The organism is Allotabrizicola aquatica (SeqCode) (genome assembly GCF_965194375.1).
Taxonomy (GTDB): Bacteria; Pseudomonadota; Alphaproteobacteria; order Rhodobacterales; family Rhodobacteraceae; genus Tabrizicola_A; species Tabrizicola_A aquatica.
The window spans coordinates 1-111,960 of record NZ_CBDAEL010000002.1 but is presented as its reverse complement, the minus strand read 5'-3'; the positions used below and the strand labels follow the sequence as shown (position 1 = coordinate 111,960).

Here is a 111,960-nt window from a genome sequence, read left to right as displayed (position 1 = left end):
CCGATGTTCCCTCAGGCGCGCCGGGCCGAGGCGATTGCCGGGGCCACGCATATTCTGGTGACCCATGGCCACAGCGACCATGCGACGGATGCCGCCGCGCTGGCGAAAGAGCTGAACATCGCGGTGGTCGGTATCTATGACCTGACAGGCTGGCTTGCCGCACAGCATGGCATCGATACCATCGGGTTCAACAAGGGCGGCACGGTCCGCTTGGGCGGGGCGGCGGTGACCATGGTCAACGCGAGCCATTCTTCGTCAATCTCTACCCCGGACGGCCCACGCTATGCGGGCGCCGAGGTGGGGTTCATGATCGCGGGCGAAGGCCATGTGATCTATGTCTCGGGCGATACCGACATCATGGCCGACATGGGCTGGATGGGCGATCTGCACAAACCTGACATCGGGATTCTGGCGGCAGGCGGGCATTACACCATGGACATGGCCCGCGCCGCCTATGCGGCCAAGACCTACTTTGATTTCAAGACGATCATCCCCTGTCACTACCGCACCTTCCCGGCGCTGGAGCAATCGGCCAAGGAGCTGGCCGATGCCCTGCCCGGCGTGCAGGTGATTGAACCGCAGGTGCTGGATCCGATCCGGCTTTAGCGCCGTTCGGCGAAGAAGGATTTCAGCAGCGCCTCCGCCTCGACCGCGCCGATCCCGTCATAGACCTCGGGCACATGATGGCATTGCGGGTGGGCAAAGACCCGCGCGCCCACGGCCACCCCGCCCGATTTCGGATCGGCTGCGCCATAGTAAAGCCGCCCCACCCGAGCCGCCGAAATGGCGGCGGCGCACATTGGACAGGGCTCCAGTGTCACATAAAGATCCGCCCCCCCAAGCCGCTCGCTGCCTAAGGCGGCACAGGCGGCGCGGATCGCCAGCACCTCGGCATGGGCGGTCGGATCACAAAGCTCACGCGTGCGGTTGCCCGCCCGCGCGACCACAGCGCCACCGATCACCACGCAGGCCCCCACCGGAACCTCACCGCGTGCGCCCGCCGCCCGCGCCTCATCCAGCGCGATCTCCATGAAGGACCGAAACCCGCGTTGCTCTTTCATCTTGGCTCAAATACTCTCGGGGGTCCGGGGGTGGAAGACCCCCGGGGCTGGCCACCCCGCGCCAAGGATGAACGTCATGGCCGGAAAAGAAAAGCCCACCCCGCAGGGGACTGCCCCCGCTGGCGACCGTATTGCCAAGGTTTTGTCACGCCGGGGCGTCGCCTCGCGGCGCGAGGCAGAGCGGCTGATCGAGGCGGGCGAAGTCACGGTGAATGGCAAGATCATCACCTCGCCGGCGCTGAATGTCACCGATGCTGATCTTATCACCATTTCCGGCCACCCACTGCCCCGGCTCGAACCGGCGCGGCTGTGGCTTTACTACAAACCCGACGGGCTGGTCACCTCGGCCTCGGACGAAAAGGGCCGCGAGACGGTGTTTGATCACCTGCCCGAGGAACTGCCCCGCGTCATGTCGGTGGGGCGGCTGGATTTGAATTCCGAGGGCCTTTTGCTGCTCACCAATGATGGTGAGTTGAAGCGGCGGCTGGAACTGCCCTCAACGGGCTGGCTGCGGAAATACCGCGTGCGGGTCAACGGCAACCCGACCGATCCCGATCTTGAACCCCTGCGCCAAGGCATCACGGTGGAAGGTGAGCGGTTCCAGCCGATGGCTGTGGTGCTGGACCGGCACCAAGGGGCCAATGCTTGGCTGACGGTCGGCCTGCGCGAGGGCAAGAACCGCGAAATCCGCCGCGCGATGTCGGCGATCAATCTGACGGTGAACCGGCTGATCCGCGTCAGCTATGGCCCCTTCCGTCTGGGTGAGTTGAAGCCGGGCGAGGTGGAAGAGGTGCGCACCAAGGTGCTGCGCGAGCAGTTGGGCGAAGGCGGCGGGCAGGACGCGCCCGATCCGATTGCCCGCAAGGCGCGCAACGCAGCCGCCACCGCCGCACGGCGCAGCCGTCCCGGCGACGGCGTGCGCGCCTTGGCCCGCGCTTGGGATGATGCGGCGGGTGAAGGCAAGACCATGACCGAAGCGCCGAAACCCCCGGCGCGGCGCGTCACCACCACCTCACGCGCCACCTCGTTGGACGATGACGACCGCACAACCCGCAGCCCGCGTGGTGCGGCGCTTTCAGGCAAACCGCGCAGCGGGGCCGCCCCGCGCCGCGAGGCAGGTGCCGCCCCTGATCGCGCGCCGCGCAGCTTCAACACGGCCAAACCCGGTGCCAAATCCACCGCCCCGCGCCCGCGCCGGGATGACGCGGCCTCGGATCGTCCGGCCAAGCCCTTTGCGCGGGCTGAAAGATCAGATCGCGAGGCTGAGCGCGGCCCAGACCGCAATCGCGGGCCAAAGGCGGCCAGCTCCAAGCCGGCCAGCGCAAAACTTGCGGCCCCCAAACCCGCCACCGCCAAACCCAGCGCGCCCAAAATCGCCGGACCGCGCGGGCCAAAGCCGCCAAGCCGCCCGCGCAAGGGCTAAGGGCGGCCCCGTCAGGGGGGAAGAAACCCGGCGATTTCCCGCTTGGGAGACTGGCACCATGGCGGAGCTTTGCCTATAGTTCCGCCCGACCGCCCGGCGTATTGGCCGAAAGCGGCGTGTTTTACCATTGTGGCGCAGCCTCCATTATGTGGCGCAGCATCGATTTCAAAGGGCTTTTCAGATGTCGCCAACCGCGCACCGATCCCTGTTTTTCTATCTTCTGCTGGCCCTCATCGCCTATGTGGCCTTTGGCGGGGGCGTGTGATGGCCCAGCGTTTCGGCGGAAAGTTCAGCCCCACCCCGCAAGACAGCCCCTCCAAAACCCGGCCCGCCCCCGCGCCCTCAGCCTCACGCGACCAGCGCCGCGCGGGGATGTTGGGGTTGGCGGCCCTCGCCTTTCTCATCCCCGCCTTCTGGGGTGATCCGCGCCAACTGGTGCTGTCCTTGGCCGCAGGCGGCGTCCTTTTGGCCGCCGCATGGACCACCCGCGAAGGCCTCCGCGCCGCCGAGGCCTTCGCCGCCCGCAAGGTTGCCCGCCGCCCCGCCCTGCCCCGCAAGGCGCTGGGCGCGGTCCTGACCGGGGGGGCCCTCTTCCTTGGCGGTCTGGCCCAGCAGCAGGCGGGGGCTGCGATGACGTTCGTGAACCCCGCCCTCTTTGCCCTTGCCGGGCTTGGGTTGCACCTCATCGCCTTTGGCCTTGACCCGATGCGCGACAAGGGTGCGACCGGGATCGACAGCTTTCAGACCGACCGCGTCGCCCGCGCCGTGCACGAGGCCGAGGCCCATCTGACCGCCATGAAAGACGCCATCCTGCGCGCGGGCGATCGCCCGTTGGAGACCCGCGTCACCCGCTTTGCCGACACCGCGCGGCAGCTCTTTCGCAGCGTTGAAGCCGACCCCGGCGATCTGACGGCGGCGCGCAAGTTCCTGTCGGTCTATCTTCTGGGCGCGCGCGATGCGACGGTGAAATTCGTCGATCTTTACGTCCAAAACCGCAGCACGCAGGCCCGCGCTGACTATGAGGCGCTGCTGGATGATCTGGAAACCACCTTTGCCAGCCGCACCACCGCGCTTTTGGCCGGTGGCCACACCGATCTTGATGTCGAAATCTCGGTCCTGCGCGACCGGCTGAGATATGAAACCTGACCCTTTCGCACCCCCCCTTTATTGAGTGAGACTGCCATGACCCAATCCATCCAATCTGCCGCCGCTGCCACCCTTGCCGAGGTTGAAAAGGTCACCGCCGTGATCCTTCCCGAACCCGGCACCGCCATTGTGCCCCTGTCCGAGGCCAAGGCCGATCAGGCCGCTGCCATCCGCACCCGCATGGCCGAATTGGACCTGACGAACACCCAGTCGATCATCGGCTTTGGGTCCGCCGCGCAATCGGAATTGCAGGTCATCAGCCAGGAAATGCTGTCGGGCGTGAAAAACAAGGACGTGGGCCCGGCCGGGGACAGTCTGCGCGACATCGTCACCACCCTGCGCGGCTTTTCCGTCTCCGAGCTTGACGTGCGGCGCAAGGCAAAATGGTGGGAGCGGCTGATGGGTCGCGCGGCCCCCTTTGCCAAATTCATCGCCCGTTTCGAAGAGGTGCAGGGCCAGATCGACAAGATCACCGACAGCCTTTTGACACATGAGCATACGCTGCTCAAAGATGTGAAGTCCCTTGATATCCTTTATGAAAAAACCCTGACCTTCTATGACGAGCTGGCGCTTTACATCGCCGCCGGAGAGGCCAAGTTGGCCGAGGTGGACGCCAAGGACATCCCCGCCAAAGAGGCTGCCGTTGCCGCCGCGCCCGAGGCCGATCAGGTGAAGGTGGCGCAGGAATTGCGCGACCTGCGCGCCGCGCGCGATGATCTGGACCGCCGGGTGCATGATCTGCGGCTGACGCGGCAGGTGACCATGCAATCGCTGCCCTCCATTCGCCTTGTGCAAGAAAACGACAAAAGTCTGATCACAAAGATCAACTCTACCCTCGTCAACACCGTTCCCTTGTGGGAAACTCAGCTGGCGCAGGCCGTCACGATTCAGCGCAGCAAAGAGGCGGCAGTCGCAATCCGCGAGGCGAATGACTTGACCAATGACCTTCTGACCTCGAACGCGGAGAACCTGCGCGAGACCAACCGCATCGTGCGCACCGAGATGGAGCGTGGGGTTTTTGACATTGAGGCGGTGAAGAAGGCCAATGCCTCGCTGATCGCCACGATCGAAGAAAGCCTGTCGATTGCCGATGAAGGCAAGGCGCGCCGGGCGGCGGCTGAGGTTGAACTGGTGAAGATGGAGCATGATCTGCGCGACACCCTGTCGGCGGCGCGGGCGCGCGGCACCGGCACCGGGGCCACCATCGGCGGAGCGGTCTGACGGGATGGCGCAGCGGGGGGCAACGTGGGGGGGAGGTCGCGCCGGGGCAGTCGCCTTGGCCGCCGCCCTTTTGGCCGGCTGTGCCGCCCCCGGCGGCCCCTCGGGCCAGATGTCGGCCCCGCTGCCTGCATCGGATCTGACGCAAGTCGGGCAGACCCCTGAGCCCCCCGAAAGTGCGGCCGCCCGCGCCTATTACGCGCAGGTGCAGCAGGCGCTGTTGTCAAATGGCCTGATGCGCACCGATGGCGGCGGTCCCGACACCCCCTACACCGACCGGATGCTGGCCGAGACCTTTATCCAGATCGCGCTTTACGACGAATATGTCTCGGGCACCGGCGGGCGCACCCTCAGCGGTCAAGCGTCGATGCTGCGGCGCTGGGAAGGGCCAGTGCGGGTTGGGTTGACGTTCGGCCCCTCGGTCAGCGCCGACAAACGCGCCACCGACACCGCGCGCGTTTCGTCCTATCTGGCACGGCTGGCGCAGGTGACTGGTCATCCGATCCGTTTGGATGCGACCAATCCGAATTTCCACCTGTACATCGTCTCGGAAAGCGAACGCCGGGCGCTCGGTCCGGCGCTGCAGGCGGCACTCCCCGGCCTTGGGGCGCGGGATGTGGCCGGAATTACCCAGATGCCACGTTCGACCTATTGCGCCGTTCTGGCGCAATCGCGCGGCCAAAGCGGCGTCTACAGCCGCGCCTTCGCGGTGGTGCGGGCCGAACATCCCGACCTTCTGCGCCTGTCCTGCCTGCATGAGGAGATCGCCCAAGGTCTGGGCCTGCCGAATGACAGCCCGCGCGCGCGCCCGTCGATTTTTAACGATGACGAGGAATTCGCGCTTCTGACCGGCATGGACGAGGACATGCTGCGCCTGCTTTACAACCCTGCCCTTAAACCCGGCATGACCGAAGAAGAGGTACGCCCGATCCTGCGCGAGTTGACCGCGCAACTCGTGGGCGGGGACAGTTGACCGCGCGGCTTTGGCCCCTGATCTGGCTTTGGGCCAGCCCGGTAGGGGCCGAGGGCGCCTTGGGCTGGGTTCAGGAAAACACCACCTTTCCGCTTGAATTTCAAAGCATTGCCAGTCTGACCGTGGCGCCCGGCGGGATGGTGGTCGCCGACGCGCTGACCGCCGCGCGGTTTGAAGATTACGTCGCCATCCCCGTGCCCGCAGGCCCTGCCCGTCTGGTCGTGGCCCTTGATCCGGCGCAGGATGGGCGGGTCTCGAAGGCGCTTATCGTCTTTGGCTCTGGCCCCGTGGTCTGCGGCAAGGATGTGGCCACCGTCGGCATCGACACTGGGCTTGCGGGCTTTTTCGACAAGCCAAGCCTGACCGCCCTGAACCAAGACGCCAAGGCGCTTGGTCCTGAAAAAGATCTCTACAATGACTGGTTCGATGCCCTGATCGGCCAGACCGCCGTTGTCGCCCAGATGGCGCCCCTGCCTTCGGGCGCAGCCTTTCCCATGGTTTCCACCGGCTGGGGTGATGGCGGCTATCCAGTGGCCACGCTGAACGGCGCAGGGGGCGAGGTGCTGGCGGTCTACGTCGATTTCATGGGCCGCGATGACGACGGCACATGGCTTTTGCCGCAGCCCTGCGCGGGGGCCTGACCCAAGGGCGCAAACCGGGGGAATTTCCCCCCAACCCGCCCCGGCAAAAGGGCTTCAAACCGCCGCCACAACCGCTATGCTATGCACATTTAGGACGCCCTGATCGTCCGATATTGAAAGGCTGCCGCCATGGTTTTTGATTTCCTTAAAGGTGAGTTTATCGACGTCATCTCTTGGTTGGATGACACGCGCGACACGATGGTTTGGCGCTTTGAGCGCCGGGGCCAAGCGATCAAATACGGGGCCAAGCTGACCGTGCGCGAAGGCCAGGCGGCAGTGTTCGTGCATGAAGGCCAGTTGGCCGATGTCTTTGGTCCCGGCCTTTACATGTTGGAAACCAACAACATGCCGGTGATGACCACCTTGCAGCATTGGGACCACGGCTTTGACAGCCCCTTCAAGTCTGAGGTCTATTTCGTCAACACCACCCGGTTCAATGACAACAAATGGGGCACCAAGAATCCGATCATGGCGCGGGACCCGGAATTTGGCCCCGTGCGCCTGCGCGCCTTTGGCACCTATTCGATGCGGGTTTCTGATCCGGGCAAATTCCTGACCGAGATCGTCGGCACCGATGGTGAGTTTACCGCCGATGAAATCAGCTTTCAGATCCGCAATGTGATCTTGCAAGAGGTCTCGCAGGTCTTGGCCAAATCCGGCATCCCGGTTCTGGACATGGCCGCCAATACCGCCGATCTGGGGCGCATTGTTACCGGGGCGATTGGGCCGAAGATCGCGGAATACGGGCTGTCGATCCCCGAGTTTTACATTGAAAACATCAGCCTGCCCGAAGAGGTGGAAAAGGTGCTGGACAAGCGCACCTCGATCGGGATTGCGGGTGATCTGAACAAGTACATGCAGTTCAACGCCGCCGAAGGCATGGCGAACCCGGCCTCAGGCGCGGGCGCCATGATGGGCGCGGGCATGGCGGCGGGCATGGGGGCCGCGATGGCGCAGCAGGTCGGACCTTGGGGCGCGGCCCCCGCCGCTGCCGCTGCCCCACCGCCGCCCCCCCCTGCAGCAAAGGCCTGGCATGTCGCGGTGAACGGCGAAACCAAAGGCCCCTTCACCGAGGCCGATCTGGCCGCCATGGCCGCGGCTGGCAGCCTCACCCGCGCCTCGCATGTCTGGACCGCCGGGCAAGACGGCTGGAAAGCCGCCGCCGACACCGACTTGGCGCGGATGTTCACACAAGTTCCCCCGCCGCCGCCCGCAGGCTGACCCATGCCGGGCGCAAATTCCGTCACCGAGGCGCATCGCTATCCTTGCGAACAATGCGGGGCTGACCTGCGCTTTCAACCGGGCCAGACGCAGCTGGTCTGCGACCATTGCGGCCACACCCAAGCGATCAGCGCCGCAGCGCCGCGCCAAAAGGCCCGCGCCTTTGGCGAAATCCCTCTTGCGCGAGGGCTGGCCAAGGACGTGCCCGAGGAGATCAGTGAAGAGGTCCGCTCGACCACCTGCCCCAATTGCGCCGCTGTGGTCGAATTTCAGGGCGCGAGCCATGCCACCGAATGCCCCTTCTGCGCCACGCCTGTCGTGGTGGACACCGGCCTGCGCCGCCACATCAAGCCGCAGGCGCTGGTGCCCTTTGCGCTAACCGAAGGTCAGGCGCGTGACGCGCTGACGGGGTGGCTTGGGTCACTCTGGTTCGCGCCGAACCGGCTGTTGGACTACACCCGCAAGGGCCGCGCCATGGCCGGGATCTATGTGCCGTTCTGGACCTTCGATGCGGCCACCGCCAGCCGCTATACCGGCCAGCGGGGCGAGTATTACTACGAAACCCGCACTGTCACGGTGAACGTCAACGGCCGCAGCGAACGGCGCCAAGAACAGGTGCGCCACACCCGCTGGCATCGCGTCTCTGGCCAAGTGGCCCGGGAGTTTGACGATCTGTTGGTCATGGCCTCGACCAGCCTGCCCGAACGGCTTGGCAATGATCTGACCCCTTGGGATCTGACGCAGCTCGAACCCTATTCCCCCGATTTCCTCGCCGGATTTCAGGCCGAAGGCTACACGATTGCGCTGGCCGACGGCCACCAGAGCGCCCGCGCGCGGATGGCCCGGGTGATCGAAGGCGATGTGCGCCGCGACATCGGTGGCGATGAGCAACAGATCAGCGGCATCGACACCCGCCACAGCGATGAAACGTTCAAGCACATCCTGCTGCCGATCTGGACCGCCGCCTACAAATACAACGGCAAAAGCTATCGCTTCGTCGTCAATGGCCAGACCGGAGAGGTGCAGGGTGAACGCCCCTACAGCTGGTGGAAGATCGGCTTTGCGGTCTTGGCCGTGGTGGTGGTCGCCGGGGTGGCGCTGGTGCTGTCTGACCCCGCCGCCTTTGGCATCAACCCCGCCGACCTGCCCGATTGGCTGAACTGACGGCCCGCGCATCAAACCTGCGCTCATCGTCGCGCGTGCCGCGCGCTCTTCGCGAGGAGCGCCGCAGGCGACGACGAGCAGGCGGATTGGGCTGGGCGGTTGACATCGCCGCCCCCCCGCGCGATAGCCGCGCCATCCCTGTCCGGAGGCTTTGATGCGCGTTCTTGACCACGCCCGCATTCCCGAATTGCCGAACCCCTATTTCGGCAAGGTGCGCGATTGCTATGACCTTCCGGCCACCGCCACCGAACCGGCGCGGCGCATCCTGATTTCGTCCGACCGGATCAGCGCCTTTGACCGGATCCTTGCGGCCATTCCTTACAAGGGCCAAGTGCTGACCCAACTCGCCCGCTGGTGGTTTGACCGCACCGCTGACCTCTGCCCCAACCATGTGCTCGCCTACCCCGACCCCAATGTGGTGATGGGCAAGCATGTCACCATCCTGCCCGTCGAAGTTGTGGTGCGCGGTTATCTGGCGGGCACGACCTCCACTTCGGTCCTCACGCAATACAAGGCCGGGGTGCGGACCATGTATGGCCACACGCTGCCCGATGGTTTGCGCGACAATCAGGTGCTGCCCGCCGCCATCATCACCCCGACGTCAAAAGCCTTTGACGGCGGCCATGATGAACCGCTGACCGCCGCCGAGATCGTCTCGCAGGGTCTGTTGACCGCCGCCCAATGGGAGGAAGTCTCGGCCAAGGCGCTGGCGCTTTTTGCGCGCGGCCAGAAAATGGCGGCTGAACGGGGGTTGATCTTGGTCGATACCAAATACGAATTCGGCACCGACGCGGCGGGCAATATTCTAATCGCAGACGAAATCCACACCCCCGACAGCAGCCGCTATTGGATCGCCTCGGGCTATCAAGCGGCGTTTGAGGGTGGCACCCGCCCGCCCTCCTTCGACAAGGACGTGATCCGGTCTTGGGTCGGCGCGCGCTGCGACCCTTACAAGGACCCGATCCCCGAGATTCCGGCCGAGATGATTGAGAAAACCTCGCGCGTCTATATCGACGCATACGAGCAGATCACCGGCGAGACCTTTGTGCCGGACCTGACCGGCGAGACGCCTTTGGCGCGGGTGCGGGCCAACCTTGCGCCGTGGTTCACCTGATATGTTTGCGCTAACATTGCCAGTTCCGCTATGGTGCCACCGCATCCACGGGGGACGGACATGATTCTCAGCTGCGGCGAAGCCCTGATCGACATGCTGCCACGCACCGCCACCAGCGGCGAGGCGGCCTTTGCCCCCTATGCCGGCGGGGCGGTGTTCAACACCGCCATTGCGCTGGGGCGACTTGGCGCGCCGTCAGCGTTTTTCTCGGGCATCTCGACCGACATGCTGGGTGAGATTCTGGCCGAGACGCTCACCGCCTCCAAGGTCGACACGCGCCATCTCGCGCGGTCAAACCGCCCGACGACCGTGGCCTTTGTCAAACTGGTGGACGGTCAGGCGACCTATGCGTTTTACGATGAGAACACCGCCGGGCTGATGCTGACCGAGGCGGATTTGCCGGACCTGCCTGCCGAGGTGAGCACGCTGTTTTTCGGCGGAATTTCCTTAGTCAACGACCCCGCCGCCAGCACCTATGCCGCGCTGCAGGCCCGTGAATCTGCGACCCGGGTGACGATGATCGACCCCAACATCCGCCCCGGCTTCATTGCCGGGAAGGAAGGCCTCTACCGCGCGCGGATCGAAGGCATGATTGCGCGGGCCGATATCGTGAAGCTGTCGGATGAAGACCTGCACTGGCTGATGGGCGCGGGCGAGGTTGAGGCGCTGGCGCGCGAGATCCTGTCCAAGGGGCCGAAGGTCGTGTTCATCACCGAAGGGGCCGCAGGGGCCCGGGCCATCACCGCCCGCCAAAACCGCTTTGTCGCCGCGCAAAAGGTAACCGTGGCGGACACCGTCGGCGCGGGGGATACCTTCAACGCAGGCGCGCTGACAGCGCTTCACGAGGCGGGCGCTTTGACCAAAGCCCGCCTTGCCGCCCTGACCGACGCTGAACTGGACGCAGCCCTTTCCCTTGGCACCCGCGCCGCCGCTGTGACCGTGTCACGCGCCGGGGCCAACCCACCTTGGAGGCATGAGCTTTGAGAGCTGTCCTGCAACGTGTCACCCGCGCTTCCGTGTCGGTCGATGGCACCACCGTGGGCGAGATTGGCCCCGGCCTGATGATATTGGTCTGCGCCATGCAGGGCGACACCGAGGCGCAGGCCGATAAACTGGCCGCCAAGATCGCCAAGCTGCGGATTTTCAAAGACGATCAGGGGAAGATGAACCTCTCGGTCAAGGATGCGGGCAATGCCGCGCTGATCGTCAGCCAGTTCACCCTTGCCGCCGACTTGCGCGGCAACCGCCCCGGCTTTAGCCCCGCCGCCAGCCCCGATGAGGGCAAGCGGCTCTATGACCACTTCACCACCCGCATCGCCGCCGAAGGCATCGCGGTGCAAAACGGCATCTTTGGGGCCGATATGGATGTGTCACTGGTCAACCAAGGGCCGGTGACGATCTGGCTGGACACCGACAGCTTGTAAGCCCACGCGATCAGTCAAACGGGTTGCGGTCTGTCTGCCGCAGCGTTTCGCCGCATTCGCCCAGCGCCGCCATCGACGCACTGGACCCGGCGAGGGAATAGTTCATCACCGGCTCACCCGCTGCGGTGCCAAGGTAAAGTCGGCTGCCCTGCGAAACCTCGGTCAGGAACCGGATCGCCGGATCGCCTTCCGGCAAGGTGAACAGAATGGAATTCTGGTAAAGGTCCGCCGCGGTCAGGCTCCACGGCTCGCGGCTGCCAATCTGCACCTGCAAATCTGCCGTATCGCCCTCGCCAAACTCCCATGAGGTGGAAAAGAACTGCAGCGACACCTCATAGTCGGCATAAAGCCAAATGGTAAAGCTGTCAGACTGCGCATCCACCTCGGCCAGACAGGCAAAGGTGCCATCGTCGAAGGCAACGATCTCAACTTCCCAGTGTTTGTGTTGGAACAGGATTTCCGCCGTCGACTCGGCCAAGGCGGACTGCGGCGCAAGGCACCATAGGGCAAGGGACGCAGCCCGCGCGCGTTTCGACATCTTGGGAATCCTCGTCGTGATCTTGGCCCCAGAATGGCGGCTGAGGAAAGACACTGCAAAGAAAAACGACACGGCCTCTGTGGCCGTGCCGCAAAATTCTCTGCCTTTCGGCTGGCTTACCCCATCCGCTCCCAAGCCGGCGGGTACTGGCCGAGCAAAGCCGCCAGCGCCGCATCGTCAACCGTCCCGGTGGTGGCAATCCGCGCCACCAGCCCGCGTTTCTTGTCCTCGGCCACTTCGGCCACACGGGCGGCCAACCCCGCCTCGGCCAAGGCCGCGTCATAGACCCGCACAATCGCCCGCCGCCGCAGGTCGGGCTTGAACACCTTCCCCACAGCGGTTTTCGGCAATTCGGCCAAGATCTCGATATGCTTGGGCAAAGCCGCGCGCTCGTGGATGTGCTTGGCGGCATAGGCCATCAACTCGGCCTCGGTCACCGTCGCCCCCTTGACCACCTCGACATAGGCGCAGGGCAATTCCCCCGCATGGGCATCGGGCTGGCCAATCGCGCCAACAAAGGCCACCGCCTCATGGCCCATCAGCGCCTCTTCGATGATGGCCGGGTCAATGTTATGCCCGCCTCGGATAATCAGATCCTTGGCCCGGCCAGTGATGTAAAGATAACCATCGCCGTCCAACCGCCCCAGATCGCCGGTGCGCAGATACTTCTCGCCCGCATAGAGATCGCGGTTCTTGGCGGCTTCGGTATAGGTGTTGCCGGCAAAGACGCCCGGGTTCGAGACGCAAATCTCGCCGATCTCATCCACCGCGCAATCGCGCAGGCCCCCGGCGCCATCCGACGCCAGAATCTTCACCTCACAATAGGGGAACGGCAGCCCGACCGATCCGATCTTCTTGTTGCCCTCCGGCGGGTTGATCGACACAAGACAGGTGCATTCGGTCAGCCCATAGCCTTCCACGATCTGCACGCCGGTGGCCTTTTCAAAGCGGTTGAACAGCTCAATCGGCAAGGGGGCCGATCCCGAAAACGCCCCGCGCAGCGCGGTGATATCGGCATCAACAGGGCGCTGCATCAGCGCCGACAGCGCGGTCGGCACGGTGACCATATAGGTCACCTTCCAATGCGCGACGAGCTTCCAGAAATTGTCGAACACCCCTTCGCCGCGATAGCCCTGCGGGGTGGGGAACACCACATGCGCGCCCGATGCGATCATCGACATCAAGATCGGATAGGCGGCAAAGACGTGAAACAGCGGCAAGGGGCAGATCACGATATCATTGGGCCGGAACAACAATTGCGCCCCAAGCCAGCCGTTGTAGATCATGCCCGACACCTTGTGCTGGGCCACCTTCGGCATGCCCGTGGTGCCGCCGGTGTGGAACAAGGCCGCCACCCGGTCGGTCGTGCCATCCTTGAAGGTCAGCCGATCTGCCGGTTGGCGGGCATATTCCACGTTGAAATCTTTGACATTCGCGGTGTGGCTGACGGGGTTTTTCGGCCGGATCAGCGGCACGATCAGCCGCTTGACGCCCCCGAGATAGCGCAAGAGATCCACCTCCAGCACCGTCTTGACGGACGGCGCATGTTTCACCGCCTCGGCCACCTTCTGCGCCAGATCGGTTTTCGGGAACGCCCGCACCGTGACCACCACCTTGGCCTTGGTCTCGCGCAGGATGGCTGAGATCTGCTCGGCCTCCAAAAGCGGGTTGATCGGGTTCACCTTCCCCGCCACCGACCCGCCCAAAAGCGTGACCGCCGTCTCGACCGTGTTGGGCATGACATAGGCGACCACGTCATCCTCACCGACACCAAGGCTGCGGAAGAGATTGGCCGCCTGCGTGACGCGGCCATGCAGATCGGCCCATGTCAGGGTTTCCGACTTTGACCCCGGCGTTGACAGCAGCTGATAGGACAGTGCTGGTCTTGCACCATGCGCGTCTTTGGTGCGGCTTAGAAAGGCATACATCGACCGTGGCAGATCACGATCCTCCCACGCTGCCTCGGCCTCAATCGCCTTTAAATCGGCCCGCGATGCAAATGATCCCATGATTTTGTCCCCCCGAGCCCGCAACACAGTGCGGACCTGTTCCCCGAGGACAACTCTGCGGGGGATTGCGGCATTTGCCAAGGAAAAGCAGAAGGTCGTGCCGTGGCGTCAGGCCGCCCCGTCGGTGAATTGCAGCTTGGCCAACCGCGCATAAAGCCCGCCCTCGGCCACCAGATCATCATGGCGGCCCGTGGCCACGACGCGGCCCTCGTCAAAGACCACGATCCGGTCGGCCTTTTTCACCGTGGCAAGGCGATGCGCCACCACCAGAACCGTGCGGCCTTGCGACAGGCGGTCCACCGCCTCTTGCACCGCGCGCTCGCTTTCGGCGTCAAGCGCACTGGTCGCCTCGTCCAACAAAAGTACCTTCGCATCGCGCAGGATCGCCCGCGCAATCGCAATGCGCTGCTTTTGCCCGCCGGACAGCATCACGCCCCGCTCACCCAGCCAGGTGTCATAGCCCTGCGGCAGGGCGGCGATGAACTCATGCGCGGCTGCGGCTTGTGCCGCCTCGCGCACTTCGGCATCGGTCGCACCGGGTCGGCCAAAGCGGATATTGTCCATGGCAGAGGCAGCAAAGATCACCGGATCTTGCGGCACCAGCGCCATATGGGCGCGGAAATCCTCGCGGAGCAGGTCGGCCAAGGGCACGCCATCCAGCCGGATCACCCCCGATTGCGGGTCATAAAACCGCATCAACAGCTGCAAAACCGTCGATTTTCCCGCCCCCGATGGGCCGACCAAAGCCACCGTCTCGCCGGGGGCCACCGTCAGGCTGATCCCGTTCAACGCGCGATAATCCGGGCGCGAGGGGTAGTGGAACACCACATCCTCCAGCGCAATCGCGCCCTGCACGGGCTGCGCCAGCACCTTGGGCTCGGCCGGGTCATTCACCGGATCTTCGGCCTGAATGATCTCGACCAAACGCTCGGTTGCGCCTGCGGCCCGCTGCAATTCGCCCCAGATTTCCGACAAGGACCCCACGGCACCGGCCACCAAAACGGCATAGATCACGAACTGCACCAATTCGCCCGCCGTCATCACCCCATTGCGCACATCCCGCGCGCCCAGCCACAAAACGCCAACCACCCCGGCAAAGACTAGAAAGATCACGATCACCGTCAGCAGCGCCCGCGTCGCGATCCGCTCTTTGGCCGACAGGAAGGATTGCTCGGTCACCTCGCCAAACTCGGCCTTGGTGCCCGCCTCATGGGTGAAACTTTGCACCGTCTGCACCGCGCCCAAAGCCTCGGTCGCCTTGCCCGAGGAATTGGCGATCCAATCCTGATTTTCACGGGAAAGCCGCCGCAACCGCCGCCCCAGCACAATGATCGGCACCACGATCACCGGCACCAGCAACAGCACATAGCCCGCCAGCTTGGCCGAGGTCAGCGCCAAAAGCGCCATCCCCCCGACCAGCGTCAGCACATTGCGCAAAGCGACCGAGACGGAGGACCCGATCACCGACAGGATCAACGTGGTATCCGTGGTGATGCGCGACACAATCTCGCCGGTCATGATGCGCTCAAACCAGGCTGGGCTCATGCCCAGCACCTTGTCAAAGACCGCGCGGCGGATATCGGCCACCACGCGCTCACCCAGCCGGGTGACAAAGTAATACCGCACCCCGGTGCCCAGCGCCAAAAGCGCGGCGATCAGCAAGAAGGCTCCGAAATAGGTGTCCAAAAGCGTCATGTCGCCGGCGCCAAAGCTGTCCACCACCCGGCGCACCGCCATGGGCAAGACCAGACTGACGGTCGAGGTGAGGAACAGCGCCACCGAAGCCAGCACCACCAGCGACCGATAGGGCCGCACGAAAGGCCACAGCGCGGTCAGCGCCCCCACCCGTTTCGACTTTGCCCGCTCTTCGACTGCCTCGGCCATGCATGTCACCCGTCTTGTACCCCTTGCATCTATTCCCAAGGGCCCAGTCCTGCAAGCCAAGTCCTGTAAGCATGGAAGGCCGCGCCCCCATGTCGCGCGCCCATGTCGCGCCCCCCTTTTCCCCGCCGCCCGCGCGTGCAAGGTTGCCCCCACAGGAGACGCGCCATGACCCAGTTCTTCACCACCTCGGACGGCACCCGTCTGGCCTATGACGATCAGGGCACCGGCCTGCCCTTGTTGTGCTTGCCGGGCCTGACGCGGACGATGGCGGATTTTGACTATCTGATCCCGCACTTGCCCCCCCTGCGCCTGATCCGCATGGATTACCGGGGCCGTGGGGCCAGCCAATGGACCGGGGCGGCCAGCTATACCGTGCCGCAAGAGAGCAAGGACGCGCTGGAGCTTTTGGACCATCTGGGCGTGGCGAAGGCCGCGATCCTTGGCACCTCACGCGGGGGGCTGATCGGCCTGCTGCTGGCCGCCGTGGCGCATGATCGGCTTCTGGGCCTGTGCCTCAACGATGTCGGCCCCGAGATCCACCGCCCGGGGCTGGAGCGGATTTTCGACTATGTCGGCCGCAACCCCGCCGCCAAGACCCACGCCGATCTGGCCGCCCGTCTGCCGCGCAACATGCCGGGCTTTGCCAATGTGGCGGACAGCCGCTGGCTGGAAGAGGCGGTCAAGCATTACACCCAAACCCCGGATGGCCTGACCATCACCTATGACCCCGCCCTGCGTGACGCCTTTCTGGCCGCCTTCGAAGGGCCGCCGATGGACCTTTGGCCGCTGTGGGACGCAACCGCTGGCCTGCCCGTCGCGCTGATCCGGGGCGCGAATTCCGACCTTCTGTCACAGGCTTGCACCGATGAGATGCGCCGCCGTCGCCCCGATATGATCTTCGCCTCGGTCCCGGACCGCGCCCATATCCCGTTTCTGGATGAACCCGAATCCCTCGCCGCTCTGCGCGCCTTTGTGACAGCCGTGGAAGGGGCCGCGCCATGACCTCTATCGCCCTCATCGAGGCCGCCGCCGCCCGCCTTGCCGGTCACGCCCGCGTGACGCCCCTCTTGAACGCCCCGCTTCTGGACCGCATCGCCGGACGCCGGGTGTTCGTGAAGGCCGAATGCCTGCAATGGACCGGCAGCTTCAAGTTTCGCGGCGGCTGGTCGGCGGTCTCGGCGCTGCCGCCCGGCACCAAGGGCGTTATGGCCTATTCCTCGGGCAACCATGCGCAAGGGGTGGCCTTGGCCGCCAGTCGCCACGGCTTGCCTTGCGTCATCCTAATGCCCGCTGATGCGCCCGCCGTGAAAATCGCAAACACGCGCGCCTATGGCGCCGAGGTGGTGCTCTATGACCGCGCGACCGAGGATCGCGACGCCATCGGGGCAGCCTTGGCCGAGGCGCGTGGCCTGACACTGGTGAAACCCTTTGACGACCCACAGGTCATCGCGGGCCAAGGCACTGTGGGCCTTGAAATCGCGAGACAAGCCGCCGAGGCCGGGATTGAGGCGGCAACCGTCCTCACCTGTTGCGGCGGCGGCGGGCTGACCGCCGGGATTGCCCTCGCTCTTGAGGCCCGCGCGCCGCAGCTTGTCGTGCACCCCTGCGAACCGGCGGGCTTTGACGACACCGCCCGCTCGCTGGTCTCCGGCAAACGCGAAAGGAACGCCACCACCACCGGCTCCATCTGCGACGCCATCGTTACCCCCAGCCCCGGCGAGATCACCTTTCCCATCCTGCACCGCCTCTGCGGGCCCGGCCTTGTGGTCAGCGATGACGAGGCCTGCCGCGCCGTGGCTTTGGCCTTTCATCACCTGCGGATCGTCTTGGAACCGGGTGGCGCGGTGGCCCTTGCAGCTGCCCTTTTCCGCCAAGACCTGCCCGACACAGTGATCTGTACCGCCTCGGGCGGCAATGTGGATGCGGCCCTCTTTACCGATATCCTCACCCGGTTTGGGGCCTGACCTATGCCGTTGATCTATCTGCAAGATATCCGCCTCAACGCCGTGATCGAAGGCCCTGCCGATGCCCCGCCCCTGCTGTTCTGCCACGCGCTTGGCACCGATCTGACGCTGTGGGACGCCATCATTCCCACCCTTTCCCCCCGCTTTCGCTGCATCCGCTATGACGCGCGCGGGCATGGGCTGTCGGACGTCCCCGCGCCGCCCTACACGATGGGCGCGCTGATCCGCGACGCCGAACGCGTGCTTGACCATTTCGCCGCGCGCGATGCCGTGGTGATCGGCTGTTCGATGGGAGGGCTGGTGGCGCAGGGGCTCGCGACCAAACGGCTCGACCTTGTGCGCGCCATGGTGCTGGCCAACACGGCGGCCAAGATCGGCGGCCCCACCCTGTGGGAGGCCCGGATTGCAGAGGTCGCAGCCCATGGCCTTGCCGCCTATGCCCCCGGAGCGATGGAGCGGATGTTTGGCCGGGGCTGGCAAACCAATCCCGCCATGCCCCGCATCCGCGCCCTGCTTGAGGCGACCAATCCCCAAGGCTGGATCGGATCGGCCCATGCCATCGCGGGGGCGGATTTCTACACCACCACCGCCGCGCTCACCCTGCCCAGCCTCGTGATCGCCGGGGCCAATGACGGCACCACACCGCCCGATCTGGTGCGCGAAACCGCCGAGCTGATCCGCGGCCATGATTGGGCACTGATGCGCGGCGTGGGCCATTTGCCAATGGTGGACAAACCGGCCGAATTCACCGCCCTCTTGGACACATTCCTTGCGCGCATCGGCCATGGCTGAGGTTCTTCTCATCCACGGGTCATGCTTTGGCGCTTGGGCTTGGGAGGCGCTCATCCCCGCGCTGGCCCGCCACGGCCACCACGCCCGCGCCATCGACCTGCCGGGGCGCGGGGGGGCGGCGACCACGCTCGCCGCCCAAGCCCGCGCGATTGCCGATAGCCTGACCGCACCCACCGTTCTGGTCGGCCATTCCGCCGGGGGCTTTGCCATTACCGCCGCCGCCCATCTGTCACCCATGGTTACGGGGCTGATCTTTGTCGCCGCCTATATTCCCGATGGACGCTCACTGGCCGAGTTGCGCCGTGCGGGGCCGTCCCAGCCCATGCGCGGGGCGTTTCAAGTGACGCCGGACCGCACCGCCTATGGCTTTGCCCCCGACCGCTGCAAAGCCTTATTTTTCCACGATTGCCCCGATGTAGAAGGCGCAACTGCCCAACTGTGCCTTGAACCAATCGCCCCCCAAGAAACCCCGCATCCCGCCCCGCCGCCGCATCTGCCCAGCGGCGCCGTGATCTGCACCGATGACCGCGCCATCCCGCCTGCCTATCAGCGCGACATGGCCAAAGGGCGGCCCCGCCATGATCTGCCAACCGGCCATTGCCCCTTTCTGGCCCGACCCACCGCCCTTGCCGCCACGCTGCACGGCATCCTTGAAAGCTGGACATGACCCAAACTACCCCCGCCAACCCCGCCACAAATCCCTTGGCCCTGACCTTCATCCTCTTGACCGTCTGCCTTGATGCCATCGGCATCGGCCTGATCTTCCCGGTGATGCCCGATCTGATGGTTGAGGTCACCGGCCTATCCCTGTCCGAGGCCGCGCTTTGGGGCGGTGCGATCACGGCGTCTTTTGCCATCATGCAGTTTCTGTTTGGACCGGTTGTCGGCAACCTGTCCGACCGTTTTGGCCGCCGTCCGGTGCTGCTTATCTCGATGACCGTCATGGCGCTGGACTATGCGATCATGGGTCTTGCCGCCTCGGTCTGGGTGCTCTTGGTGGCGCGGGCGGTGTCGGGGATTACAGCGGCGACCCATTCCACCGCCAATGCCTTTATCGCCGACATCTCGACACCCGATCAGCGGGCCAAACGCTTTGGCCTGATCGGGGCGGCCTTTGGCGTGGGGTTCGTTCTGGGGCCGATTGCGGGCGGGCTTTTGGCTGGCATCGACAGCCGCGCGCCGTTCTGGGCGGCCGCCGCACTGGCCGGTGCGAATGCCGTGTTCGGCTTCTTTGTGCTGCCCGAAACCCTGGCCCCGCAAAACCGCCGCCCCTTCCGATGGTCGCGCGCAAACCCCCTGTCGTCCTTTGCCGCCATCCGCCGCCTGCCCGCGCTTGGGCCGCTGTTGGTGGTGGCCTTCATCTATGCCCTGACCTTCACGGTTTACCCGGCAGTCTGGAGCTATTACGGCAAGGCCGCTTTCGGCTGGTCGGCGGGATGGATCGGGATTTCGCTGGCGATTTACGGCATATCCTTGGCCTTGGTGCAGTCGCTGCTGGTCGCGCCGTCGATCCGCATGTTTGGCGAAAAGCGCGTGTTCATCATCGGCATGTGCATCGAGGTGGGGGCCTTTATCTTTCTGGGCCTGACCACCTCGGGCCTACTGACCTTGCTGATGACACCCATCACCGCCTTGGGCGGCATCGCGGGCCCCGCCTTGCAATCGCTGCAAAGCCGCCGCGCGCCCGCCGATCAGCAGGGCGAATTGCAGGGCGTGCTGACCAGCCTGAACGCGCTGACCATGATCCTTGGGCCCTTGATGATGACATGGGTTTTCGGGGTATTCACCGCCCCCGGCAGCATTTTCCTGCCCGGCGCGCCCTTCCTTTTCGCCGCCGTGCTGATGGTCGCTGCCGTGATAGTCTTTGTCGCAACCCTGCGCGAGAAAGCGCCGCAATAGCGCAACCTGTCGGCCAAAGGATAGGAGTACCCCATGAAACTGCGTGATCTTGAGATTTTCGTCGTCGCCCCACCCGCGCCGGGCTGGGGTGGGCGCTATTGGATCTTTACCAAGGTCACCACCGACAATGGCATCGTCGGCTATGGCGAATGCTATGCCTCGACCGTCGGGCCAAAGGCCATGCGCGCGGTGATCGAAGATGTGTTCGAACGCCACATGATGGGCGAAAGCCCTGAAAACATTGAACTGATGTATCGCCGCGTCTATTCGTCGGGCTTTACCCAGCGCCCCGATCCCACCGTCATGGGCGCCTTTGCGGGCCTTGAAATCGCCTGCTGGGACATCTTGGGCAAGGCGCGCAACCGTCCGGTCTGGGCGCTCTTGGGCGGCAAGATCAACCAGAAAATCCGCAGCTATACCTACCTTTACCCCCAGCCGGGTGAGGATGCGTCAGAGTTCTGGGTCAACGCCGACATGACGGCAGAGGCCGCCGCGCGCTATGTGGACATGGGCTTTACGGCGGTCAAGTTTGACCCCGCCGGCCCCTATACCATCCGCGGCGGGCATGAACCGGCGATGTCCGACATCACCCGCTCGGTCGAGTTCTGCCGCAAAATCCGCGAGGCGGTGGGCGACCGCGCCGACCTTCTTTTTGGTACCCACGGCCAGTTCACCACCCCCGGCGCCATCCGCATGGGCCGCGAGTTGGAGCCTTACAATCCCCTGTGGTACGAAGAGCCGATCCCGCCAGACAACCTGCTGGAATTCGCCGAGGTCGCGCGGCAGGTGCGTATCCCCTTGGCCACGGGCGAGCGTCTGACCACCAAGGCCGAGTTTGGCACCCTTCTTCGTGCCGGCGGCGTGAAAATCCTGCAACCCGCCTTGGGCCGTCTGGGCGGCATCATGGAGGCGAAGAAGGTCGCCGCCATCGCCGAGATTTTCAACGCCGAAATGGCCCCGCACCTCTATGCAGGCCCCGTGGAATGGGCGGCCAACGTGCATTTTGCCGCCTCCATCCCGAACCTCTTGATCGCTGAGACGATCGAGACGGGCGGGGAATTCCACCTCAAGCTCATCAAAAATTCGATCAAGTGGGAAGACGGCTATATCATCCCGCCAGAAGGCCCCGGTCTGGGCATCGAGTTCGACGAAGACCTCGCCCGCGCCCATGCCTTCACCGGCACCGGGCTGCATTTGCAGATGCAAGAAGCCCCCTGCGACTATCGCCACGGCAACCGCTTTGAAGGCGGCGCACCGGCGGCCAATCCGACTAAGTAAGTCTTGGCCTAGCCCCCACCCCCATCCCCTCCCCACGAGGGGGAGGGGGGCCGACAGCTCGACCGACGATCCGATCTGGCAGGCCGAAGAACAAGCCCTGTGACACCTCGCACCTCCCCTCCCCCTCGTGGGGAGGGGCTGGGGGTGGGGGGCCGCTTAGATCAACCCCAAACCCCCATCAGCACATTCCGCGTCACCTGCTCCACAGGCCGCTCGCGCGCGATCAAGCCCGCCACCCACTCGCAAGACGCGGCGTTGAACACCGCCCCCCGGCCCCGCTGATAGACCGCCATGCAGCCATTGCCCCGGCTCGCGATTCCCAGCGTTTCGGCGTCGATCCGGCCATAGACCTTCTGCGCCACCTCTTCGGCATCCAGCGTGCCAATGAAAGGGTCAGAATCCTGCGGCCCGGTCGAATGGGCCAGCGTGGTTGCGGGCGACAGGCCCACAATCGTCAACGCGCCCTGCAGCCCCGTGCCTGTCGCGGCAAAGGGCAGCCCATGGGTCATGGTGTAGTCGATCCCGTCCACCTCATAGCCAAAGATCTTGGAGGCCGCCCCCAAGACATCGCCATAGCCAAGCCCGCTGCCCGCCATCACCCAATGATCGGGCCGATACACCGCAAACCCGCCCGACCCATGCGCGGCACAGCGGCTCCACCCGGCGTAAACGCCCATGCTGCCCGTCAGTCCCATCGTCGCCACGGCAGGGCGGCCGACCTGCGGATGGTCCCAATAGCTTGTCATCCGATTGCTGTCGGCCATCGGGTCGGCCACCTCGGCGGTGGATTTGAAACAAGTCTGAGTCAGCAGGTCCTCTGACAGCCGGGTCTGCCAAAAGAAATTCCCACCAAACCGTGCCAATTGCCCGCCCGCGTCCAGCCACCCATCCAGCGTGTCACGCATCTCCCAAGACCAGTATTCGTCATGGCCGACGATCAGCGCGCGGGAATAGCCCGCAAGCGCCTGCGGATCACGGTGCAAATCGTGCTGGGTGAGGTAGTCGAGCGCAATCCCCTGCGCCTCGCACCACAGAGCAAAGGGCCGCTCAAATGCCGCCCAGCCGGATGAGGCGTATTTCTTCGAAATCCCCTTGGCCCGGGCGTAATCCATGTGCGGATAGCGGGGCTTGGACAACAAGGGAGAGGCGTGCGGGATGCGCGGCGCATCGGCAGGCCACGCCACAAAGCCCGTGGCCCAAGGCCGCAACAGGCTGACATGCGGCGCGAAATCCCCGCCCTCAGGCCCCGTCAGCCCCTGATAATGGTTCGACCCGCCCCAATCGTTGTAGGCGCACCACGTGCCCGTCGCCAAAACCATGGCGATCTTCGCCACAGGCTTCGCCGCCCGCAGCACAAACATATGCTGCGATTGGTGGCCGGGAATGGTCAGGGTCACGGTGTAGACCCCGCTTTTCCAATCCTCCGGGATCACCATCTCAAAGGCCAAGGGCCAGTCGCAGCCCGTGACCGAACTCGCGGCAGGCGTTTCGGCAAAGCTTGTGGCAATCACCGTCTCCAAGACCGTTTCCGCCACCACCCCATCGCGGGCAATCACCAGCCGCGCCTGCGCCGCGCTGGACATGGCATGCAGGGTCAGCCGCTCACCGGGGGCATAGGACAGCCCACCCGTATAGCCCCAGACCTGCGCGCGGGTGGGGTCATTCGAGGCCACCTCGTAGTAATGCCCCGTGACCGGATCCCCGTCATCATAGGGGCCAGCGGTGAAAAAGCCTTTCAGCGCCATCACCGCCCCCCCATCCGCACGGAGACATCCAACATGCGGTTGGAAAAGCCCCATTCATTGTCATACCAGCCAAAGACCCGCAGCATCCCGCCCTTGGTCACCCGCGTTTCAGGCAGCGCCATGATGATGCTTTCGGGCCGCGCCCGCAGGTCCGACGACACCAAGGCCTTGGTCGTCGCGCCAATCACGCCCCCCGCCGCCGCCAGCACCGCGTTCACCGCCTCAACCGTCGCGGGCCGTTCGGTCATCACCGCCAGATCCACCGCCGAAACGCTCGCCGTCGGCACCCGCACGGCTGACCCTTCAATCCGCCCGGCAATCTGCGGCAGCACAGTATCCAACAACCGCTGCGCGCTGGTGGTGGTGGGCACCATCGACAGGGCTGCCGCGCGCGAGCGTGAGAAGTCCGCCGCTGGCGCATCCACCGTGGGCTGGCTGCCGGTATAGCAGTGAATGGTGGTCATCGACCCGGTCACAATACCCCACTCTTCATGGATCAGCCGCGCCAAAGGGGCCAGCGCATTGGTGGTGCAAGAGGCATTCGACACGATCGGCTGGTCGTTCAAGGCCGCCTCATTGGCCCCCAGCACCACCGTCACATCCGCCGCGTTTGAGGGGCCCGACACCAACACCCGCCGCGCCCCGGCCTGCAAGCCGCGCGCGGCCACCTCCCGGCTGTCCGCCCGCCCTGTGCATTCCATCACCACATCAACACCGCCCAGATCCAACGTCGAGAGATCCGGCGTGCGGTGCAAAGGGATGGCGCGCCCATTCACCACCAAGGCCCCGCCCTCCAAGGCCACGGTCCCATGCCACGGGCCAAAGACGCTGTCGAATTCAAAGAGATAGGCGCACATCTCGGGCGCTGCGATGTCATTGATCCCGACCACCTGCACGCCCGGTGCCGCCCCAAGCGCCCAGGCCCGCAGGACCGAGCGGCCGATCCGTCCAAAGCCGTTGATAAACACATTCATCGCGGTTCTCCCAGACTTGCAGGCAGATCACCACGCGCAAGGCGGGCTTGCAACCATGGTCCAAAGATTTGGCCAAACTGGACGTATCCCCGCCCACCACCCGCGCCTCCGGATCGCCCACAGGCGGTATGCGGACAATTCAGTCATGGACGCCAAGGCCCCCACGCGGTAATTCCCGGTCATGCCGCGCTATGCCCTGAAAATCGAATACCACGGTGGCCCCTTCGCGGGCTGGCAGCGCCAGTCGCAAGGGCTGGCCTCGGTGCAAGGCGCGGTGGAGGCGGCCTTGGCCAAGCTGGAGCCGCGCGCCCACACCATCGCCGCTGCAGGCCGCACCGATGCGGGCGTGCATGCCACGGGTCAGGTCGCCACGCTGGATATGGAGCGCGATTGGGACCCCTTTCGCCTGATGGAGGCCTTGAACCACCATCTGCGCCCGGCCCCTGTGGCCATTCTGGCCGCCGTCCGGGTGGCGGATGACTTTCATGCCCGGTTTTCGGCCCTTGAACGGCGCTATCTCTTCCGCCTGATCCAGCGCCGCGCGCCTTTGACGCATGACGCGCACCTCGCTTGGCGGGTGCAGAACAGCCTTGATCTTGACGCGATGCGCGCGGGAGCGGCGCATCTGATCGGCCTGCACGACTTCACCACCTTCCGCTCGACGCTTTGCCAATCGAAAAGCCCGGTGAAAACGCTGGACGAGATTGCCATCACCGAAGCGCCCTATGCGGGCGGGCGGGAAATCCGCTTCACGCTCCGCGCCCGCAGTTTCCTGCACAATCAGGTGCGCTCCATCGTCGGCACGCTGGAGCGGGTCGGCGCGGGAAGCTGGCAGCCTGAGGACGTCAAGGCCGCCCTTGATGCAAAAGACCGGGCCGCCTGTGGCCCGGTCTGTCCGCCCGATGGGCTCTATCTGACAGGGGTTGGCTACCCGGTCGATCCGTTTGGCTGAGAACGGGTAGCCCCCCACGGTGGGGGGCTTAGATCAGCCCTCGCGCTTTTCCACTTTCAGGATGCGCCCCATCACGATGGCAATCGCCGCCGCCCCGAACGAGAACACCGCCCCCATCTTGGCCGCCTCTTGTGCCGCCCCTGCCGGGAAGGCCACGGTGGTGACGAACAAGGCCACGGTAAAGCCAATGGCCGCGACACAGCCCAAGACCCACAGATCGCGCATCTTCATGCCCGATGGCAGACCAAAGCCCAAGCGAACCGCCAGCATCCCCATCAGGAAAATGCCCACCGGCTTGCCAATGATCAGCCCGCCCAGAACCATCCAGGTCGGCTCGCCAAAGGCCGAAAACACCACGCCCGCGTTCAGAAGGCCAAAGAAGAACAGCATCACCTCGACAAAGTATTTCAGGCGATGCTCGATCCAGTTCAGAAGGTCGGTCAGATGAGCCTCGGCCTCGGCAAAGATGCCGTAAGGGCGGTCCGCATGCGGGATGGTCGGCACGATGGGCAACAGGCCCAAGGCCGGGTGAATGCCCGAATTGTGGAACCCATACCACGAGATCGCGCCTGCAATCGCATAGGGCCAGAAGCTGGCCTTCTGCCGCATCCAGGTGGAGTTCGGACGGGCCTGATTGCCGCGATCCATGTAGCGCGGCAGCCAGTTGGCCAGCACATAGACCGCAACCGCCGCCGCCAGCGACATCAACAGCCAAGCAGGTTGCAGATCACCCGTGGGATAGAAGATCGCCAGAATGATCATGCCGCCCGCATCATCGGCAATCGCCAACAACAAAAGGAACGGAATCGCCGGATGCCCCGCGCCAAAGACGATGCGACCCACCAGATATGAGAACGCAATATCGGTGGCCGTCGGGATGGCCCAGCCTTGGGCATATTGATCCATCACCCCAAGCATGGCGCCGATCAACAAAAACACCGCCGCCGGGCCAATCATGCCGCCCGCGGTGGCGATCAAGGGCGTGATCGCCTTTTTACCGCGCAACTCGCCGTCTTTTAGAACGATGCCTTCCCAGACTTCCTTGGCGGCAATGGCGAAAAAGAACGCCATGCAGACATCGTTGACCAGGAAATGCAGCGTCAGCGTGCGATGCACCTCGCCGCCCACCTCATGGGCGTGCCCGATGGGCGCATGTTCCCACAGCACGAAATGCACCAGATGCTGGTAGCTTTCGTTATAGGTGTTCGCCCAGATCAGCGCCAAAACCGCGCCCGTCAACAACAACAACGAATATGTCGATATGACATTCCAGACCTTATACATCCCTCGTCCCATCGTTTTGTTTTGGTGATTTTTCAAAGTGAAATCACTGATTTCTTGCAAGTGTCAAGCCAGCGGGGAAAGGCCCCGCATCGTCCTTCAGTTCAGGTCTTTCAAAAGCCGCCCATGTTTGCGCACCTCGGTGAGAACATCGCCAAAAAGGGTAAGCCCCCTGCCTTGTAGCATAGGCATCAGTTTGAGGAAGGCATCTGCTGTCGCCACGGTGTCGCCAATAGCGGTGTGGCGGTCTGCCTCGGGGATGGTGATGCCCAAACGGTGCGTCAGCGCATCCAGGCTGTGGGTCTCGTGCTGGCCATAGATCACCGCCGACAACAGCACCGTATCCAACACCGGATGGTCAAACGCCAGCCCCAGATCGGCCTCGCGCCGGCGCAGGAACTGCATATCAAAGGGCGCGTTATGGGCGATCAGCACCGCACCTTCGGCAAATTTGTGGAACCGGCGCAGCACCTCGCCCACCTCCGGCGCATCGACCACCATCGCCTCGGTGATGCCATGCACTTCGGTCGATGACAGCGGGATCGACCGGCGCGGATTGACGAGCGTGTCGAACACCTCGCCCTCGACCCGCCGACCATTGACGATGCGCACAGCGGCGATCTGCACGATCTCATCGCCCTGCTGCGGCAAAAGCCCGGTGGTTTCGGTGTCAAACACCACATAGGTCAGCGCATCCAGCGCGGTTTCGGCCACTTTGTCAGTGCGGGCGCGCGACAACAGATCGAAATCATAAACCACAGACCGGATCACCGGCTTTGGCCGCGCGGTGGCGCGGCGCGCCTGCCGGATGGGCAGGCACAAAGACTGCCGCCCCCCCGCCATAGGTTCCGGCCACAGCTCGGTCGCATGGCTCGCCAGCACTGACCGGCAGGGGATATCCGGCACCAGCCGGTCCAAGGGTTCCTCAAGCCAGCGATCCAGCGCACCGATGCTGACCGGCCCCCCGCTCCAAGAAAGCCGGATCATCGCGCCGCTGTCTTCTTCCTCGATCCGCACTGACAGATCATCGGCCCCAATGTCCTGCCGCAGATGCAGCGCCATGCCGTCCAAAAGCGAGATAATCTCGAACCCATTGGCGCGCAGCAAAATGTCGGCGGCCTCGGTGGCCAGCGCAACGCCCTCGGCCTCCAGCCGCGCCTTCAACCCATCGGCCAGATCCGAGGCGCGGGCCTGCGTCAGCCCGCCGCCCTCGATCCGGCCCTCATCATGGCGCCGGGCAAGCTCGGTAACCGCCTGCGACAGCGCGCCAACCTCTTGGCGCAGGGCGCTGTCCATGGCGGCAGGCAGCGGCTCACCGGCAGGGGCCACCTCCATCAAGGTGGACAGGTTCGCCGCCGGGCGGCGCACACGGTCAAACACCTCAGCCAACAAGGCCTCGCGCCGGGCATGGGCCGACAGATCGGCCGTCACATCGCGCAGCGTCAACACATAACCCGGTGCCGCACCCTGCCCGCCCGGCGTCAAGCGCATCCGCGCGGCCAGCGCACGCGCGCCCGTGGTGGTGGTGCACAACAGATCGGTCGCCGCATCGGCATCGCCGGTGGCAATCAGCCGGTCATGGGCATGGCGAATGGGGCCTTCGCGCAGATAATCAAACAACCGCCGATCTAAGCCCGGGGCGGCCCCGGCGGCCATCAGATCGACAGCCTGAGAGTTGTAGAACGCCAGCGTATGGTCGCCCGACACCAGTAAGACCCCCACCGGGACATCCGACAAAAGCGTCTCAAGCCGCGTCTTTTCTTGCGAAAGCCGCTGGGTCTCGCGCATCACCGCCTCGGCCAGCGCCGACCGCGTCTCGGCAAAGCGGCGCGCGGCGGCCGTGGCCGCCGGGGCAAGATCGCCCAGATAGCGCGCCATAGCCACATCCATTTCCGAGGTCACATCCGAATGCGCCCGTGCGCGCAGCGCACCCGACAAGATGTCAATCGGCTTGGCGACATGGGTGTCGAACAAAAACCAGACCCAAGCCACCAACAGGAGCGCCACAAACCCCGCCACCACCCCGGCCTGCACAAAGCCCGGCAACACCTCGGGCGCGCCAAGACGCCGATAGCCAAGCGCCAGCCCCATGCACATGGCGAGCACCACGCCAAGGCCAAGGGCGGCGAAGAACAGAAAAACCCTGACGCGCAGCGAAAGCCGGGCAAGCATCTTACGCCCCCGCGTCCAGAAGCCTGCGCACTTCCTCCCGCAACTCTTTCAACTCGAACGGTTTGGTGATGAACCCATCGGCACCAATCGCCAGACCCTTGCGCCGCTCAATCGACGATCCGCGCGCGGTCATCATCAAGATCTTCACGTCGGCCAGATTGGGGTCCAGCCGCACACCTTGACAGATTTCATAGCCCGACGCGCCGGGCAGCATCACATCCAAAAGCACCAGATCAGGATGCGTAGCGCGAATACGTGGCAGCGCCTCGGCCCCATCGGCGACGCGCGAATGGTCATAGCCTTCGCGGGTCATCAGAAAGTCCAACGCCAAGGCGATGTTGTCCTCGTCTTCCACGACAAGGACACGGTGTCTGCGTTTGGTATCGGCCATGGTAGCCCTCCCGCTTAACCCTTGAGGCAAGCCGCCTCGTGCAATTCATCTCCAGCCTCTGTGGTGACCCAAGCCGCCCCGGTCACCACACCGGCCTCATCAATCTGCATCCCCTCGACAATCGGCGTCTGGCGGTTCTCGGCACAGTCGAACACGATCAACGCGCTTTGCGGGTTCTTCCAGCGCGCAAAGCCAAAGACCGGCGCGGTCACCAAGCTGTCCACCTGCGGATGGCGGGCCAGCTTGTTGGTGTCGAGCGCGCTAAAGCTGGTGGTGATCGGCGCCAGATAGGTCCAAGGCCGCATCGGGTTGCTGGTGGCCTCGGCATGGACCACCACAAAGCCGGGCGGCAATGCGGCGCTGACGCGGTTGAACCAGTCATATTCCAGCCAGACCGTTGTCCCAATCAGGCCCACCCCGGCGCTGACCGAGATCAGCCATTTCGGCGCCGACGGCACCCAACGCCGAAATGCCCAAGCCATCAGGCCGAACACCGCCGCGACAAGTAAGGATCCGATCAGTTCAAGTGCCATGGTTTCGTCAGTCCCTAACTTCTTGCGCCACGGGCGGACCCGATGGCGGATTGCATGGTGCGCACGACGACAAAGGCGTCGCGCAGGTGGCTGCGTTCGAAATCCGACAGATCCGAAGGCGCTATGAAATTGTCCGGCTTATGCCCCGCCTTGACCCGGCGCAGTTGATGCTGAAGCCGGGTTTCGGCGATCAGATCATACGCCTCCAGCAAGTCGCGCGCGCCCGAGGATGAGATCACCCCTGCCTCCGCCGCCGCCTCCAGCCGCGCCCGGGTGTTCACCACCGGCAACTGGCCGATCAGCGCGTAAACCCGCCCCAGATCGGTCACCGGCACCACGCCATTGTGCTTGAGATCAATGGTGTTCTTGTGCTCACCCGACCGGATAGTGGCAAAGCCGCGCAAGAGGCCCAAAGGCGGGGTGTGCTTTAGGCTGTTGCCAATCATATGGGCCACGAAGATCGAGTTTTTCGCAGCCATCTCCAGCGTGTCAGCCTGCAGATCGGTGAACAGGCTCGCCTTGCCGCCGATGGGGCGCAGGTCGAACATCACGCTCGCCAGCATTTGCGCCGTCGGATCGGGCGTATTGATCCATTTGTCGAAATACCCCCGCCAGACCAACTGGCGCTGGCACCATTGCGGATTGGTCGCCATCATGTCGCCGGGGCAATAGACATAGCCGCAGGCATGCAACCCGTCCGACACCAGCCGCGCCAGTTCGGCGAAATAGGCCATATCGGCATCGGTCGCGGTATCATCAATGATCAGGCAATTGTCCTGATCCGACACGCCCGTCTGTTCCTGCCGTCCTTGACTGCCGCAGGCGGCCCACAGGTAAGGCACCGGCGCGGGGCCAAGCTTGGCTTCAGCAAAGGACAACAGCCGCCGGGTGACCGTATCGGCCACATCGGTGATCAGCCGGGTGACCACATCATGGGCATGATTGCCGCCGACCAGTTGCACCAACAGCCGCGGAATGCGCGCCGTGGCGGCGGCCAACTCTTCAACCGTCTGGGCGGTGGCCGCATCGCGCACCAAAAGCGCCGAGGACACCGCCTGAAACCGCGTCAGGTCGGTCTGGGTGATCATCCCAACGAGCTTGCCGCCCTCCACCACCGGCAAATGGCCGATGCGGTGCTCCAGCATGGTGTGCAAAATGTCCGACCCCAGACTGTCCGGCGTCAGCACCAAAGGATCATGCGCCATGACGGCGCTGACGGGGCTTGCCGGATCAATCCCTTCGGCCAGAACCTTGTTGGTGAAATCACGGGCCGTGACGATGCCCTGCAACTGGCCATCGGTGGCCACGGCAAGGCAGGAGATATGGGCGTCGCGCATGATCTGGGCCGCGGCGCGGATCGTAGTCTCCGGCGTCACCGCCACGGGCGGGCGCGAAATCAGATCACCCACCTTGCGGGTCGAGATATCGGCCTCGCGGGTTTCTTGGCTGCGACCGCGGTGAAAGAACCGCTCAAAGGCCGGATAGCTGGCGATCAGGCGGCGAAACTCCACCCCCGGCAGCATCAAGACGGTGCTGGCATCGGTGGTGCGCGCGGTGGTCACCGCGACCCCATCACGCATCAACCCGCGTTCGCCCAAGGCATTGCGCGGCCCAAGGATTGAGACGAGAACCCCCGAAGGGTCCATCACCTCAACCGCGCCTTGCATCACAAGGAACAGACCTTCCATCGGATCGCCTGCGGTGTAGATCACCTGTTCGGCGGCCAAATCTCTGCGGCGGAAGGAAGTGGCGACTCGCACCAACTCGTCCTGCGGCAGACTGTCGTAGGGGTGGACCGTTTCTAGGAAGCCGATGATAGAGGTGGCGTCGTCACTCATCGTTGGGGTCCTTGCGGAGGTGCGCCCCCGGGGAGAAGTCCCCGGAGGCGCGAGAGGCTTAGTGCGCCTGAGCCTTGCCGGCGCCCTTGGGCACACGGATCGACTGGATCAGGTCCTGCACGTCCTGCGGCGGAGCTTTGGTCATCGACGACACGATATAGGCCGTGGCGAAGTTCAGAAGGGCGCCGATCGGACCGAACGCTGCCGGCGAGATGCCGAACCAGTGGGCATCAGGCGTGTTCGGAAGCCAGTTGGTGCCTGGTACAAAGAACCAGCCCAGGTACATGAAGATGTAGACCGAGGTCGCAACCAGACCGACCAACATCCCTGCAATCGCCCCTTCTTTGGTGACGAAGGTCGAGAAGATCCCCATCATCAGAACCGGGAAGATCGTCGCAGCGGCCAGACCGAAAGCCAAGGCCACCACCTGCGCGGCAAAGCCGGGCGGGTCAAGACCAAGCCAGGTCGCGAGCACAATGGCGAAAGCCATCGAGATACGCGCGGCCAGAAGTTCGCCCTTTTCGCTGATATTCGGGTTCAAGGCACCCTTGATCAGGTCGTGGCTGATGGCGGAAGAGATCGCCAACAGAAGACCCGCAGCGGTCGACAAAGCAGCAGCCAAAGCACCGGCAGCCACCAAAGCCACAACCCAACCGGGCAGAGCAGCGATTTCAGGGTTCGCAAGAACCATGATGTCGTTGTTCACGGTGGTCAGTTCGTTACCAACCAGACCCTGTTCGGCCAGCGACTTGCCGCCAATGCCGTTGGCCGGATCGGCCAAAGCAGCGTCAACTGCAGCCTGAGCCTCGACAATCGCGGCTTCCAGCGGTGCCTTGTCAGCATCGGCGGCAGCATCGGCCAAGGCCTTGTTCGCAGCCGCCAGTGCCTTGTTGGCATCAGCAACCGGCTTCTTCTCGTTGAAGTACTGGATCAGGCCATCGCCGTTCTTGTCGGCAAATGCCAGAAGGCCAGTCTTTTCCCAGTTCCGGATCCAAGCCAGATCCGGGTTGCTGTCGATCTCAGCGATCGAAAGCGCGGGCTTCGAGAAGGTTTCGCCTGCAATGGCGCCCGGCCAGAAGCTGGTGGTGATGTTCAGACGCGCCATCGAACCCACGGCCGGAGCCACGGTGTACAGCAGTGCGATGAACACCAGAGCCCAACCAGCCGACGAACGCGCGTCAGCCACTTTCGGCACGGTGAAGAAGCGGATGATGACGTGCGGCAAACCAGCCGTACCGATCATAAGCGACATGGTGATGAGGAACATGTTGAACATGTTCGTCGTGTCAGCCGAGTAAGCGGTAAAGCCCAGATCCGTCACAACCTGGTCAAGCTTGTCCAGGAAGTAGACATCGCCACCGGTCGGCGCATAGCCCCCGATGAAGCCCAGCTGCGGCAGGAAATGCCCGGTCAGGTTCAGCGAGATAAAGATTGCCGGAATGGTGTAGGCGATGATCAGCACGATGTACTGCGCCACCTGCGTGTAGGTGATGCCCTTCATACCGCCGAACACGGCATAGGCGAACACGACAGCCGAACCGATCAACAGACCGGTCGTGGTCGACACTTCCAAGAAGCGTGCAAAGGTCACGCCCACGCCCACCATCTGCCCGATAACATAGGTGATCGAGATGACGAGAAGGCAAACCACGGCAACCATACGGGCCGAGGTCGAGTAGAAGCGGTCGCCCACGAATTCCGGCACAGTGAACTTGCCGAACTTGCGCAGATAAGGGGCAAGCAGCAGCGCAAGCAGCACATAGCCGCCGGTCCAGCCCATCAGGAAGACCGAGTTGTTATAGCCCCCGAAGGCGATCAGACCCGCCATCGAGATAAAGGACGCTGCCGACATCCAGTCAGCTGCAGTCGCCATGCCGTTGACCACAGGGCCAACGCCCTGGCCTGCGGCATAGAATTCAGCCGTCGATCCGGCGCGAGCCCAGAACGCGATACCGAAGTAAAGCGCGAAGGACGCACCGACGACGAGAAGGTTGAGTGTAAACTGATCCATCAGTCCCGGTTCCCTTTATTCTTCCACGCCGTGGGCGCGGTCGATCCCGTTCATCACCTTCGCGTAGACGAAGATGAGGATTAGGAACACATAGATTGATCCGTTCTGAGCGAACCAGAACCCGATATCGGCGCCGCCGACGTGGATTCCGGACAGCGCAGGACGAAGCAGGATGCCCAGCCCGAACGAGCATGCGAACCAGATCACCATCGAAACAACGATGACCCGAATATTCGCTGCCCAGTAAGCGCCGGCAGATGACTTGTCCGCCATGAGTGTCTCTCCCTGGTTGGTTTCTTACCTGCACTGCAGCCCCGGGGGATCCGGGGCAACAGGCCTTTTCTTAAGCCGCCACTTGCCCGACAATGGACCCAAGCGCCCTGCGAATATCGGCGATGGGACCCATCGCATCGATCTTCTGCAAGACGCCCTTGCCCGCGTAATAGGCAATCAGCGGAGCCGTCTGCGCGTGATAGGCTTTCAGCCGCTCACGCACAGTTTCGGCATTGTCGTCGGCCCGACGCTTCATGTCGGTGCCGCCGCATTTGTCACAAACCCCCGCTTTCGCGGGCAGTTTGAATTGGTCATGATAGCCTTCGCCGCATTTGGCGCAGGTGTAGCGGCCCGAGACGCGGCCCACCATGGCCTCGTCATCGACCTCAAGGCTGATCGCGGCAGTGACGCGCTGGCTACTGCCGGCCAACAGCCCGTCAAGCGCGGCCGCCTGCCCGTCGGTGCGGGGAAAGCCGTCCAGGATGATGCCCTTGGCCACATCAGGCTGGCCCATGCGGTCGCGCAGGATGGCCAGCACGATGTCATCGCTGACAAGCTGACCCGCCTCCATCACCGCCTTCGCCCGCTTGCCCGCGTCCGACCCTGCAGCCACAGCCGCGCGCAGCATGTCGCCGGTCGACAGCTGCACAAGGCCATAGTCCTCTTCCAGCATGCGCGCCTGCGTGCCTTTGCCGGCCCCAGGGGGGCCAAGCAGGATCAGGACGGGTGCGTTGTTGGCCATGCGCGGCTCAGCTCCGGTTCATGCGGTTGGCGATCAGATCGTCCACCACCGAAGGATCGGCCAGCGTCGAGGTGTCACCCAAGCTGCCGTAATCATTCTCGGCGATCTTGCGCAAGATGCGGCGCATGATTTTGCCCGACCGGGTTTTCGGCAGGCCGGGGGCCCACTGAATAAGGTCCGGCTTGGCAATCGGGCCAATCTCGGTCCGTACCCAAGCTTCCAGCTCTTTGCGCAGCGCCTCGGACGGCTCTTCGCCGTTCATCAAGGTGACATAGGCATAGATGCCCTGGCCCTTGATGTCATGCGGATAGCTCACAACGGCGCTTTCCGCGACCTTGGGATGCGCGACCAGTGCGGATTCGACTTCAGCCGTGCCCATGCGGTGACCCGAGACGTTGATCACGTCATCAACGCGCCCGGTGATCCAGTAATAGCCATCCGCATCGCGGCGGCAGCCGTCCCCGGTGAAGTAATAGCCCTTATACTGGCTGAAATAGGCCTCTTCGAACCGCGCATGATCGCCCCAAAGCGTGCGCATCTGGCCCGGCCAGCTGTCGGCGATGCACAGAACGCCATCGGTCTCGGTCGCGTCCTGCACCGCAGCGGTCGCAGGATCCAGAACCACCGGCACAACGCCAAAGAAGGGCTTGGTGGCCGAACCGGGCTTTTGCGGGATGGCACCCGGCAAGGGGGTGATCAGATGGCCACCGGTTTCGGTCTGCCAGAAGGTGTCGACGATCGGGCATTTCCCTTTGCCGACATGGGTGTTGTACCAGTTCCACGCCTCCGGGTTGATCGGCTCACCGACCGAACCCAAAAGCTTCAGGCTGGACAGGTCGTGCTTGTTCACCCACTCCGGCCCCATGCCCATCAGGCTGCGGATCGCGGTCGGCGCGGTGTAGAACTGGTTGACCTTGTGCTTGGCGCAAACTTCCCAGAAGCGGCCCGCATCCGGATAGGTCGGCACGCCTTCAAACATGATCGTGGTCGCGCCATTCGCAAGCGGGCCATAGATGATATAGCTGTGCCCAGTGACCCAACCCACATCGGCGGTGCACCAAAACACATCGCCCTCTTGGTAATCAAAGGTCATCTGATGCGTCATCGACGCATAAACCAGATAGCCGCCCGAGGTGTGAACAACCCCCTTCGGCTTGCCGGTCGACCCCGAGGTGTACAGGATGAACAGCGGATCTTCCGCGCCCACCTCCACATAGGGGCAATAGGGCTTGGCCACGGCCATCTCAGCCTTGGCATCGATATCGCGGCCATCGACCCACGAGGTCTGGTCGCCGGTGTGCTTGACCACAAGGCACTTCACCCGGTCATCGCAGTTCATCAGCGCCTGATCGGTGTTGGCCTTCAGCGCGGTTTTCTTGCCGCCACGCGGGGCGAAATCGGCCGTGATCACCAGCTTGGCTTCCGAGTCATTGATCCGGTTTGCCAAAGCGTCGGGCGAAAAGCCCGCGAACACGATCGAATGAATGGCCCCGATCCGGGCACAGGCCAGCATCGCATAGGCGGCCTCAGGGATCATCGGCAGATAGATCACCACGCGGTCGCCGCGCTCTACGCCATGCGCCTTCAGCACATTGGCCATGCGGCAGGTGTTTTCCAAAAGCTGGGCATAGGTGATGTGCAGGGCGGGCGTCGCCGGGCTGTCCGGCTCCCAGATGATCGCGGTCTGGTTGGCGCGCGATACCATGTGACGGTCAATGCAATTGGCCGACACGTTCAGCGTGCCATCTTCATACCACTTGATCGACACCTTACCGATGTCAAAGCAGGTGTCCTTGACCTTGGTGTAATCCTTGATCCAATCGATGCGCTTGCCTTGCTCGGCCCAGAATGCCGAAGGATCCGCGACCGAGGCCGCATACATCGTGGCGTAGCTCTCGGCGGTCACATGTGCCTTTGCGATGAACTCTTTCGACGCCGAATACACACCCGTTGCCTGACCGATTTCTGCCATTGGATCCTCCTCCAGTTTGAACAGCATGACCTTGCCATCCACACGGTCCGCGCCAAGAACGCGGAACTCCCCCGTAAATGCGATCATAACGGAAGTGTAAAAGAAGTGCTAACTCTAATTGCAATATGGCTTTTCCTGTAAATTTGTTGACAGACCTCACAGTCAATCTTGTAAATGTGACGAAAAGTGATTGAGAAATGACACAGTTGACCGCGCCATGATCGGCGGAAAGCGGCGCAAGGTCATTTTGTCGCAGGGGGCCATCTTGAAAACCGGCCTTGCAATGATAGCGCAAGCACCTGCGCGCCCTTGGCGGCAAGGCCTCCTTGCGCAACGATCTTGCGTGCAAACGATTCGACTCAAAGGGTCTGCCCAGCGCCCAGCGCCGCCGGAACCGCATCCAGATCAGGCACGAACAATACCTGTTCGCCCCGCACCCCGGCCTGATGCAAAACCCGCCGCACTTCGGCGCTGGCACCGGAAATCACCAGCCGCCCCTCTTTGCGCGCCATCTTGCGCGCCAAAAGCGCAAAGGAATAGGCGCCCGAGCTGTCAATCAGCGGCACGGCGGCAAAATCCACCACCAAGGCCCGCGGCCGTTCGGACACCTGATCCAAGACCGACCCCAGCCGCGCCGCCGCGCCAAAGAACCACGGGCCATTCAGGTGATAGACCACCACATCCGTGTCACCATCCCGGTCCAAGTCGATCTCGGGCAAAGGCAGGCGGCTTTCCGCAATCGTCGTACCCGCCGACATGCGGTTGATGAACACGAGCCCCGCCAGCGCAAAGCCCACCACGATGCCCTCGGTCAGATCGCGGAACACCACCAGCCCGAATGTCGCCAGCAAGACCACCGCATCCGCCCGCGAATGGCGCGCCAGATGCCACAGCTCCTCCTTCTCGGCCATGTTCCACGCCACCACAGCCAGAACCCCGGCCAAAGCGGCCAGCGGGATGAACCCCGCCAAGGGGGCCGCCACCAGCATGAAGGCCAGCACAAACAGCGCATGCAGCATCCCCGACACCGGCCCGCGCGACCCGGCCCGCACGTTCGTGGCCGTGCGCGCAATGGTGCCGGTCACACAAAACCCGCCGAACAAGGGTGTCACCACATTGGCCACCCCTTGCGCCATCAGTTCCGCATTGGGCCGATGCCGCAGCCCCGACATCCCATCGGCCACCACCGCCGACAACAGGCTTTCAATCGCGCCCAAAAGCGTGAACGACAGCGCCCAAGGCAGCGCGGCCTGCACCGCCTCCAGCCCGAAATCGGGCAAGGCCGGTGCCGGGGGGCTGCGCGGCAAATCGCCAAAGCGGCTGTAAATCGTCTCCACCGGCAGACCCATCACCGCCACCACGACCGAGGCCAAAGCCACCGCAATGAGCAGGTTCGGCGCCCGTGGCGCCCAGCGCTTCACCCCCACGATCAGCGCAATCGTCCCCGCCGCCACCAGCAGCGCCGCCGGGTTCAAACTGCCCCGCGCGGCCCAAAGCACCTCGACCTTCTGCACAATCTCCGCAGGCTCTGCCCCCGGCAGGCTCAGCCCCAGCAAATCCTTGATCTGGCTAGCAAAGATGATGACCGCGATCCCGGCGGTGAACCCCACCGTCACCGGATAGGGGATGAACCGCACATAAGACCCCGCGCGCAACGCCGCCAGCACCGCCAGAAACACCCCCGACATCAGCGTGGCCAGCAAAAGCCCCTCAACCCCGATCGCGGCCACACAGGCTGAGACCAGCACGATGAACGCCCCCGCAGGCCCGCCGATCTGAAACCGCGACCCGCCCATGAGCGACACGATGAACCCACCGATGATCGTGGTGAAGAGCCCCCGCTCCGGGCTGACCCCGCTCGCAATCGCAATCGCCATCGACAAGGGCAGCGCCACAATCGCCACTGTCAGACCCGCCAGCGCATCGGCGCGCAAGTCGGCGGGGCGATAGCCCTCGCGCAGAATGGTCACAAGTTTGGGCAGAAACTCAGACGAGCTGTGGGCAGGTGTTGGGATGAGGGCCATGCGCGCGGCAACCTGATATAAAGGACGAAATGCCAGTAATCATGGCAGGCACGATCAAATACCGCTACCAAACGCCCCTGATCCGCGCCTGTCAATATATTCGCTTCTCCTTATATACGACCATCAATCGTCCCCGAGGCCCCGCATGTCAAACCCCGCCGCCAATCGCCCCGATCCGGTGCAGCCCGCCGATGACACCGCCCGCGCCGAGGCCCGCGCGCTTTTGGCGGCCACCCATGCCGCCGTGGCTTACCTTGACCCCACCGGCGCCCCCGCAATCAGCCGCATCGCCTTTGGCCTTTGCCCCTTGGGCCAGCCGATGACGCTGATCTCGTCCCTCGCCCCGCATTTCGCAGGACTACAAGCCGATCCGCGCTGTTCGCTCATGGTCGGCGAGGTGGGCGCCAAGGGCGACCCGCTCACCCACCCCCGCCTGATGATCCGCGCAACCGCCCGCTTTGTCGCCCCCGATGCGCCCGACCGCCCCACCTTTCGCGCCCATTGGCTCAAGGGCCACCCGAAGGCAGCCCTTTACATCGACTTTGCCGATTTCGCCTTTGTGCGCTTCACGCCCGAAAGCGCGCTTCTGAACGGCGGCTTTGGCCGGGCCTTTCGCCTCGCGCCAGAAGATCTGCGCGCTTAAAGCGGCCCCTTACAGCGGGTTATCACAGCGCACCGTCACCAACGCCTTGCCGCGCACCGCCGAGGGCCAGCGCAGATGCACGAAGCGGTCGCCCGCCCCTTGCTCCACCTCGACATAGGGCTGCACCCACTGCACCGTGCCCCCCGCATTGCGCACCGGGCCTTCCAGCACATGGCTCTCCACATTGCGCGCCCGCGCCCCAAAGGGCAGGTAATCGCCCGCATCCACCACCCAGGTCTCGGCGGCGGTGTTTTGCGTATGCTCCACCAGAATGGGGCTGACCGTGGCCTGCGTAATGCCGTTGAAGGTGTTATTGGCAAAGACCAGATTGCGATAATTCCCCGCGTTCAGCGTGGCATGGGTGGTGTCCACCATCTCCACCCGGTCAATCGCGCCGGTCCCGTTGCGAAACACATTGCCCGTCACCGACAGACCCGCAATCGAATGGCCGCTGCCCTTGGGGGCCAGCACCAGAAACCGGAAACTCGGGCTTGTGTTGGAACACAGGAACAAATTGCCGGTGATCACCAGCCCACCAAAGGTAAAGCCTGATGAGAAACTGGACACCTGATCGCGCTCGTTCGACACTTCGATAAAGCAATTGTCGATGTAATTGCCCACCACAAAGCCCCGCACATTGCGCGTGCAAAACAACAGCCCCGCCCGGCGCAGACCCAAAGGCTCCTCATCCTCGGAAAACAGGTGATTGCCCAAAATGATATGGCTGCCCCCCGCCAGAACCCCAAAATGCGCGAAATAAGCCGCGCGGTTGTTCCGGATCTTGGCGTCATTGGCATTCACGTTGAATCCCACCGTGGTGCGGTTCTGCGCGGTCAAGGAGAACTCCCAGCCGTTGAAGAGGCAGCTCTCAATGACAATCCCCTGACACCCCTCCTTGATGGATGTCACGCCGCGATCCTTGGGAAAGGAAAACACGCAATCGGTGATGCGAAAGAGCTTGCCCGTCACCGGCAACATCACGCCACTCGCCGTCTGGCCGCAGTTGAACTCGATATCCGACAGCTCAAACCGGCTCAGCTCGGCAAAGCCACTGAAATCCAGCATGTAGCGATAGCGCTGAAAGGTGAACGTCCGCGTCGCCGCCCCGCCCCACATCGGATCGGTCAATTCGATGGTGCTGGCGGCCACATTCTTTGACGCCACATAAATCTCGCGCCCCACCCCGGTGCCCGAAATCCGCGCGCCCACTGGAATGGCGGCGATATTGGCCACCCCGGTCAGCGTTTTCGGATTGGCCGGGTTATAGGTCGCCACCGCCGTCACTGTCTGGGTGTTCCACGCGCTGCCGGGGCTCGCCTGCAACAGCCCATGGGTCAGCACCCGGCGCTGGCCGAAACTCGTCAGCCCGGAAAGCGCGGCCACATCAATCGGCTGGGTCAACTCCACCCGCCGCCCCGACAGGTCCAAGGCCACATGGTCGGTGAAATAGAACAGCGCCTGCAACGCCTTGCGAAACCCCGCCAACTCGCCACCAAAAGCCGCCGCATAGGTATCCAGGTTGAAATTGCGCGTGCAGGCCAGCCGCTGATCCTCGGGCATCACCAGCGTACCTTCGAACTTCACCGGGTTGTCAAAGGTGAAATGCGTGGCCAACCGATAACTGCCCGGCGACACCACCACCGTCTTGCCCGCCGCCGCCGCATCGGCGGCCTCAAAGGCGGCCCAATCATTGGTCACCCCATCGCCCAGCGCGCCAAAATCGCGCACATCCACCCAGTCGAACATTTCCGAATGGAAAATCGCCGTGACATCCTCAATCACGATGTCATCAATCCGCACCACCCCGCCCGTCGGCCCGGTCAGATCCAACCCCATATGGCCGTAAACGGGCGCCGTGCCCCAGACCATATCCACCCCCGTCCGGTTGCCCGAGGCGATGATGGCACTCACCGTCACCACCTGCCCATAGCCCGTCAGCGCCACATCCGGGCCAACCTGATCCGCCGCGCCCACGTTGTTGCCCGCGCTGTTCCCGGCCCAAGCGGCAATCCGCACGCTGGGCAACGGCCCGCTGATCGCCTTCACCCGCGCAGTGACCCGCAAGTAAAGCCCCGGCTGAAACGGAATCTGCTGAAACGACCGCAGCTTTTGCGTGGCGGCCGTCTTTTGCAGCTCCAGACAGCCCGCAAAATCCTGATCGGCCGGCACAAAACCGGCATTGGGCTGGCCCGCATAGCTGCCCTGCCCCGGCCGCCCATCCTCACGCGACCACAACCCCAACCCCGCCGAAAACGGCGGCGGCATCAAGACCAGACCTTGGGTAATCGCCTTGTTCATTCCAAACCTCGTGAAGCTAAGCGCGGGGTCAGGTCCGGCCAAACGCCGACCCGATGCCACAAGGATCTAGGGGCGAAAGGTTAATGCCCGGCAGCCCGACCGCGCGCTGCTGGGGCGGGCCGGGTCCCTGTTGACATGCACGACAGGTCTCGACGCCGCTTGCGCCTCACCCAAGGCAGCCCAATGCGTTATCAAAGCCCCGGGGCGGCGTGACCGGGATCTGACGCCAAAGTGCAGCGCCGATTCGTTTTTCTGGCGCATGGGCCCCGCCTAAAACGGCCAATTCCCCGCCAACTCGTCGCCCCCGAGCCCCCGAGTGTTGCCAAATTGACGAAAGCGCTTGCCGTCACCGCCCTTCTGCTCTCGCGGTTGACACAAGACAATTGTGAAAAAATTGGGGCAGTGGTTTACTCCATCTCAAGAGGTCTGCATGGCTACACGGCGTCGCCTCTGCTCTGTCTCACAGACGCCCAACATTCATCTGGAGGTCATTATGAAAAAGATCGCTCTCGCCGCCGCTTTGTCGGTTGCCGCCACCACCGCTTTCGCTGGCGGCATGGTTGAACCCGTCATGGAGCCGGCTGTTGTCGAAGCTGGCACGTCGTCCTCGGGCGGCATCATCCTGCCGCTTCTGCTGCTCGTGGCCGTCGCCGCTGCGGTGGCATCGAACTGATCCTTCCCGGATTGGTCCAAGATCGGGGCGGCAGGTTTCCTGCCGCTCTTTTCTTTTGCGCGAAAGACCGCCGGTGCCCCTGACCCAGCTTGCAGCCCCGCCCCCGGCACCCCATCTTTGAACCGTCTCAACAGATTAGGTGCGCCATGGTCAAATCCCTCCTCGACAGCCTGCTGGGCGGTGTCAAAGACCTGACCGCAGGTCAGAACATGGGCCAAATGGCCAGCCAGCTGTCCGGCAAGGCCCGCACCACCTGGGAGGGTCAATCCACCCTCACCAAAGGTGCCGTGGCAGGCGGGCTTTTGGCCATGCTCCTGTCGGGCAATGCCCGCAAACTCGTCGGCACCGGCGCAAAAATCGGCGGCGCGGCGCTGATCGGCGGGCTTGCCTTCAAAGCCTATGAAGACTGGAAAAGCGGCAAATCCACGGCTGAGGCCAACCCCGACACCCCCCTCGCCCTGCCGCAGCCGTCTGATGCTTTCCTGCCCCATGACCAAACCGAAGCCGACGCCCTCTCGCAGCGCCTCTTGCAGGCGATGATCGCCGCCGCCAAGGCCGATGGCCAGATCACCCCCACCGAACGCGCCCGCATCACCGACACCCTACCCCAGCTTGGCCTCGGCCCCGAGGCGCAAGACCTCATCACCGCCGAACTTGACACCCCCCTCGACATTGCCGCCATCGCCGCCCTTGCCCAAAGCGAGGAACAGGCGACCGAGATTTACGCCGCCTCGCTGCTGGCGATCGACCCGGACGGTGCTGCCGAACAGGGCTACCTCGCCCTACTCGCCGCCCGCCTCCACCTTGACCCCGGCCTCGTCGACCACCTCCACGCCCGCGCCCGCACCCTGCGCTGATCGGCCCCAACAGGCGGGGGCTGTGCATCCTCCCCATCCCCGCCTATCCTAACCGGGCAAGCATGAGGCGCTCCGTGGTTCTCTCTGCCATCACCGACGGCATCACCCGCCAGATCGAAGGCGCCATGGCCTCCGTCTCGGGGGCCTTCTTCGAACCCACCCTGCGGCTGGGCGTCACCGGCCTGTCGCGCTCGGGCAAGACGGTGTTTATCACCGGCCTTGTGGCCAACCTCCTCAACCGGGGCCGCATGCCGCAACTCAGCGCCGCCCACCGCATCGAAGCGGTCCACCTGCAACCGCAACCCGACGTCACCCTGCCGCGCTTCGCCTTTGAGACCCACCTCGCCGCCATGACCGGGGATGATCCGCGCTGGCCAGAATCCACCCGCGCCGTCTCCGAACTGCGGCTCTCCTTCCGCCTTGCGCCTTATGGCCTCTTTTCCGGCCTCTCCGGCCCCCGCACCCTGCACCTTGATATCGTCGATTACCCCGGCGAATGGCTCCTTGACCTCGCCCTCATCGGCAAATCCTACACCGACTGGTCCGAAGCCACCCTCGACCGCCTCGCCAAACGCCCCGAAGCCGCCGCCTTCATGGCCCAGGCCCGGGCCGAGGATGGCGGCCTCCGGCTCGAAGAACCCATGGCCCAATCCCTCGCCGCCGCCTTCACCGATTATCTCCACAAGGCGCGCGCCGCCGGCTGGTCCGACTGTACCCCCGGCCGCTTCCTTTTGCCCGGTGACCTCGCCGGCAGCCCGGTTCTAACCTTTGCCCCCCTGCCAAAGCCCGCCCAAACCCCGCGCAATTGCCTTTGGCGCGAGATGGAGCGCCGCTTTGACGCCTATAAATCCCGCGTCGTGCAGCCCTTCTTCCGCTCCCATTTCGCCAAGCTCGACCGTCAGGTCGTGCTGGCCGATGTCTTGGGCGCCATCCACCAAGGCCCCCAAGCGGTCGAAGACCTGCGCCGCACCATGGCCGAGGTGCTGGCCGCCTTCCGCCCGGGCAAGAACAGCTGGCTCACCAGCATCCTCGGCGGGCGGCGGGTGGAAAAGATCCTCTTTGCCGCGACCAAGGCCGATCATCTGCACCACCTGCAACACCCCGCCCTGACCGCCATCACCGAGGCGCTCTTGCGCGACGCCAAGGCCCGCGCCGATTTCGCCGGGGCCGAAACCGCCGCCCTGTCGCTGGCCTCCCTGCGCTGCACCGTGGAAGAGATGCTCGACCAAAACGGCACCCAACTCCCGGCGGTGCGCGGCCGCCTTCTCTCCAGCGGCAAACAGGCGCTGATGTATCCGGGCGAACTTCCCACTGATCCCGCCCGCATCCTCGCCCCCGCCCGCGACGGGGCCGCGCGCTGGCTTGATGCCGATTACGCGCTCATGGCCTTTGCCCCTGCGCGCAGCCACCAAGCCCCCGGCATGGGCCCACCCCACATCCGCCTCGACCGCGCCGCCGAATTCCTGATCGGAGACCAGCTGTGACCGATCCCGCCGCCACCAACCCCACAACCAACCCTGCCCCGCTCAAACGCCCCAGCCTGATCGAGCTGGACGACGCCCCCGCCGCCGATCCTGCCCAAGCCGAGACCATTCCAGACCCGGCCCCCACCGGGCGCGCGATGCAGACCCTCGCCCGCGCGACCACAGGCCGCGCCTCCCCCCTCAACCGCGCCGCCCTGTGGGTGTTCTCCACCCTTTTCGCCTTCATCCTCTCAATCGCGGCTTGGGATTTCGTGACCTCGCTTCTCAGCCGCAACAGCCTCCTCGGCTGGATTGCCCTCGCGCTCGTCAGCGCCGCACTGGCCCTCCTCCTCCTCCTCGCCCTGCGCGAGGCCGCCGCCTTCGCCCGCATGGCCCGCATCGACCGGCTGCGCGCCCAAGCGATCACCGCCCGCAGCACCGCCGATCTCGCCGCCGCCCGCCGCATCCTTGCCGCCCTGACAGCCCTCTACCGCCCCCGCCCCGAAACCGCCTGGGGCCTCGCGCGCCTGAAAGACCAACAGGCCGAGGTGTTTGACGCCGACGCCCTTCTCAACCTTGCCGAAACCGAACTCATGGCCCCGCTCGACACCGCCGCCTTGGCCGAGATCGAATCTGCCGCGCGCCAGGTGGCCACGGTCACCGCGCTGGTGCCCATGGCGCTGGCCGATGTGGCCACAGCGCTCTTCGTCAATCTCCGCATGATCCGCCGCCTCGCCCAAATCTACGGCGGGCGCTCCTCCAGCCTTGGCAACCTCGCGCTTCTGCGCCGGGTGTTCACCGCGCTCCTTGGCGCAGGCGCCTTGGCCTTGGCCGATGACCTGATCGGCTCGGTCGCCTCGGGCGGGATCTTGGGCAAGCTGTCGCGCCGCTTTGGCGAAGGCGTGGTCAACGGCGCACTCACCGCCCGCGTCGGCCTCGCCGCGATGGAGGCCTGCCGCCCCCTCCCCTTCGCCGCCCTGCCAAAACCCGGCACCACAACCACGATCAGCCGCGCGCTGGCCGGGTTCCTCTCCCGCGCCAAAGACCAAAGCTGACCACCCCAATGCCGCCTTCAATGCGGTCCAAATATCCTCGGGGGGAGAGGCAATTGCCCGCAATTGCCTCCGGGGGGCAGACAGCCCCCCGCTGCGAAACCGCCTGACGCCGCTGTCCCGACAGATGCCAGACGCAGACCAGACGCGAACCCGACGGATGCCAGACGGTGTTTTTCCCGAAAATCAGCAGGTTAGACCACCGAAAGGGGTCAGGCTCAAATGCCAGCCTCAAGACGGTCCAACAGCGCCGCCATCATCGCCTCACAGCGCGCCATCTGCTCGACGGTCACAAACTCATCCGGCTTGTGCCCCTGCGCCATCGATCCCGGCCCGCAGATCACCGTGGGAATGCCCAACCGGGCATCAAACAGGCCGCCTTCGGTGCCAAAAGCCACCTTCATCGTGCCATTGGCCCCGGTTAACCCCTTGACGAAATTGACAACCGCCGCATCCGAGGGCGTGCCAAGGCCGGGGTAATCCCACAACTGCTCAATTGTGATCGCCGCCTCGGGATAGTCGCCGCGCAAGGGGGCCACAATCGCCTCGGCCGCATCGCGCAGGCGTCCGATCAACCCTGCCACATCCTCACCCGCGACGGACCGGATTTCAAAGTCGATCACGGCGGTATTCGGCACGATATTGACCTGCACGCCGCCGTTTAGCTTGCCGACATGGATCGTCGAATAGGGCACATCATAATCCCCATCTTTCAATCCCTTAGCCGCCACATCCGCCTGCAACGCCCGCACCGCCTGCACAAAATCCGCCGCCAAATGCAGCGCATTCAGCGCCATCGGCGCCAGCGCCGAATGCCCCTCACGACCCGTGCAAATGGCCCTAAGCGCGACCTTGCCCTTATGCCCCGTCGCCACCTGCATCCCAGTGGGTTCCCCCACAATGCAGAACCGAGGACGCACCGGGGCGGTCTGCAGCATCTCGACCAAAGACCGCACCCCCATGCAGCCAATTTCCTCGTCATAGGACAGCGCCAGATGCAGGGGTGTTCTCAGAGGGCGCTTGGCGGCCTCAAGCATCGTGGCAATCGCCACCGCGCAGAACCCCTTCATGTCAGCCGCCCCACGCCCATAGTAGCGGCCATTTTCCTCTGTCAGCGCAAAGGGTTGCTTGGTCCAAGCCTGCCCTTCTACGGGCACCACATCGGTGTGCCCCGACAGCATGACCCCACCCTGACCAGCCGGCCCGACGGTCGCGTAAAGGTTGGCCTTCTGGCCCAAAGGATCCGGGATCAGCACGGCCTCAATCCCAGCATCGGCCAAAAGATCGCGCACAAACTGCATCAACGCGATGTTCGGCTTCGACGACACCGTGTCAAAGCACATCAGCCGGTCAAAAATCGCGCGCATGTCCATTTGGGCCTCCCTCAGACCTCTTGGCTAGCGCAGCCCCGTCCCGGACAAAAGCCCAAGCCTTGATATTTCGTCGAAAAATCGCCCCGGCGTCAGCTGTTGGCGTGCATCCGCTCGATATAGGCGCGCATCTCTTCGGCCTCATGGCGCGCATCGCGCAAGCCTTCCATCGCGGCGCGCAGCTCGGCTTCGGTCTGGGCAATCTGGTTCATCAACTCGGCCTCGCGCTGCTCGAGATACATGATCGCCTGATCGCGCACCTCCTCAGCCTCGTGCAGCGATTGCGCCAGCCGATCCATCTCGCCCATGTCACCGCCCGATACGCGGGTAAACCGGTGCATCAGCCAATAGGTGAACCATCCCATGGCAAAGGCCGCGAGCAGGATAAAGGCCGTGGCGATGATGAATTCCGTGCGGTTCATGGGTCTACCTTAGGCTTATGCGGTGGCGCTATTGGTCGGCATCGGGGCGGCGCTTGGGACGTCTGGTTTTGTCTTGCGGCGCAACGGAAGGGCTGGTGTCACCTGAGAAATCCGGACCTTCCCCCACCGACGCAGCGGGACCTGCAGCGGCGGCTTGGGCCGGTGCAGCGGCACCCTCGACAACCGCCCCGCCGACCAGCGTGAACTCGATACGGCGATTGGCCTCGCGCCCCAGCTCGGTCTCATTGTCGGCGATCGGTCGGCTTTCGCCATACCCCACAGCCGTCAGCGCCGAGACATCCACCTGACGCCCCTGCAGCGCCAGCAAGACCGCCTCGGCGCGGGTCTGGCTGAGCGTGCGATTGCCCTCTTCCGAGCCTTGCCCGTCAGTGTGGCCGCCGATCTCCATTCTGACCCCGCCACAGCGTTCAAGCACCTTTGCCAGCGCTTCCATCACCTTGTTGGCGCTGCCATCAATCTCGGCTAACCCCGGTGGGAACACCACCTTTTGCCGTGCCAGAACGCCATTGAGATCGGCAAGACATTCGTCGGGGGTCGGCACGGACGCGACAGGGTCCAGCGCCTCGACATAGGTCACGTTTACCTTGTAGCTTTGGCCCTGCCCCAGCTTTTCCGACAATATCTGCGCGATCCGCGCCCGCGCTCCTTGCGAACCGGTGACACCGCCAACCTCCACCGTGTCAGCCCGGACCAAGAGGCTGCCATGGTCCAACTCGGCCAAGGCCTGCAGGCCTGCCAGCACCCGGATCGGCCAGCCATCGGGCAGATCCGCATCCAGACGGGTGGCTTGATAAACATTGGTGCTGCCAAAGGCGGCTTTGGCGAAACTGTCCACGGCGCTGCGTTGCAGATCATCGGCCAAACGACCGCGCAGTTCCACCCGCCCCGTTTCAGGCGCAAGAACAGCGGTGAACTCGGCCGGTCCCTGCGTGGCGTTTTCGGCCTTGTCCAGCGTTGCGGTCAGCGAAAAGACCGGCGGCAAATCCGCCTCCAACTCGCCCACCACCCGGTCAAACTCGGCCTGCGACACTGATGCGGCGGCCTGCAAGCTGACATCAGCATCCTTGAAAGTGATCGTTGCGGCCTTGAGCGTAGCCACGGCCTTGATCCCAATTTCTGCGGCCTCGCCCCATGAGGGGCTGGGCACGCCCAGACCGATCACACAGGTTTGTCGGCCCACCGCACCTGCTGCTGTCGCGGCGGCAACAATGCGCATGCGGGCGCGGTCAGTATCGGCGGAACAGGCGTCAAAGCGCGGCCCTTCCGCATCGATGACAAAGCGCAGCGTGAAGGGTGTGATCACCGGGCGCGGCGCAGAAATCTCATAGCTGACGCGCACACCCTCAGGCTGCCCCGCCGAGAGGCTGGTCTCAAAGCTGCGCTTTTGCGCCTCCGAGGCTGCGATGGCCGTGATCCGAACCGTGGTGGCATCTACGGTGATCTTGGAGCGCGGCAAAAGCGCCAGCGCCTTGCGGGCAAAGTCCAGCGCCGGGCCCCACGTCTCGGGCGGGGCATAGGCGGCGGTTTCCAGCATGTCCTGCAATTCGGTGTCGGGCTGCAAGGCCTCCGCCTCGGCCAAAAGCGCGTCCTTGGTTTCGCCCTCTGGCAAAAGACCGATCAGCTGGATGCCATCGTCATTGCGCAGGATCTCCAGCGAAAAGCGCGGCGCTTCGACGGCCCGCACAGGGGTGACTTCCATCAGGTCCTGAATCCGGGTGGCATCGATCACCGACCCGACGATGTTGATCGCCCTGTAGCGCTGCGCCTCAGTGTCGGCGGTGCCGCTAAGTTCCATGCGCAGACCATCGGCGTTGACGGTGGCATAGGTCACCCCTTGCGTCAGCAAAGCAGACCGTACCGCCCGCTCTGCCAGCCGTTCCATCAAGAGAACCGCCGCCCAAGCGATCAGCACCGACAGACAGGCCGCCGCCGCAAAGGCGATCACCGTCGCCAGAGCGGGCGTCAGTCTTAGGGAAGGCAGCTTTATCACCGAGATCAGGCCATTCATCATTCTTAAGCGCTGCAAATGCTTAGCGGGCGACATCGGCAGGATCAATCAAAGGAACGCCGCTGCGGCAAGAAATAGCGCAAGCGCCAAGCCCGCATCCCGATTGGCCCGAAAGATCACCATGCAGGAAGTCGGATCCTCAAGATCCAGCCGCCGCATCTGCCAAGCCAGATGCCAGCCAAAGCCCCAGACCCCCGCCAAGGCCACCAAGGGCGGCCAGACCCCGGTTGCAGGCGTGGTGACAATCGCGGCACTGGCCAGCACCATGGTCAACATTGCAAAGCCCCAGAGCCACTGGCGCGACCGCGTGCCAAAGAGCCGCGCGGTGGATTTGACCCCGATCAACGCATCATCCTCTTTGTCCTGATGGGCATAGATCGTGTCGTAATAGAGCGTCCAACTGATCCCGGCGGCATAAAGAAAGAGGGCGGGGAGCCCGACATGGCCAGCATGAGCCGCATAGGCCAAAACCGCGCCCCAGTTGAAGGCCAAGCCCAAGAACACCTGTGGCCACCACGTGAAGCGCTTGGCAAAGGGGTAGATGAGCACCAGCACGAGCGAGGCGATCCCCAGCCCGATCGCCAGCCAGTTATAGCTGAACAGGATCAGCGCCGCGAACAGCGCCTGCGCCACCATCCACACCAGCGCCGCCCTTACCGTCACCTGCCCCGAGGGAATCGGCCGCGAGCGGGTGCGCGTCACCGCCGCGTCAAAGTCGCGGTCGGTGATGTCATTCCACGTGCACCCTGCCCCGCGCATCAGGAAGGCCCCGAGTCCACAGGACAGCACAATCCACAGATCCCAGAGCCGGAAACTGTCGGCCATGGCGGCAAGCGCTACACCCCAGAGGCAGGGAGTATACAAAAGCCAGGTCCCGATCGGGCGATCTGCCCGGCTGAGGCGCAGGTAGGGCACCCAAGGCGCGGGCGCAAAGCGATCCACCCAATTGCCCTTGGGAGCGTCGGCAACTGGGGCGGCAGCCGTGAGGTTGGCAGCCTCTGGCATTTTCTGCGGCTCGGTCATAGGGTCACTTTCATGGAAAAGCCAAAGGTCCGCCTGTATGTAGATCAGCCCTTGGGCACGGGGCAAGCCGTGGCCCTAGGGCCAGAGGCTGCGAATTACCTGTTCAATGTGATGCGGCTGGCGCGCTGGGCACATGTCGCGCTGTTCAACGGTCGCGACGGCGAATGGCAGGCCGAGGTGGTCGAGGCGGGCAAGCGGCAAGGGATTGCGGTCTGTCAGACTGAAACCGCGCCGCAAGTGATGCCGCCAGACCTGTGGCTGATGTTCACGCCCGTGAAAAAGGACCGGACCGCCTTCATCGTTGAAAAAGCGGTGGAGCTTGGCGTGGCGCGGCTGATGCCGGTGGCGACGCGCCACATGAATTCGGAACGCTGGCGGGTGGACAAACAAACCGCCCATGCCGTGGAAGCCGCCGAGCAATGCGGCGCCACCTTTGTGCCAAAGGTGGACGATCTGCAGCCGCTAGACCGCGTTCTGTCAAACTGGCCCGAGGGGCGCGCGTTGCATTGGGCGGATGAAACACTTGCCAAAGGCTCTTCCACGCCTGCGGCGGTCATCGCGGGTCCGGCGGCCATCTTGATCGGCCCTGAGGGCGGCTTTTCGGAAGAGGAAAAAACCCGTCTGCGCGCGCTGCCCTTCGTGCGCCCCCTAGCCCTTGGCCCGCGCATCCTGCGGGCCGAGACGGCGGCATTGGCCGCGCTGGTTCTGTGGCAATCAACCGTGGGGGATTGGCAATGATCCGCCCCGAGGCGCTGGCCGCTTTGCGCCGCTGGCGTGAGGTGATCCTTGCCGCCTGCCTTGCGCTTTTGGGCCTATGGCTTGCCACCCGCAGCGGGCCGATCCCGCTGAGCGCTGGCCTTGCCGTTCTGGCCTTGTCCGCAGCATGGGCGCTGTCGGGCTGGCGTCGGATGCGCTTTGCGCAAGACATCGCAGCCCCCGGCTTTGTTGAAGTGATCGAAGGCGAGGTCCGCTATTTCGGGCCCAGCTTTGGCGGCGCGGTCAGCCTGTCCGATCTGACCGAACTGCGCCTGATGACCTTGCACGGGCGCCGCCTGTGGCGGTTGAAACAGCGCGACGGTCAGGCCTTGCTGATCCCGGTCGATGCCGCCGGGGCGGAGGCGCTCTTTGATGGTTTCACCGCCCTTCCGGGGCTGGATATGGCTGCCGTGCTGGCCGCGCTATCGCCCAGTTCCCCGGCCAGCGGCCCCGGGCTTTTGGCCTCTGGCCCCTCGGATATGGTGCTGATCTGGCACCGCAAGGGCAAGGGTCTGGTCGCCTGATTTGTGCCGTGCGTGCGGGCGAGACAAAGGCTTCGTCATCAGCCTGTCATCTGGATTAGAGCACAGAGATCGCAGAACTTCCTGCCCTCTGCGCCTTGACTTAAGGCGCAAAGGACCGCAGGTCTATCCACCTTGACGGCAATGAAGTGAGAGGCCCCCCAGATGTCGATTCCCCAGTCCGGCGGTGGCCCGATCGAGCGGTTTGAGCAGCTTGCCGAATATATGGCCTCGGGCTGCAAGCCCAAGGACCAATGGCGCATTGGCACCGAGCATGAAAAGTTTGGCTGGCTCACCGCCACCCGCGCACCGCTGCCCTATGCGGGAGACGCGTCGATTTCGACGCTGTTTCAACAGCTTGAGTCGCGCTATGGCTGGACCCCCCTGCGTGAGGGCGACAATGTCATTGGCCTGACCCGCAATGGCGCGAATATCAGTCTTGAACCCGGCGGGCAGTTTGAGCTGTCGGGCGCGGCCTTGCCAAATATGCATGACGTGGCGGCGGAATTGCAGACCCATTTTGATGAGGTCGCCAGCATCGCGACACCTTTGGGCATTCGGTTCATGGGCATCGGTGCCGCCCCGGAATGGGGTCATGACACCATGCCCGTCATGCCCAAGGGCCGCTATCGGCTGATGACGGGCTATATGCAAACCGTGGGCACCCACGGCACGCAGATGATGTACCGCACCTCGACCACGCAGGTGAACCTCGACTACGCCTCCGAAGCGGATATGGTGAAAAAGCTGCGCGTGTCCTTGGCCCTGCAGCCGGTGGCAACGGCGCTTTTCGCCTCCTCGCCCTTCTTTGATGGCAAGCCCAATGGCCACAAGTCGTGGCGCAGCCGCATCTGGCGCGATCTGGATGCCACCCGCACCGGCATGCTGCCTTGGGCGTTCGAAGAGGGCATGGGCTTTCAGCGCTATGTAGATTGGGTTTTGGACGTGCCGATGTATTTCGTCTACCGCGACGGCGCATACATCAACGCCCTTGGCCAATCCTTCCGCAATTTCCTGAAGGGCGAGTTGCCCGCTCTGCCGGGGGAGAAGCCGACGCTGTCGGATTGGGCCGACCACATGACGACCGTGTTCCCCGAGGCGCGGGTCAAGAAATACATTGAAATGCGGGGCGCGGATTGTGGCGATCAGGCCCATATCAACGCGCTCCCGGCCTTTTGGGTGGGGCTGATGTATGACCAAACCGCGCTCGATGCCGCGTGGGATCTGGTCAAGGGCCTTGATGCCGACACCCGCGAGGGCTTGCGCGTGGCCGCCTCAGTGTCCGCCCTGCAGGGTGAGGCGAATGGCGTGAAGCTGGCCGATCTGGCACGCGCTGCGGTGGGGCTGTCGCATGCCGGGTTGGCAGCGCGGGGGCTGGGGGAAGAAACCTACCTTGCACCGCTCGTCACCTCGCTGAAGGCCGGACGGGTGCAGGCCGACCGCTGGCTTGATCTTTACAACGGGGACTGGGGCGGGGATTTGAGCCGCATCTATGAGGCGGCGAGCCTGTAACCCAGCGCCCGGCCCCGCCGGGCACGTATCCCGCTTAGCTCTTTTGCCCGATTTTCGGCTCGGTCCCGGCTTTGACGCGCTGCAGGTTGGGCCAGTGGCGGATGTAGACCAGCACCATCAGGGCAAAGGTCAGGATCAGCAGATCACCGCGGCTGAACACAAAGCACCATAGGCCCGACAGCGCCGCCGCGACCAGCGCCGAAAGCGACGAGATGCGCGTGATGGCCGCAGTGACCGCCCATGTGGCGCAGGCCGCGAGGCCGACGGGCCATGCCAGCGCGATCAGCGTGCCGAGAAAGGTCGCCACGCCCTTGCCACCCTTGAAGCCCAGCCAGACCGGGAAGAGATGGCCCAAGAAGGCCATGCCGCCCGCCACCTGTGCTGCATCCTCGCCCACAGCAAATCGCGCGATCAAGACCGCAATCGCCCCCTTGCCCGCATCCAGCAAAAGGGTCGCCAGTGCCGCCCCCTTATGCCCCGTGCGCAAGACATTGGTCGCGCCAATATTGCCCGAGCCAATGGCGCGCAAATCGCCCAAGCCCAGCGCGCGGGTGATCACAATGCCAAACGGCACCGACCCCAACAGATAGCCCAAGACCCCGACAAGGATCAGCAAGACCGGAGAGGTGACAATCTCGGGCATTCAGCGCGCCTCATATACCTGTTGGCCAGCGACATAGGTTGCCAGCACCTTACCCTCGAGCCGCGCGCCGTCAAAGGGCGTGTTCTTGGATTTGGACAAAAGCGAAAAGCGGTCCAGCACAAAGGGCGTGTCGGGGCTGAAGAGCACCAGATCCGCCGGGGCACCCACCGCAAGCCGCCCCTGCGGCAAGCCCAGCCGCCGCGCGGGGTTCAGGGCCAGTGCCTGGAACAGCATCGGCAGATCAAGATGCCCCGCGTGATACAACCGCAGCGCCGCCGGGAGCAGCGTTTGCAGCCCCACCGCGCCTGAGGCCGCCTCTTCAAAGGGCAGGCGTTTGGATTCCTCATCCGCCGGGGTGTGGAAACTGCCGATCACATCAATCACCCCATCGGCCACCGCCTGCACCATGGCCAGCCGGTCCTCCTCCGACCGCAAGGGTGGTGTGAACTTGAAGAAGGTGCGATAATCGCCCACGTCAAATTCGTTCAGCGTCAGATGGTGAATGGAGATGCCCGCGGTCACATCCAGACCCGCCTCTTTGGCGCGGGTCAGCGCGGGAAGGCTGCGCGCCGTGGTCACCTGATCAACATGCCAGCGCGCGCCGGTCATTTCGACCAGCGCAAGATCGCGGTCCAGCCCGATCCGTTCCGCCATGGGCGACACACCGGGCAGGCCGCGCAGCGAGGCGAACTTGCCAGAGGTGGCCGAAGCGCCTGCCGTCAGCCCCGGTTCCTGCGGATGCCCGACAATCAGTGCGCCCAACGAGCGAGCATAGGTCATCGCCCGCGACAGGGACTTGGTGTTTTCCGCCACATGGAAGACATCGGAAAACGCAATCGCGCCTGCGTCCAGAAGAAACCCGATCTCGGTCATCTCGCGGCCCATGCGCCCTTTGGTCAGCGCGGCCATGTGGCGGATATGAACCGGGGCCTCGCCTGCGCGGCGGGTCACGAATTCCAACGTCTCGGGGGTGTCGATCGCCGGGGTGGTATCGGGCCGGGCGATGATCGTCGTCACGCCCCCCGCCGCCGCCGCAAGCCCGGCCGAGCGGAAGCTTTCCTTGTGCCGCTCGCCCGGCTCGCCAATCTTGACGCCCCAATCCACCATGCCGGGCGCAAGGCATTGGCCGCCGCAGTCGATCAGCCTAGCCCCTTTTGGTGCCGCGGCATCGCGGGCCACGATTTGCCCGCCCTCAACGGTGAGTGACCCAAGGGCCTCGACCCCAGCCTCGGGGTCGATCAGGCGGGCGTTTTCGAACTGCAGGATCATATCAGGCCCTTCCGGAAGGTCGCTGAGAGGCGGAAATCAGGATCATCGGTCAACTCATCCACACAACGGCAAGGGTGAACAGCCCCAGAAACACCAGCACAGCGGTGGCCACCATGCCGCCCGCGCGCATTTCTTGTTTGGTTGGTTTGCGGTCTGGATCGGGGGTCATCTTTTGCCTGCCTTCGCCTGCTCAATCGCCGCGACGGTCGCCGCAGGATTTGCCTGATACTTGATAAGATGCTTGTCGCCGCCTTGTGTCACGAGCTGCACCGCGCCCAAAAAAGGACGCGCCAGCTTGAGGGACGACAGCGGCACAATCCGCCCACCCGGCCCAATCAGCCGCCGGTTTGTCAGCTTCCAGTCCTCGGCCAAGGCTTCGGATCTGAGGTAGGCCGCGCGCAGGCCGATGGCCAGCACGGCCGCCACAGGGCCGACCCAAGGGGCCGTGTTGCCGCCGTAGACCAGCGCCGCGCCGGCAATCACACCCGCCACCAGCGCCATGATGACATGGCTGCGCCAATAGCCAGCCGGATCGGCACGGAACACGGCAATCAGCGTCTCATCTTGGTCCAGATGGACCTCGCGGCCAAGGATTGGATCACGGGTGATCTCAGCCATTGCGCCGCCCCCTCACACCATCACCCCGGCGGCCTTGGCGCCACGCTCGGCCCTCAGGTTGCGTGCCAGAAGGTCCATGCAGGCCATGCGCACGGCCACGCCCATCTCGACCTGCTCTTGAATGACGCTGCGGTTGATGTCGTCGGCAATCTCGCCGTCAATCTCGACCCCCCGGTTCATTGGCCCCGGATGCATCACGATCGCATCGGGCTTGGCGAAGGACAGCTTTTCAGCGTCCAGCCCATAGCGGTGGTAATACTCGCGTTCGGACGGGATGAACCCGCCGTCCATGCGTTCCTTCTGAAGGCGCAGCATCATCACCACATCCGCGCCTTCCAGCCCTGCGCGCATGTCGTCGTAAAGCTCGCAGCCAAACTCGCCCACACCAGCGGGCATCAGGGTGGGCGGCGCGATCAGGCGGATGCGGTTTTCCATCTTGTTCAGAAGGATCAGGTTCGAGCGCGCCACGCGGCTGTGGGCGATATCGCCACAGATTGCCACGGTCAGCCGCTGGATGCGGCCCTTTGCCCGACGGATGGTCAGGGCATCCAAAAGCGCCTGCGTCGGGTGTTCGTGCCGCCCATCGCCCGCATTCAGAACCGCGCAATCCACCTTCTGCGCCAGAAGGTTGACCGCGCCCGACGCCCCGTGCCGCACCACCAAAAGATCGGGGTGCATCGCGTTAAGCGTCATGGCGGTATCAATCAGCGTCTCGCCCTTTTTCACCGAGGAGGAGGCCACCGACATGTTCATCACATCCGCCCCCAGCCGCTTGCCCGCCAGTTCAAAACTGGCCTGCGTGCGGGTGGAGTTTTCAAAGAACATGTTGATCTGCGTCAGACCGGCCAAAGCGTCAGATTGTTTGACGGTGCGGCGGTTCAGATCGACATAGCGATCGGCGAGATCCAGAACCGTGGTGATTTCGGCGGGGGACAACTGCTCGATGCCAAGAAGATGACGGGCGCGGAAGGTGGTCATTGGCATCCCCCAAGGCATGTGTTGCCCGGCTTATAGAAAGCCCATGGGCAGGCGGCAAGCCGGGTTGTGGGAAAACGCCCCCCGGCCTAGGGTCTGGGCATGGGAATCAGAGACGACATTGCAGGCGATTGGCACGCAAGTCTGGCGGCATTGGCCTGGCATGTCGAGATTGGCGTTGATGAGGTCATCAGCGAAGCCCCGGTCAACCGCTATGACCTGCCCGAAACGACGCGCGCGCCTGCGGCGGTGGCCACGGTGGCTGCGGCCCCTCGTGCCGCCCCGGCCCCTGCACCTGTCCAACCGCAAGTGGATGCCGTCGAAGCGGCTCGCGTCGCGGCGGCGCGCGCCACATCTTTGCCCGAACTGCGCGAGATCATTGCGGGTTTTGATCTTTGCGATCTGAAAAAGGGCGCGCGAAACACGGTCTTTGCCGATGGCAACCCTGAGGCCCATGTGCTGATCTTGGGCGAGGCACCGGGCCGGGATGAGGATATCGAAGGCCGCCCCTTTGTCGGCGCTGCGGGCCAGCTTCTGGACCGGATGTTTGCCGCCATCGGCCTGTCGCGAGGTGCGGCTGAGCCTGAGCGCGCGATCTATATCACCAACGTTCTGCCGTGGCGTCCGCCCGGCAACCGTGACCCCGAACCTGCCGAAATCGCCATGATGCGCCCCTTTGTCGAGCGCCATATCGCGTTGATGAACCCCCGGGTGATCGTGGTTATGGGCAATACGCCGCTTTACGCGCTGACCGGGCAAAAGGGCGTGATGCGCGCCCGTGGCACCTGGACCTCGGCCTTGGACAGGCCCATGCTGCCCATGGTCCACCCGGCCTATCTCTTACGCAATCCGATTGCGAAACGTGAGGCTTGGGCGGATCTTTTGTCGCTGCAATCGCGGATCAGGGCGAAGAACTAAACCCTTGGAGCAGGGACGATCTCTGCGCCTTACGGCGCTACCCCTCCTTGCGCCTTACGGCGCGGGGCAACCCTCAATCTGAACGGCACGTGCGCCACCCAAGACCGTGAGCCGCAGCCCTGAGCGGTCCAGCGCAAAGGGTGCGCCGGTCGCGGCCACCATCTCGGCCACCGAGGTCAGGGTGCCGCCTTGACGTGAGGTCACCGCCTCACCCACCCAGATGGACCGGTCGGCAGGCTCCATCACCACCGCCTCTTCGCCGCTTTGCGCCGCAATCTCGACCGTTGCGGTCAGGCGTAGCCCGTCGGCGATCGGCTCGACCGCGCAGGTGACACGGCCCACCCCAGCCTGCGCCGCACTCGCTGGCTGGGCCTTCAGCGCGGTGCGAATGCCGCCCGGATCAGCGCCCGGCGCCACCAGATCAGCCGCAACCAACACCTCGGCGGGCATGCAGATGTCTTTGCAAATGCCCATACCGACGCGCGCGCGCAAAACCACCGGCTGGCCCGGCACCTCTGGCACCACCTCCAGCGGCAGGATCACGCCGCCATCATAGCCCACGGTTTGCATGCCGTTGGTGTGAAACACCACCGGGCTTGGCCAATGCACATAGACCGCTTTCACGTTCTGCGACCCTGACCAATCGAATTCCGGCGGAATTCCCGCCTCGCCGGGGCTGCGCCAATAGGTCTTCCACCCCGGCGCAAGCGCCAAGGACAGCCCGGCCATGTGATGCCCACTGTCCATCCGCCAACCCGGCAAAAGGTTGGCCTGCAACAGTTCATCCTGCGTCATGCCATGGGCTGGCAGGGCAATGGTCGCGGCAAGGAAAAGGGTGGCGGTTTTCATACCACCTTATTTAGGCAAGCCCGCCCATATTGGAAATCACGTTCCGGTCAGCCCTATGCAACAAACTGGCACTTGAGACCACTGCGCCGCAGGCCCACAGTCGTGCGGTGGGCTTTGGGTGTCGAATCGATGCAACTGACCGGCAAGTTCCTTGTGGCCATGCCCGGCATGGGCGACCCGCGCTTTGAAAGAAGCGTCATCCTGATCTGCGCCCATTCGGATGAGGGTGCGATGGGCCTCATCGTGAACAAGCGCGTGGAAGAGGTCACCTTTGGCGGCCTCTTGGACCACCTGAAGATTCCCCGCGCCCCCGAAGGCCGCGACATCGCGGTGCATTTCGGCGGCCCGGTCGAACGCGGGCGCGGTTTTGTCCTGCACAGCCGCGATTATCGTGGCGGCGCGGCGACCATGAAGATCGAGGGCGGCTATGGCATGACGGCGACGCTGGACGTGCTGGAGGCGCTAGCTCGTGGCACCGGCCCGCACCGCGCGCTTCTGGCCTTGGGCTATTCGGGCTGGGGGCCGGGTCAGCTGGAGGCCGAGATTGCCCGCAATGACTGGCTGACCGCCGAAGCGGATGCCGCCTTGGTCTTTGCCGAGGATGACAGCGCCAAATGGACCGGGGCGCTGCGCGGCATGGGGATTGACCCCATCAGCCTGTCGCCAACCTCTGGCCGGGCCTGACCTGCGGCGGCCAAGCCGCCCAAGATTTGACATATTGACCGCCTAAAAACTTGACTGAATTCATTGAAAAAGTTCCCGATGCGCGCTGCCCTTTTCATTGCCCTGCTTGTCGGCCTTGCGTGTCCCGTTCGGGCCGAGGAAAGCCGCCTGATCAGCCTTGAAACCTCGGATGCCGGGCAAGACTGGCAGGCGGTGGGACGGTTGAACCTTGGCGCGCGTGGGTTTTGCACGGGCGCGCTGATCGCCCCTGATCTGGTGCTGACCGCGGCGCATTGTCTTTATGACAAGGACACTGGCGCGCGGATTGATGATCGCGATATCGAATTCCTTGCCGGTTGGCGCAATGGCCGGGCTGAGGCGTATCGTGGCGTGCGCACCTCGGTCCCGCATCCCGATTACATCTATTCCGGGGCCGAAAGCCTAGACCGGGTGGCCTTCGATCTGGCGCTGATCGCGCTGGATCAGCCGATCCGCCTGCCGCAGATCACCCCCTTTGCAACCGATGTGCGCCCCGGCCGCGGCGATACCGTCGGCGTGGTGTCCTATGCCCAAGACCGCGCGGAGGCGCCAAGCCTGCAGGAAACCTGTCACGTCCTTGACCGCGCCCCCGAGATCGTCGTGTTTTCCTGTGACGTCGATTTCGGATCGTCCGGCGCACCGATCTTTGCCCTGCGCGACGGGCAGATGAAGATCGTGTCGGTCGTCTCGGCCAAGGCAGATGTCGAAGGCCAGCGCGTGGCGCTTGGGTCGGTCCTGACCCATACGCTGGATGTTCTGCAGGCCGAATTGGCCAAGTCGAACGGCTCCACCTTGGGGTCCGCCAAGGTGCGCGTCTTGTCGGGCGGTCAGGCCAGTGGGGCCAAGTTTGTGACGCCCTAGCGCAAACACACCTGCGCCCTCCAGCCAGACCGGTTTCGCACCTGCCCCAAGAAAGCGCCTGCTTGCTGATGTGCATCAGCAAAGGTTGCAGCGCATTCGGGTATCACAAAAACCGGGGCCCGAAACGCTGCTCACCCCAAGGCCCAACCCCGCACACCACAAACGCCACAAGGCGGGCAAGCCCCGTCTGGCCATGCGTTTTGGTGCCCCCAAATGCGGGCACGGGTCAGAAAAGGACATTCAGATGACCATGAAATACATCCTAGGTTGCACCACCGCCTGTCTGGTGCTTGCCACCTCCGCCTAAGCAGAAACCCCGGCAACCGCTTGGACCGATCTCAACCTCCGGGCTGGCCCGAACACCACCTATCCCATTGTGTCCGTGATTCCGGCCACGCAAAGCGTAATGGTCGACGGTTGCCTTGAAGCTGCCAATTGGTGCCGCGTCACCTATGACGGGGTCAGCGGCTGGGCCTCGGGCGATTATCTGACGGCCATGGTCGAACAGCCAATCGTGGTGCACCGCGAACGGCTGGCGGTCCAGACCATCACCTATGACGAAACCGCAGATGCCGCCGTTGGCGGTGGCGTGGCCGGAGCGGTGGCAGGTGCCGTTGTCGGCGGTCCGGTCGGGGCCCTTGTGGGCGCGGCCATCGGCGCGTCAACCGCAGCCGCGGTCACCCCGCCCGAGACCATCACGACCTATGTGCGCAGCAACCCGCTTGACCCCATCTATCTGGATGGCGAAGTCGTCGTGGGCGCGGGTGTTCCTGAACCTGTTATCCTTACCGAAGTTCCCGACAGCGACTATTACTATGCCTATATCAACGGCCTGCCCGTCCTGATTGAACGCGCAACCCGCCGGGTGGTGTATATCGTCCGCTGACCCAAAGCAGCCGCTTTGACACCCAAGCATGGCCAGCCGATCCCGAGCAAAGGGTCGGCTGGCCATGGCGCATCCGGCTTAGGCCAAGGGGTCTTGGCCCCTCTTGAAACCCGCCAAACCCCTTCCCACATCTGCAATGTCCCCGGTGCCATGATGGGCCGGGGCAATGCATCTGTCCGTGCCCGGTTTCGGGGCGGACGCTTTGAACATCGCTCTAGGAGGATGACCATGCGTAGCTTTGATTTTGCCCCCCTGTACCGTGCAACCGTCGGCTTTGACCGGATTGCCGACCTGATGGACCGTGCGCTGACCGCCGATGTGGCCCAGCCCACCTACCCGCCCTACAACATCGAAAAAACTGCGGAAGACACCTATCGCATCTCGATCGCAGTCGCGGGCTTTACCCCCGATGAGTTGTCGGTTGAGGTTAAGGATGCCGGCCTTGTCGTGACGGCCCGTAAGGCCCCCGAGACGGGTGAGAAAACCTATCTTCACCGCGGCATCGCCACCCGCGCCTTTGAGCGCCGCTTTGCGCTGGCCGATCATGTGAAAGTGTCGGGTGCTGTGCATGAGCATGGCATGTTGCACATTGATCTCTTGCGCGAAGTCCCCGAGGCGATGAAGCCCCGCCGGATTGAGATCAGCCGCCTTGGCACCGCCGAGACCCCGGCCATCGAAGGCAAGACGGTTGAAACCGTTCAGGTCTGATCGACCTACAAGACCGAAGACAAGCGGCCCGGGGCAGCCTGCTCTGGGCCGTTTCACATGGCCCCCAGCGATGAGCGGCCCAAGGCCGACGAGGCGCGATTTTTCTTTTTCCGCCGAACTGGTCAAAAGAAGATCATTCGACATAGGGGCCACCGATGGAACTTTTCCAAAAACCAGAACCCGCCAAACCCCGCAAGACCGCCCCCGCCTTGCGACCTGCCACCGCGGCGCTGAACGGCGGGCTGATGCCCAATCCGGTGACCGGGGCGATCCAGCCCGATATCTCGATGTCGGTGAACAATGTCTTTGCGCCCGGCTCGGCTGGGTTTTCGGCCGAAGGCGCGGACCTTGCCGACTTGCCCTTTCTTTACGCCCGCTGGACCAACCCCACCACCCGCGCGCTGGAGGCGCGGCTGGCAGCCCTTGAGGGGGCCGAGGATGCGCTGACCACCGCCACCGGCGTGGCCGCGATTGCCGCCACCTTCCTTGGCCTGTTGAAATCGGGCGATCATCTGATCGTATCCGAGGTCTGCTATGCCGGGGCGTTTGAGCTTGCCACCCGCATCCTGCCCGACTTTGGCATTCAGGTGACCCCGGTCAACCTCTCTGACCTTGAGGCCACCCGCGCAGCACTCAGGCCCAATACCCGGCTCATCCACGCCGAAAGCCCCTGTAACCCGATCCTGCGGCTGACCGATCTGGCCGCACTTGCCGCCCTTGCCCATGAGGCGGGCGCGCTTGTGTCGGTGGACAGCACGCTGGCCACCCCCGTCATCACCCGGCCGCTTGATCTGGGGGTGGATCTGGTGATCCATTCGCTGACCAAGTTCATGAACGGCCACGGCGACGCCTTGGGGGGCGCTGTGATCGGGCGCAAAGAGCTGATCTCGGCCTTGCGGGCGCGGTCGGGGGTGTATCTGGGGGCCACGCTTGCGGCGAATAACGCATGGCTCATCCTGCGGGGTCTGGACACGCTTTACCCCCGCATCCGCACCGCCTCGGCCAATGCCCAGCGTCTGGCGGGCTGGCTTGAGGCGCATCCGGCGGTCACCCGCGTGATTTATCCCGGCCTGCCCAGCCACCCCCAGCATGCGCTGGCACAGGCGCAAATGGCGCTGCCGGGCGGCATGATTGCCTTTCAGACCGCAGACCCGCAGGCCATGTCGCACCAGTTGGCCGACCGGTTGCAGATCATCCACTATGCCTTTTCTCTGGGTCACCAGCGGTCTCTCTGCGTGCTGATCCCGACCGAGGATATCCAGACCTCGACCTTCCGCATGCAAGGCCCATCCCTTGCGCGCTATCGCGATTGGGCGGGTGACGGTCTGTTCCGCCTGTCGGTTGGGCTGGAGGACCCCGAGGATCTGATCGAAGACCTCGCGCGCGCCTTGGGATAGACCCCAAAGCGCGCCCAAGCGGTGGCTTAGTAGATTAGCCCATCATAGACGCCAAAGGCCCCTGCAGTCGTGCCAAGATTGCGCGCCTGCCCTTCGTCGCGGGCATAGGCGACCACTGCCGAATAGGTGCCGGGCCCGAAAGACCCGTCGACACCACCCCGGTAATAGCCCCACTGTGCCAACCGGCGCTGGATCAAGCGACGCTCGGCGCGGGAATAGCTGTTGAAGGCTTGGGCCAAGGGCGTGCGGTAGATCGATTGCGCCTGATGCACGGGTTTGACGTGGCCCTGCCCGTGGTAATAGCGCGGCTCATCCGGCACGACGCGGTACACCGGCGCGGGCGGCTCATGATAGATCGGCGCCCGGTCGCGGCGGGCATCATCAATGATCGCCTTCAAGACCAGCGCCCCCACGGCCCCTTTCAGCGTGTCCTGCTCGCGCTGGCCCCACGCGGCGGCGGGGGCGGCCGCGCCAAGGGCGATGGAGAGGGCGGTCACAGTGGTGACAACGGCGGTGTGAAGCTTTGGCAGCATTTCGGTCATCCTTTCGGTTCTGGGCGTTCGGGGTTTGGCCCGACAGCCGCGTGATGACCAAAGGATGCGCGGCAAACTGCCCGCTAGGCAAAATCGCCGCTTTGCTAGGGGATAACCGGCGCAAAATGCGCCCTAAACCTGCGTGACAAACCGCCCTAAACGGGTCCCTCGGCCAGACAGGCCGCCAGCCGCGCCAAGCCCTCGTCCAGCCGCACCGCAGCGCCTCCGCCCACGCCAAGACGGATATGGGCGGGCTCGTCATAGGCGGTACCGGGCAACAGGAAGGTGCGGTAAGGGGCCGCCAGAAGCCGCCGGGCAAAGGGCTCGCCCCCCTCGCCCTTTAGCCGCGCAAGGCCGATCAACCCGGCCTGAGGCCGCACCCATGACAGCCGCGGCTGATTGGCGATGAAGGCGTCCAACTGCGCCAAGGTCGCTGCGCCCGCGGTCCGCGCCCGCGCCAAGGCGGGCCCCAGCCGATCAGGTCGCAGCGCAATCTCGGCAATATGCTCGCCAAGGATATTCATGATCTCAGACGAGTTTTCCCGCAGGATCACCGCATCCATCACCATCTGCCGATCCCGGCAAATCAGCCAGCCGGTGCGCAGGCCCTGTAGACCCAGCCCCTTGGACACCGACCCCGTGGTGATGCCGCGCGGATAAATCCCCGCGATGGACGGCGCCCGCGCGCCCTCCCACTCCAGCCCGGCATAGACCTCATCGACGATCAGCCAAGCACCAACCTTGTCAGCAATCGCCGCGATCCGGTGCAACTCAGCCTCGGTCAGAAGCTGACCCGTGGGGTTGTTGGGGTTCGACAGGAAAATCAACTTGGTTTTCGCGGTCACCGCCGCCGCCAATTCGTCCAGATCCAGACGCCAGCCGTTTTCCTCGCGCCGCTTGACCAGCCGCAGATCGGCCCCGATGCCGCGTGCCATCACAGCGGCCTGCGGCCAGCCGGGGGTTTCGGTCACAATCTCATCACCCGGGGCCAAAAGCTGGCGAAAGCACAGGTAATTCGCCTCGGCCGCGCCTGCGGTGATGAGCACATCCTCAGGGTTGCACAGGCCCGCAAGCCCCGCCTGCGCGATCACCCGTTCGCGTAAGGCGGGCAGGCCCTGAAAGCTGACCCCGTTCCAATCCAAGACCAGATCGGGCGAAAGGTCGGGCAAAAAATCCCCCAAGGTCGGCGATTGCGACAGCGAAAAGCCCAAGACACATTCCGGCGGCTCCTCGCCGGCGGTTTCCAGCAAGTATTCGAAGAGCTTGTGAATCGTGACTTTCACCGCACATCCCGCCCTTGGTTCAGGATGATGACATTGCCCGAGGACACATCGCCCATGGGCGAGATCAGGAACCCCACCCATCCGGCGATCTGGTCGGGCTGCATTGCATGGCCATGTGGCATGGCCGAAATGGCACGGGCCAGAACGTCTTCGGTCAGCACGTTGAACAAGGGCGTTTCTGTCATGGCCGGTGCAAGCGAATTGCAGGCGATCTTGTCGCGCGCATAGCGGCGCGCCAGATCCTTGGTCAGCGTGTCCATCGCGGCCTTCGACGCGCGGTAATGCGGCGGATCGAAGACATCAAAGTTATAGGCCCCGTTGGACGAGATATTGACGATCTTGCGCACCCCCGGCCGCCCCTCCATCGCCTTGACCGCCTGTTGGCAACAATGAAAAGCCGACGAGAAATTGACCGCCATTTGGCGGTCCAGTTCATGCGCCGGGATATTGGGGAAGTCGGACATGAAACAGGTGCCGGCATTGTTGACCAAGGCATCAACCCCGCCAAAGCGGTCGGTGATGCGGTCAAAAAGATCAGCAATCGCATCGGCGTCGGTCAGATCGCAGATCTCGGGATGAAAGCGGTCACGGTCTGCGGCCATGGCCAAAAGCGCCGGGCCGTCGATATCGACGCCCACGACCTGCAAGCCGTCCTCGATCAACCGATCCGAAATCGCCCGGCCCATCCCGCCTGCGGCCCCGGTTACAACAGCAATGCGTGTCATGGTCTTCCCCCTGTTTGGGCGGAGGTTAAGCCTTGTCATCGGAAATGCAAACGGGGCCCGAAGGCCCCGTTTTCCACCCTGCCGATCCGATCAGATCGAGAGGCAGACGTATTTCATTTCCATGTAATCCTCGATCCCATGGTGGCTGCCTTCGCGGCCAAGGCCGGACTGTTTCACACCGCCGAACGGCGCGACTTCGGTCGAGATCAGGCCAGTGTTCACGCCAACCATGCCGTATTCCAGCGCTTCTTGAACGCGGGTGATCCGGCCGATGTCGCGGGCGTAGAAATACGAGGCAAGGCCAAAGATCGTGTTGTTGGCCAGATGAATGACCTCTTCCTCGGTCTCAAACTTGAAGAGCGGTGCCACCGGGCCAAAGGTTTCTTCGGTGGCCACCTTCATGTCATTGGTCACGCCGGTCAGCACAGTCGGCTCAAAGAACGTGCCACCCAGCGAATGGGTCTTGCCGCCGGTCAGCACCTTACCGCCGCCCGAGATCACATCCGAGATGTGCTCCTGCACCTTTTCCACGGCGTCCATGTTGATCAAGGGGCCGGTCGTGATGCCCGTCTTCAACCCGTCACCCACGTTCAATTTGCCCACCGCCGCCGCGAGTTTGGCGGCGAAGGCATCATAGACGCCCGCCTGCACATAGATGCGGTTGGCGCAAACGCAGGTCTGGCCGTTGTTGCGGAACTTGGAGATCATCGCGCCTTCAACCGCCTTATCAAGGTCGGCATCATCAAACACGATGAAGGGCGCGTTGCCCCCGAGTTCCATCGAGCATTTCAGAACCTGATCGGCGGCCTGACGCAGTAGGATGCGGCCCACTTCGGTGGAACCCGTGAAGGTCAGTTTCCGCACGCGCGGGTTTTCGCAGAATTCCTTGCCGATGTCCGAGGAGCGCGACGAGGTGATGACCGAGAACACACCCTTCGGCACGCCCGCGCGTTCGGCCAAGACGGCCATCGCCAGCGCCGAAAGCGGGGTTTCAGCGGCGGGGCGGGCCACAATGCCGCAGCCTACGGCCAAGGCCGGGCCAACTTTGCGGGCGATCATGGCGTTGGGGAAGTTCCACGGCGTGATCGACGTCGCCACGCCGATCGGCTGCTTCAAAACGGTGATCCGCTTGTCACGCTGGTGGCCGGGGATGGTTTCGCCGTAAACGCGCTTGGCCTCTTCGCCAAACCATTCGATGAAGGACGCGCCATAAAGCACTTCACCCTTGGCCTCGGCCAAAGGCTTGCCCATTTCGGCGGTCAGGATGGCGGCCAGATCGTCGGCGTTTTCGACCATCAGATCGAACCACTTACGCATGACAGCGGCGCGCTCCTTGCCGGTGCGGGCGGCCCATTCGTGGCGGGCCTTGTCGGCCACCTCAATCGCGCGTTTGGCATCTGCGCGGGTCATGTCGGCCACATTGGCAATCACGTCACCCCGCGCGGGGTTGGTTACGGCAAAGGTCTTGCCATCGGCGGCATTGACCCATTCACCTGCGATATAGGCCTGCTCTACCAGCAGGCTGGGGTCTTTCAGGATAGAACGCAGGTCTGTTGCGGAATCGAGCATCTGGGCCTCCCATTTCTCGGCTGGTCATGCAATGCCTGCTTGAGCGCAAAAAGTCCAGTTCCGGGGCAGGGTCTGGACTGAAATTCGGCAGTCAACTGGAGCCACCCGATGACCGATCTCAGCCGCGATTACATGAATTCCGCCTTTATCCCGGACGGAGACAGCTTTTATGCGCGTTGGCAGGCGCAGGCTGCGGCGTTTTGCGACCAGATGGCGAAGCGATCCACGCTGAACATTCCCTATGGACCGGACGCGCGGCAGGCGTTTGATCTCTTTCGCCCCGAAGGCATGGCGCGTGGGTTGATGGTGTTTGTCCACGGCGGATATTGGCTGGCCTGCGGTCGTGAGGATTATTCGCACCTCGCTGCCGGTGCTTTGGCGCGGGGCTGGGCCTGTGCGTTGCCGTCCTACACGCTCGCCCCCAACGCGCGAATTGCGGCGATGACGGACGAGATTGCCGGGGCGGTGCGTGCGGCTTCGGCCATGGCCGCGGGGCCGGTGGTGGTGACGGGCCATTCTGCGGGCGGGCATCTGGCGGCGCGCATGGGCTGTGCGGGTCTTGTGGTGCCGGTGGCGCGGGTGGTGCCGATCTCGCCCTTGGCCGATCTGGCCCCCCTGATGCAGACCGACATGAATGCCACCTTGGCAATTGACCCGGCTGAGGCAGACCGCGAAAGCCCGGCGCGATTGGCGCTGCGGGCCGGGGTGCAAGCCCATGTCTGGGTTGGCGGGCAAGAGCGCCCGGCCTTTCTGTGGCAGGCGCGCACCCTGTCGGAAGCGTGGAATTGCCCGTGGACCGTGGAGGCAGGTCGCCACCATTTCGATGTGATCGACGGTCTGACAGACCCGAACTCGGCGCTCATGGCGGCCTGTCTCGACGGTCTTTAACCCGCCGCGCGTCGAGCCCTTCGGGCACTCCTTGCGGGTCATCGCGCCTGCGAAAAAGATCCGCGTTACTGCCCGTCAAAAGCCACCAGGGCGGCAAGGTCAATCTGGGCCAAGAGCGCCTGCGCCTTGGCGGCCTCGCCCACAGCCTGCAGCAGAACCCGGTTGTCGAGGAGTGCCATGGTCGTCAGGCCGTCTTGCTCGAGAAACGCGACCCCGTTGATCTCAATCGTTTTGCCCATCATCGCCACCATCTGCGGATCTGACAGAATGGGCACAAAGCTTTGCACCATCATATTGTCCGCATAGGCCGAGAGCGTCACGGTCATCCCTTGGGCATCGGAATAGGTCGCCTCGGCCCCCGCGCCGCCGCCCATCATCGCCATGCCTTCCGCCATGTCGGGCGTGTCCTCACGCGTCCAACCTTCGGGCGCGGGTGGGAAATGGGCGCGCAGAAGATCGCTTTGGCGCGCCGAAATCTCACTGGCCGCGGTGGCGATTTGCGCGGCGGCGGTGTTCAGATCGCCCGCCGCATAAGCGGCGCTGGCCGCCGCCAGCGCATCGGCAACCGTGTCCGCCTGAACCGGGGCTGCAAGAGCCATGGTCAGGGGCAAAAGGGCGCAAAGGGCGTGGCGCATCGGGCAAACCTCATAAGGCCATTGAACAGACTATCGCCAAGAAGGCCCCCGCGCGGCAAGCCGGAAAAGCCCGGCTGCCCCCTTTATTCCTGGGCCCGCAGCACGCCTGCCGGACGCGCAGCCAAAGGCCGCCAGACAAAGGCCAGCCCTGCCAAAAGCGTGGCCCCGATGCCGCCCAGCACAATGACCAGCGCCGACGTGCCGTCAAAGACATAGTCGCTGTCCATAACCAAGGTCAGCACCGCCCATCCCGCAACGGCCCCGGCAAAGATCGCCACGACCCCCGCAGCCGCCCCCATCAAGACCGACCGCAGCGCGAAGCTGAGAAGGATGCGCCCACGTTCGGCCCCGATCACCTTGAGCACCGCCGCCTCATAGACCCGCGCGCGCTCGCCCGCTGCCGCCGCACCAATCAGCACGACAAAGCCGGTGATCAGCGTGGCCATGGCGGCCAAAGTGGTGGCTTGGGCAATCGCGGTCAGCGCCTCGGTCACCCGGCCGATGGCGGCCTTGACGCCAATGGCGGTGACATTGGGAAAGGCCTTGGCCAGATCGCGCAGGATGCCCGCCTCGGCCTCGGCATCGGCGTAGACCGTTGCGATATGGCTGTGCGGCGCGCCTGCGACCGAGGCAGCATTCAGCGTCAGCACAAAGCCCATGCCGCCGCTGGAGAAGTCCACCTCGCGGAAGCTGGTGATCTCGGCCTCGATGTCGCGGCCAAGGACGTTGACGGTGATTTTATCGCCCAGTTTCAGGCCCATCTCCTCGGCTTCTTCGGCTGCGAAGGAAATTTGTGGCGGGCCGTTATAGCCTTCGGGCCACCATGCGCCTGCCACCACCTTGGTGCCTTCGGGCATGGCGTCGGCATAGGTGATGCCCCGGTCACCGCGCACCACCCAGTGATTGCCCGCGACCTTTGCCGCATCCTCGCCGTTGATGCGGGCCACCACACCGCGCATCATTGGGGCGGTCTGCACCTCGGTCACCGCCGCATTGGCGCGGACTTGGGTAAGGAAGGGATCAATCTGGTCGGGCTGGATGTCGACAAAGAAATAAGACGGTGCCTTTTGCGGCAGATCGCGCGCGATGGCGCTGCGCAGGTTGCTGTCGATCTGACCGACGGCGGCGAGCACCGATAGACCAAGGCCCAGCGCCATGACGACCTGCACGGTTTCGGCGCGCGGTGCGCCGACCGAGGCCAGTGCCAACCGCAACGACACCCGCCCCCGCAGGGGCCGCGACCGGGCCAGACGCCGCGCCAACCGTGACAACCCATAAGCCGCAAGCGCCAGCACCAAAAGCGCCCCGGCCACACCGCCCGCCGTGCCCAAGGCCAGTGAGGCCACGCCCGAGAACACCACCGCACCCGCCACCAAAAGCGCAGCCAGAATCACCGTCGCCGCGATATAGCGTTTGCGCGGCCATTGCCCGGCACTTCCCCCGCGATAGAGCGCCGCCGCCCGCACCCGTTCGGTCTGCGCCAAGGGCCAGAGCGCGAACAGAAACGCCGCCACCACGCCATAGAACGCGGCCTCGATCACCGGACGCGGATAAAGACCGATATCGGCCTGAAACGGCAAAGCAGCCTCGATCAGACCTGAAAAGCCAACGGGCAGCCCGACGCCTAGGATAAGCCCAAGCCCGACGCCAAGGCCCACCAGAACCGCAATCTGCATCAGATAGGCGGTGAAGATCAGCCCGCCATCGGCCCCCAGCGTGCGCAAGGTGGCGATGGTGGCAATCTTGCCCTCCAGATAAGCGCGCACGGCGGATGCCACGCCCACCCCGCCAACCGCGAGCCCGGCAAGCCCGACAAGGATCAGGAACGACCCGATCCGTTCGACAAACTGCTCCACCCCCGGGGCGGCACGGCGGCTGTCGGACCAGCGCAAACCGCTGTCGGCAAGGGCCGTTTCGGTGGTCGCCTGCAGCGCCGCCAAATCGGTGCCCGTGGGCAGCACCATGCGATATTCGCTGTCATAAAGGGTGCCGGGCGCCAGAAGACCCGAAGTCGCCAGATCCTCCAGCCGCACCAGCGTGCGCGGGGCCAAGGCAAAGCCGCCCGTCGCGCTGTCAGGTTCGCGCAGCAAAAGCCCGCGCAGGGTGAATTCGGCGGTGCCGAGCGTGAAGGTGTCACCAGCCACCAGCCCCATCTGGGCGGCCAGAACCGGGTCCATCACCGCGCCCTGGTCGGCCAGCGCCTGATCCAGCGGCAGATCGCCGTCCAACTGAACCGCCCCAATCAGCGGATAGGCCCCGTCAACCGCCTTCACCTGCGTCAGCACGCGCGCCTCACCGGCGACGGCCATCGAGCGGAAATCGACAACCTCCGAGACCGCAGTGGCAATGCTGTCAAGATAGGCCCGTTCCTCGGGGCTGGCGAAGCGGTAGGTGAATTCGACCTGCGCATCGCCCCCCAAAAGGACCGCGCCCTGCTCGGTCAGGCCCGCCTGAATGGCCGCGCGCACGGTACCCACGGCGGCAATGGCAGCCACGCCCAAGGACAGGCAGGCCAGAAACACCCAAAAGCCGCGCAAGCCGCCGCGCAATTCGCGCCGGGCAATCGACCATGCCAATCTGGGCGACAGGCTCATGCCGCGGCCTCATCAACCCGGCCATCGACCAGCCTTACGATCCGGTCACAGCGCGCGGCCAGTTCCGGCGCATGGGTCACCAGAACCAGCGTCGCGCCGTGGCGGTCGCGCAGGGCAAAGATCAGATCCATGATCGCAGCGCCATTGGCGCTGTCGAGGTTGCCTGTCGGCTCATCGGCCAAAAGGATCGCCGGGCGCGGGGCTGCGGCGCGCGCCAAGGCCACGCGCTGCTGCTCGCCGCCCGACATCTGGGCGGGGTAATGGTGCATCCTTGCGCCTAGGCCCACGGCGGAAAGCTCGGCCTCGGCGCGGTCAAAGGCATCGGCGACCCCCGCAATCTCCATCGGGAGGGCCACGTTTTCCAAGGCGGTCATCGTGGGGATCAGGTGAAAGCTTTGGAACACCACCCCCATCCGGCCCCGACGGAACCGCGCAAGCTGATCTTCATCCATGCCGGTCAGATCCTGCCCCAAGGCGGCAATCTGGCCCGAGGTTGCCCGCTCTAGCCCGCCCATCAGCATCAGCAGCGAGGATTTGCCCGACCCGGACGGCCCCACCAGCCCAAGGCTTTCGCCTTGCGTGACATTCAGCGAAATACCCTTAAGTATCTCCACAGGCCCGGCATTGCCCTGCAAGGTCAGACCGACATCTTTCAAGGCCAGAACGGTATTCGACATGATCCACCTGCGATTGCTCTTAGTCACATATGCGCCGGTGCGCCTGATCCGCAATGCCGCGACTGCATTCTTTTTCGTGAGCTTGTCCGTCCTGGCCCTTCCGGCGCAGGCCGAACCCGTCACGCTTGTCGCCTTGGGTGACAGCCTGACCGCAGGCTATGGCCTGCCGCCGGATCAGGGCCTTGTGCCGCAACTGCAAAGCTGGCTGACCGCGCAAGGGGCCGAGGTGACAGTGGTGAATGCAGGCGTCTCGGGCGATACCACGGCGGGGGGGCTGTCGCGGCTCGACTGGTCTTTGACGCCCGAAACGGATGCGCTGATGGTGACGTTGGGCGGCAATGACATGCTGCGCGGTCTGCCGCCCGAGGAGGCGCGGGCGAACCTGTCGGCGATCCTTGAGGGTGCCAAGGCCAAGGGACTGCCGGTGTTTCTGGTCGGCATGGAGGCGCCGGGGAATTACGGGGCCGAATACAAGGCCGCCTTTGATGCGATCTATGCCGATCTTGCGGCTGAGTTTGGCGCGACGCTTTACCCGTTTTTCTTCCAAGGCATGACCGAGGGCAACTCGGACCCCGCCGCGATGCGGCCCTTTATGCTCGAGGATGGTATTCACCCCAATGCCGAAGGCGTGGCCAAGATCGTCGCCGACCTTGGCCCAGCGCTGCAGGCGTTTCTGGCCGCTCATCGTCCCTGAAAGCCTGCCGCTTTCAGGGATCTTCGCGAGGTGCCGCGATGAATGACCTTGGGGCAGGCCCCAAGGTCTTGAAGAGCATGGGGGGCTTGAAGAGCGCGGGCGATTGGCAGAACACTGGTTCACCATAACGCGACAGGCCCGATGATGACCCTAATTGCCGATCTGATTGCTGATTTGACGGGCGCCCTTGGGGCCAATCATGTGCTGACAGGCGACGATCTGGCGAGATACCGCCATGAGTGGACGCAACATTACCCATCCAACCCCTGCGCCGTCGCCAGGCCCGCAGATACCGCCCAAGTGGCCGAAACCCTGCGCATCGCTGCCCGCCACGGCGTGCCCGTGGTGCCGGTGTCGGGCCTGACCGGGTTGGTCGGTGGCGCCTACACCGATGGCGGGCTGATGATCTCGGTCGAGCGGCTGAACTGCATCCGAGAAATCCGGGCCGATGCGCGGATTGCGATTGTTGAGGCCGGCGTCGTGCTGGACCGTCTGCATGAGGCGGCTGAGGCCGCGAACCTTTACTTCCCGCTGTGGTTCGGCGCGCGGGGCTCTGCCATGATCGGCGGGGTTTTGTCCACCAACGCGGGCGGGTCGAACGTGCTGCGCTATGGCTCCACCCGCGCCTTGTGCTTGGGTCTGGAGGTGGTTTTGGCCGATGGGCGCGTGCTGAACCTGATGTCGGAACTCCACAAGGACAACTCTGGCTATGACCTGAAGCAGATGTTCATCGGCGCTGAAGGCACGCTTGGCGTCATTACGGCGGCGGTGATGAAACTCGTCCCCCGCCCCCGCGCCTATGCCACCGCGACCTTAGCCGTGCGCAGCTTGCCCGATGCCTTGGTGCTTTTGAACCAACTGCGCGAGGCAACGGGCGGTCTGGTGGAGGCATTTGAGCTGATGCCCGCCAGCTATATGCGCCGCCTGTCCGAGGCCCGGCCCGATGTATCGCTGCCCTTTGGCGGCAAACGCTATGACACCAATATCCTTGTCGAAATCGCCGCCACAGCGCCCCGCGACACAATGGCGGATGCCGCAGGCGATGTGCCGCTGACCAGCCTTTTGCAAGACACCCTTGCCGCACTCATGGAAACCGGCGCGATCCTTGACGCCGAGATTGCCCAGACCGAGGCGCAGCGCCGCGCCATGTGGCAGCGCCGCGAGTTGGCCGCCGAAATCACGGTCGCACGCCAGCCCACCATCGACACCGATATCTGCCTGCCCTTGGACAAAGTGGCCGAGGTTCTGGACCGCATCCATGCCCGCCTGCCCGCGCTCGACCCCGGGGCCGAGACGCTGCACATCGCGCATCTCGGTGACGGCAACATCCATTTCACCGTCTACCCCACCCACGATGACGCCGCCCTGTCCGATGCCGTGATCGAGACGGTGGAGGATGAAGTACAGGCCCTGGGCGGTTCCTTCAGTGCCGAACATGGGGTGGGCCTGTCGAAAAAACCCTCGATGAAGCGGCGGAAAGACCCGGTGGCTTTGGACATCATGCGCGCGGTCAAGGCTGCCGTTGATCCGGGCAACCGGATGAACCCCGGCAAGATCATTCCCGAGTAACCCCGCCCTATGACCGCCTTATCGCTCATCCTGCGCGACCCTTTGTTTCGCGCCATTGCCGCCATGGCGGGGCTTTATGGGGCGGTGAATGCCTGCATCTACCCCTTTCTGTCGCTGATCGCGGTCGAACGGGTGGGGATTTCGGATGCCACGCTGGCCCTTGTGCTGGCGCTGGCCTCTGGCGCGGCGGTGGCGGCCTCGGTGCTGTTTGGAATTCTGGCCGACCAGATCGGCAACCGTCGCCTGATCGCGCTGATGACGGTGGGGGCAACGGTGATCGGCACCGGGCTGATGGTGCTGGCCCCACTACCGGGCGTGATGTTGATCGCCCATGGCGTGCTGATCCCGATGGGCACGGCGATTTTCGGGCAGATCTTTGCGCTGAACAATCTGGCCACGCAGAACCACCCCGCCCAGCGGGATGCGCTGCAAGCCACGGTGCGCGCCGTGGTCTCGGCGGTGTTTTTGCTGACGCTTCTGTTCTGGACTTGGGGCCTTGGGACGGGCGAGCGCCGGGGCGGGTTTGATGTGATGGCGGTCTATGTCACGGCCACACTTGCCGCCGTGCTTTTGTTCGCACTGATCTGGCGCGGCTGGCCTCGGAAAGGGACCGAGCCTTGGCAGGACCGCCCGCTTGGCCTGAACCTGCGCGCCGCCCTTGTCGAACTGTCCCGCCCGGCGATTGCATTTCGGCTTTTGGCGATGGGGGCCATCGGCGGCTTGCCGATGCTGTACATCATCCTGACGCCCTTGATCTTTTCGGCCACGCCAGAGCGGCAAACCTCGGATGTGGCGCTGATGGTCGGGCTGGTTGCGGGGTTCGAGGTGCCCTTCATGCTGGCCCTGCCACGGCTGCAACGCATCCTGTCGCGCCAGACGTTGATCATGGGCGGCGCGCTGATATACGCGGGGTTCGTCACGCTACTGGCGCTGTTTCCCAACGGCAGTTGGCTCTGGGCGCTGCCCGTGCTCGCGGGCCTCGGGGCCGCCCCGATTCTGACGCTGCCCATCGGCTATTGGCAGCAGTTCATGGAGGGTCGTCCCGGCACCGCCGCGGCCCTTATGGCGCTGCAACGGCTGGCGGGCGATCTTCTGGCCGCCACCAGCTTTGCGCTTGGCACAGCCCTTGGCGGCTATACCACCGCAGCACTTTTGGGCGGGGGGCTTGCAATGGCCGGGGCCATGGCGCTGTGGATTGCCGACCGCCGCGCCTAAGCGTCAGTCTAAAAAGCCCGGCCCCGCGCGGCCCAGAAGCTCGGCCGCCAGATCGGTGCCCATGGCCACGCCATCTGCCGCCGCGCCGCGACGCTCTCCGGTGATCACTTGGGTGCCATCGGGGCGCAACACCTCGCCGCGCAGCCACAGGCTATCCCCGTCCACCAGCGCTAGGCCCGCGATCGGCGTCTCGCACGACCCATCCAGCCGCAGGAGGAAGCTGCGCTCCGCCGCGAGGCGCAGCCCGGTCTCATGATGATGAATGGCGGCAAGCATCGAGGCCACCCGCGCATCATCCACCCGCCGCTCAATGCCAATCGCCCCTTGGGCGACAGCTGGCAGCATCTCTTCGGGGTCAATCGCCGAGCGCGCGACATCCGACAGCCCGAGCCGGTTCAGCCCGGCCATCGCCAAGAAGGTCGCCGCCGCCACGCCATCGGCCAGTTTCTTCATCCGGGTCTGCACATTGCCCCGGAACTCCACCAATTGCAGATCGGGCCGGCGATGCGCCAATTGCGCCCGCCGCCGCAAGGACGACGACCCCACCACCGCGCCCTGCGGCAAATCCATCAGCCGCGCCACACCGGGGCTGACAAAGGCATCGCGCACATCTTCGCGTGGCAGATAGCAATCCAGCACCAGTCCCTCGGGCTGCAGTGTTGGCATATCCTTCATCGAATGCACGGCGATATCGATGCTGCCCGCCAAAAGCGCCTCTTCAATCTCGCGGGTGAACAGGCCCTTGCCGCCGATCTCTTTCAAGGCGCGGTCTAGAATCTGGTCGCCTGTCACCTTGATGACAACGATTTCAAAGGCCTCGAGCGGCAGGGCAAAGGCCGCCGCAAGGCGCGCGCGCGTCTCATGCGCTTGCGCCAAAGCCAGCGGAGAGCCGCGTGTGCCAATGTTCAAGGGGCGGTCGGGTGAGGGAAGATCATGAGTCATGCGCCAAGACTTACCCGCGACCGTTCCGCCTTTCAACCGCCCGCTTCTTGACATGCGCACGCAGGCAGGCAAGGCAGAGGGAACGACGGAGGCCCCCATGACCAAACTTCTTTTGCGCGCCCTTGGCGGCGAGACATTGCCGACCCCACCTATCTGGATGATGCGGCAAGCGGGGCGCTATTTGCCCGAGTATCGCGCGACGCGGGCCGAAGCGGGGGATTTCCTCAAGCTGTGCTACAACTCCGATCTCGCCGCCGAGGTCACCTTGCAGCCGATCCGCCGCTATGGCTTTGATGCAGCGATCCTCTTTGCCGATATTCTCCTGCTTCCACAGGCACTTGGCGCGGATCTTTGGTTTGAAACCGGCGAGGGGCCGCGCTTGTCCACCATCACCACGATGGCGGGTGTGAAGGCGCTGAAGCCGAAGGACGCGATCCACGACACGCTCGGCCCGATCTATGAAACCGTCCGGATTCTGGCCCGCGAATTGCCCAAGGAAACCGCGCTCATCGGCTTTGCCGGCGCGCCGTGGACGGTGGCGACCTATATGATCGCCGGACGGGGCACCAAGGATCAGGGCCCGGCCCACGCCCTCAAGGCCGCAGATCGGGCGACATTCTCGGCGCTGATCGATGTGATCACCGAGGCGACGATTGATTACCTGTCTGGGCAGGTAACCGCCGGGGCCGAGGTGGTGAAGCTGTTTGATTCTTGGGCCGGGTCGCTGAAGGGAGCGGATTTCACCGACTTCGCTGTGAAACCGGCCGCGCGGATCATTGCAGAACTGAAATCCCGCCACCCCGGCCTGCCGATCATCGCCTTCCCGCGCGAGGCAGGGGCGGGCTACATCGGATTCGCCAAAGCCACGGGGGCGGATTGCGTGGCGCTGGACAATTCGGTGTCACCGGAATGGGCGGCGGAACATGTTCAGATCTCAGGCTGCGTGCAGGGCAACCTTGCGCCCGAACATATGGTCACGGGCGGCCAAGCCCTGATCGACGCCACCCGCCGGGTGGTCGATGCCTTCAAGGGTGGGCCGCATATCTTCAACCTTGGCCACGGCATCACCCCCGATGCCAACCCCGACAACGTCTCCCTCATGATCGACACCGTGCGCCGGGGGTAACCGGCGCAAAGGTGAGTATTTGGAAAGGCGCAAAACCAGACATCCGCTTCATCAAGCGGCGGGTGATCTATTACATTTGGAGATTTATGGTGCTGCAAGAGAGGATTGAACTCTCGACCTCTCCCTTACCAAGGGAGTGCTCTACCACTGAGCTACTGCAGCGCCGGGGCGCGTCGGCGGGGTGTCCTGCCGGGCGTGGCGGGTGATTAGACGCAAATTCGGGGGGGCGCAAGAGGCTTTTCGCATCCCTTCTGGACGGTTTTTGCCCGCTGCGCTATGCAGATGGCCATGCAAGACAACCCCGGCAAACCTTCCACGACCAAACCCGGCACGGCGCAGGCGAAAAGCCGCGATGACCGGTTGAAAGCCGCGCTCAAGGCCAATATGGCCCGGCGTAAGGTGCAGGCGAAAACGCGGGCCACGGCCCAGAGGCACAACGATCAAGAGGACGAGTAGATGGATTCGATTCTGGTGAAGGGCAATGGCGCGCTGAAGGGGGTGATTCCGATCGCCGGGGCGAAGAACGCCTGCCTCACGCTGATGCCCGCAACCCTGCTCAGCGATGAGCCGCTCACGCTGACCAATGCCCCGCGCCTGTCGGATATTCGCACCATGACCCAGCTTTTGGGGTCTTTGGGGGCTGAGGTCGCGTCGTTGCAGGATGGTCAGGTGCTGGCCATGTCCTCGCATGCCATTACCAACCACACCGCCGATTATGACATTGTGCGCAAAATGCGCGCCTCGATCCTGGTTCTTGGTCCCATGCTGGCACGGGATGGCCATGCCATTGTCTCTTTGCCCGGCGGTTGTGCCATTGGGGCGCGCCCGGTCGATCTGCATCTTAAGGCTTTGGAGGCGATGGGGGCCGAGTTAGACCTGCGTGAGGGCTATGTTCATGCCAAGGCGCCCGGCGGGCGGCTGAAGGGCGCGGTCGTCGAGTTTCCCTTTGTTTCGGTCGGCGCGACCGAGAACGCGCTGATGGCCGCCACCTTGGCCAAAGGCACCACCGTCTTGAAGAACGCCGCGCGCGAGCCAGAGATCGTCGATCTGGCGCATTGTCTGCGGAAGATGGGCGCTCAGATTGAGGGCGAAGGCACCAGCACCATCACCGTGCAGGGCGTTGACCGCTTGCATGGCGCGACCCATCCGGTGGTGACCGACCGGATCGAACTTGGCACCTATATGCTGGTGCCCGCGATTGCCGGGGGCGAGGTGGAATGTCTGGGCGGCCGGTTGGATCTGGTCGGGGCTTTTGCCGAGAAACTTGACGCGGCAGGGGTGGAGGTGACGGAAACCGCCCGTGGTCTGAAGGTCAAGCGCCGGGGTGACCGCGTGCGCGCGGTGGATGTTGTGACCGAACCCTTCCCCGGTTTCCCCACCGATCTTCAGGCGCAAATGATGGCCATGCTTTGCACCGCCGAAGGCACCTCGGTGCTGGAAGAAAAGATCTTTGAAAACCGCTTCATGCATGCGCCGGAATTGACGCGCATGGGCGCAAAGATCGAGGTGCATGGCGGCACGGCAACGGTGACCGGGGTGAAGAAACTGAAAGGTGCGCGCGTTATGGCGACCGATCTGCGCGCCTCGGTCAGTCTGATCCTTGCAGCCCTTGCCGCCGAAGGCGAAACCGTGGTCAGCCGTGTCTACCACCTGGATCGCGGCTATGAACGGGTTGAGGAAAAGCTGCGCGCCTGCGGCGCACAGATCGAACGGATCGCCGGATGACCGACGCCCGGTTCGAAGATGGCGACGAGGCCCCGCTGCGGCTGATGGCGCTTGCGCCGGATGATCTGCCGGTGCTGGCCGCCCTTGTGCAGGATGCGGTCTTTCCCATCACGGAAATGACCTATGCCCGCCCGCGCCGCCGCTTTGCGATTCTTCTGAACCGCTTTCGCTGGGAGGACCGCGAGGCAGCGGAACGGGAACGCCGCGCTTATGAGCGGGTGCAGGCCCTTTTGGCGGTGGAAACCGTGACGGCGGTGCGCAGCTCGGGCATTGATCGGGGGCAGACGGACACCATCTTGTCGCTGCTGGCCCTGACCTACTCCGGTCCCGCCGAAGGGCCCGGGCGCCTGACCCTGACTCTGGCCGGGGATGGGGCGATTGAACTTGAGGTGGAGGCGCTCGAGATCAGCCTGCGCGACACCACCCGGCCCTATCGCGCTGTGTCGGGCAAAGCGCCCACCCACGACTGACCTACCCGCGACCGACCTGGTCAATCTTGGCCCAGCAGGCTGAACAGCGCCCCCCTTGCCAGATTGCTTCACCTGTGAAGGAATATGCCAAAGCGGAGGGGCCCCATGCGCTATTCGGAAACCATCACGATTGAGGATCTCGACGCCGATCCCTTCCCGCATTACGCACGCCTGCGCGCCACGGACCCGATTGCACCAGTGCCTGCGGCCAATTGCTGGTTTGCCACCCGCTGGGCTGATGTCGAGCTGATCGCCCGTCACCCCGATTTCACCGCCGTTTCAGATGAGGCCCCGGTCAACGCCGCCTTTGGCCGTCCAAATGTGCTGACTTCTGAAGGCCCAACCCATGCCGCCCTGCGCGGCGGGATTGAGCCGCATTACCGCCCGCGCCGCGTGGCGGATTACATCGATAGCCTCGTGCGCCCCATCGCCGAGGCTCAGCTTGCTGCCTTTCGCGCCTCGGGATCGAATGATCTTCTGACCGAGTATTTTGAGCCGATCTCCGCGCTCGCCCTTGCGCGGTCTTTTGGCTTTACCGAGGTGGACACCCCCACCCTGCGCCGCTGGTTTCATGGGCTGAGCCAAGGTGCGATCAACTTTGAACGCGACCCGGCCCGCGATGCGATCTGCCGCGAGGTGGTGGCCGAGATTGAGGGCATCGCCCTGCCGCTTTTGGAACGGCTGGCCAAAACGCCCGACAACTCCCCGCTGTCGCATATGCTGCATTCGGGGATGGAGCCGGGTCAGACCCGCGCGCCAGAGATGATCCTGCCCTCGGTCAAGATCACGCTGCTGGGCGGCATGCAGGAACCGGGGCACGGCGCGGCGAACCTGCTTGTCGGCCTGATGCAGCACCCAGACCAATTCGCCGCACTGCGTGCTGACGTGAATGGCCTGTTGCCTCAGGCAATTGACGAGGCGCTGCGCTGGATTGCGCCCATCGGCACCATGATGCGCACCGCCACGCGTGACACAGAGGTAAACGGGATAGACGTGCCCGAAGGCACCCCGGTGTCTTGCATCTTCGCTTCGGCCAACCGGGATGAGACGCGCTGGGACAACGCCGATGCCTTCGACATCTTCCGCCCGCAAAAGGCCCATATGTCCTTTGGCCAAGGCGCGCATTTCTGCGCCGGAAAGTGGTTCGCCAAGGCCCAGATCGACGTTGCGATGCGCGTGCTCTTGGACGCCTACCCGCATCTGACCTTCGCAGACGACCCGCCCGAGTTTCGCGGCTGGGAGTTTCGTGCCCCCACCCATTGCCGCGTGGCACTCTAGCCTTGCAGGGGCGCGCAAACCCGGCATAACTGCGCCGGACCTTGCCACAGGACGCCCATGCCCATCGCCTATGTCACCTTGCCCGGTCGCGGCGCAACCGATGCGCTGATCGCCGAGACGGTCGCGCGCCTGCGCGCCACCGGCCTGCGGCTTTCGGGCACCGTGCAAATCGATGTGCCGCGCGCCGACCGCAGCCTGTGCGATATGGAACTGACGGTGCTGCCCAATGGCCCGGTGTTCCGCATCAATCAAGACCGGGGTGAGGCCGCGCGGGGCTGCCGTCTGGACAGCGGCGCGTTGGAAGAGGCGGTGGTCGAGGTGGCCGACCGCATGACCGGGGCCGAGGTGCTGGTGGTCAACAAATTCGGCAAGCTTGAGGCGCAGGGCCGTGGCTATGTTCCCCTGATCGCCGAGGCGCTCGCGCGCGACATGGCGGTGCTGGTCGGGGTCAACGCACTGAACCTGCCCGACCTTCTTGGGTTTTGCGACGGCATGGCCACGGCCCTGCCCGCCGATCCGGACGCCGTTGCGACTTGGGCCACCACAGCGGCGGCCAAACAGCGTTAACCCAATCTTCAGCGAATCGGCCTAAGCCTTGGCTGTCCACGTTTGTGGACTGGGTTCTGCTTGCAAAACACGTACCCAACCACACCCCAAGGCCCCGTCGGTCCCGAACCGGCGGGGCTGATCGTTTCAGCCCAACACCGCGCCGGGGTTCATGATGCCCGCCGGATCAAGCGCCGCCTTGATCGCCCGCATCGCGGCCAGCTTGGCCGGATCGCCATAGCGCTGCAAATCCGCAACCTTCAGCCGCCCAATCCCATGCTCGGCCGACACCGACCCGCCCATCTCATTGACCAGATCGTGCACCGTTTCTTTGATTGGACCGCGCAGGGCCTGATACTCTTCTTTCATCCGCCCCCGCGCGGGAAAGACGTTGAAATGCAGGTTGCCGTCGCCCAGATGGCCAAAGCAGTTGATCCGGAAATCGCCCAGTGCCGCCAGCGCCTTGGTCGCACGCGGAATAAAGACCGGCACTTCCGACAAGGGCAACGAGATGTCGTGGTTCGACACCGCCCCCACCTTGCGATTGGCCCAAGGCAGGCTTTCACGAATGCGCCACAGCCCGGCGGCCTGCGCGGCCGAATGGGCCACAACCCCATCGCCCACCAGCCCCGCCGTCATCGCCTCGTCCAACAGCCCCGCCATCAGCGCCTCGGCATTTTCAAACCCCGCAGGCAGGCCCAACTCCACCAGAACCGACCATTCGGGCAAGGGCTGCAACGGCACCCCCACCTCGGGCATATGCTCGGCCAAAAACTCCAGCCCCTGCCGATGAATGATCTCAAAGGCCGAAATCATCCCCGAAGCGCGGGCCTCGGCCATCGCCAACAGCTTCAACGCACCTTCAGGAGACGGCACCGCCAAAAGCGCGGTAGCCTCGCTGGCTGGGCGCGGAAACAGCCGCAAGGCGGCGGCGGTGATAATGCCCAGCGTCCCTTCCGCCCCAATGAGCAGATGCCGCAGGTCATAGCCGGTGTTGTCCTTGCGCAGCCGCTTCAGCCCGTGCAGCACGCTTCCATCGGGTAAAACCGCCTCGATCCCCAGACACAGATCGCGCGCATTGCCATAGCGCAGCACGTTCACCCCACCGGCATTGGTGGCCAACACCCCCCCCACCCGCGCCGAGCCTTCCGAGGCCAGCGACAAGGGAAACAGCCGGTCAATCTTCTCAGCCTCCGCTTGGGCAGTGGCCACCACCATCCCGGCCTCCACGACCAAAGCATTCTCAGACGGATAGGCCGCGCGCAGCGCCGCCATCCGTTCCAGCGATAAGATCAGGGGCACTGTCCCCCGCTCCATGATCTGTCCGCCCACAAGCCCCGTGCCGCCGCCCATCGGCACAATGCCGACACGTGCTGCGGCACAGATACGCACGATCTCAGCCACTTCCGCCGTGCTGCGGGGCCGTGCCACCGCCCCTGCCATGCCCTGCCATCGCCCGCGCGGCTCTTCCAGATCGCGCGGTTCGGGTTGGCGCAAACAGCCTTCCGGCACTTGCGCGGCCAGATCAGCCAGAAAGACAGGATCAGCGGGGTTCAACATGGCGGGCACCTCTGCAGCCTTCCTAACCTGCAGGCAGGCCGGAATAAACCCCGTCACGGGATCAGCGCGGGCTCCAGCACCAGGATCGTCGGCCGTCGCGGTAGGCTTTCAAGCGAGACCTCCACCTCTGGCCCGCTGACAATCTCCACCTCAAAGGCAGGCTGCATGCGCTTGATAAAGGACACCAGCCCATCGGCGGAAAACCAATGCATCGGCAAGACCAACCGGGCGCGAAAGCGCGTGACCACCTTGGCCATGCTGTCAGGGTCCATAGTAAAGCCACCATCCACCGGCACCATCACCACATCCAACCGGCCAATGGCCGCGTGCTGGGCATCCGACAGAACCTGATGCAAATGCCCCAAATGCCCGATGCAGAGCCCCGCGGCCTCGAAGATAAAGATCGAATTGCCGTCCTTGCGCCCGCCCTCGCCAAAGGGCCCGCGCAGATCCGAGGTCACGTTGCGCACCCGCAGATCGCCCAACTCCTCGTCGATCTGTGCGGGCTGGCCAATATCCCCCCAACCGCGCAAGACCAAGGGGATCCGTGGATCGGGCGCGTCGGTGAAATGGGTGTCATGGGCGATGTTCATCGTGACCACATCGGGCACTACATCCGGATTGCCGATATAGCCGGTATAATCCGTCACCGCGAGCGTGCCGCCCGCTGTCTCCAGTGCAAAGGACGCATGGCCCAAAAACCGGATCCGAACCGTCTCGGCCTCCAACGGCGCGCCAAAGGCCGCAGGGATCACCCGCGCCTCACCCTCTGACATCGCCAGACAGGCCGAATCGCGGCGACCTTCGGCCAAGGCCACGCCGGCATGGACCAAGAACACAAATATCGCCAACCGCAGCATGACCACCTCCCGCACAGATGCAGAAAGTTTACATCAAATTTGGCTTCATCTTGGTAAAAATACTCCACGGGGGGGCGCGGGCCTTCTTAGGCCCGCGCGGGGGTGTGAAACCCCCCTCTTACTTTGATCCGTCAGGCCGCAGCCTTCAACAAGGCGGCAATCGCCTGCACAGACCGCCAGTTGCGCGCCGTGCAGGGCACGCCCAAGGCACGCTCCAGACGGTCGACAAGCGCTGATCGGCCGATGCCCCCCGGCGCGTGCAGGTAAAGCGCGTGGTCGGTCAGGGTAAAGCGCTCGGTCGTTGCCACGGCGCGCAGAGCGGTCTGGTCGGGTTTGGCGGGGGCCGCCAGATACCACACATGCACCGCCGTTGCATCCGCCAGCGCTTCAGCCTTGTAGGGGCACGCCGCCACAATCGCTGCATGGGTTGCCGCATCCAGATAAATCTGCGCCGGGGCGAAACCAAAGCGTTGGCGCATGGCGGTGGCCATCTTGGCCTCCAAATCCGCAACGCCCGGATCGTCAAACACCGCATTGCCACTTTGCAGATGGGTATCGACGCCGCGCAGCCCCAGCTCTTCCAAGAGCGCGCGGAATTCCGGCATGGGCAGCCGATTGGCGCCTGCCACATTGACGCCCCTGAGCAGAAGCACCTTGATCATGAGAAGTTCCCGTCGGCTGCCACATGGGCCTGTCCGGGCATATCCGCCAAGAGCGCGCGCCCTCAGCCTACATCCGTCCGCCCGCGCCGATCATTTCTAAGGTTCGCGTAAAGCACATGGTTGCGCCAGCGTCCATTGATTTGCAGATAGCTTTGCGCCACGCCCTCGTATTTGAAGCCGCATTTTTCCAACACCCCGCGTGAGGGGGTGTTTTCGGGAAGGCAGGCCGCCTCGATGCGGCTCAGGTCCATCACCGCAAAGGCGTGATGCACCAGCGCCAAAATCGCCTCGCGCATATAGCCTTGGCGGGCAAAGGGCGCGCCGATCCAATAGCCGAGCGTGCCCGCTTGCACCGGGCCACGGCGAATGTTGTCCAGCGTTATGGCGCCCAAAAGCTGATTGTCCGAACGCCGCACCAGCATCAGAGGCAGCGCAGTGCCTTGGGTTTCCGCACGCTGCGCCCAATACACCCGGTTGGTAAACGCCCGGCGCGACAGGTGGTCATGCGCCCAGACAGGCTCCCAAGGCATCAGATGATTGGCTGAAGCCTCGCGCAGTGCCGCCCAAGCCCGCCAATCACCATGTTCGGGAAGCCGCAGCGACATGCGCTCGGCCTCGATCCGGGGACGACGGCGGAACTTCAGCATCACGCGGCAAGCCTTTGCCGAATCTCCTCCAGCGATGGTGCGGCCGCAACCGGGCCATAAAGTGCCAAGGCATTGTCGACCGAGCAGAGCCCCTCGCCATAGCGGCGCACATCTGCCGTGGTCACCGCATCAATCTTGGCCACCGATTCCGACACATCCGGCACCCGGCCATAAATCGCCAAAAGCCGCGCAATGCGTTCGGCACGCGAGGACGGGCTTTCCAGCCCCATCAGCATGCCCGCTTTGATCTGGGCCCGCGCGCGGGCGACCTCGGCGTCAGACATGTCTTCGGATGCGCGCTTCATCTCATCAACCGTGATCAGGCACAGATCCCCGATCTCCTCAGCCGACGTGCCGGCATAAACCGTGATCTGCCCCGCATCCTCATAGGCCCCAGACTGGGCGAAGATCGAATAGCACAGCCCACGTTCCTCGCGGATCTTCTGGAACAGGCGAGAGGACATGCCGCCGCCCATCACCATGGAATAGACCTGCGCAGCATAGACGTCAGGGTGGCGATAGCCCGGCGCGTCAAAAGCCATGGCGAAATGCACCTGTTCAAGGTCTTTCAACTCACGCCGCTCGGCCCCTTTGAAGGTGGCGGATTGGAACGCCACCTGCGGACGGGCGACAAGCCCACCAAAGATCGCCTCGGCCTGCTTGACGATCGCGTCATGATCGACGCCCCCGGCCGCCGACAGGATCATCTGCGCCGGACCGTAATTGTCTTTCACAAAGGTCTGCAAATCGGCGCGGGCGAACTTTGCCACGCGCTCTGCAGGGCCCAGAATGGTGCGGCCAAAACTTTGATCGGGGTAGGACACCTCTTGCAGCCAGTCAAAGATAATGTCGTCTGGCGTGTCCAAGGCCTGCCCGATTTCCTGCAAGATCACATGGCGTTCGACCTCAATTTCCTTGGGATCAAAGGCGGGGTTGAGGACGATATCGCCGATCACATCCAAGGCGAGCGCCACATCATCTTTCAGGATGCGCGCGTAATAGGCCGTCATCTCGCGCGAAGTATAGGCGTTGATATAGCCGCCCACATCCTCAATTTCCTCGGCAATCTGCAAGGCAGAGCGCCGCTTGGTGCCCTTGAACGCCATATGCTCTAGAAAATGGGCAATGCCGTTCTGGGCGGCCGTTTCATGCCGCCCCCCCGCCATGACCCAAACCCCGGCACTGGCCGATTGCAGCCCGGGCATATGTTCGGTGACGATGCGGAACCCATTGGAAAGCGTGGTCAGACGAGTGGTCAAGCGCGCAACCTTTCGCGGATCAGGGATTGGATGGCAGGCAGATCGTTCTTCACCCGTGTCACTCGCTCGGGTCGGTCAAAGAGATCGGCCATTCGGGCGGGCAGAGCAGGGCGAATGCCAGTGGCAGCCTGCACAGCATCAGGGAATTTTGCCGGATGCGCGGTGGCCAGCGTGATCATCGGGGTTGTGCCCAGATGTTCATTGGCCACCTTTACGCCAATGGCGGAATGGGGGCACAAAAGCTCGCCCGTGTCGCGCAAGGCGCTGGTGATGGTGGCCGAGGTTTCCGCCTCATCACAACGACCCGAAGCAAAGGTGCCCTGCAACATCTGCAAGGCGCCGGGTGCGATGGTGAAACCGCCAGATTTCATATGCGCCATCAGCGCCGCAATCGCAGCCCCGTCGCGGCCATGGGCATCAAAGAGCGCCCGTTCAAAGTTCGACGAAACCTGAATGTCCATCGAAGGGCTGATCGAAGGTTTGACCCCATTGGTATGGTGATCCCCCGCCGACAAGGCGCGGTGCAGAATGTCATTCTGATTGGTCGCCACCACCAATTGGTCAATCGACAGGCCCATCTTCTTGGCGATGTAGCCCGCAAAAATGTCACCGAAATTGCCTGTCGGCACGGTGAAGCTGACTGCCCGGTGCGGCGCGCCAAGGCTGACGGCCGATGAGAAGTAATAGACCACCTGCGCCAGAACCCGCGCCCAGTTGATGCTGTTCACCCCGGCCAGCCGCACGCCATCACGGAAGTCAAAGTCATTGAACATCGCCTTCACATTGGCTTGGCAGTCGTCAAAATCCCCATCCACAGCCAAGGCATGCACATTGGCCTCGGCGGGCGTGGTCATCTGGCGGCGCTGCACATCGCTGACGCGCCCATGCGGATACATGATGAAGAGATCGACGTTCGCCAGCCCCCGGAAGGCCTCCATAGCCGCCGAACCGGTATCGCCGCTGGTCGCGCCGACGATCGTGATCCGCTCACCGGTCTTGGCGAGCGCGGCCTGCATCATCTGCCCGATGAGCTGCATGGCGAAATCCTTGAACGCCAAGGTTGGCCCATGGAACAGCTCCAAGAGGAAATGGTTTGGCCCCAGCTGCACCAAGGGCGCGCGGGCGACGTGGCCAAAGCCCTTGTAGGCGGCCGCGATCAGACCCTTGAACTCATCATCGGCGAAAAACCCACCGATGAAGGGCTTCATCACCCGGAAGGCCACCTCTTCATAGGGCAGCCCCGCCAGCGCGGTGATCTCGGCCTTGGTCATCACGGGCACGGTCTCGGGCACATACAGCCCGCCATCGCGCGCCAGCCCCGTCATCATCGCTTCGCCAAAGGTCAAAACCGGGGCCGTGCCCCTTGTCGAGATATAGCGCATCTTCGCCTCTTAAACCCCACGCTGCCTGATACGCCACAGAAGTGCTGCTGTCATCACCGCCCAGACGGCAGCCAGCAAGAACCATGTGATGGCATATCCCCAATGGTCATTGGGTATAGTCGAAGTATTCACCGGCACAGGCGTGATCCCGTCACCAGTTGGTTCACGCGCGACAATTAATGTCGGTTCCGTATTCAGCTTGGCCGCCATGGCAGGAACGTCACGGGCGAACCACAACCCAGTCTTGGTATCGGGCGGCGGGGTCGAGGAGGTCGCGTCAATCGGCCAATGCAGGTTGCCAACCACGCGGGTCGCCCCGGCCTCGTGCGGCAATCCCCGCGCCTCCTCTTCGATGAACCCGCGATCCACCAGAATCCGACGACCATCCGCGGCCTCAAAGGCCTCAATCACCAGAACACCGGGGCTTGCGCCCTTGATCCCGAACAAAACCTCAATCACCTCACCGCTGAACTGCCCGTCGACCACCACCGGCCGGAACTTGTCTACAGCTGGATCGGGCGATGCCATCAAGGGCACTGGCGCCTCATGGATCATCGCCTCGATCTCGGCCAGAACCCCGGCCTTCCAGTGCATCCGCTGTACCTGCCAGATGCCCAAACTGATCAGCACCGCACATCCGGCAAGGCCCATCAGAATCGGGAAGAACATCTTACGCAGCATCAAAGCCTCCAAAAGCAAGACGCGGGCCAGATGACCCGCGCCGCGCAAAGTTGCAAGATGGGGTTACTGACCCCAGACGTAGACGGCGGCGAACAGGAACAGCCAGACCACGTCCACAAAGTGCCAGTACCAAGCGGCAGCTTCGAAACCGACATGCTTTTCGGGGGTGAAATGCCCCTTATAGACGCGGATCAAGCAGACCAGCAGGAAGATGGTGCCGACCAGAACGTGGAAGCCGTGGAAGCCCGTGGCCATGAAGAAGTTGGCGCCGTAGATGTTGCCAGCAAAGCCAAAGCCTGCGTGGCTGTATTCATAGGCTTGGAAGAAGGTGAAGATCACCCCCAAGATGACCGCCAAAATCAGCCCATGCTTCAGGTCGCGGCGGTTGTTCTCATGCACCAAGGCGTGGTGCGCCCAAGTCGCCGCGCAGCCCGACAGCAAAAGGATCAGCGTGTTGATCAGGGGCAGGTGCCAAGGGTCAAACGTGGTGATGCCTTCGGGCGGCCACACGCCGTCAATCGCGGGCGACAAGGGACCCATCGGGTAAAGCGCATGCTTGAAGAACGACCAGAACCATGCCGAGAAGAACATGATTTCCGACATGATGAACAGGATGAACCCGTAGCGCAGGCCAAGGCGGACAACTGGGGTGTGATCGCCCACCTGGCTTTCACGCACCACCTCGGACCACCAGGCGAACATGACATAGAGCACGCCGACGAACCCGATGAGGAACATCCAAGGGGCGCTGCCCTTCATCCACAAAGTCGCGCCAAACAGCATGACAAAAGCCGAGACAGACCCAAGGAAGGGCCAGATCGACGGCGGCAAGATATGGTAATCGTGGTTCTTGGCGTGGGCCATGGGCGTTCCCTCGTGTTTTCTTCTTGTCTCAGTTTTCCACTGTCGCAGAAGGCGTGACAGCCGGGCCAGTCAAGCCCGCCTGCTGCTCTGGCAGTGGTGTTTGGTGAAAGGTGTAGGACAGCGTGATTTCCGGAATACCGGCGGCTTCAGCGTTGTCGAGCATGGTGGGGTCCACATAGAAGGACACCGGCATCACAACCCGTTCGCCGGGTTGCAAGACCTGCTCAGTAAAGCAGAAGCATTCGATCTTAATGAAATAGCCACCCGCCTGATCGGGGGCGACGTTATAGCTCGCAGTGCCAGCGATGGGCCGGCTCGTCGGGTTATAGGCCTCATAAAAGGCCAGCCCGTTTTCGCCGAGGCGGACCGTCATGGTATGCTGCTGCGGCTTGAACTCCCAAGGCATGTCAATCGCCGTTGAAGCGTCAAAGCGGATCAACACCGTCTGGTCAAGGATCTGGTCCGGTGCCGCCGCGGCAACACCCGTGGTGCCACCAAAGCCGGTGACGCGGCAGAACCAGTCATAAAATGGCACCGCAGCAAAAGACAGGCCCAGCATGGTGCAGGCCACGGCCACAAGCCAGACTGCGGTCTTCTTCTGCGGGCTCAGTGTCGGCGTCATGGCTGGCTCGCCCCGGTTGCGGGTTGCACAAGGGTGCCGGTGTTTTTCTTCGCATCATCGGCATGCGGGCGGGCGCCTTGGGTCACCTTGACCACTGTCAGCGCGAAGACCAAGACGACAAAGCCGACCAGAACCAAGCCCAATCCCAGATTCCGCCCAAAGCGGCGGTGATGCATCTCATGTTCCACCCGCAAGGCCATGGCGTCAGACCCCCATCGCGCGCAGCGCGGCATCGGCCAAGAGCGCGACGAACAGCAAGAACAGATACAAAAGCGAGAAGCGGAAGACAGACTTTTCCACACGGTAGCGGTCGCCTTCGGCCACCGCTTCATCGCGCCGCCAAATCGACCAAGCCCCGCGCAGGAACATCAGGTTCAAAATCACCGCGGCCACCATGTAGACCGGGCCACCAATCGAGGTGAAGGCCAGCGCCATCGAGAAGGGCACGAGCAGAACCGTGTACCACCAGACATGGGCACGCGTCGATTTGCGGCCATGGGTTTCGGTCAGCATTGGCACCTTCGCGTCGCCGTAGTCCGACTTCATGAACAAGGCCAGTGCCCAGAAATGCGGCGGTGTCCACATGAAGATCAGCATGAACATCAAGAACGCTTCGACCGAGACAGAGCCCGTCGCGGCGACCCAACCAATCATTGGAGGAAATGCGCCAGCGGCACCACCGATCACGATGTTCTGCGGCGTGATCCGTTTCAGCCAGACCGAGTAGACGACGACATAAAAGAAGATGGTGAAGGCCAAGAGTGCCGCCGCGATCAGGTTGGTGGCCAAGGCCAACATCACCACCGAAATACCTGACAGCGCCAGACCAATCGCCAGCGCCTCACCGGGCTGGACCCGGCCCGAAGGAATGGGACGGCTTTGGGTGCGGCGCATCACCGCGTCAATATCGGCATCCCACCACATGTTCAGCGCGCCCGAAGCCCCGCCGCCCAGCGCGATGAACAAAATGGCTGTGAAGGCTTCGACCGGATGCAGGGAAACCGGGGCAACCAAAAGGCCCACGAGTGCCGTGAACACCACCAGCGACATCACGCGCGGCTTCAACAGCTGCACATAGTCACCAAAGCGGGCCTCGTAGCTGCCCTCAAAAGACCGGATATCGGTCATCTCTGCCTAACTTCCTTCTGGGAGAGACGCGGCCCGCATCCGGGCCTCGCTCATGCCTTAATCGTAGAACTTAGTTCGACGCCAGTTGCAGATTGCCGGCCTTCGCGGCTTCAACCCACTTTGCATAAGCCTCTTCCGACACGACCTTAACGGTGATCGGCATGTAGGCGTGGTCCTTGCCGCAAATTTCCGAGCACTGACCGAAATAGATGCCTTCTTTGTCGGCCTTGAACCACAGCTGTGCCAGACGGCCGGGAACGGCGTCCTGCATCACGCCAAAGGCCGGCACTTTCCAAGCATGGATCACGTCCGAAGCGGTGACCTGCACCACAATGGTCTTGCCGACAGGAACCACGACAGCGGTGTCAGTCGCCAAGAGATAGAGGCTGTCATCATAGCCGTTCGCGGCAAGGTCTTCGCGCGCCAGCATGAAGCTGTCAAACGCGATGCCATCTTCGGGGTATTCATAGGACCAGAACCACTGGTTGCCGGTCGCCTTGATGGTGATATCGGCCTGAACTTGTTTGAAATCCTGCTGCTTGAACAGTTCGGGAAGCGAGAAAGACCCGATGAACACCAAGATCAAAACCGGGATCAGCGTCCATGCCACTTCCAGCGGCGAGTTGTGGGTAAAGCGGGCCGGCGTCGGGTTGGCGCGACGGTTGTAGCGCACGATCACATAGATCAAGAGCCCGGTCACAAGCACAGTCACCAAGAAGATGATGATGTTGATCATGTGATCAAGGTTTTGCGCACCTTGGGCCAATTCGGTTGAAGCGGGCTGAAAGCCCGTGCCCTTGGGCGTCGGCGCCCCGATAACCTCAAGCGACTGCGCGTAAGCGGCCGTTGAGAAAAGTCCACCAAGCCCCGTAGCGGCGAGACCAGCGCGTGAGATGAGCTGACGCATATTCGATTCCCGTTTCGTCTGGCGGCATTGCGCCCTATTGTCAGGCCTGCCCGAAGCGTGGGCAGAATCCCGTTGATTATGCGCAAGGTGAAACCACATTGAACGCATTATCTCAAGTGAAACCGTGCTACAAAGCGGCGCGAATTGACACAGGTCAAGGACGCTCCCGCGAAAGGCCCCGATGACTGACGCCCCTTTCCGACCCTTCGAGACGCAACTTGACGAAAAGACAGCGCTTTCTGTGCTGCGCGCAGCCCTGTCCGGGGCCGAGGATGGCGAACTTTACCTTGAACGCAAACGCTCTGAGGCAATCGTTTTGGACGATGGCCGCATCAAGACAGCCAGCTATGACGCCTCCGAAGGCTTTGGCCTGCGCGCCGTCAAGGGCGAGGTGGCTGGCTATGCCCATTCCACCGAAATCAGCGAAAAGGCCTTGCGCCGGGCCTCGGAAACGGCCCGCCTCGCGGTGGGGGATGGTGGCGGGGTGCTGGCAACTGCGCCCAAGGGCACCAATGCCCGGCTTTACTCCGATGCTGACCCGATGGCGGATGCAAGCTTTGCCGCCAAGATCGATGTGCTGAAAGAGATTGACGCCTATGCCCGCGCCATGGACCGCCGCGTGGTGCAGGTCTCGGCGACCATATCAGCGGGGCTGCAAGAGGTGGAAATCCTGCGCCCCGAAGGAATGCGGCTGGCCGACATCCGCCCGATGGCGCGGCTGAATGTCGCAGTGATCGTCGAAGAGAACGGCCGTCGCGAACAAGGCGGCACCGGCGGCGGCGGGCGCTATGGGCTGGCCCGGCTTTTGGAACCCGGCCACTGGAAACCCCTGTTGCACGAGGCGCTGCGCATTGCCCTTGTGAACCTTGGCGCCACACCGGCACCCGCAGGCATGATGGATGTGGTCCTTGGCCCGGGCTGGCCCGGCATCTTGTTGCACGAGGCGATCGGCCACGGGCTAGAGGGTGACTTCAACCGCAAGAAAACCTCAGCCTTTTGCGGCCTGATGGGCCAGATGATCGCCGCCCCCGGTGTGACAGTGCTGGACGACGGCACCCTGCCCGACCGGCGCGGCTCGATCTCGGTCGATGACGAAGGCACGCCCTCGGCTCGCAATGTGCTGATCGAGGACGGGCGTTTGGTGGGCTATATGCAAGACCGCCAGAATGCGCGGCTGATGGGGGTTGCCCCCACGGGCAACGGACGACGCGAAAGCTTTGCCCATATCCCCATGCCACGCATGACGAACACCTATATGCTGGGCGGTAAGGATGACCCGGGGGGCATCGTGGCCAGCCTGAAAGACGGCATCTATGCGGTGGGCTTTGGCGGTGGTCAGGTTGACATCACCAACGGCAAGTTCGTGTTCTCCTGCACCGAAGCCTACCGCGTTCGCGGCGGCAAGGTGGGTGAGGCGGTCAAGGGCGCGACCTTGATCGGCGACGGTGCCACCGCACTGCGCCAGATCCGCGCCATCGGCAATGACATGGCGCTCGACCCCGGCATCGGCAATTGCGGCAAGGCGGGCCAATGGGTGCCTGTGGGTGTCGGCCAACCGACCTTGCTTATCGGCGGGCTGACGGTCGGCGGCCAAGGCGGTTAAGGGCTGCGCCTGTTGCCGATGTCGGCTGCCTCCGGCGGGAGTATTTGAGCCAAGATGAAAGGATTTGCGCCTTTCAAAATACTCCGCAGGGGGTGAGGGCCGAAGGCCCGAGGGGGGCGCGCAGCCCCCCTGCTTCAGCGCCCGAACTTGCCCTTCAAGGCATCGGCAAAGGCGTTGGAGCCGCCTGACGGCCCAGCCGATTTGGGCGCAGCGCTTGTTGGCAAGGGCTTGGCACCGCGCGGACTCGGCGTTCCTGATTGCGCCGGCCGTTCGCGCGCAGCCTCGCGCGCTTCGCCCGTGTCGCGTTTCATGGAAAGCGCAATCCGCTTGCGCGGCACATCCACCTCAACCACGCGCACCTTCACCACATCGCCTGCCTTCACCACCTGATGCGGGTCTTTGACAAATCTGTCGGACAGCTGGCTGACATGCACCAGCCCATCCTGATGCACGCCCACGTCAACAAAGGCGCCAAAGGCCGCGACGTTGGTCACCGTGCCTTCGAGCATCATGCCGGGGCGCAAGTCTTTGATATCTTCGATCCCGTCGGCAAAGGTCGCGGTCTTGAAACTGGGGCGCGGGTCGCGGCCGGGCTTTTCCAGTTCCGCCAGAATGTCGCGCACCGTCGGCAGGCCAAAGCGGTCATCGACAAAGCTTGCCGGGTTCACCCCTTTCAGCGCCGCGCTGTCGCCCATCAGGCTGCGAATGTCGCGGCCACAGGCGGCGACGATTTTGCGCGCGAGATCATAGGCTTCAGGGTGGACCGATGAGGCGTCCAGGGGTTCCTTGCCGCCCGCAATGCGCAAGAAGCCTGCGGCCTGCTCAAAGGCTTTCGGCCCCAGACGCGCGACCTTCAACAGATCACGCCGCGTGGCGAAGGGGCCGTGTTCGTCGCGGTGCGCCACAATGCTTTCGGCCAGCGTCGGGCCGACACCCGAGACGCGGGCCAGAAGTGGGGCTGAGGCGGTGTTCAGATCCACGCCCACCGCGTTCACCGCGTCTTCCACCACCGCCTCAAGACTGCGCGCCAGCCGGTGTTGGTCGACATCATGCTGATACTGGCCAACGCCGATGGATTTCGGCTCGATCTTCACCAGTTCCGCCAAGGGGTCTTGCAAGCGGCGCGCAATCGACACCGCGCCGCGCAAGGAGACGTCGAGATGAGGAAACTCCTTGGCCGCCAATTCGCTGGCCGAATAGACTGAGGCGCCAGCCTCAGAGACGATGACTTTGACCGGCTTTTCGCCGCTCGTGACATGGGCCAAAAGATCTGCGACCAGTTTCTCCGTCTCGCGGCTGGCGGTGCCATTGCCGATGGCAATCAGCTTGACCCCATGCTTGCCGATCAGCTGCGCCAAAGCCACCTGAGCGCCGCGCAGATCGTTTTTGGGCTGGAACGGATAGACCGTATCCGTGGCCAGAACCTTGCCGGTGGCATCCACAACCGCCACCTTCACCCCGGTGCGGATGCCCGGATCAAGCCCCATAGTCGCCTTGCCGCCCGCAGGCGCGGCCAAAAGCAAATCCTTAAGATTGCGGGCAAAGACGTTGATCGCCTCGGCCTCAGCCCGCTCGCGCATCTCGCCCATCAGATCCAGCGTCAGCGAGGTCTTAAGCTTGACCCGCCAAGCCCAAGCCGCCGCCTCGCGCAGCCAGACATCGCCAGCCCCGCGCCCGGTGGCCGCAAGATGCGCCGCCGCCGCGCGTTCGGAGGGGCTTTCGCCGCGCGTCGCCTCGGCATCCACCGCCAGATCCAGCGTTAGAACGCCCTCATTCTGGCCGCGCAGCATGGCAAGAATCCGGTGGCTTGGGGCAGAGGTCCAAGGCTCGTCATGGGCAAAATAGTCGGAGAACTTCGCCCCTTCCGCCTCTTTGCCCGCCACCACCTTGGCCTGCAAGCGGCCGACCTGCTTCATGTGGCTGCGCAAGCGCCCCAAAAGCTCGGCACTTTCCGACAGCCCCTCGGCCAGAATGTCCCGTGCGCCCTCAAGGGCTGTCTTGGCGTCCGGCACAGCTTCGGTGACATAGGCTGCCGCCAAAGCCGCCGGATCGGCGCTGCGGTCAGCCAAGATCGCCTCATGCAGCGGTTGCAGTCCGTTCTCGCGCGCGATCATCGCCTTTGTGCGGCGCTTGGGCTTGAAGGGCAGGTAGATATCCTCCAACTCGGCCTTGGTGGACGCCTTGGCCAGCACCATTGCCAAAGCCTCAGTCATCTTGCCCTGTTCGGTGATGGACCCCACGATGGCTGCCCGCCGTGCTTCCATCTCGCGCAGGTAGACCAGCCGCTCGGCCAAGGTCCGCAATTGGGTGTCGTCCAGCCCGCCCGTCGCCTCTTTGCGATAGCGCGCGATAAAGGGGACAGTGGACCCTTCATCCAAAAGCGCAATGGCCGCCTGCACCTGCGCGGCCCCAGCCCCTATTTCGGCGGCGATTACATGGGGAAGACGGGCCAAAGCGGCGGCGGTGGGGGTGGTCATGCGATTCCTCAACTCTTGGCGACACAATCTATGGGGAGGCAGACCTTACCGCCCCCCAGGGGCAGGGCCAAGGGCCTGTGATCGTGTCGCAGCCACCCAAAGGGCGGCGTGGCGGAGTGCATGTCATGGGAGTGATGGTACCGACGCCCCGGCTCGAACGGGGGACCCCTAGATCCACAATCTAGTGCTCTAACCAACTGAGCTACGTCGGCACTCGAGGGGCCGTTTACCCCCCCGCCCCCGCAAGCGCAAGAGGGGAATCGCCGCAAACACGCTTGCGCCAGCCCCCCCAAACGCGCTAGGCCGATAGGGCAGAGACGGAGCATCCCATGGGCATCGACACGCCAAGCGACATCGCCGCCGACATCCAGATCGGACCCACCGATTTGGGCATGGTGCGGATTTATATCGCCGCTGAAGGCGGGATCGAACTGCCGTTGGATTTTGACCCCGACGAGGCCGAAGAAATCGCCGAGGAACTGCGCGCTGCCGCCCAAGTGGCGCGCGAGATGGGCGACAAGCCCCGCAAACGCTGACCCCCCTCTCCTAGGGCGCCTGCGGCGTCTCGTCGAGGGCCCCACAACGAGCGACGCAGTCGACGAGGCGTTAGACGATCAACCCCGCCACACCGGGATCGCGGTAGGCATGCAGGCGGCTTGCGGCATGACGGGCGAATTTCTGCAGCATCACCTTGCGCCGGGCCGGTGCCAGCGGTGTTTCGGGTGACATGCGGATGATTTCGGCATCATAGGCATCGGCCAGCATCAAGCCTGATCCGTCGGGCAACAGCTCCACCGGAAAATCGCCGCCCACCGCCCAGAAAAACCGATCACACCATTCCAGATAACCCTGCCATTTCTGGTCAGCCCGAAAATCAGCGCGGCTGGATTTGCATTCCACAATCCAGACCTCGCCCTTCGGTCCCAAGGCCATGACATCGACCCGCAAGCCGGGGGTGGGCACCAATTCCTCGATACAGACAAAGTCGAACTGCCGCAGCGCGCGGGCCACCCCGCGCTGGAGGCGCTGGCCGGGCATGAGGCGGGCAAGGTCATCTGGGGGCGGGGCGGGTTGGTCCATGGTGAAAACATGAACCAAAGGTGAACAAATGGCAAGGGTTGCGATAAGCTCTCTAGAGGCCTATCTAAAGAGGTGGCGGGTGCTGCTCTTCGCGTGTGGGTCAACTTTTCCAGTGGCCGATAAGCAAGCGAACGGGGGCTGGCTCTGGCAGGATCCTGGTCCTGTTACCTGGCGCCCACCTGAGACCTCTGGCTCTCGGGAAAAACCCCGACCTCACGGTCGCTGCGGGCCCGCCACCTTTAGATTTTGCGCTTGGGCGTTGCGGTTGCGCGCACCCGAACTGGAATCGCACCGGGAATGGGGCCGCCCAGATCGGGCATCAACCGCTCGCGCAGCCCACCCGAGGGCGGGGCGTCGGGGTCGGCCAGCATCATCACGGCAATGGCAAACTGCACCCCAGCAAAGACAATGCCTTGGAACACGAAGACCATGGCAGCGGCCACCAGCCCCATGTCAGAGCCAAAGATCAGATGGCGCAGCCCGGCCACGTCCAGCCACAGCATTAGGCCCAGAAACACCGCCGACAGACCAAAGCCGATGGCAACGGACCGGATATAGAGGGCAATGAGTTTTGGCATGGCATTTCTCCTGATGACAGAAGGGATGCTAGCACCCTGCCCGTCTGGGAAAAGTCCCAAATTGCCGCAGGCTACTGGATCGGCTGAACAAAGCGCATCTCATGACCGCCACCTGTCAGGATCAGCAGGCCGGGCTTTTCTTCGGCCTTTGTGATGCCGCTAAGGATCGCAAAGAACGTGCCCTCGCCTTCCAGATGCGCACAGGCCATTTCAGTGGCGGCCAGCGCGCCGACCTTAAAGCTGTCACCGTCCCGCGACAAAGGCCCGAAATAGCGGTTGCAAGGCGCTTGGCCCACAATGCGCCCGGGCTCGCCCAGATTGAGCGTTGCCGACCAATCGGGGCGCTTGCCGTCAACTTCGGTCACATTCCAATCCATCTTGGATGAATCCAGCGCAAGGGCGGTGTCATCGGCGCTGACGACGCAAGCCGAAAGCGCAAGGGCGGCGAAAAGGACGAGGTGTTTCATGGCTCAGGTCTCCTTTGGCCATAAGATGTATGGCAAGAGACAAACCTTCGCGGCAGGGGAAAAAACCCTGAAACCCCTCATGAACCCTTCGGCATGCCTCGGATCAGCGCATGACGAGAGCACGACGTGAACGAGGAGAAGCGGGTTTCAGAACGTCGGGATCAAAAGGCTTCAGGCCGCGCTTCGCGGGCCATGTGGTCCAAAACGGCATTGACGAATTTCGGCTCTTTGCCATCGGGGAAGAACGCCTTGGCCACGTCGACATATTCAGTGATCGCCACCTTGGGCGGCGTCACCATATCCACCAATTCGGCCCCGGCCGCGCGGAAGAGCGCGCGCAACACCGGATCGATTCGGTCAATCGGCCATGCCGCCACCAGCGCTCGGTCGGTCATCTGGTCGATCTTGGCCTGCCAGTTGACCGCCTTGTCCACCACCTCGCGGAAATGGTCCACATCGCCCTCGGCGAACTCGCCCTCATCATAGGTCGCGCCAAACCGATGGGTCTCGAACTCGCGGCACACGGCTTGCACCGTTTGCGCCGAGCTTTCCATCTGGAACAGGGCCTGCACGGCATAAAGCCGCGAGGCTGATTTCATTTGCCGTTTGTCAGGGCGGGTCATGGGCGGAACCCCATACCGCCCCGATCGCCCGCGGCCCATGCCCGCGAGAGCGCGATCAGATGCAGAGCCGCCGCCGCCGCGCCGCCGCCCTTGTTCTGGCCCGCCACTTCGGCCCGAACCAAGGCTTGCTCGCGGTTTTCCACGGTCAGGATGCCATTGCCGATGCAAGCCCCCTGCAGGCCCAAAAGCGTGATCGCCCGGCTGCTGTCATTGCACACGGTGTCATAATGCGTGGTCTCGCCGCGAATGACGCAGCCCAAGGCGACATAGCCATCATATTTGGCCATGCGCTCTGCCAGACCAATCGCCGTCGGCACCTCCAAAGCGCCCGGCACTTCAACCAAATCCACCTCGGCCCCACAAGCCGCCGCAACACCGCGGGCGCCGGCAACCAGCTGATCCGTGATGTCCTTGTAATAGGGTGCTACCACGATCAAGAGCTTGACCGGCTTGGAAAAGCTCGGCAGCGGGAGGGTATAGTGCTGTTCACTGGCCGCCATGGCTCAACCCTCGATCCGGCGGGTGCCGGCAATGGTCAACCCATAAGCTTCCAGACCGACAACCTTGGGCGCAGCGGAATTGGTCACCAGCGTGATATCCGTCAGGCCCAGCGCCGACAGGATCTGCGCCCCAAGCCCATACTGCCGCAGGGTTTGCGGGCTGGCCTCGCCCTCTTCGACCATCTTCATCGATGTGTCGCGCAACAGGACGACGGCACCCCGGCCCTCAGCAGCGATCACCCGCATGGCGCCCTGAAGGTCGCCCACATGCGCCCCACCGATGCCCAAAACATCCTCCAACGGGTTCAACTGATGCACCCGCGCCAGAACCGGCCCCTTGCCCGACAGATCGCCCTTGGTCAGCACAATATGCTCGGAACCTTGCGTCTCGTCGGCAAAGACCCGCATCAGCCAGTCGCCGCCATAGACCGACTGCACCCGCTTCACAGCATTCTCGCGCACCAGATTGTCATGGCGACGGCGATAGGCGATCAGATCGGAAATCGTACCGATCTTTAGACCATGCTTTTGGGCAAAGACCACCAGATCGGGCAGACGCGCCATGGTGCCATCATCATTCATGATCTCGCAGATCACGCCACTGGCGTTCAGCCCCGCCAGACGGCTGACGTCCACCGCCGCCTCGGTATGGCCTGCGCGCACCAGCACGCCACCATCACGGGCACGCAGGGGGAAGATATGCCCCGGCGTCGCAATGTCCGCGGCCCCTTTGGAAGGATCAATCGCCACCGACACCGTGCGCGCCCGGTCAGCCGCCGAAATGCCGGTCGACACGCCCTCGCGCGCCTCGATCGACAGCGTAAAAGCGGTTTCATGGCGCGACGAATTCTTCGGGCTCATCAGGGGCAAGCCCAGCGCATCGATCCGCGCGGCGGGCATCGCCAGACAGATCAGGCCACGCCCGTGGGTCGCCATAAAGTTGATGGCCTGCGGCGTGCACATCTGTGCCGGGATCACCAGATCGCCTTCATTCTCGCGGTCCTCATGGTCCACCAGAATGAACATGCGCCCGTTGCGGGCGTCCTCGATGATCTCCTCGGTCGAGGAGATGACATCCGAATAATCTGTCTTGGTCATGATGGGTCCGCGCGCAACCTGAGTCTCTGGCCCAGCCATTAGCCTGCCCGCGCGCCAAAGGCCAGAGAGAGGGGCTCACTCAATCACGCGGAACCCAAATGATATCTGTGTGAGGGTTCCTGCCAACATCGCGCGGTTGCGCGAAGATCAGCCCCAATCACGCAGCCGCGCGACATAGCGCGCCATGGTGTCCACTTCGAGGTTGATCTTGTCACCCAAGGCCACCTCGCCCCATGTCGTGACCTTTTGAGTATGGGGAATAAAGTTGATGCCGAAATCGCGGCCCTCCACCTCGTTCACCGTCAGGCTGGTGCCATTCAGCGCAACCGAGCCCTTGGGCGCGATGAATTTGGCCAAGGCTTCGGGCGCACGGAAGGTGACGCGCAGGCTGTCGCCCTCAGGGCGCACGCCGACCACTTCAGCCACGCCATCGACATGGCCCGAGACGATATGCCCGCCAAGTTCGTCCCCCACCTTCAGCGCCCGTTCAAGGTTCAGACGCCTGCCAACCTTCCAATCGGTCAGGTTGGTTTTCGACACGGTCTCGGCGCTGATTTCCACGTCAAACCAATTGCGCGGCGAAGTGCCCAGCGCGATCACGGTCAAGCAGACGCCTTCGCAGGCGATCGAAGCGCCAATGTCGATGCGGCTGGTGTCATAACCGGTGCCGATCCGGGCGCGCAAATCACCCTTCTGCTCCAGCTCCAGAACCTCGCCCATATCGGTGACAATGCCGGTGAACATCTACGTTTCTCCTTTGCCCCATGGGTAGCCGCGCAGGCCTGCGCCCGCAACCCTGCCCGCAGCGAAACATAGCGCGCGCTTGCGATCCGGCAAAACCCGCGCAGGACGCCTCAAATTTGCCGCGGTTGTTTCTTATCTGCTAAGAGTTACGAGTTATTCCCCTTTACCGGGCCACCTGCATGGGGGCTTTGGCGGGGTAAAAGGTCATTTCATGCGGCTGTCGGGTCAAGATCGTCGGTTTTTGTTTCTGCAAGGTCCGCATGGGCCTTATTTCCATGCTTTGGGCCGGATGCTGGAACGTGCCGGCGCGCAGGTCTGGCGGGTGGGCTTCAACCGGGGCGACCGCGCCTTTTGGCCCTCGGCCAATTACATTGCCTTCAAGGGCCGTCAGGAGGAGTGGCCCACCGCCATTCGCGCGCTCTTGGCCGACCGCGCGATCACGGATGTCGTGCTTTACGGCGACACCCGGTTGATCCACGCCGAAGCTGTGCGCGCCGCGCATGCGGCTGGCGTTCAGGTGCATGTGTTCGAAGAAGGGTATTTGCGGCCCTATTGGGTGACCTATGAGCGCGGCGGCTCGAACGGCCATTCGCGGCTGATGGACACCTCAGTGCCGCAAATGCAGGCGGCGCTGGCGCAACTGGACATGGACCTGCCCGACGCCCCCGCCCGCTGGGGAGACATGCGCCAGCATGTGTCCTGGGGGGCCTTGTATCACTGGTTCGTGCTGACCGGGTTTTGGGATTACCGCAACTTCCGCCCGCACCGCAAACTGACCGTAGGGCAGGAATTCCTGCTCTACTGCAAGCGCCTTGCGCTGATGCCCTTTCACCGGTGGGAGCGGATGCTGGCCACCTTTCGCATCAAGCATGGCGGCTTTCCCTATCATCTGGTGCTGTTGCAGCTGGAACATGACGCAAGCTTTCAGATGCATTCGCCCTTTTCCACCATGACCGAGTTTCTGGAACTGGTGATGGAGGGCTTTGCCAAAGGTGCCGCCCCGCATCATCACATCGTGTTCAAGGCGCATCCCCTAGAAGATGGCCGCGTGCCTGTGGCCCGTGAAATTCGTCGTTTGGCGCGGCTGCACGGGGTGCAGAACAGGGTGCATTTCGTGCGCGGCGGCAAGCTGGCGCAGCTTTTGAACCATGCGCGCAGCGCAGTTACGGTGAATTCCACCGCAGGCCAACAGGTTCTGTGGCGCGGCTTGCCGCTGAAAACCTTTGGCGCGGCGGTCTATGCCAAGCCTGAGTTTGTCTCGACTCAAAGCTTGACCGATTTCTTCACCTGGCCGACCCGCCCCGACAGCCGCGCCTACCGCGATTATCGCCACTATCTGCTGGAAACCAGCCAGATTGCGGGGGGGTTTTACTCCTCCCAAGGGCGTCGTGAGTTGTTGCGACAGGTCGTCGACATGATGCTGCAGGCGGAGGATCCCTATGACGCGCTCAGCTCAGGGAAAGCGGCACCAAGGCAACAGTTGCGGCTGGTGACGTAGGATTTTTGAAAGACAATTGGAATTTCAGCCGCCTTTCTGTAGGTTTGCAGTCAAAATTTGAGGCAAACTCCAATTAAAGGAGCCCGAGCAGTGAGTGTTTTCAGATCAAGGGGGGCGACGGCCCTGGCCCTTGTCGCGGTTGTTGGGCTTGTGGCCGCGTGCGGCTTGCCCCGTTCAGGGCCGAACAAGAGAGAAATTTTCAGTGGGTCCGTGCTGAAGCAGGGCGATGCTTTTGTCGTGACTGTGAACAGCCGCGTCACCAGCGCCACCGCTGTGACACCGGCCTTTGGCTTTTCCAGCAGCTTTCGCAATGCAGGCCCATTGGGGTCTGACGTGATTTCGCCCGGCGATGTCTTGGGCATCACGGTGTTCGAGAACGTCAAGGATGACCCGCTGTTGGGCAATACCGGGCAACGGGTTTCGGCACTGACCGAAATTCAGGTCGACGGCCAAGGCTTCATCTTTGTGCCCTATGCCGGCAAGATCAAGGCGGCGGGGCAGTCGCCCGATGGCTTGCGCGAGATCATTACCAAAAAGCTGGACACCCAGACTCCCGACCCGCAGGTGCAGATCCAGCGGCTGGCGGGCGATGGGTCGACTGTGACAGTGGCCGGGTTTGCCGGCGCGCAAGGCGTGTTCCCGATTGAACGGCCCACCCGCACGCTGAACGCGATGCTGGCCAAGGCTGGCGGTGTGGCGATTGAGCCGGAAACCGCGATCATCCGGGTGACGCGCGGCAATCATGCCGGCAAGGTCTGGGCGATGGATCTCTATTCCAACCCCGACCTCGACATCGCGCTGCGGCCCGGTGACATCATCACCGTCGAGCGTGACGCCCGCGCCTTTACCGCGCTTGGGGCCACCGGCAGCCAAAGCCGGGTTCCGTTTGAAACCGAAACGCTCTCGGCGATTGAGGCGATTGCCATCGTGGGCGGCTTGAACACCTCGACCGCCGACCCGACGGGCGTCTTCGTGTTCCGCAACGAGCCTGCCGAGATTGCCAATGCCGTTCTGGGCCGCAAGGATCTGCAGGGCGATCAGCGCATGATATATGTGCTGGATCTGACCCAACCCACGGGCATGTTCGAGGCTCGCGACTTTTTGGTGCGCGATGGTGACACGGTTTACGTGACCGAAGCGCCCTTCGTGCAATGGCAAAAGACGCTGACCGCGATCACCGGCACCAGCGGCGCGGCGGATACGCTGGCGACAAGCGCAACGGGCGGCTGAGCGGGCCTTGTCGGGCCACTCCGATACCACCACAGCCGCCGAGGGTCATGTCCCCCGGCGGCTGTGTTATTTCAACGCGGGCTTTCTGCGCCAACCCCGCCTGCGGCGCATCCTGCAGCTGGCCGGGCATGAGTTGCGCCTTGGCTTGCCCGGTCCCGAAGATGGCGTGGTGGTCTGGGGCCGTTCACCCTATGCCGCGCGGGGCGAGGCGGTGGCGGCGCGGCGCGGCGTGCCGGTTGTGCGGGTGGAAGATGCCTTCCTTCGCTCATTGCGGCCCGGACGCATGGGCGATCCGCCCTTAGGTCTGATGCTTGACGGGCTGGGTGTGCACTTCGATGCCAGCCAACCTTCGACATTGGAGCGCATCCTGATGCGCGAACCCTTTGACAATTCGAACATGATGATCCGTGCACGGGACGGAATAGCCCGGATTCAGTCACTAAACTTATCTAAATACAACATTCATCACGATTCCGCCCCCCTGCCCCGCGCAGGCTTTGTTCTGGTCATTGACCAGACACGCGGCGATGCCTCGATCACCCATTCCGGCGCCAGCGCCCAGACTTTTGCCGAAATGCTGGTCATGGCGCATGAGGAAAATCCCGGCGCGCGGATCGTGATCAAGTCGCATCCTGAAACCGCGCTTGGCCTGCGGGCGGGCCATTACGGGCCAGAAAACCTGTCCGACCGGGTCAGCCTGTGCACTGATCCAGTTTCGCCTTGGGCACTGCTGCAAGGCGCGGTGGCGGTCTACACCGTCTCGTCCCAAATGGGGTTCGAGGCGATCCTTGCAGGTCACAAGCCCCATATGTTCGGCCAGCCCTTCTACGCTGGTTGGGGCCTGACCCAAGACCGCAGCCCCCCGGCCCGTCGCGGCCGCAGCCTGTCACGCGCCCAGCTTTTCGCGGGGGCGATGATCCTTGCACCCACATGGTATGACCCCTGCCGCGACCGGCTGTGCAGTTTTGAAGAGGCGGTTGACCAGTTGGAAGCGGAAACCCGCGCCTTCCGCGAGGACCGGGCGGGCTATGTCGCCTTCGGCATGCGCGCTTGGAAACGGGGGCGGCTGCAAGAGGTGTTTGGCCGCGAAACCCCACTGCTCTTTGCCAAGACCGCGGCACAGGCCCAGCGGCGCACCGACGAAACAGCACGCAAGATCTTGGTTTGGGCGGGCAAGGAAGCGGCCGAACTGGCCGCCCCTGGCCTTGCCCTGAGGGTTGAGGATGGTTTTTTGCGCTCCCGTGGTCTTGGGGCCGATCTGGTGCCGCCCTTGTCGCTCGTCACGGATGATCTCGGCATTTACTATGACCCAAACCGCGAAAGCCGGTTGGAGCGGCTCATCTTGGCCCCCTTGCCGCCCGGTGGGCGCGCCCGGGCCGAAGCGCTTTTGGCGCGGATCCTTGCGGCGGGTGTGACGAAATACAATCTGGCGACCGACCCGCTGCCCGATCTGGGCCAAGGACGGCGGATTTTGGTGGTGGGGCAGGTCGAAGACGACGCCTCAATCCGGCTGGGGACAGGGCCAGTTTGCACCAATCTTGGTCTGTTGACCGCCGCAACCCAAGCCAACCCCGGCGCGCGGCTGATCTACAAGCCACATCCAGATGTGGAAAGCGGCCTGCGACCGGGTCAGATTTCCGACCAAGATCTGGCCGGGCTGGCCGATGTGGTGGCGCGCCGCGCCGATCCCTTGTCACTGATCGCGGCCTGTGATGAGGTTTGGACGATGACCTCGCTTCTGGGATTTGAGGCGCTGATCCGTGGCAAGCCGGTCACCTGTCTTGGCGCACCGTTCTACGCAGGCTGGGGCCTGACGCGCGATTTGGGCACCCTGCCCGACCGCCGCCGCTATGCCGCCGACGGCCACCCCCTGCCCCGGCCAGAGCTGCTCCAACTGGTCCATGCCGCCCTGATCGCCTATCCGCGCTATTTCGACCCCGTCAGCCGCCGCCCCTGCCCGCCGGAGGTGGTGTTGGAACGCCTGACCACGGGCGAGATTGCCCGCCCCGGGTTTGGCCTGCGGATCTTGTCGAAACTGCAGGGACAGCTCGCCAGCCACGCCCATCTGTGGCGCTAAAGCTCAGATGTCATCGCCTTGCAGCGCCAGCCCAAAGGCCCGGCCCAGATCGTGGGAAATCTCGTCAAACAGCGCATCATAGGCCTGAAACATCGCTGCATTCACCCGCTGCCCGGCCGGCGTCTTGGAAAAGGCGATATAGGCCTGCAGATCGGCGTCGCTAAGCGGCTGATAGGCCAGCGTCAGGAAGGGAAACACCCAGCCCACCATCTCGTCCCGCACCTCGGGCTCGGTCGCCCAGACCTGTGCCAACATATCGGCCTCGGGCAAAGCAAATTCTTCAACCCCGCTGTCAGCGAGGCCCCGCAGAAAAGAGAGATTGGCGTTCAAAGCCCCCATGACATTGGACTCGACAAGGTCATTGACGCTGACAAACATGTCGATCATCGCCTGCCGTTCAGGGTTTGCTTCCGCCAGATCGGCATAGGCGCGCTCCGCCGCAGCCTCGACCGCCTCGTCCTGCAAAGCCATGCGCGCGGCCAGTTCCAAAGAAAGGGCCCGCTCGCCGATGGGCGAGGCAAAAAACGCTGTGGCGGCCTCCACGGTCTCGCCCTCGTCAGCAAGGCTTTGGGCGAAGGTTTGGTTGAAAATCGCCTCCATATGGGCTGGATCATAGATCCGAGACAGGGCGGCAGACCACAAAGGATCCTCAGCGCCGCGCGGCAGATCGCTGGCCAGATCGGCACCGCTGGCCATACCCTCCTCGCGCAGGACTTGCATGACTTCACGCACCTTGAGGGCAAGGCTTAACTCAAGCACCGGCGCGGGAATCACGGCCGACTGAGCGGGCTTGCCCTCCGGCGTCACGGCCTGCGCCGCCACCTGCACCGAGCCAAGAACCGCCCAGAGCCCAAAGGCCGCCGCACACGCCACAGATCCCAACCGCCACATCGCTTGACCTTTCCTGAACGGGCAAACACCCGCATCCTGCATAGCAGGTAAGTGCCGGGCTGGCCCGTGCCAATCCCATGGCCACTCAGAGCACCAAGTTTCGTTGGATTGGGGCTTGCAAGCCCTTTCAGTCCCGGCTAAATCCCCCGCCACGATCCCTACCGCGGAGAGGTGGCAGAGTGGTCGAATGCGGCGGTCTCGAAAACCGTTGTCGGTTTGCGCCGACCCAGGGTTCGAATCCCTGTCTCTCCGCCATTTACCATTGAAATTAAAAGAATATTTTTCGATTATTGGAATTGTTACCATAATAGCTCCACTTCACAGCCGAGCCTACGAGTTAAGTAGCTGGCTCCGCCCTTGCGTGACCTCACTGCGCTGGTCCTTACCAATATCGAGCCCCGCGGTATCTGCTCTTCTAGCTGCGCAAGCATGTTAACCTGGTAAAGGCCACGAGCTTTATCCAAACACGGGTCCCTTCGGGCCAAATGACCTTGGTCCTTGGACCCCGGCCCACCCCCGGGGGGGGCTGAAACGGCCCCCGCCTTCTTGAGGGACAGCTACAGATGCTGGATCAAGCCAAGCAGCCAGCACGGATTTCATTCGTGCACCTCGTTGGGCTTGGCCCGCGAGACAGTGCAGTCACGCGCGGGTCCCTTGGGGCCAAATGACCTCGGTCCTTGGGCCTCGGGCCACCCCCCGGGGGGGCTGAAACGGCCTCCGCCTTCTTGAGGGACAGCCACAGATGCTGGATCGGCAAACTCAAAGGCCGGCAGTTCTGTTCCGTTGGAAGAACCCGACCCGGCGGTTCGCAACCTAGTCGCGCCGATGGTTTGTGGACCCGGGTTGTGTCAACGGGGACGGATGACATCGCCCAGCCGCACCTCGCCGTCCTGTTCGACGGAGCAGAACAGGCCGCGCAGGCGCAGGTCCAAGCCTTCGGGGGTTGTCACCCAATCAAAGGCGTCTCGTCCGCAGCGCACTTTCCATTTCACGCAGCCGTCGTTCGGCTCTTGGCTGACGCGAAGCACGGCGGTACCGACGGACAGCAGGCTGCCCGTCGGTATGTTCGTTGTCGACAGGTCCATGTCGACGGCGATGTTGTCGCCCGGATGTGCGACGCGGTCGCGTTCGCGCCAGCACAGGTCAAGCACCCGCCATGGCATGATGGACACCTGAATCTGCGGATCGGGGCTGCCATCGGGCAGTTCCAGCCAAGGGCGCGTCATTTCGAAATCGCCCACCACGCCTGCCACGCGTGTCAGGGTCAGCACTTCGGGGAACGTCCGCACATTCGGCTTGGGCCGGAGACACAGAAGGCGCACCATCCCCGCATCACGCGGGGCCGCAAGGACCGAAGGCAGGTGCGCCGCCAGCTCGGTCGCGGTGACTGGGTTTTCCGGGCTGTTGGTCATTGCTGTGCCTCCAAAGCGTGAATTGGTGCGGCGTGCAGGTGGGCGTGCCGGGCATCACAACTGAAACAGGGCTGCGTTGCCGCTTGTGCGGTGGCGGGCGGGCTGTTTGTGCCCAGAACCTGAACCGCAATCCCAAGCGCAGCGATCAGGCCCACCAGTGCCACAAGCACCCATCCGCGCCGCACCCCGGTCATTCCGCTGCCTTTGACCAAACTGCCGGAGCAATCAGGCCAACATCAACTTTGTCATGCGGCATCGGCAGGTCGATATCGACGGAGGCGTCCAATTCTTGCGCATAGCGATGTCCGGCATAAGTCGCCGCTGCAATGATCGCGGGCGCCTCGCAATCGCCGATGCGGGCCAGCGTGAAGGGCAGGTCTGTGTGGTTGCCCACCGCATCATAGCGCAGGGCTGTGTATAGGTCGTCGACCGGCGCGCGCTGGCCGACCACCACAAGTCCGTGCGCAGGCAGGGTCATTTTGCGGTTGAAATGGACACAGGCCAGTGTGACCACCTCTCCGTCGAACCACGACAACCCTTGCGCGGTCACAAGCTCGATGCCTTGGGACATCAGATGCCCCGGCACACGCCAGCCTTCGCCAGTGTGGTCCGCCCAGGATGAGACCTGATGGTCGGGGGTCACCAGCGTGACCGCCAGCCCCGCAGACCTTAGCCGTTCAGCGATGACCCCGCCCATGTAATAGCCGTCAGCGTCGTAGACCACGACCGGGCCTTCGGGCAGGTGGCCGTCCATGATGTCATCGGGGGTAAACACGGGCGTATCCTCGTCTGCAATCGGCTCAAACCGCTTGCCTGTGAAAATGTCGCGTCGCCAGCGGGCTCCGGTGGCAATGACCACATGGTCGGCGCCGAAGTCGTGGATATCTTCCGCCGTCAGGCGGCTTTCGCGAAACACCTCGACATTCGCCATCTTGGCGATCTGGCCTTCGCGCCAATCACGCACGCGGATGTATTCGCGCATTCCCGGCAGGGCTGCCTCGCGCACGACGCGCCCGCCCAGCACGCGTCCCGCCTCGGCCAGTGCCACGCGATACCCCCTAGCGCCCAACGCCCGCGTGGCCTCGAGGCCTGCGGGACCTGCGCCGACCACCAGCACAAGGCTGTCAGACCCGCGCGGTGTGGCCCGGTCCGGGTGCCAACCCTTGCGCCATTCTTCTCCCATTGTCGGGTTCTGGGTGCAGCGGATCGGCACCGACAGGCTGTCGCCAGAATAGCAGACATTGCAGCCGATGCATTCGCGGATATCCTCGATCCGGCCTTCTTCGATCTTTTTCGGGATGAACGGGTCAGCGATGGAAGGGCGGGCCGCCCCAATCAGGTCGGTCAGCCCGGATTTGACCCAGCGAGCCATCGTGTCGGGCGAGGTGAAGCGGCCCACGGTGACCACAGGTTTTGTCGTCTGCGTCTTAACCCAGTGCATGTAGGGCTCAAGTGAGCCTTCCTTGACGAAGCGCGAGGCGCCCATTTCCAGTGAGTAATCGGAAATGTTGATGTCCCAAAGGTCGGGCATTTCGGCCATCATGGCGAACATCTCTTGCCTCTCGCCAAGAATGGGCTGCCCGTCCTCACCCACTTTGGCATCAGCCGCAAAGCGCACGGCCACGGCGCAGCGGTCGCCGACGGCGTCTTTCGTCTCAGCGATCAGTTCGCGGATAAGGCGCGTGCGGTTTTCCAGAGACCCGCCGTATTCGTCCGAGCGCGTGTTCGCCTCTGGGTCAAGAAAATGCGACAGCAGATAGCCGTGCGTGGCATAGACGTAGACGATGTCGAACTCGGCGGCTTTCGCACGGAGGGCAGCGTTTCGGTGCCAACGGCGCAGGTTGCGGATATCCTCCTTGTCCATTGCGCGGCTTTGGAACGGGTGGCCCACGCCATTCGGGCGGCTAGCCACATCCATCGACACAAGCCGCGTGGCGATATTGGCGCTGCGGCTGCCCGAGAACCAGAGTTCCGCCCCGGCCAGCGCGCCATGGGCATGGACCTTGTCGGTCATCAGTCGGTGGTTGCGCACATCGGTGTCGTCCCACAGCGTGGCCGAGATGTGGAGCTGGTCATCAGATGCCGGATGGATCGAACAGTATTCGGTATTGACCACGCCCCAGCCGCCTTCAGCCTTGACCCCCCGCATTTCGGCCAGCGTGCGCGGACGCACCCAGCCCATGCCGGTGCAATGCGGCACCTGATAAAAGCGGTTCTTCGTTGTCACCGGGCCAAGGCGGACCGGTTCGAACAGGATGTCATATCGCGGATCACGCGTTGAACTGGGGGCCATGTGTCATGTCCTTTGTGCTGTGTGTCCGTCGTCGAATGGTATCAGGCGAGCTGTTGAAGACTACACACCCCGCTCCGCAAGCATCAATTTTCGACTTTTTCGTTGAAGGGCCACCCAAAAGCCAAGCTTATAGCCATCTTCAATGTGCCCTGCGGGCACCCGGCAGTGACCCTCGCGCGTCTTAAACTGTTCAAGTTTTGCGAAACCGGCGTCCCATTCGTCGGCAACTGGGTCCCACACAAAGCCGATATCGTTAAGCCGCTTGAATCTGTCAGGTGTCATTCGCTATGTCCTCTGTAGGTCCACTATGCATTGCAATCGAGCCGCTTATGGGGGCGACGCGAGGGCAAAAGTGAGATCACTCCTCGGGTGTCGACTAAGCAAACACCTGTTGGTGAGGGTCCGTCAAGCTCTGACCTTATGCCATTCCCGGTGCCCCTCTACGCCGTACATTCGCGCTTTCAATTCGCTAACACTTGGGTAACTCGACGAAGGCCCCTTTCAACGTGGGGGTTCAGCGGCCGGTAGGCATGTGTCCGTCATCGAATGATTTTGACGCGAATGAACTACTCTCATCCGCAAGCGATTGTTGGTGCCTGGTTATCCAACCTCGGGTCCCTTCGGGCCAAAAAACCTTGGTCCTTGGACCCCGGCCCACCCCCGGGGGGGGGCTGAAACGGCCCCCGCCTTATTGAGGGACAGCCACAGATGCTAGATCAAGCCAAGCAGCCAGCATGAATTTCATTCGTGCACCTCGTTGGGCTTTGCTCGTGACATAATGCAGCCACGTACGGGTCCCTTGGGGCCAAAGGACCTCGGTTCTTGGGCCTTAAGAACGGGAGGGCTGAAACGGCAATTCGATCCGAGCAACACAAAGCCGGCTAGAAATTGGAAAAATGAAAGTTCGGGAAAACATGATCGACGCTTGCACTTTAGCAATCCTGCTGTCACAGGAGATTTAAATTCACATACGTGAATATTTCTTATCCTAAGTTAGAAATAGATCCCAAATGAAATTCAGCGCATGTTCGGAGCAATTCCACCAGAAAAACCGAGCGCAAGATGATGCGAGCTCTGCATTATGCCTAACCAGTGAAGCTGATGGCTGAGCTACTCCCCGAAAATCGGACAGTGACGGAAGCTACGATCTGACGTCTGCTGGTCTCCAAGAACGAGGAGATCAGAACATGAAGAAACGCAGGAACCATGACGCGGCGTTCAAGGCGCGTGTTGCGTTAGAGGCGCT

106 protein-coding genes, 3 tRNA genes and 1 pseudogene (1 of these 110 only partly in view) are annotated in these 111,960 nt (G+C 63.7%); 49 read left to right on the top strand and 61 right to left on the bottom strand.

From position 1 onward, the window contains the following. Positions 1-606, top strand: partial view of a metal-dependent hydrolase gene (locus tag AC72UB_RS03255; protein WP_505188498.1) — the 3' portion only. Its footprint begins 87 nt before the window's first position; 606 of the gene's 693 nt are visible here — the last part of the coding sequence; its start codon lies off the left edge, out of view; its stop codon occupies positions 604-606. On the opposite strand, the gene AC72UB_RS03250 is transcribed toward AC72UB_RS03255, so the two are convergent. After that, positions 603-1,061, bottom strand: coding sequence for a nucleoside deaminase (locus AC72UB_RS03250; RefSeq protein ID WP_505188497.1), 459 nt, complete (start codon positions 1,059-1,061; stop codon positions 603-605). The two genes, AC72UB_RS03255 and AC72UB_RS03250, sit on opposite strands and share 4 nt — an antisense overlap. A 76-nt stretch (positions 1,062-1,137) precedes the next feature. Between AC72UB_RS03250 and AC72UB_RS03245 the strand changes: the two genes are divergently transcribed. The 10 genes from AC72UB_RS03245 to dtd all read left to right on the top strand — a co-directional run bounded on the left by AC72UB_RS03245 (position 1,138) and on the right by dtd (position 11,385). Beyond that, positions 1,138-2,484, top strand: coding sequence for a pseudouridine synthase (locus AC72UB_RS03245; RefSeq protein WP_505188496.1), 1,347 nt, complete (start codon positions 1,138-1,140; stop codon positions 2,482-2,484). 264 nt (positions 2,485-2,748) lie between these two features. After that, positions 2,749-3,630, top strand: coding sequence for a 5-bromo-4-chloroindolyl phosphate hydrolysis family protein (locus tag AC72UB_RS03240; protein WP_505188495.1), 882 nt, complete (start codon positions 2,749-2,751; stop codon positions 3,628-3,630). 36 nt (positions 3,631-3,666) lie between these two features. Then, positions 3,667-4,851 (top strand): toxic anion resistance protein, encoded by a 1,185-nt coding sequence (locus AC72UB_RS03235; RefSeq protein ID WP_505188494.1) that lies wholly within the window; start codon positions 3,667-3,669, stop codon positions 4,849-4,851. 55 nt (positions 4,852-4,906) lie between these two features. Further along, complete coding sequence (locus tag AC72UB_RS03230) at positions 4,907-5,821, top strand: DUF2927 domain-containing protein (protein ID WP_505188493.1); 915 nt, start codon at positions 4,907-4,909, stop codon at positions 5,819-5,821. Next, entirely contained in the window at positions 5,818-6,462 is a 645-nt protein-coding gene (locus AC72UB_RS03225) for a DUF4241 domain-containing protein (protein WP_505188492.1), read from the top strand. Before AC72UB_RS03230 ends, AC72UB_RS03225 begins: the two co-directional genes overlap by 4 nt. Before the next feature lie 129 nt (positions 6,463-6,591). Beyond that, positions 6,592-7,683: an SPFH domain-containing protein gene (locus tag AC72UB_RS03220; protein WP_505188491.1), complete on the top strand. Its 1,092-nt coding sequence runs from the start codon at positions 6,592-6,594 to the stop codon at positions 7,681-7,683. Between the two features lie 3 nt (positions 7,684-7,686). Continuing rightward, positions 7,687-8,847 (top strand): TFIIB-type zinc ribbon-containing protein, encoded by a 1,161-nt coding sequence (locus tag AC72UB_RS03215; RefSeq protein WP_505188490.1) that lies wholly within the window; start codon positions 7,687-7,689, stop codon positions 8,845-8,847. 154 nt (positions 8,848-9,001) lie between these two features. After that, complete coding sequence (locus tag AC72UB_RS03210; RefSeq protein ID WP_505188489.1) at positions 9,002-9,961, top strand: phosphoribosylaminoimidazolesuccinocarboxamide synthase; 960 nt, start codon at positions 9,002-9,004, stop codon at positions 9,959-9,961. 60 nt (positions 9,962-10,021) lie between these two features. Then, positions 10,022-10,945, top strand: coding sequence for a carbohydrate kinase family protein (locus tag AC72UB_RS03205; RefSeq protein ID WP_505188488.1), 924 nt, complete (start codon positions 10,022-10,024; stop codon positions 10,943-10,945). Beyond that, positions 10,942-11,385, top strand: a complete 444-nt coding sequence (dtd, locus tag AC72UB_RS03200) for a D-aminoacyl-tRNA deacylase (protein WP_505188487.1) — start codon at positions 10,942-10,944, stop codon at positions 11,383-11,385. Before AC72UB_RS03205 ends, dtd begins: the two co-directional genes overlap by 4 nt. A gap of 10 nt (positions 11,386-11,395) precedes the next feature. Here the strand turns inward: dtd and AC72UB_RS03195 are convergent, their stop codons facing one another. The 3 genes from AC72UB_RS03195 to AC72UB_RS03185 form a co-directional block, all read right to left on the bottom strand. Continuing rightward, the gene (locus tag AC72UB_RS03195) at positions 11,396-11,923 is read right to left on the bottom strand and encodes a hypothetical protein (protein WP_505188486.1); all 528 of its coding nucleotides are present in this window, start codon (positions 11,921-11,923) and stop codon (positions 11,396-11,398) included. Between the two features lie 116 nt (positions 11,924-12,039). Continuing rightward, positions 12,040-13,932: an acyl-CoA synthetase gene (locus tag AC72UB_RS03190; RefSeq protein WP_505188485.1), complete on the bottom strand. Its 1,893-nt coding sequence runs from the start codon at positions 13,930-13,932 to the stop codon at positions 12,040-12,042. 108 nt (positions 13,933-14,040) lie between these two features. Then, positions 14,041-15,816: an ABC transporter transmembrane domain-containing protein gene (locus tag AC72UB_RS03185; RefSeq protein ID WP_505188484.1), complete on the bottom strand. Its 1,776-nt coding sequence runs from the start codon at positions 15,814-15,816 to the stop codon at positions 14,041-14,043. Between the two features lie 165 nt (positions 15,817-15,981). Between AC72UB_RS03185 and AC72UB_RS03180 the strand changes: the two genes are divergently transcribed. The 6 genes from AC72UB_RS03180 to AC72UB_RS03155 are packed head-to-tail and all read left to right on the top strand — an operon-like array spanning position 15,982 to position 21,749. Then, positions 15,982-16,818 carry an alpha/beta fold hydrolase gene (locus AC72UB_RS03180; protein ID WP_505188483.1) on the top strand — a complete coding sequence of 279 codons (837 nt, stop codon included), beginning with the start codon at positions 15,982-15,984 and terminating at the stop codon, positions 16,816-16,818. Next, on the top strand, positions 16,815-17,780 hold the full coding sequence (locus AC72UB_RS03175; RefSeq protein ID WP_505188482.1) for a threonine ammonia-lyase: 966 nt from the start codon (positions 16,815-16,817) through the stop codon (positions 17,778-17,780). Before AC72UB_RS03180 ends, AC72UB_RS03175 begins: the two co-directional genes overlap by 4 nt. 3 nt (positions 17,781-17,783) lie before the next feature. Further along, positions 17,784-18,572 carry a 3-oxoadipate enol-lactonase gene (gene pcaD / locus AC72UB_RS03170; RefSeq protein WP_505188481.1) on the top strand — a complete coding sequence of 263 codons (789 nt, stop codon included), beginning with the start codon at positions 17,784-17,786 and terminating at the stop codon, positions 18,570-18,572. Then, positions 18,565-19,239 (top strand): alpha/beta fold hydrolase, encoded by a 675-nt coding sequence (locus AC72UB_RS03165; protein ID WP_505188480.1) that lies wholly within the window; start codon positions 18,565-18,567, stop codon positions 19,237-19,239. Before pcaD ends, AC72UB_RS03165 begins: the two co-directional genes overlap by 8 nt. Continuing rightward, positions 19,236-20,471 carry a TCR/Tet family MFS transporter gene (locus AC72UB_RS03160; protein WP_505188479.1) on the top strand — a complete coding sequence of 412 codons (1,236 nt, stop codon included), beginning with the start codon at positions 19,236-19,238 and terminating at the stop codon, positions 20,469-20,471. The genes AC72UB_RS03165 and AC72UB_RS03160 overlap by 4 nt, the downstream gene beginning before the upstream one ends. A 33-nt stretch (positions 20,472-20,504) precedes the next feature. After that, positions 20,505-21,749 (top strand): mandelate racemase/muconate lactonizing enzyme family protein, encoded by a 1,245-nt coding sequence (locus AC72UB_RS03155; RefSeq protein WP_463290459.1) that lies wholly within the window; start codon positions 20,505-20,507, stop codon positions 21,747-21,749. A gap of 161 nt (positions 21,750-21,910) precedes the next feature. On the opposite strand, the gene AC72UB_RS03150 is transcribed toward AC72UB_RS03155, so the two are convergent. Together AC72UB_RS03150 and AC72UB_RS03145 are read right to left on the bottom strand one after the other, a co-directional pair. Continuing rightward, a complete protein-coding gene (locus tag AC72UB_RS03150) occupies positions 21,911-23,494 on the bottom strand; it encodes a N,N-dimethylformamidase beta subunit family domain-containing protein (RefSeq protein ID WP_505188478.1) in 1,584 nt (527 codons plus the stop codon). Beyond that, complete coding sequence (locus AC72UB_RS03145) at positions 23,494-24,468, bottom strand: type I glyceraldehyde-3-phosphate dehydrogenase (protein WP_505188477.1); 975 nt, start codon at positions 24,466-24,468, stop codon at positions 23,494-23,496. The genes AC72UB_RS03150 and AC72UB_RS03145 overlap by 1 nt, the downstream gene beginning before the upstream one ends. 181 nt (positions 24,469-24,649) lie before the next feature. Here AC72UB_RS03145 and truA point away from each other — a divergent pair, with 181 nt between their 5' ends. Then, complete coding sequence (truA, locus tag AC72UB_RS03140; protein ID WP_505188476.1) at positions 24,650-25,420, top strand: tRNA pseudouridine(38-40) synthase TruA; 771 nt, start codon at positions 24,650-24,652, stop codon at positions 25,418-25,420. A gap of 33 nt (positions 25,421-25,453) precedes the next feature. Here the strand turns inward: truA and AC72UB_RS03135 are convergent, their stop codons facing one another. The 10 genes from AC72UB_RS03135 to AC72UB_RS03090 all read right to left on the bottom strand — a co-directional run bounded on the left by AC72UB_RS03135 (position 25,454) and on the right by AC72UB_RS03090 (position 38,657). Beyond that, positions 25,454-26,704, bottom strand: a complete 1,251-nt coding sequence (locus AC72UB_RS03135) for a Na+/H+ antiporter NhaA (protein WP_505188475.1) — start codon at positions 26,702-26,704, stop codon at positions 25,454-25,456. 96 nt (positions 26,705-26,800) lie between these two features. Next, complete coding sequence (locus AC72UB_RS03130) at positions 26,801-28,873, bottom strand: 3'-5' exonuclease (RefSeq protein WP_505188474.1); 2,073 nt, start codon at positions 28,871-28,873, stop codon at positions 26,801-26,803. Position 28,874: 1 nt separating this feature from the next. Beyond that, positions 28,875-29,264 carry a response regulator transcription factor gene (locus tag AC72UB_RS03125; protein WP_463291581.1) on the bottom strand — a complete coding sequence of 130 codons (390 nt, stop codon included), beginning with the start codon at positions 29,262-29,264 and terminating at the stop codon, positions 28,875-28,877. Positions 29,265-29,278: 14 nt separating this feature from the next. After that, positions 29,279-29,797 (bottom strand): hypothetical protein, encoded by a 519-nt coding sequence (locus AC72UB_RS03120; protein ID WP_505188473.1) that lies wholly within the window; start codon positions 29,795-29,797, stop codon positions 29,279-29,281. Positions 29,798-29,811: 14 nt separating this feature from the next. Continuing rightward, positions 29,812-31,635: a putative nucleotidyltransferase substrate binding domain-containing protein gene (locus tag AC72UB_RS03115; protein WP_505188472.1), complete on the bottom strand. Its 1,824-nt coding sequence runs from the start codon at positions 31,633-31,635 to the stop codon at positions 29,812-29,814. A gap of 58 nt (positions 31,636-31,693) precedes the next feature. Further along, positions 31,694-33,646: a sodium:solute symporter family protein gene (locus tag AC72UB_RS03110; RefSeq protein ID WP_505188471.1), complete on the bottom strand. Its 1,953-nt coding sequence runs from the start codon at positions 33,644-33,646 to the stop codon at positions 31,694-31,696. Between the two features lie 15 nt (positions 33,647-33,661). After that, positions 33,662-33,919: a DUF4212 domain-containing protein gene (locus tag AC72UB_RS03105; RefSeq protein ID WP_505188470.1), complete on the bottom strand. Its 258-nt coding sequence runs from the start codon at positions 33,917-33,919 to the stop codon at positions 33,662-33,664. 70 nt (positions 33,920-33,989) lie between these two features. After that, complete coding sequence (locus AC72UB_RS03100) at positions 33,990-34,661, bottom strand: adenylate kinase (RefSeq protein WP_505188469.1); 672 nt, start codon at positions 34,659-34,661, stop codon at positions 33,990-33,992. A 7-nt stretch (positions 34,662-34,668) separates the two neighbouring features. Beyond that, on the bottom strand, positions 34,669-36,633 hold the full coding sequence (gene acs, locus AC72UB_RS03095; RefSeq protein WP_505188842.1) for an acetate--CoA ligase: 1,965 nt from the start codon (positions 36,631-36,633) through the stop codon (positions 34,669-34,671). A gap of 359 nt (positions 36,634-36,992) precedes the next feature. Then, entirely contained in the window at positions 36,993-38,657 is a 1,665-nt protein-coding gene (locus AC72UB_RS03090; RefSeq protein WP_505188468.1) for a SulP family inorganic anion transporter, read from the bottom strand. A 145-nt stretch (positions 38,658-38,802) separates the two neighbouring features. Here AC72UB_RS03090 and AC72UB_RS03085 point away from each other — a divergent pair, with 145 nt between their 5' ends. Continuing rightward, the gene (locus AC72UB_RS03085) at positions 38,803-39,300 is read left to right on the top strand and encodes a HugZ family pyridoxamine 5'-phosphate oxidase (RefSeq protein WP_505188467.1); all 498 of its coding nucleotides are present in this window, start codon (positions 38,803-38,805) and stop codon (positions 39,298-39,300) included. A 9-nt stretch (positions 39,301-39,309) separates the two neighbouring features. On the opposite strand, the gene AC72UB_RS03080 is transcribed toward AC72UB_RS03085, so the two are convergent. Further along, the gene (locus AC72UB_RS03080) at positions 39,310-41,598 is read right to left on the bottom strand and encodes a right-handed parallel beta-helix repeat-containing protein (RefSeq protein WP_505188466.1); all 2,289 of its coding nucleotides are present in this window, start codon (positions 41,596-41,598) and stop codon (positions 39,310-39,312) included. 493 nt (positions 41,599-42,091) lie between these two features. Here AC72UB_RS03080 and AC72UB_RS03075 point away from each other — a divergent pair, with 493 nt between their 5' ends. From AC72UB_RS03075 to AC72UB_RS03060, 4 genes are all read left to right on the top strand, one after another. Next, positions 42,092-42,271: a hypothetical protein gene (locus AC72UB_RS03075; RefSeq protein ID WP_463290840.1), complete on the top strand. Its 180-nt coding sequence runs from the start codon at positions 42,092-42,094 to the stop codon at positions 42,269-42,271. A 146-nt stretch (positions 42,272-42,417) separates the two neighbouring features. After that, positions 42,418-43,128, top strand: coding sequence for a tellurite resistance TerB family protein (locus AC72UB_RS03070; RefSeq protein WP_505188465.1), 711 nt, complete (start codon positions 42,418-42,420; stop codon positions 43,126-43,128). A 62-nt stretch (positions 43,129-43,190) separates the two neighbouring features. Next, positions 43,191-44,612: a YcjX family GTP-binding protein gene (locus AC72UB_RS03065; RefSeq protein ID WP_505188464.1), complete on the top strand. Its 1,422-nt coding sequence runs from the start codon at positions 43,191-43,193 to the stop codon at positions 44,610-44,612. Continuing rightward, positions 44,609-45,646 carry a YcjF family protein gene (locus AC72UB_RS03060; protein ID WP_505188463.1) on the top strand — a complete coding sequence of 346 codons (1,038 nt, stop codon included), beginning with the start codon at positions 44,609-44,611 and terminating at the stop codon, positions 45,644-45,646. The genes AC72UB_RS03065 and AC72UB_RS03060 overlap by 4 nt, the downstream gene beginning before the upstream one ends. A 215-nt stretch (positions 45,647-45,861) precedes the next feature. Here AC72UB_RS03060 and argE read toward each other — a convergent pair whose 3' ends face one another. From argE to ubiA, 4 genes are all read right to left on the bottom strand, one after another. Next, positions 45,862-47,016, bottom strand: coding sequence for an acetylornithine deacetylase (gene argE, locus AC72UB_RS03055; protein ID WP_505188462.1), 1,155 nt, complete (start codon positions 47,014-47,016; stop codon positions 45,862-45,864). Between the two features lie 89 nt (positions 47,017-47,105). Next, complete coding sequence (locus tag AC72UB_RS03050) at positions 47,106-47,435, bottom strand: mediator of RNA polymerase II transcription subunit 21 (RefSeq protein ID WP_505188461.1); 330 nt, start codon at positions 47,433-47,435, stop codon at positions 47,106-47,108. A gap of 28 nt (positions 47,436-47,463) precedes the next feature. Then, positions 47,464-49,500 carry an OmpA family protein gene (locus AC72UB_RS03045; protein ID WP_505188460.1) on the bottom strand — a complete coding sequence of 679 codons (2,037 nt, stop codon included), beginning with the start codon at positions 49,498-49,500 and terminating at the stop codon, positions 47,464-47,466. A 12-nt stretch (positions 49,501-49,512) separates the two neighbouring features. After that, the gene (gene ubiA, locus AC72UB_RS03040; protein WP_505188459.1) at positions 49,513-50,487 is read right to left on the bottom strand and encodes a 4-hydroxybenzoate octaprenyltransferase; all 975 of its coding nucleotides are present in this window, start codon (positions 50,485-50,487) and stop codon (positions 49,513-49,515) included. Positions 50,488-50,499: 12 nt separating this feature from the next. On the opposite strand from ubiA, the gene AC72UB_RS03035 reads away from it, so the two are divergent. The 3 genes from AC72UB_RS03035 (at position 50,500) to AC72UB_RS03025 (ending at position 53,276) form a co-directional block, all read left to right on the top strand. Further along, positions 50,500-51,225, top strand: coding sequence for a 16S rRNA (uracil(1498)-N(3))-methyltransferase (locus AC72UB_RS03035; RefSeq protein WP_505188458.1), 726 nt, complete (start codon positions 50,500-50,502; stop codon positions 51,223-51,225). Continuing rightward, complete coding sequence (locus AC72UB_RS03030) at positions 51,222-51,767, top strand: hypothetical protein (RefSeq protein WP_505188457.1); 546 nt, start codon at positions 51,222-51,224, stop codon at positions 51,765-51,767. Before AC72UB_RS03035 ends, AC72UB_RS03030 begins: the two co-directional genes overlap by 4 nt. 162 nt (positions 51,768-51,929) lie before the next feature. Then, positions 51,930-53,276, top strand: a complete 1,347-nt coding sequence (locus AC72UB_RS03025; protein WP_505188456.1) for a glutamate--cysteine ligase — start codon at positions 51,930-51,932, stop codon at positions 53,274-53,276. 34 nt (positions 53,277-53,310) lie between these two features. Here AC72UB_RS03025 and plsY read toward each other — a convergent pair whose 3' ends face one another. The 4 genes from plsY to AC72UB_RS03005 form a co-directional block, all read right to left on the bottom strand. After that, the gene (gene plsY / locus AC72UB_RS03020) at positions 53,311-53,919 is read right to left on the bottom strand and encodes a glycerol-3-phosphate 1-O-acyltransferase PlsY (RefSeq protein ID WP_505188455.1); all 609 of its coding nucleotides are present in this window, start codon (positions 53,917-53,919) and stop codon (positions 53,311-53,313) included. Continuing rightward, positions 53,920-55,188, bottom strand: coding sequence for a dihydroorotase (gene pyrC / locus AC72UB_RS03015; RefSeq protein ID WP_505188454.1), 1,269 nt, complete (start codon positions 55,186-55,188; stop codon positions 53,920-53,922). It lies immediately after the preceding gene. Positions 55,189-55,353: 165 nt separating this feature from the next. Next, on the bottom strand, positions 55,354-55,806 hold the full coding sequence (locus tag AC72UB_RS03010) for a hypothetical protein (protein ID WP_505188453.1): 453 nt from the start codon (positions 55,804-55,806) through the stop codon (positions 55,354-55,356). A 12-nt stretch (positions 55,807-55,818) separates the two neighbouring features. Then, positions 55,819-56,784, bottom strand: coding sequence for an aspartate carbamoyltransferase catalytic subunit (locus AC72UB_RS03005; RefSeq protein ID WP_463290853.1), 966 nt, complete (start codon positions 56,782-56,784; stop codon positions 55,819-55,821). A 99-nt stretch (positions 56,785-56,883) separates the two neighbouring features. Between AC72UB_RS03005 and AC72UB_RS03000 the strand changes: the two genes are divergently transcribed. Continuing rightward, positions 56,884-57,699 carry a uracil-DNA glycosylase gene (locus AC72UB_RS03000; protein ID WP_505188452.1) on the top strand — a complete coding sequence of 272 codons (816 nt, stop codon included), beginning with the start codon at positions 56,884-56,886 and terminating at the stop codon, positions 57,697-57,699. Positions 57,700-57,753: 54 nt separating this feature from the next. Here AC72UB_RS03000 and AC72UB_RS02995 read toward each other — a convergent pair whose 3' ends face one another. After that, the gene (locus AC72UB_RS02995; RefSeq protein ID WP_505188451.1) at positions 57,754-58,548 is read right to left on the bottom strand and encodes a protein-disulfide reductase DsbD domain-containing protein; all 795 of its coding nucleotides are present in this window, start codon (positions 58,546-58,548) and stop codon (positions 57,754-57,756) included. A 129-nt stretch (positions 58,549-58,677) separates the two neighbouring features. On the opposite strand from AC72UB_RS02995, the gene AC72UB_RS02990 reads away from it, so the two are divergent. From AC72UB_RS02990 to AC72UB_RS02965, 6 genes and pseudogenes are all read left to right on the top strand, one after another. Beyond that, entirely contained in the window at positions 58,678-59,232 is a 555-nt protein-coding gene (locus tag AC72UB_RS02990; protein WP_463290856.1) for a YqgE/AlgH family protein, read from the top strand. Between the two features lie 78 nt (positions 59,233-59,310). Beyond that, a complete protein-coding gene (locus AC72UB_RS02985; RefSeq protein WP_505188450.1) occupies positions 59,311-60,111 on the top strand; it encodes a trypsin-like serine peptidase in 801 nt (266 codons plus the stop codon). Between the two features lie 346 nt (positions 60,112-60,457). Beyond that, a pseudogene (locus AC72UB_RS02980) lies at positions 60,458-60,592 on the top strand (SH3 domain-containing protein); the annotation flags it as partial. Positions 60,593-60,607: 15 nt separating this feature from the next. Next, positions 60,608-60,997 carry a DUF1236 domain-containing protein gene (locus tag AC72UB_RS02975; protein WP_505188841.1) on the top strand — a complete coding sequence of 130 codons (390 nt, stop codon included), beginning with the start codon at positions 60,608-60,610 and terminating at the stop codon, positions 60,995-60,997. A 228-nt stretch (positions 60,998-61,225) separates the two neighbouring features. Further along, complete coding sequence (locus tag AC72UB_RS02970; RefSeq protein WP_463290859.1) at positions 61,226-61,705, top strand: Hsp20 family protein; 480 nt, start codon at positions 61,226-61,228, stop codon at positions 61,703-61,705. A 155-nt stretch (positions 61,706-61,860) separates the two neighbouring features. Next, the gene (locus AC72UB_RS02965; protein WP_505188449.1) at positions 61,861-63,102 is read left to right on the top strand and encodes a trans-sulfuration enzyme family protein; all 1,242 of its coding nucleotides are present in this window, start codon (positions 61,861-61,863) and stop codon (positions 63,100-63,102) included. A 26-nt stretch (positions 63,103-63,128) separates the two neighbouring features. Here AC72UB_RS02965 and AC72UB_RS02960 read toward each other — a convergent pair whose 3' ends face one another. From AC72UB_RS02960 to AC72UB_RS02945, 4 genes are all read right to left on the bottom strand, one after another. Further along, positions 63,129-63,635 carry a peptidoglycan-binding domain-containing protein gene (locus AC72UB_RS02960; RefSeq protein ID WP_463290861.1) on the bottom strand — a complete coding sequence of 169 codons (507 nt, stop codon included), beginning with the start codon at positions 63,633-63,635 and terminating at the stop codon, positions 63,129-63,131. 155 nt (positions 63,636-63,790) lie between these two features. Further along, positions 63,791-64,918, bottom strand: a complete 1,128-nt coding sequence (locus AC72UB_RS02955) for an aminotransferase class I/II-fold pyridoxal phosphate-dependent enzyme (protein ID WP_505188448.1) — start codon at positions 64,916-64,918, stop codon at positions 63,791-63,793. Next, on the bottom strand, positions 64,915-65,643 hold the full coding sequence (locus AC72UB_RS02950; protein ID WP_505188447.1) for an SDR family NAD(P)-dependent oxidoreductase: 729 nt from the start codon (positions 65,641-65,643) through the stop codon (positions 64,915-64,917). Before AC72UB_RS02950 ends, AC72UB_RS02955 begins: the two co-directional genes overlap by 4 nt. A gap of 90 nt (positions 65,644-65,733) precedes the next feature. After that, entirely contained in the window at positions 65,734-67,212 is a 1,479-nt protein-coding gene (locus tag AC72UB_RS02945) for an NAD-dependent succinate-semialdehyde dehydrogenase (protein WP_505188446.1), read from the bottom strand. Between the two features lie 108 nt (positions 67,213-67,320). On the opposite strand from AC72UB_RS02945, the gene AC72UB_RS02940 reads away from it, so the two are divergent. Continuing rightward, positions 67,321-68,100 (top strand): hormone-sensitive lipase, encoded by a 780-nt coding sequence (locus AC72UB_RS02940; RefSeq protein ID WP_505188445.1) that lies wholly within the window; start codon positions 67,321-67,323, stop codon positions 68,098-68,100. Between the two features lie 65 nt (positions 68,101-68,165). Here AC72UB_RS02940 and AC72UB_RS02935 read toward each other — a convergent pair whose 3' ends face one another. The 3 genes from AC72UB_RS02935 to AC72UB_RS02925 all read right to left on the bottom strand — a co-directional run bounded on the left by AC72UB_RS02935 (position 68,166) and on the right by AC72UB_RS02925 (position 72,006). Further along, positions 68,166-68,699, bottom strand: coding sequence for a hypothetical protein (locus AC72UB_RS02935; protein ID WP_505188444.1), 534 nt, complete (start codon positions 68,697-68,699; stop codon positions 68,166-68,168). A gap of 119 nt (positions 68,700-68,818) precedes the next feature. Further along, the gene (locus AC72UB_RS02930) at positions 68,819-71,329 is read right to left on the bottom strand and encodes an ABC transporter permease (RefSeq protein WP_505188443.1); all 2,511 of its coding nucleotides are present in this window, start codon (positions 71,327-71,329) and stop codon (positions 68,819-68,821) included. Then, positions 71,326-72,006 (bottom strand): ABC transporter ATP-binding protein, encoded by a 681-nt coding sequence (locus AC72UB_RS02925; protein WP_505188442.1) that lies wholly within the window; start codon positions 72,004-72,006, stop codon positions 71,326-71,328. The genes AC72UB_RS02930 and AC72UB_RS02925 overlap by 4 nt, the downstream gene beginning before the upstream one ends. Here AC72UB_RS02925 and AC72UB_RS02920 point away from each other — a divergent pair. The 3 genes from AC72UB_RS02920 (at position 72,005) to AC72UB_RS02910 (ending at position 75,484) form a co-directional block, all read left to right on the top strand. Next, positions 72,005-72,700, top strand: a complete 696-nt coding sequence (locus tag AC72UB_RS02920) for an arylesterase (protein ID WP_505188441.1) — start codon at positions 72,005-72,007, stop codon at positions 72,698-72,700. The two genes, AC72UB_RS02925 and AC72UB_RS02920, sit on opposite strands and share 2 nt — an antisense overlap. A 144-nt stretch (positions 72,701-72,844) precedes the next feature. Then, positions 72,845-74,269: an FAD-binding oxidoreductase gene (locus tag AC72UB_RS02915; protein ID WP_505188440.1), complete on the top strand. Its 1,425-nt coding sequence runs from the start codon at positions 72,845-72,847 to the stop codon at positions 74,267-74,269. A gap of 9 nt (positions 74,270-74,278) precedes the next feature. Then, positions 74,279-75,484 carry an MFS transporter gene (locus AC72UB_RS02910; RefSeq protein ID WP_505188439.1) on the top strand — a complete coding sequence of 402 codons (1,206 nt, stop codon included), beginning with the start codon at positions 74,279-74,281 and terminating at the stop codon, positions 75,482-75,484. A gap of 3 nt (positions 75,485-75,487) precedes the next feature. On the opposite strand, the gene hemC is transcribed toward AC72UB_RS02910, so the two are convergent. Continuing rightward, complete coding sequence (gene hemC / locus AC72UB_RS02905; protein ID WP_505188438.1) at positions 75,488-76,426, bottom strand: hydroxymethylbilane synthase; 939 nt, start codon at positions 76,424-76,426, stop codon at positions 75,488-75,490. Positions 76,427-76,523: 97 nt separating this feature from the next. On the opposite strand from hemC, the gene hemE reads away from it, so the two are divergent. Continuing rightward, on the top strand, positions 76,524-77,552 hold the full coding sequence (hemE, locus tag AC72UB_RS02900; protein ID WP_505188437.1) for a uroporphyrinogen decarboxylase: 1,029 nt from the start codon (positions 76,524-76,526) through the stop codon (positions 77,550-77,552). A gap of 87 nt (positions 77,553-77,639) precedes the next feature. Here hemE and AC72UB_RS02895 read toward each other — a convergent pair. Continuing rightward, positions 77,640-77,714: transfer RNA gene (locus AC72UB_RS02895), tRNA-Thr, on the bottom strand. Positions 77,715-77,834: 120 nt separating this feature from the next. Here AC72UB_RS02895 and AC72UB_RS02890 point away from each other — a divergent pair. From AC72UB_RS02890 to AC72UB_RS02870, 5 genes are all read left to right on the top strand, one after another. Further along, on the top strand, positions 77,835-78,008 hold the full coding sequence (locus AC72UB_RS02890; protein WP_505188853.1) for a hypothetical protein: 174 nt from the start codon (positions 77,835-77,837) through the stop codon (positions 78,006-78,008). Then, on the top strand, positions 78,009-79,277 hold the full coding sequence (gene murA, locus AC72UB_RS02885) for a UDP-N-acetylglucosamine 1-carboxyvinyltransferase (protein WP_463289867.1): 1,269 nt from the start codon (positions 78,009-78,011) through the stop codon (positions 79,275-79,277). After that, positions 79,274-79,747, top strand: a complete 474-nt coding sequence (locus tag AC72UB_RS02880) for a DUF2948 family protein (RefSeq protein ID WP_505188436.1) — start codon at positions 79,274-79,276, stop codon at positions 79,745-79,747. Before murA ends, AC72UB_RS02880 begins: the two co-directional genes overlap by 4 nt. Positions 79,748-79,852: 105 nt before the next feature. After that, positions 79,853-81,025, top strand: coding sequence for a cytochrome P450 (locus AC72UB_RS02875; RefSeq protein WP_505188435.1), 1,173 nt, complete (start codon positions 79,853-79,855; stop codon positions 81,023-81,025). Positions 81,026-81,082: 57 nt separating this feature from the next. After that, a complete protein-coding gene (locus AC72UB_RS02870; protein ID WP_505188434.1) occupies positions 81,083-81,592 on the top strand; it encodes a DUF2478 domain-containing protein in 510 nt (169 codons plus the stop codon). Positions 81,593-81,718: 126 nt separating this feature from the next. Here AC72UB_RS02870 and AC72UB_RS02865 read toward each other — a convergent pair whose 3' ends face one another. The 12 genes from AC72UB_RS02865 to coxB all read right to left on the bottom strand — a co-directional run bounded on the left by AC72UB_RS02865 (position 81,719) and on the right by coxB (position 92,143). After that, positions 81,719-83,131: an FAD-binding oxidoreductase gene (locus AC72UB_RS02865; RefSeq protein WP_505188433.1), complete on the bottom strand. Its 1,413-nt coding sequence runs from the start codon at positions 83,129-83,131 to the stop codon at positions 81,719-81,721. Between the two features lie 53 nt (positions 83,132-83,184). Next, a complete protein-coding gene (locus tag AC72UB_RS02860; protein WP_505188432.1) occupies positions 83,185-83,991 on the bottom strand; it encodes an MBL fold metallo-hydrolase in 807 nt (268 codons plus the stop codon). A gap of 131 nt (positions 83,992-84,122) precedes the next feature. Continuing rightward, a complete protein-coding gene (locus AC72UB_RS02855) occupies positions 84,123-84,653 on the bottom strand; it encodes a DUF1697 domain-containing protein (RefSeq protein ID WP_505188431.1) in 531 nt (176 codons plus the stop codon). Between the two features lie 62 nt (positions 84,654-84,715). Further along, a complete protein-coding gene (locus AC72UB_RS02850; RefSeq protein WP_505188430.1) occupies positions 84,716-85,300 on the bottom strand; it encodes a GNAT family N-acetyltransferase in 585 nt (194 codons plus the stop codon). Continuing rightward, complete coding sequence (locus tag AC72UB_RS02845) at positions 85,300-86,559, bottom strand: M16 family metallopeptidase (protein ID WP_505188429.1); 1,260 nt, start codon at positions 86,557-86,559, stop codon at positions 85,300-85,302. The genes AC72UB_RS02850 and AC72UB_RS02845 overlap by 1 nt, the downstream gene beginning before the upstream one ends. Continuing rightward, on the bottom strand, positions 86,556-87,941 hold the full coding sequence (gene thrC, locus AC72UB_RS02840) for a threonine synthase (RefSeq protein WP_505188428.1): 1,386 nt from the start codon (positions 87,939-87,941) through the stop codon (positions 86,556-86,558). Before thrC ends, AC72UB_RS02845 begins: the two co-directional genes overlap by 4 nt. A 9-nt stretch (positions 87,942-87,950) precedes the next feature. Further along, positions 87,951-88,622, bottom strand: coding sequence for an SURF1 family protein (locus tag AC72UB_RS02835; RefSeq protein ID WP_505188427.1), 672 nt, complete (start codon positions 88,620-88,622; stop codon positions 87,951-87,953). A 63-nt stretch (positions 88,623-88,685) separates the two neighbouring features. Then, positions 88,686-89,486 carry a cytochrome c oxidase subunit 3 gene (locus tag AC72UB_RS02830; RefSeq protein ID WP_505188426.1) on the bottom strand — a complete coding sequence of 267 codons (801 nt, stop codon included), beginning with the start codon at positions 89,484-89,486 and terminating at the stop codon, positions 88,686-88,688. Between the two features lie 28 nt (positions 89,487-89,514). Then, positions 89,515-90,108, bottom strand: coding sequence for a cytochrome c oxidase assembly protein (locus tag AC72UB_RS02825; RefSeq protein WP_463289856.1), 594 nt, complete (start codon positions 90,106-90,108; stop codon positions 89,515-89,517). Beyond that, positions 90,105-90,308, bottom strand: coding sequence for a cytochrome c oxidase system small membrane protein (locus AC72UB_RS02820; protein ID WP_463289855.1), 204 nt, complete (start codon positions 90,306-90,308; stop codon positions 90,105-90,107). The genes AC72UB_RS02825 and AC72UB_RS02820 overlap by 4 nt, the downstream gene beginning before the upstream one ends. A gap of 4 nt (positions 90,309-90,312) precedes the next feature. Then, positions 90,313-91,236 (bottom strand): heme o synthase, encoded by a 924-nt coding sequence (gene cyoE, locus AC72UB_RS02815; protein ID WP_505188425.1) that lies wholly within the window; start codon positions 91,234-91,236, stop codon positions 90,313-90,315. A gap of 70 nt (positions 91,237-91,306) precedes the next feature. Next, on the bottom strand, positions 91,307-92,143 hold the full coding sequence (gene coxB, locus AC72UB_RS02810; RefSeq protein WP_505188424.1) for a cytochrome c oxidase subunit II: 837 nt from the start codon (positions 92,141-92,143) through the stop codon (positions 91,307-91,309). A gap of 181 nt (positions 92,144-92,324) precedes the next feature. On the opposite strand from coxB, the gene tldD reads away from it, so the two are divergent. Continuing rightward, positions 92,325-93,746, top strand: a complete 1,422-nt coding sequence (gene tldD / locus AC72UB_RS02805; protein WP_505188423.1) for a metalloprotease TldD — start codon at positions 92,325-92,327, stop codon at positions 93,744-93,746. 134 nt (positions 93,747-93,880) lie between these two features. Here the strand turns inward: tldD and AC72UB_RS02800 are convergent, their stop codons facing one another. Together AC72UB_RS02800 and AC72UB_RS02795 are read right to left on the bottom strand one after the other, a co-directional pair. After that, positions 93,881-96,223 (bottom strand): Tex family protein, encoded by a 2,343-nt coding sequence (locus tag AC72UB_RS02800; RefSeq protein ID WP_505188422.1) that lies wholly within the window; start codon positions 96,221-96,223, stop codon positions 93,881-93,883. A 135-nt stretch (positions 96,224-96,358) separates the two neighbouring features. Beyond that, a tRNA-His gene (locus tag AC72UB_RS02795) sits at positions 96,359-96,435 on the bottom strand. A 117-nt stretch (positions 96,436-96,552) separates the two neighbouring features. Here AC72UB_RS02795 and AC72UB_RS02790 point away from each other — a divergent pair. Further along, the gene (locus AC72UB_RS02790; protein ID WP_463289850.1) at positions 96,553-96,759 is read left to right on the top strand and encodes a DUF6324 family protein; all 207 of its coding nucleotides are present in this window, start codon (positions 96,553-96,555) and stop codon (positions 96,757-96,759) included. Positions 96,760-96,829: 70 nt separating this feature from the next. Here the strand turns inward: AC72UB_RS02790 and AC72UB_RS02785 are convergent, their stop codons facing one another. From AC72UB_RS02785 to AC72UB_RS02755, 7 genes are all read right to left on the bottom strand, one after another. Further along, positions 96,830-97,303 carry an MmcB family DNA repair protein gene (locus AC72UB_RS02785; RefSeq protein ID WP_463289849.1) on the bottom strand — a complete coding sequence of 158 codons (474 nt, stop codon included), beginning with the start codon at positions 97,301-97,303 and terminating at the stop codon, positions 96,830-96,832. 239 nt (positions 97,304-97,542) lie between these two features. Beyond that, positions 97,543-97,881 (bottom strand): hypothetical protein, encoded by a 339-nt coding sequence (locus tag AC72UB_RS02780; RefSeq protein WP_505188421.1) that lies wholly within the window; start codon positions 97,879-97,881, stop codon positions 97,543-97,545. A 71-nt stretch (positions 97,882-97,952) separates the two neighbouring features. Next, the gene (locus AC72UB_RS02775) at positions 97,953-98,348 is read right to left on the bottom strand and encodes an META domain-containing protein (RefSeq protein WP_505188420.1); all 396 of its coding nucleotides are present in this window, start codon (positions 98,346-98,348) and stop codon (positions 97,953-97,955) included. A 161-nt stretch (positions 98,349-98,509) separates the two neighbouring features. Then, positions 98,510-98,971, bottom strand: a complete 462-nt coding sequence (nusB, locus tag AC72UB_RS02770; protein WP_505188419.1) for a transcription antitermination factor NusB — start codon at positions 98,969-98,971, stop codon at positions 98,510-98,512. Then, on the bottom strand, positions 98,968-99,471 hold the full coding sequence (locus AC72UB_RS02765; protein ID WP_463289845.1) for a 6,7-dimethyl-8-ribityllumazine synthase: 504 nt from the start codon (positions 99,469-99,471) through the stop codon (positions 98,968-98,970). The genes nusB and AC72UB_RS02765 overlap by 4 nt, the downstream gene beginning before the upstream one ends. 3 nt (positions 99,472-99,474) lie before the next feature. Then, entirely contained in the window at positions 99,475-100,569 is a 1,095-nt protein-coding gene (gene ribB / locus AC72UB_RS02760; protein WP_505188418.1) for a 3,4-dihydroxy-2-butanone-4-phosphate synthase, read from the bottom strand. Positions 100,570-100,716: 147 nt separating this feature from the next. After that, positions 100,717-101,313 (bottom strand): riboflavin synthase, encoded by a 597-nt coding sequence (locus AC72UB_RS02755; RefSeq protein WP_505188417.1) that lies wholly within the window; start codon positions 101,311-101,313, stop codon positions 100,717-100,719. Between the two features lie 211 nt (positions 101,314-101,524). On the opposite strand from AC72UB_RS02755, the gene AC72UB_RS02750 reads away from it, so the two are divergent. From AC72UB_RS02750 to AC72UB_RS02740, 3 genes are read left to right on the top strand one after another with little or no spacing between them, the layout of a single operon-like run. Then, positions 101,525-102,811: a capsule polysaccharide biogenesis protein gene (locus AC72UB_RS02750; RefSeq protein ID WP_505188416.1), complete on the top strand. Its 1,287-nt coding sequence runs from the start codon at positions 101,525-101,527 to the stop codon at positions 102,809-102,811. 57 nt (positions 102,812-102,868) lie between these two features. Then, complete coding sequence (locus AC72UB_RS02745; RefSeq protein ID WP_505188415.1) at positions 102,869-104,041, top strand: polysaccharide biosynthesis/export family protein; 1,173 nt, start codon at positions 102,869-102,871, stop codon at positions 104,039-104,041. Between the two features lie 7 nt (positions 104,042-104,048). Then, on the top strand, positions 104,049-106,118 hold the full coding sequence (locus AC72UB_RS02740) for a capsule polysaccharide biogenesis protein (protein WP_505188414.1): 2,070 nt from the start codon (positions 104,049-104,051) through the stop codon (positions 106,116-106,118). A 3-nt stretch (positions 106,119-106,121) separates the two neighbouring features. On the opposite strand, the gene AC72UB_RS02735 is transcribed toward AC72UB_RS02740, so the two are convergent. Further along, positions 106,122-107,000, bottom strand: a complete 879-nt coding sequence (locus AC72UB_RS02735; RefSeq protein WP_505188413.1) for a hypothetical protein — start codon at positions 106,998-107,000, stop codon at positions 106,122-106,124. A 174-nt stretch (positions 107,001-107,174) separates the two neighbouring features. Here AC72UB_RS02735 and AC72UB_RS02730 point away from each other — a divergent pair. Further along, positions 107,175-107,264: transfer RNA gene (locus tag AC72UB_RS02730), tRNA-Ser, on the top strand. A 593-nt stretch (positions 107,265-107,857) separates the two neighbouring features. Here AC72UB_RS02730 and AC72UB_RS02725 read toward each other — a convergent pair. Genes AC72UB_RS02725 through AC72UB_RS02710 form a run of 4 tightly spaced genes read right to left on the bottom strand, consistent with a single transcriptional unit; the run spans position 107,858 to position 110,996 of the window. Next, entirely contained in the window at positions 107,858-108,421 is a 564-nt protein-coding gene (locus AC72UB_RS02725) for an MOSC domain-containing protein (RefSeq protein ID WP_505188412.1), read from the bottom strand. Further along, a complete protein-coding gene (locus tag AC72UB_RS02720; protein WP_505188411.1) occupies positions 108,418-108,615 on the bottom strand; it encodes a hypothetical protein in 198 nt (65 codons plus the stop codon). Before AC72UB_RS02720 ends, AC72UB_RS02725 begins: the two co-directional genes overlap by 4 nt. After that, a complete protein-coding gene (locus AC72UB_RS02715) occupies positions 108,612-110,714 on the bottom strand; it encodes an oxidoreductase (RefSeq protein WP_505188410.1) in 2,103 nt (700 codons plus the stop codon). Before AC72UB_RS02715 ends, AC72UB_RS02720 begins: the two co-directional genes overlap by 4 nt. Before the next feature lie 60 nt (positions 110,715-110,774). Next, positions 110,775-110,996, bottom strand: a complete 222-nt coding sequence (locus tag AC72UB_RS02710; RefSeq protein WP_505188409.1) for a helicase associated domain-containing protein — start codon at positions 110,994-110,996, stop codon at positions 110,775-110,777. Positions 110,997-111,960 lie beyond the last annotated feature (964 nt).

Bases quoted from the DNA above. Each gene is read 5' to 3' on its own strand.
- AC72UB_RS03080 (WP_505188466.1), bottom strand. From the start codon at position 41,598: ATGAACAAGGCGATTACCCAAGGTCTGGTCTTGATGCCGCCGCCGTTT.
- AC72UB_RS02720 (WP_505188411.1), bottom strand. From the start codon at position 108,615: ATGACCGGGGTGCGGCGCGGATGGGTGCTTGTGGCACTGGTGGGCCTG.
- AC72UB_RS03150 (WP_505188478.1), bottom strand. From the start codon at position 23,494: ATGGCGCTGAAAGGCTTTTTCACCGCTGGCCCCTATGATGACGGGGAT.
- AC72UB_RS03000 (WP_505188452.1), top strand. From the start codon at position 56,884: ATGGGAATCAGAGACGACATTGCAGGCGATTGGCACGCAAGTCTGGCG.
- AC72UB_RS03245 (WP_505188496.1), top strand. From the start codon at position 1,138: ATGGCCGGAAAAGAAAAGCCCACCCCGCAGGGGACTGCCCCCGCTGGC.
- AC72UB_RS02825 (WP_463289856.1), bottom strand. From the start codon at position 90,108: ATGACGCCGACACTGAGCCCGCAGAAGAAGACCGCAGTCTGGCTTGTG.
- AC72UB_RS03240 (WP_505188495.1), top strand. From the start codon at position 2,749: ATGGCCCAGCGTTTCGGCGGAAAGTTCAGCCCCACCCCGCAAGACAGC.
- AC72UB_RS02800 (WP_505188422.1), bottom strand. From the start codon at position 96,223: ATGACCACCCCCACCGCCGCCGCTTTGGCCCGTCTTCCCCATGTAATC.
- AC72UB_RS02965 (WP_505188449.1), top strand. From the start codon at position 61,861: ATGGAACTTTTCCAAAAACCAGAACCCGCCAAACCCCGCAAGACCGCC.
- AC72UB_RS03030 (WP_505188457.1), top strand. From the start codon at position 51,222: ATGATCCGCCCCGAGGCGCTGGCCGCTTTGCGCCGCTGGCGTGAGGTG.
- truA (WP_505188476.1), top strand. From the start codon at position 24,650: ATGCCGCGCTATGCCCTGAAAATCGAATACCACGGTGGCCCCTTCGCG.
- AC72UB_RS02960 (WP_463290861.1), bottom strand. From the start codon at position 63,635: ATGCTGCCAAAGCTTCACACCGCCGTTGTCACCACTGTGACCGCCCTC.
- AC72UB_RS03175 (WP_505188482.1), top strand. From the start codon at position 16,815: ATGACCTCTATCGCCCTCATCGAGGCCGCCGCCGCCCGCCTTGCCGGT.
- AC72UB_RS02935 (WP_505188444.1), bottom strand. From the start codon at position 68,699: ATGGCTCTTGCAGCCCCGGTTCAGGCGGACACGGTTGCCGATGCGCTG.
- AC72UB_RS02970 (WP_463290859.1), top strand. From the start codon at position 61,226: ATGCGTAGCTTTGATTTTGCCCCCCTGTACCGTGCAACCGTCGGCTTT.
- AC72UB_RS03120 (WP_505188473.1), bottom strand. From the start codon at position 29,797: ATGGCACTTGAACTGATCGGATCCTTACTTGTCGCGGCGGTGTTCGGC.
- AC72UB_RS02920 (WP_505188441.1), top strand. From the start codon at position 72,005: ATGATCCACCTGCGATTGCTCTTAGTCACATATGCGCCGGTGCGCCTG.
- AC72UB_RS02755 (WP_505188417.1), bottom strand. From the start codon at position 101,313: ATGTTCACCGGCATTGTCACCGATATGGGCGAGGTTCTGGAGCTGGAG.
- plsY (WP_505188455.1), bottom strand. From the start codon at position 53,919: ATGCCCGAGATTGTCACCTCTCCGGTCTTGCTGATCCTTGTCGGGGTC.
- AC72UB_RS02975 (WP_505188841.1), top strand. From the start codon at position 60,608: ATGGTCGAACAGCCAATCGTGGTGCACCGCGAACGGCTGGCGGTCCAG.
- ribB (WP_505188418.1), bottom strand. From the start codon at position 100,569: ATGACCAAGACAGATTATTCGGATGTCATCTCCTCGACCGAGGAGATC.
- AC72UB_RS02945 (WP_505188446.1), bottom strand. From the start codon at position 67,212: ATGCTCGATTCCGCAACAGACCTGCGTTCTATCCTGAAAGACCCCAGC.
- AC72UB_RS02790 (WP_463289850.1), top strand. From the start codon at position 96,553: ATGGGCATCGACACGCCAAGCGACATCGCCGCCGACATCCAGATCGGA.
- AC72UB_RS03005 (WP_463290853.1), bottom strand. From the start codon at position 56,784: ATGACCACCTTCCGCGCCCGTCATCTTCTTGGCATCGAGCAGTTGTCC.
- hemE (WP_505188437.1), top strand. From the start codon at position 76,524: ATGACCAAACTTCTTTTGCGCGCCCTTGGCGGCGAGACATTGCCGACC.
- AC72UB_RS02715 (WP_505188410.1), bottom strand. From the start codon at position 110,714: ATGGCCCCCAGTTCAACGCGTGATCCGCGATATGACATCCTGTTCGAA.
- AC72UB_RS02870 (WP_505188434.1), top strand. From the start codon at position 81,083: ATGCCCATCGCCTATGTCACCTTGCCCGGTCGCGGCGCAACCGATGCG.
- AC72UB_RS03125 (WP_463291581.1), bottom strand. From the start codon at position 29,264: ATGGCCGATACCAAACGCAGACACCGTGTCCTTGTCGTGGAAGACGAG.
- AC72UB_RS02940 (WP_505188445.1), top strand. From the start codon at position 67,321: ATGACCGATCTCAGCCGCGATTACATGAATTCCGCCTTTATCCCGGAC.
- AC72UB_RS03075 (WP_463290840.1), top strand. From the start codon at position 42,092: ATGAAAAAGATCGCTCTCGCCGCCGCTTTGTCGGTTGCCGCCACCACC.
- AC72UB_RS02835 (WP_505188427.1), bottom strand. From the start codon at position 88,622: ATGCTGCGTAAGATGTTCTTCCCGATTCTGATGGGCCTTGCCGGATGT.
- AC72UB_RS02925 (WP_505188442.1), bottom strand. From the start codon at position 72,006: ATGTCGAATACCGTTCTGGCCTTGAAAGATGTCGGTCTGACCTTGCAG.
- AC72UB_RS02890 (WP_505188853.1), top strand. From the start codon at position 77,835: ATGGCCATGCAAGACAACCCCGGCAAACCTTCCACGACCAAACCCGGC.
- AC72UB_RS03025 (WP_505188456.1), top strand. From the start codon at position 51,930: ATGTCGATTCCCCAGTCCGGCGGTGGCCCGATCGAGCGGTTTGAGCAG.
- AC72UB_RS02860 (WP_505188432.1), bottom strand. From the start codon at position 83,991: ATGCTGCGGTTGGCGATATTTGTGTTCTTGGTCCATGCCGGCGTGGCC.
- AC72UB_RS02775 (WP_505188420.1), bottom strand. From the start codon at position 98,348: ATGAAACACCTCGTCCTTTTCGCCGCCCTTGCGCTTTCGGCTTGCGTC.
- AC72UB_RS03115 (WP_505188472.1), bottom strand. From the start codon at position 31,635: ATGAGTGACGACGCCACCTCTATCATCGGCTTCCTAGAAACGGTCCAC.
- AC72UB_RS02750 (WP_505188416.1), top strand. From the start codon at position 101,525: ATGCGGCTGTCGGGTCAAGATCGTCGGTTTTTGTTTCTGCAAGGTCCG.
- AC72UB_RS03210 (WP_505188489.1), top strand. From the start codon at position 9,002: ATGCGCGTTCTTGACCACGCCCGCATTCCCGAATTGCCGAACCCCTAT.
- AC72UB_RS03165 (WP_505188480.1), top strand. From the start codon at position 18,565: ATGGCTGAGGTTCTTCTCATCCACGGGTCATGCTTTGGCGCTTGGGCT.
- AC72UB_RS03205 (WP_505188488.1), top strand. From the start codon at position 10,022: ATGATTCTCAGCTGCGGCGAAGCCCTGATCGACATGCTGCCACGCACC.
- pyrC (WP_505188454.1), bottom strand. From the start codon at position 55,188: ATGATCCTGCAGTTCGAAAACGCCCGCCTGATCGACCCCGAGGCTGGG.
- hemC (WP_505188438.1), bottom strand. From the start codon at position 76,426: ATGACTCATGATCTTCCCTCACCCGACCGCCCCTTGAACATTGGCACA.
- acs (WP_505188842.1), bottom strand. From the start codon at position 36,633: ATGGCAGAAATCGGTCAGGCAACGGGTGTGTATTCGGCGTCGAAAGAG.
- AC72UB_RS02710 (WP_505188409.1), bottom strand. From the start codon at position 110,996: ATGACACCTGACAGATTCAAGCGGCTTAACGATATCGGCTTTGTGTGG.
- AC72UB_RS03045 (WP_505188460.1), bottom strand. From the start codon at position 49,500: ATGTCGCCCGCTAAGCATTTGCAGCGCTTAAGAATGATGAATGGCCTG.
- AC72UB_RS03235 (WP_505188494.1), top strand. From the start codon at position 3,667: ATGACCCAATCCATCCAATCTGCCGCCGCTGCCACCCTTGCCGAGGTT.
- AC72UB_RS02865 (WP_505188433.1), bottom strand. From the start codon at position 83,131: ATGTTGAACCCCGCTGATCCTGTCTTTCTGGCTGATCTGGCCGCGCAA.
- AC72UB_RS03195 (WP_505188486.1), bottom strand. From the start codon at position 11,923: ATGTCGAAACGCGCGCGGGCTGCGTCCCTTGCCCTATGGTGCCTTGCG.
- AC72UB_RS03155 (WP_463290459.1), top strand. From the start codon at position 20,505: ATGAAACTGCGTGATCTTGAGATTTTCGTCGTCGCCCCACCCGCGCCG.
- argE (WP_505188462.1), bottom strand. From the start codon at position 47,016: ATGGACATGCGCGCGATTTTTGACCGGCTGATGTGCTTTGACACGGTG.
- AC72UB_RS03180 (WP_505188483.1), top strand. From the start codon at position 15,982: ATGACCCAGTTCTTCACCACCTCGGACGGCACCCGTCTGGCCTATGAC.
- AC72UB_RS03065 (WP_505188464.1), top strand. From the start codon at position 43,191: ATGAGGCGCTCCGTGGTTCTCTCTGCCATCACCGACGGCATCACCCGC.
- murA (WP_463289867.1), top strand. From the start codon at position 78,009: ATGGATTCGATTCTGGTGAAGGGCAATGGCGCGCTGAAGGGGGTGATT.
- AC72UB_RS03190 (WP_505188485.1), bottom strand. From the start codon at position 13,932: ATGGGATCATTTGCATCGCGGGCCGATTTAAAGGCGATTGAGGCCGAG.
- AC72UB_RS02880 (WP_505188436.1), top strand. From the start codon at position 79,274: ATGACCGACGCCCGGTTCGAAGATGGCGACGAGGCCCCGCTGCGGCTG.
- AC72UB_RS02780 (WP_505188421.1), bottom strand. From the start codon at position 97,881: ATGCCAAAACTCATTGCCCTCTATATCCGGTCCGTTGCCATCGGCTTT.
- AC72UB_RS02950 (WP_505188447.1), bottom strand. From the start codon at position 65,643: ATGACACGCATTGCTGTTGTAACCGGGGCCGCAGGCGGGATGGGCCGG.
- AC72UB_RS03070 (WP_505188465.1), top strand. From the start codon at position 42,418: ATGGTCAAATCCCTCCTCGACAGCCTGCTGGGCGGTGTCAAAGACCTG.
- AC72UB_RS02930 (WP_505188443.1), bottom strand. From the start codon at position 71,329: ATGAGCCTGTCGCCCAGATTGGCATGGTCGATTGCCCGGCGCGAATTG.
- AC72UB_RS02915 (WP_505188440.1), top strand. From the start codon at position 72,845: ATGACCCTAATTGCCGATCTGATTGCTGATTTGACGGGCGCCCTTGGG.
- AC72UB_RS03110 (WP_505188471.1), bottom strand. From the start codon at position 33,646: ATGGATCAGTTTACACTCAACCTTCTCGTCGTCGGTGCGTCCTTCGCG.
- AC72UB_RS02785 (WP_463289849.1), bottom strand. From the start codon at position 97,303: ATGGACCAACCCGCCCCGCCCCCAGATGACCTTGCCCGCCTCATGCCC.
- AC72UB_RS02855 (WP_505188431.1), bottom strand. From the start codon at position 84,653: ATGATCAAGGTGCTTCTGCTCAGGGGCGTCAATGTGGCAGGCGCCAAT.
- AC72UB_RS03090 (WP_505188468.1), bottom strand. From the start codon at position 38,657: ATGGCCCTCATCCCAACACCTGCCCACAGCTCGTCTGAGTTTCTGCCC.
- AC72UB_RS03250 (WP_505188497.1), bottom strand. From the start codon at position 1,061: ATGAAAGAGCAACGCGGGTTTCGGTCCTTCATGGAGATCGCGCTGGAT.
- cyoE (WP_505188425.1), bottom strand. From the start codon at position 91,236: ATGACCGATATCCGGTCTTTTGAGGGCAGCTACGAGGCCCGCTTTGGT.
- pcaD (WP_505188481.1), top strand. From the start codon at position 17,784: ATGCCGTTGATCTATCTGCAAGATATCCGCCTCAACGCCGTGATCGAA.
- AC72UB_RS03185 (WP_505188484.1), bottom strand. From the start codon at position 15,816: ATGGCCGAGGCAGTCGAAGAGCGGGCAAAGTCGAAACGGGTGGGGGCG.
- AC72UB_RS02725 (WP_505188412.1), bottom strand. From the start codon at position 108,421: ATGACCAACAGCCCGGAAAACCCAGTCACCGCGACCGAGCTGGCGGCG.
- tldD (WP_505188423.1), top strand. From the start codon at position 92,325: ATGACTGACGCCCCTTTCCGACCCTTCGAGACGCAACTTGACGAAAAG.
- AC72UB_RS02850 (WP_505188430.1), bottom strand. From the start codon at position 85,300: ATGCTGAAGTTCCGCCGTCGTCCCCGGATCGAGGCCGAGCGCATGTCG.
- AC72UB_RS03050 (WP_505188461.1), bottom strand. From the start codon at position 47,435: ATGAACCGCACGGAATTCATCATCGCCACGGCCTTTATCCTGCTCGCG.
- AC72UB_RS03215 (WP_505188490.1), top strand. From the start codon at position 7,687: ATGCCGGGCGCAAATTCCGTCACCGAGGCGCATCGCTATCCTTGCGAA.
- AC72UB_RS03035 (WP_505188458.1), top strand. From the start codon at position 50,500: ATGGAAAAGCCAAAGGTCCGCCTGTATGTAGATCAGCCCTTGGGCACG.
- AC72UB_RS02875 (WP_505188435.1), top strand. From the start codon at position 79,853: ATGCGCTATTCGGAAACCATCACGATTGAGGATCTCGACGCCGATCCC.
- AC72UB_RS03130 (WP_505188474.1), bottom strand. From the start codon at position 28,873: ATGCTTGCCCGGCTTTCGCTGCGCGTCAGGGTTTTTCTGTTCTTCGCC.
- AC72UB_RS03010 (WP_505188453.1), bottom strand. From the start codon at position 55,806: ATGGCTGAGATCACCCGTGATCCAATCCTTGGCCGCGAGGTCCATCTG.
- coxB (WP_505188424.1), bottom strand. From the start codon at position 92,143: ATGCGTCAGCTCATCTCACGCGCTGGTCTCGCCGCTACGGGGCTTGGT.
- AC72UB_RS02990 (WP_463290856.1), top strand. From the start codon at position 58,678: ATGCAACTGACCGGCAAGTTCCTTGTGGCCATGCCCGGCATGGGCGAC.
- AC72UB_RS03105 (WP_505188470.1), bottom strand. From the start codon at position 33,919: ATGGCGGACAAGTCATCTGCCGGCGCTTACTGGGCAGCGAATATTCGG.
- AC72UB_RS02910 (WP_505188439.1), top strand. From the start codon at position 74,279: ATGACCGCCTTATCGCTCATCCTGCGCGACCCTTTGTTTCGCGCCATT.
- AC72UB_RS03100 (WP_505188469.1), bottom strand. From the start codon at position 34,661: ATGGCCAACAACGCACCCGTCCTGATCCTGCTTGGCCCCCCTGGGGCC.
- AC72UB_RS02820 (WP_463289855.1), bottom strand. From the start codon at position 90,308: ATGGCCTTGCGGGTGGAACATGAGATGCATCACCGCCGCTTTGGGCGG.
- AC72UB_RS02765 (WP_463289845.1), bottom strand. From the start codon at position 99,471: ATGGCGGCCAGTGAACAGCACTATACCCTCCCGCTGCCGAGCTTTTCC.
- AC72UB_RS02995 (WP_505188451.1), bottom strand. From the start codon at position 58,548: ATGAAAACCGCCACCCTTTTCCTTGCCGCGACCATTGCCCTGCCAGCC.
- thrC (WP_505188428.1), bottom strand. From the start codon at position 87,941: ATGCGCTATATCTCGACAAGGGGCACGGCCCCGGTTTTGACCTTTGGC.
- AC72UB_RS03160 (WP_505188479.1), top strand. From the start codon at position 19,236: ATGACCCAAACTACCCCCGCCAACCCCGCCACAAATCCCTTGGCCCTG.
- AC72UB_RS02985 (WP_505188450.1), top strand. From the start codon at position 59,311: ATGCGCGCTGCCCTTTTCATTGCCCTGCTTGTCGGCCTTGCGTGTCCC.
- AC72UB_RS03220 (WP_505188491.1), top strand. From the start codon at position 6,592: ATGGTTTTTGATTTCCTTAAAGGTGAGTTTATCGACGTCATCTCTTGG.
- AC72UB_RS03135 (WP_505188475.1), bottom strand. From the start codon at position 26,704: ATGTATAAGGTCTGGAATGTCATATCGACATATTCGTTGTTGTTGTTG.
- nusB (WP_505188419.1), bottom strand. From the start codon at position 98,971: ATGACCCGCCCTGACAAACGGCAAATGAAATCAGCCTCGCGGCTTTAT.
- AC72UB_RS03085 (WP_505188467.1), top strand. From the start codon at position 38,803: ATGTCAAACCCCGCCGCCAATCGCCCCGATCCGGTGCAGCCCGCCGAT.
- AC72UB_RS02830 (WP_505188426.1), bottom strand. From the start codon at position 89,486: ATGGCCCACGCCAAGAACCACGATTACCATATCTTGCCGCCGTCGATC.
- AC72UB_RS03145 (WP_505188477.1), bottom strand. From the start codon at position 24,468: ATGAATGTGTTTATCAACGGCTTTGGACGGATCGGCCGCTCGGTCCTG.
- ubiA (WP_505188459.1), bottom strand. From the start codon at position 50,487: ATGACCGAGCCGCAGAAAATGCCAGAGGCTGCCAACCTCACGGCTGCC.